Below are 110,869 nucleotides of genomic sequence, written 5' to 3'. Positions count from 1 at the left end.
GACCAGCGGCTCCGAGGCGTTCGGCGCCGCCGCGGCCGGGCAGACGGACGGCTACGCCGGCTGGGCGACCGTCTATGGCGGCGACATGCCGGAGGGCATGCTGGCCTTCGGCATGGCGATGGGCGCCAACAATTCCGAGCAGGCCTGGGAGGCGATGTGGGGCGAGGATTACCGCATCGGCGACCTGGTCGAGGCCGCGGCGCGGGAGCGCAACCTGCATTGGGCCGGCTGGACCAATCAGGGCCCCAACGCCATGTTCACCAAGTTCCCGGTGCACAAGCTCGAGGATCTGGCGGGCCACAAGATGCGGGCCGGCGGGCCGCAGGCGATCTTCCATTCGACCATGGGCGGCGCGCCGGTGTCGCTGAACGCCGGCGACATCTATACGGCGATCAAGCTCGGCACGATCGAGGGCACCTACTGGGACACCGGCGGAATCGACGACATGTCCTATGAGGAGGTGATCGACTACGCCATCATGCCGGGCTGGAATCCCGCCCAGCATCAGGAGATCTTCGTCAATCTCGACGCCTGGAACGCCCTGACCGACTGGCAGCGCGAGCGGATCGACGGCATCTTCAAGCCGGTCTATTTCAAGACCAGCCAGATGCACGCCGACGGCGTGGAGCATGCGCTTCAGGTGCTGAGGGACGCCGGGGGCGAGGTCATCACGCTTTCGGATGAAGAGGTCGCCCGGATGCGCGAGAAGTCGATCACGGAGGTCTGGCCCCAGGTGGCGGCGCTCTCCGAGCGCACCGCCAAGGGGGTCGAGATCTGGACCCGCTATCTGAAGGATATCGGCGCCTACTGACGCCGGCCCGCGCCCGCCTCCCGTTCCGGGGGCGGGCGCTCCTCACCGTCTTCAACCGGACGCGCCTCGCGCTGATGGCTGATCGCGGCCTCTGCTGAAACATCGTCGCAGGGATGCCATGAGCCTCGAGATCATCACCGCGCTCTATTTCGTCATTCTTTTCGCCGTGTTGTTCATGGGGTTGCCGGTCGCGTTCGGGCTTGGCGGCACGGCGGCGCTGTTCGCGCTGATTTTCGAGCCGCGCTCGCTGCTGGCGGTGCCGAGCGCGTTTTATTACACGCCGTGGAACTCGATCCTGGTGACGGTGCCGCTCTTCCTGTTCATGGGCAGCCTGATCCGGTTTTCGGGCATCGCCGAGGCGGCCTATGACGCGGTCTACAAGCTGATCGGGCATATCGCCGGCGGGCTGGCGATGGGAACCGTGCTGGTCTGCACGGTCTTCGCGGCGGTCACCGGCATCACGCCGCCGGCCACCATCACCATGGGGCAGATCGCCTATCCCTCCATGATGAAATACAACTATGACCGCTCCATCGCGATCGGCGCGATCGCGGCGGGCGGCGCGCTGGGCGCGCTGATCCCGCCGAGCGTGCCGTTCATCTTCTACGGCCTGCTGGCCAAGGTCTCGATCGGGGACCTGTTCCTCTCGGGGGTGGTTCCGGGGCTGATGCTGGCCAGCTTCTATGTGCTCTATATCGGCATCCGGTGCCGGCTGCAGCCGACCCTCGGCCCGGCGCTCCCGGCGGAGATGAAGTTCACCACCCGGGAGAAGGCGCGGGCGGTGGTGAATATCTGGCCCTTCGCCGTGCTGATCGTCATCGTGCTCGGCGTGATCTGGGGCGGGGTCGCGACGCCGGCGGAGGCGGCGGCCTTCGGGGCGACGGGGGCGGTGGTCATCAACCTGATCTATGGGCGCCTGACGTGGTATGTGATGCGCGAGTCCCTCGCCGCCACGCTCAAGCTGACCGGGATGGGGCTCTGGATCCTGATTGGCGCGAATATCTTTCTCAACGTGTTCAACACGCTCGGCAGCCAGGATCTGCTGACCGAACTGGTGCTGTCGATGCCGGGCGGGACCACGGGCGTCCTGCTGATGATGACGCTGATCATCCTGGTTCTCGGCATGGTGATGGACGATTGGGCGATCATCATGCTCTGCACGCCGCTGTTCATCCCGATCGTCGACGCGCTCGGCGTGGACAAGCTCTGGTTCGGGGCGCTGTTCATCGTCAACATCCAGATCGCCTATCTGACGCCGCCGTTCGGCTTCGTGCTGTTCTGGCTGAAGGGGGTGCTGCCGGCCGATGTCAGCATGGGGGCGGTCTATGGCTCGGTCGGGCCGTTCGTGGTGTTGCAGTTTATCGGGCTGTCGCTGATCTTCGCTTTCCCCGAGATCGCGACCTGGCTGCCGAACCTGATGAAATGAGCGGGTCCGGCGGCCGCCGGGGTGCGTTATCGCACGCGATAAGGTAGTCAACCAGTTGATATTGTTAGATAATCGAAAATAGCCGTATTTTTGGGCGCCGCGTTATCGCACGAAAAGTCAGGGCGTCGGCGCCGGCGCGTGGCGCCGGCTTTCCCGCCAGCCGGTGATTTTGGCCACGATCCGCCCGTCCGTGATCATGAGGCCGAGCGCGATGATCCCAAAGCCGATCCAGGCCTCGACGCCGAGCCGCTCGCCGAGAAAGACGACGCCGAGGCCGATTGCGAAAGGCGGGATCAGCAGCGTCACCAGCATGAGATTGGCCGAGCCGGCCCGCGCCAGGATGGCGAAGTAGAGCAGGAAGGCGAACGCCGTCGACAGGACCGCGAGCGCGAGAATCGACGCCCACACCCCGAGCGAGAGGGTCAGGTCGGGCGCGCCGTCGACCCAGAAAACCAGCGGGATCATCAGGAGCGTGCTGCCGGCGAGCATCCCGAGCGCGTTCATTTCCGGCGGAAGCCCGGCGAGCGCGGTCTTGCCCCAGACGCTCGCGAGCGAATAGGAGAGCGCCCCGGCCAATACGGCGAGTTGGGCCAGATTCCGGGGGTCGAGCGCGGTGAGGGCGTCCACCCCCATGATCACCGCGACGCCGAGGACGCCGAAGAGCGCGCCGACGATCTTGCGGCGGGTCAGCGGCTCGTCCGCCAGCAGGAGTCCGGCGACGACGGCGCCGAACACCGCGGTCGTCCCGTTCAGGATCGAGGCGAGGCCGCCCTCGATCGTGGTCTGGGCCCAGAAGATCAGCGAGAACGGGATCGCGTTGTTCAACGCCCCCATCACGAGATAGGCGCCCCAGATCCGGGGCGAGCGCGGAAACCTGACGCCGCGCCACAAGACGGCGAGAAAGAGGATGGGGACGGCCATGATCACCCGGTAAAGCGTGATCGTCAGCGGCGGAACCTCCTCCAGCGCGATCTCCACGAAGAAGAAGGTCCCGCCCCATACGGCGGCCAGCGTCAGCAACATCAGCCCTGAGCGAAGATCGATCGTCGGCGCGGGTTTATGGGCCATTGTCCACCTGTTTCGGGTCGGTGGCCTCTCTCTAGACGAATGCCGGATTCATGCGACCCGGATCTTGCGAAAGTGAAGGCGCGTGGGTGGGGCGGCTGTCTCCGCATGGTTCGGTCTGACCGTCGCCCGCCGAGAGGCGTCGCGCTCGCCAGACGCGCCGCCTACCGGCTTACGGAGATGGCTACTGGTTCATCATGCGCATGAGGCGGTGAAATACGAACCATCGTTCCCTCCACCGCGTACTTGGCCAGTCCGATCGCCATCTTCGTCGCTTCTTCTTGATTGGTGTCAACAACCATATCCACGGTCTTGCGCGATATGGAATATGCGCAGGGCCTGGACAGCAGGCCCGTGGCGTCGGTGGCCCGGCACATTTGGTCTGGGGTCAGGGAGTCGGCTGCGGCGGCCGTAGCGCAAATCGCATAGAATCCAAATATCGGGGAAAAATTCCAGCTTTGCAAGTTCCACCTATTATTGGCGTTTTCTCCGTCAGGCGAGATTCGTTTTTGTTGAGCATAGCTCAAGAAACGTCGGGAGCCACCCGCTGCTTTTTTCACCATCTGATTGCGAAACCAGGCGCCTCGCAAGCTCCATCGCCGGAACGCGAGGGCGAACCGGGCGGAGATTGGAGTGAGATTGGAGTCGAGACTCGCGCATTTCCCGGAGGAAGGCGGCGAGGGCGCCATGACCGAAATGTTCGCGGCCGGAACAGGGAGCATCGAGGCCCCTGAACCAAAATCTCATCGCTTCCGTCTGAGAAAACCCGGCCCGACTCCCGCTTTCCCCCCTCAATGCACCTCGCTTCGCGACGGAAATTCGTGGAGGATTTCGGCGAGGACCGAGACGGCGAGGGTTCTGGGGTCTCGGGCGGAGGGGACGAGGCCGATCGGGCCCTTGAGGCGGGCGAGCTCCCGCTCGCTCACGCCGAGCGCGCGGAGCGCGGCGACGCGGTTGGCGCGGGTCGTCTCGCTGCCCTGAGCGCCGACATAGAAGGCCGGGGTCGGCAGCAGGGTTTTCAAGATTTCCGGCTCCCAGTCGTGGTCATGGAAGAAGAGCACCACGGCGCTGAAGCGGTCGGGGGCGATCCAGCCGAGATCCGCGCCTCTCGAGGTCAGCGGGCTGACGTCGCAGCCGGCGGCGCGGCAGGTCTCCACCGTCTCCGCGTCGGGCGAGAGCAGGAGATGGGGATAGCCGAGGGCGCGGACGAAGGCCGAGAACGCGCAGGCCTCCGGCCCCTTGCCGAGAATGTAGAATTTCGGCTCGGGCTGGATGGCGACGTCGTAATCGACGCCGGCGCGGGCCTCGGGCTGATCGTCGCCGCAGGCGATGGCGCCGGTCTCCAAATCGAAGCGGAGGGTCGCGGGCTCGCGCGCGCGTAAGAGCGCGACGGCCTTCGCGATTTCATCCTCGTCCGGATTCGGGATCAGCAGCACGTCGAGCCCGCCGCCGCAGGGGAGCTGGATGTCCATATAGGGCGAGCCGGGCCCGTAGCGGATGATCTTCGATTTTCCGGCCGCGCGCGCCTCGTCCGCGTGGAGCGCCAGATCCCCCTCGATGCAGCCGGAGGAGAGGCTGCCGATGCGCCGATGGTCGGGGGTGATCCGCATCATCGCGCCGAGCGGGCGGTAGGCGGAGCCGACGATGCCGGTGATCACCGCGAGCACGGAGCCCTCGGCGGGGGAGGCGAGCACTTCGAGAACGGACATGGCGATCGGGGGGGCGACCGGGGGGGCGATGGGCGGGCCGGCCTCGGTCGGCTCAGCCAGACTGATGTCGAGATCATGAATCATCGCGCGCCCTCCTGCTCGCTCTCGCGCTCGCCACGCCCCTTGATAATGGGGATGTTCGCCGGGAATTCCAGATTTGGGCGCCCGCGGCGCGCCGGAGTCAAGGGGCCGCGGCCCGCCCAGAGGCCACGAAACCGTGCTCAGTCCAGCAGGCGCTTCACCGCGTCGAGCCAGCCGGCGTAGCGGCGCGCGCGCTCCTCGGGGGCGAGTTTCGGCTCGAAGCGGCGCTCCAGCGCCCAGGTTTTCGCGAACTCCTCGGGCGGCGGGCAGAGCCCGGCCCTGAGCCCGGCGAGATAGGCGGCGCCGAGCGCGGTGGTCTCGGTCACCACCGGGCGGTCCACCGGCGCGCCGAGCTGATCGGCGAGGGCCTGCATGGTCCAGTCGCTCGCGGTCATGCCGCCGTCGACGCGAAGCACGGTCGCGTCCAGAGCGTCGGGCGCGCGCCAGTCGCCCCGCATCGCCTCCAGCAGATCCTGGGTCTGGAAGGCGACGCTCTCGAGCGCGGCGCGGGCGAATTCGGCCGGGCCGGTGTTGCGGGTCAGCCCGAAGATCGCGCCCCGCGCCTCCGGCGCCCACCAGGGCGCGCCGAGGCCGGTGAAGGCCGGGACCATGTAGATCCGCTGCCCGGGGTCGGCGGCCTCGGCCAGGCCTTGAGTCTCGCTGGCGTCGCGGATCATCTTCAGCCCGTCGCGGAGCCATTGCACCACGGCGCCGGCGATGAAGATCGAGCCTTCGAGCGCGTAGGTGGGCGTCCCGTCGATCTGATAGGCGATGGTGGTGAGAAGCCGGTTGGTGGAGACGACCGCTTCGGCCCCGGTGTTGAGGAGGGCGAAACAGCCGGTGCCGTAGGTGGATTTCATCATGCCCGGCGTGAAGCAGGCCTGGCCCACCGTCGCCGCCTGCTGATCGCCGGCGACGCCGCGGATCGGGAGCGGGCGGCCGAAGAGATCGGGGCGGGTCTCGCCGAAATCGGCGGCGCTGTCGCGCACCTCGGGGAGCATCGCGGCGGGAATGTCGAACAGGCGCAGGAGGTCTTCGTCCCAGCAGCCGCGGCGGATGTCGTAGAGCATGGTGCGGGCGGCGTTGGTGGCGTCGGTCGCGTGGACCGCGCCGCCGGTGAGCCGCCAGATGAGGAAGCAATCCACGGTGCCGAAGAGCAGCTCGCCAGCCCTGGCGGCGGCGCGGGCGCCCTCCACATGGTCGAGGATCCAGGCGAGCTTGGGGCCGGAGAAATACGGGTCGAGCAGGAGGCCGGTCTTCTGGGTGACCATCGGCTCATGGCCGTCGGCCTTCAGGCGGGCGCAGAGCGCGGCGGTCCGCCGGTCCTGCCAGACGATGGCGTTGTAGACCGCGCGGCCGGTCTTGCGGTTCCAGACGATGGTGGTCTCGCGCTGGTTGGTGATGCCGATGGCGGCGATGTCGGCGGGCCGGGCGCCGCCCTGCTCCAGCGCGGCGCGGCACATCGCGGCGGTGGTCGACCAGATCTCCTCCGGGTCATGCTCGACCCAGCCGGACTGGGGGAAGATCTGCTGGAACTCCTGCTGGCCGGTCGCGACGGGGGCGAGGCCCGTGTCGAACAGGATCGCCCGCGACGAGGTGGTGCCCTGATCGATCGCCAGAATTCCGTCCGTCATCCCCGCCCTCTCCGTTCCTGACGCGGCCGCGCGCGGCCCCTGCCGATGGTGGGCGGCATTGGACCACCCATGACGCGAAATTGAAACTTTATCTTTGCAAAGCCGGCATCGGAGCGATAGGCGAAGATGAATTCGGGGTGAGCCGCCATGAAGCCGACGCTGTGACAGAACGGAATTCCAGCGCGCCGCCGGCCGGGCCGGACGTGGTCTTCGATCTGCTGATCATCGGCGGCGGCGTCAACGGCGCCGGGATCGCGCGGGACGCGGCGGGGCGCGGGCTTTCGGCGCTTCTGGTCGAGATGGGGGATCTCGGCGGCGCGACCTCGTCGGCCTCGACCAAGCTCTTTCACGGCGGCTTGCGCTATCTCGAATATTTCGAGTTCAGGCTGGTTCGCGAAGCGCTGATCGAGCGCGAGGTGCTGCTCCGGGCGATGCCGCATATCTCCTGGCCGCTGCGTTTCGTGCTGCCGGTCATGCCGGGCCTGCGCTATGGCCATGACGAGTCGTCCCTCGGGCGGGTTCTGGGGCGGGTCGCGCCGTTTCTGCGCGGGCGGCGGCCGGCCTGGCTGACGCGGCTCGGGCTTTTCGTCTACGATCATCTCGGCGGGCGGAAGATCCTGCCGGCGACGCGGACGCTGGATCTCACCCGGCATCCGGTGGGCCGGCCGCTGAAGCCGGAGTTTCGGCGGGCGTTCGAATATTCGGATTGCTGGGTGGAGGATTCGCGGCTCGTCGCGCTCAACGCGCGGGACGCGGCCTTGCGCGGCGCCGAGATCCGCACCCGGACGCGGTGCGAGTCCGCGCGGCGCGTCGGCGGGCTTTGGGAGGCGGAGCTGACCGATCTGGCGAGCGGGGAGACGCGGGTGGCGCGGGCCCGCGCGCTGGTCAACGCGGGCGGACCCTGGGTCGGCGAGATCCTGAACGGGCGGCTCCATCAGAACAGCAGCGAAGGGGTGCGGCTGGTCCGGGGCTCCCATATCGTGACCCGGAAGCTCTTCGAGCACGATCAGCCCTATTTCCTGCAACAGCCTGACGGGCGGATCATTTTCGCCATTCCCTACGAGACCGAATTCACCCTGATCGGCACCACCGACGAGGATCATGACGGCCCGCCCGGCGCCGCGGTCTGCACGCCGGAGGAGCGGGACTATCTGCTGGCGGCGGCGGCGCGCTATTTCAGGGAGCCGGCGACGGCGGCGGATATCGTCTGGTCCTATTCCGGGGTGCGCCCGCTCTATGACGATCACGCGTCCTCGGCGACGGCGGCGACGCGCGATTACGTGCTCAGCCTTTCGGACGAATCCGGGGCGGCGCCGCTTCTGAACGTCTTCGGCGGCAAGATCACCACCTATCGGCGGCTGTCGGAGGCGGCGCTGGGCAAGCTGGCGGCGTTCTTCCCGGATCTGCCGGGGGGCTGGACCGCGGGCGCGCCGCTCCCCGGCGGAGATTTTCCGCATGACGGCGTCGAGGCGCTGACGGGGAAGCTGGCGGCGGCGTTCCCGTTTCTGCGGCCGGCATGGGCGCGCCGGCTGATCCGGGCGTATGGAACCGACGCCTTTTCGATGCTGGAGGGCGCGACGGAGGCGGCGGATCTCGGCCGGGATTTCGGCGCGACGCTGACCGAGCGCGAGGCGCGCTGGCTGATCGACCATGAGTTCGCGCGGGAGGCGGAGGACATCGTCTGGCGGCGCTCCAAGCTCGGGCTGCGGCTGTCGGAGGCGGAGGTCGCGGCGCTCTCGGACTGGATGGCGGAGGCGGGGCGGGGCGCGCCGGGCGAGGCCGCCCGGGCGGACCCGTAAATTCCGTCTCGAAACGTGGAATATTTCGGATCGCGACATGAACGTGAACGCGGAATCGCTCGGCTTGCAATGGTTAACACGTTAAGTGTGAGCACATGAGCCGCGTGGTCCTTCTCATCCCGCTGATCGCGGGGTTTCTTCTCTCGGGCTGCGTGGATGAATTCGCGCCGGCCGTGGTCGATTTCGAGCGGCCCGAGACCGCCGTCGACTACGACGTGGAGTTGAGCGGCGTCGAGCGGGCGAGCATCGACAGCCTGATGAAACAGGCGCTCGAACTTTACCGGCAGCAGGACAAGGGCGCGCAGAGCCTCGCCTTTCTTCGGCGCCGGGCGGAGGGCGACGTCGCCACCGTGCTGAAGATCATGCGCTCGGACGGGTTTTTCGAGGCGGAGGCCGAGATCGAGGTGATCGCGCCGGAGGACCGGCCCGCGGCCGCGCCCGGCGAGAAGCCCGCCGAGACGCCCGCCAGGAAAAAGGACGGCCCGTCGACGGCGACGGCGGAGAAGACCGACGCGGCGGCGGAGGGGCGCGCCCTCGTCCGGGTCATGGTCGAGCCGCGCCGGCGCTACACGCTGGCCGCGCATCGGTTCCTGATGATCGAGACCGGCGCGGGCGCGGCGCCGCTGCTCCCGGATGCGGGCCTCCTCGGCTCTCCGGTCGGCGATTCGGCGCGGGCGGACCGGATCCTGGCGGCCGAGGGCGCCGCCGTCGCCAGGCTTCACGCCGAAGGGCGCCCTTACGCGAAGTTCATCGGCCGCGACGCGGTCGCCGATCCGTCCAGGGCGGAGCTGGAGGTGGAGACGACGATCGCCGCCGGCGGCGCCTATGTCTTCGGCCCGGTGAGCTACACCGGGGTGGAGAGCATCGATCCGGCCTATCTCGACACCTATATTCCGTTCGAGGAGGGCGCCGCCGCAAACCCGGAGAAACTCTCCGAATTTCAGCAGGATCTGATCGCGACCGGGCTGTTCAACGCAGGCTCGGCGCGCTTTCCGGAGACGCCGCCGGAGGGCGGGGTCGCCCCGGTCGAGGTGACGCTGGAGGAGGCGAAGCCCCGGACCGTCTCCGCCGGCGCGCTCTACTCGTCGGACGCCGGCCCGGCCGTCACCGGCGGGTTCGAGCATCGCAATCTCTATGGCGCGAACGAGACGCTGTCGCTCGATGCGCTGATCGGGCTGGACGAGCAGTCGCTCGACACGCGCTACCGGATTCCGCAATGGGGCCGGCCGGGGCAGGATCTGGTGTTCGGGTTCAACCCCCGGCACGTCAACGACGCCGCCTTCGAGGAATACGGCGCCACCATCGCCGCCGGGCTGGAGCGGGAGATTTCGCGGCGGCTGACCGTCGGCGCCGGCGGGCTGGTGGAGTACAGCCGGGTCGACGACGGATCGGGCTTCATCAACTCCACCCTTGTCGGCCTTCCGGTCTTCGCCGCCTTCGACACGACGGACGACTGGCTCGACCCGTCGAAGGGGATCCGCGCCCGCGTCGCCGCCACGCCCTACGCCGGCCTCGTCGACGGCTCCCCGGCGAGTTTCGCGGTGCTGGACAGCTCAGCTTCGACCTATTTCGACCTGACCGGCCAGAAACGCTATATCCTGGCGGCGCGGGCGCGGCTCGGCTCGGTCATTTCGGGGGATTTCGACATCGTCTCGGCCAACAAGCGGCTCTATTCGGGCGGCGGCGGCTCGGTCCGGGGCTACCGGGAGCGGTTCATCGGCCCGCTCGACGCGGATGGCGATCCGACCGGCGGCCTCTCGGTGGTGGAGCTGGGGCTGGAGATGCGCGCGCGGGTCTCCGACACGATCGGGCTCGCGGCCTTCGTCGAGTCGGGCGCGGTCTCGACCGAGACCTTCCCCGCCTTCGACGAGAGCGTGCAGGTCGCGGCCGGCGGCGGCGTGCGGTATTTCTCGCCGATCGGGCCGCTGCGGTTCGATATCGGCGTTCCGGTGAACCCGCGAAAGGTGGATGATTTCTTCCAGTTCTACATCTCCATCGGGCAGGCGTTCTGATGCGCCGCCTCGCGTCTCTCCTGCTGGTTCTGGCGCTGCTCGCGGCGCCGCCGGCCATGGCGTTCTCCTTTCTCGGGCTGAAGAATTCGCTGGTCGACTTCGTGCTGGATCAGATCTCGGTTCCGGGCGAGCTGGAGATCACGGCCGAAGGGGTCGAGGACGCGGAGGACGGCGCGACCGAGATCGTCGGGCTCAAGGTCGCGGATGGCGACGGGGTCTGGATGACGGTGGAGCGGCTTTCGGTGCGCTGGACCCCGTCGCGGGTGCTTCGGGGCGAGCTGGCGATCAACCGGCTGGCGGCGATCGGGGTCGACGTGCTGCGGGCGCCGGCGGCCTCCGCCGTCGATATCGAGGTGAAGGAGGGCGCGCCGATCGCCCAGACCGACCGGGAGCCGTTCGACTGGCCGCGCGCGCCGATCACCACGAAGATCGAGGCGCTGGAGCTGACGCGCGTCGCGGTCGCCGGCGGGATCGTCGCCGCGCAGAGCCTCGATTTCGACGCGAAAGGCGCGCTGACCGACGAGGGCGACGAGCAGTCGCTCCGGTTCGAGATCACCCGGACCGACGCGGTCGCGGGGCGGATCCTGATCGATTATCTGCGGAATTTCGCCGACAACCGGCTGAACCTGACGCTGGAGGCCGACGAGGCGGCGGGCGGGCTCGTCGCGGCGCTGGCCGGAATCCCGAACGAGAGCGCGAGCCGGCTCCGGCTGAAGGCCGAGGGCCCGCTGACCGAATGGGCGCTGACCCTCGACGGCGAGGTCGAGCGGGTGATCGAAGCGGCGGGAACGGCGCGGGTGGACGCCGCCGGCCGGCTCTCCGCGCTGGCCGATCTCACCGTGACGCCGGGCCCGGCGCTGGCGGAGACCTATGGCGAGGCGGTCGCCGCCGCGCTCTCCCCCGCCGCGCGGCTGAAATTCGACATCGCCGAGGATGAGGACGGGATCGTCCACATTCAGGAGGGGACCCTCAAGGCCGCCGATCTCTCGCTCTCGGCGGAGGGCGCCTATGACCGGAACGGGAAGATCGCGGATCTCGACGTGCGGCTGGAGGCGCGGGCCGGGCTCGCGGCGCTGGTCGAGGGGGTGGAGTTCGCCGGGTTCGGCTTCGAAGGCGCGCTGAAAGGGCCGCTCGACGATCTGTCGGCCGACGGCGCGGTCACGCTCAGCGGGCTGAAGACCGCCGCCGCCGATGTCGGGGCCGCCGATCTGATGGCGAAGGCGCGGGTGAAGGGCGAAGTGATCACGGTCGATGTGAGCGGCGCGGCGATGGGCGTCCGGCTCGACCGGTTGACGCCGGAGCTTCTCGGCGACGCGAAGATCACGGTGAAGGGCGTCTATGACGGGGCGGCCGCGCGGCTCGACATTCTGCGCTTCGACGCCGCGCCGCTCACGCTGGAGGCGCGCGGCGCGGCCGATCTGACGGCGGAGACGCTCGATTTCAGCTATCGGCTGGAGGCGCCGAAGCTCGGCCCGCTGGCGGCGGCCTACGATCAGGACGCGGCGGGCGCGCTGAGCGCGGCGGGGCGGGTGAGCGGGCCGCTCTCCCTTCCCCGGCTCGACGGCGGGCTGACGCTCGAGGGGCTGAGCTATCAGGGCGAGAGCTATGGCGCGGTGCGGCTCACCCATGACGCGACCTTCGGCGCGGCGCCGGAAGGGACGGCGACGCTGACCGCGAGCGGCTCACGCTTCGGCGCGATCGGGTTCGACGGCGGATTCCGGCTCGACGGCGACGCTCTCGCGCTCCGCGACATGACCGCGACCGGGCTTGGCGCGACCATCGAAGGCGCGCTCGACGTCGATCTCAAGACCACGCTGATCAGCGGCGCCGTCACCCTCGACGCGCCGGATCTCGCGCCGCTCGAGGCCGTCACCGGCGCGCCGGCTTCGGGCGCGGCGGCGGGCCGGGTCACGCTCGCGCCCGAGGCGGGAAAGCAGAATGTGGATCTCGATCTCACCCTCGACGGGATCGACGCCGCCGACATGCGCGTCGCCTCCGGAACGCTGAACGCGAAAATCTCCGACGCGCTCGGGGCGCCGGCGGCGACGGGCGCGCTGGAGGCGCGCGGGGTCTCGGCGCTCGGCCAGTATTCGGCGGCGCGGATCGCGCTTTCGGGGGAGGCGTCGGATCTGACCGGGGCGCCAGGTTTCGACATCTCCGGCGAGATCGACGGGGCAGATTTCGGCGCGGGGCGGATCGCGTCGACCGCGATCGCCTTGAAGGGCGATCTCGCGGATCTGACCGCGACGATCCGGGCGCGGGGGCTGGCGGCGGACGGCGCGGCGGCGGAGACGGCGACGCTCGACGCGCGCATCCGCGAGGCGGCGGGCGGCGACCCTCTGATCGGCGCGACGCTTCGCGTCGGCGCCCTCGGCTTCGCCGGAGGGCGCCTCGGCGAGACGGCGCTGACCGCGGAGGGGCGGCTTTCGGCGCTGGCGCTCACGCTCGACTCCAATGGCGCGCTGGAGGCGCGCGAGACGCCGCTCCGGCTCAGCGCGGCGGCGCGCGCCGATCTCCTGGACGCGGAGGGGCCGAAGGCCACGGTCTCGAGGCTCGCGCTCACTCTGGGCGAGGACGAAATCGCGCTTCGCGCGCCGCTCCGCATCGCGTCGGCGGGCGGGACGACGCGCTTCGACGGGATCGATCTCGGGCTGCCGGGCGGCGCGCTGACCGGGCGGGCGGCGCTGCATGGCGGCGGGATCTCGGGCGATCTCCTGCTGGACGCGCCGGATCTCGGGCCGCTGGCGGCGCTGGCCGAATTGCCGCTGGAGCAGGGCGCGCTCCGGCTCGACGCGCGGTTCGACACCCGCGCCGGGAGCGCGGGCGCGGATCTGAAGCTCTCCGCCGACGGGCTCCGCTTCGCGGACCGGGTGGCGGATATCGGCGCGCTGGATCTTGAGGCCGATCTCGGCTGGAACGGCCGCGAGGCCGACGTGGACGCCACGCTTTCGGGCCCGTTCAAGGACCCGGTCCGGCTCTCGGCCGCCGCGCCGCTCCGGCCGACGGGGGGGCTGCTGCCGGCGGTTCCGCGCGGCGGCGCGCTGTCGGGCGCGGTGGACTGGGCCGGACGGCTCGGCGATTTCTGGGCGCTGGTTCCGGCGCCGGGGCATGTGCTGGACGGCGACGCCCGCGTCGCGCTCAGGCTCTCGGGGACGGTGGCGAAGCCGGTCGTCGGCGGCGATGTGCGGCTGACCGACGGGCAATATCAGAATCTCGATCTCGGCACGATTCTGGTCAAGCTGAACGTGAATTCGACCGTCGGCGCGGACGGCGCCTTCCTGATCGACATGACGGCGGAGGACGGCTCGGGCGGGCCGGTCTCGGCGCGGATCGCGCTGGCGGACGGGGAGCTGGACGCGACGGTGAGCGCCAATGGCGCGACGCTGGTGCGCCGCGACGACGTCACCGCCGCGCTCACCCTCGATCTCAGGGCGGCGGGGCCGCTGGCGGCGCCGGATATCTCGGGAACGGTGAATATCGACCGCGCCGAGGTGCGGCTGGTCGCGGCCACGCCGCCGGGCGTCGCCGATCTCGGCGAGGTGCGGATCAAGGGCGAGCCGCCGAAGCCGGAGCCGAAGGCGAGCGGCGGCGATATCGGGCTGCATATCGATGTCTCCGGGGATGACGACATCTATGTCCGCGGGCGCGGGCTCGACAGCGAATGGGAGATCGACCTTGAGGTCCGGGGGACCGCGGCGGCGCCGGTGATCACCGGCGCGATCCTGAAGCGGCGCGGGGTGCTGAGCCTCCTCGGCCGCGATTTCGACCTTGAGCGCGGCGCGATCCGCTTCAACGGCGGGACCGAGATCAACCCGGCGCTCGATGTGCAGCTGCTCCGGGAGAATGACGGGGTGCGGGGCGGAATCGCCGTCTCCGGCTCGGCGCTCAAACCCGAGGTCAACTTCATCTCCCGCCCGAGCCTGCCGGAGGAGGAGGTGCTGCCGCGGGTGCTGTTCGGGCAATCGAAACAGTCGCTCAGCCCATCCGAGGCGCTTTCGCTCGCGGTGGGCGTCGCGACCCTGCTGGACGGCGCGGGCGGGACCACGGACAGCGTGCGGGGCGCGATCGGGCTCGACGTTCTCAGGATCGACGAGGGCGAGAACGGGCCGAGCGTCACGGTCGGCTCCAATGTCGCCAAGGGCGTGTTCGTCGGCGCGAAACAGCCGATCGGGAGCGGCTCCGGCAGCGTGATCGTGGAGCTCGAGGTGATCAAGAACATCACCATCGACAGCGAGGTGGGGCCGGATGTCGGCACCTCGATCGGCGTGAAGTGGAAGAAGGACTTCTGAGCCGGCGGCGGCGGGCTATCGGCCGCCCGCGCCGTCCGCCCCCGCGTCGGGGGCGGCGTCCGGGGCGGATGGCAGGCTGCGGACGTGCAGGTCGCGCTGGGGAAACGGAATTTCGATCTTCGCCGCCTTCAGCGCGCGCCAGACGTTGAGATAGCAATCGGAGGCGACGTTCGAGACCCCGTTCTGGGGATCGGCGATCCAGAAGCGGGCCTCGAGCTCGATCGCGCTGTCGCCGAAGCCCCTGACCAGCACGTTGACCGGCGGCGCGCCGAGCACGCGCGGGGTCTTCGCCACCGCGGCGCGGATCAGCGCGAGCGCGGCGTCGAGATCGGTGTCGTAGGCGACGCCGATCGGCAGCCGCTGGCGCACCGCCCGGTCGGAATGGGTCCAGTTCGCGACCCGGTTGATGATGAATTCCTCGTTCGGGATCAGATGTTCGACGCCGTCCCTGGTCCTGACCGCGGCGAAGCGGGCGCCGAGGCTGGTGACCCAGCCATAGGTGTCCGCGACCTCGACCACGTCGCCGGGCTTGATCGAGCCGTCGAGCAGAATGATGACGCCGGAGACGAAGTTGGAGACGATCTTCTGCAGCCCGAAGCCGAGGCCGACGCCGATGGCGCCGGAGAGGACCGCGAAGGCGGTGAGGTCGATGCCGACGGCGTTCAGCGCGATCAGGATCGCGGTCAGGATCAGGCCGAAATGGACGCCGTGCGCGATCAGGGTGCGGACCGATTCGGTCAGCCGCGCCGCCCGGGTCACCCGCAGGTTGACGATCCGCGCCAGCGTCGTCGCGAGCCAGAGGAGGACGACGACGAGGGCGGTCGCCTTGAGCACCAGATAGAGCGAGACCCGGAGATCGCCGACCGAGATCGCCGCGCCGTCGAGAAGCGCGATGGTCGGCCCCAGCAGGCGGAGCGCGTTCAGCGCCGCCACCGTCCAGGCCGCGACCGCGAAGAGCCGGGACCAGACCGGATCCGCGACCACGGTGGAGACGAGGCGGATCACGACCCAGGCGGTGAGGAGGCTGGCGGCGAGCCGCGCGAGCCCGTTCGGCCAGCCCGCCCCCGCCAGCGCCGCCGCGCCGATCCAGAGCGCGGCCAGCCAGAGGAGCGGCGGCGCGAGGCCGCGGAGCGCCCGCCCGACCCGGGAGATTTCATGGTCGTCGGTCCGCGGCGTGAGCCGGCCGATCAGCCGGCGCGCGGCGCCGGCGAAGAGAAAGGCGAGCGCGCCCGCCGCCACGATCACGGCCAGCTCGACCAGCCCTTCGGTCGAGAGAATCTGCGGCGAGACGGTGCGCCAGATCATGTCGAGATAGGCGGTGAGCGGCGCGGCGCCGTCCGAGAGGCCGCGCACGACCGCATCGAGCCCGTCAGGCGGCGGCGCGTTCAGGTCCAGGCCCGTCTCCGCCATGTTCGGCGCCTCCCGCCGCCAGTCTAGCGGCGGGGCCCGCGCGGGCGCAAGCGCGCCGATGGCGGCGCGGCGCGCGCGGGGTCAGCTCTCGGGGCCCGCGAAGAGCCGTTCGTGCAGCGGGTTGAAGCCGATCCGGTAGGCGAGCTCGGCCGGATGTTCGACATCCCAGATCGCGAGATCGGCGCGAAGCCCCGGCGTGACCGCGCCCACGTCCCTGAGGCCGAGCGCGCGGGCGGCGTTGCGGGTGACGCCGGCCAGCGCCTCCTCCGGGGTCAGGTGGAAGAGCGTGCAGGCCATGTTCATCGCCAGAAGGATCGAGGTCATCGGCGAGGAGCCGGGGTTGTAATCCGTCGCCACCGCCATCGGCGTCCCGGCCTCGCGGAAGGTCTCGACCGGGGGGCGGCGCCGCTCGTTCAGCGTGTAGGACGCGCCGGGAAGAAGCACCGCCACGGTCCCCGAAGCGGCGAGCGCGGCGGCGTCGCCGGCGTCGGCGTATTCGAGATGATCGGCCGAGAGCGCGCCGTGCCGCGCCGCCAGCCGCGCGCCGCCCATATGGGTCAGCTGCTCGGCGTGGAGCTTGACCGGCAGGTGATGTTTCGCGGCGCGCGCGAACACGGCCGCGATCTGCTCGGGGTTGAAGGCGATGCCCTCGCAGAAGCCGTCGACGGCGTCGATCAGGCGCTCCTCCGCCGCCGCGTCGAGCGCGGGCAGGCAGACCTCGCGGAGATAGGCGTCGGCGCGCCCCTTGTATTCGGGCGGGACCGCGTGCGCGCCGAGAAAGCTGGCGCGCACCCGCACGGGGCGGTGTTTTTCGAGCTGCCGCGCGGCGCGAAGCATGGTCAGCTCGGTGTCGATATCCAGCCCGTAGCCGGATTTGATCTCGATCGTGGCGACGCCCTCGGCGATCAGCGCGTCGAGCCGGGGCAGGGCGCTCTCGATCAGGGTCTTCTCGGTCGCGCCGCGGGTCGAGCGCACGGTGGCGAGGATGCCGCCGCCGGCCTGCGCGACCTCGGCGTAGCTCGCGCCTTTCAGGCGCATCTCGAACTCCCACGCCCGATGCCCGCCATGGATGAGATGGGTGTGGCAATCGATCAGCGCCGGCGTCACCAGCCGGCCCTTGAGGTCCCGGCGTTCGAAATCGGGGAAGGCGCCGGCCTCTTCGGTCGGGCCGACCCAGCGGATCCGCCCGCCATCGATCGCGATGGCGCCGCGGTTGATCAGGCCGTAGGCCGCGCCGGCGGGATCGAGCCCGACGGCCATCGTGGCGATGGCGGCGTTGGTGAGCAGAAGTCCGGTCATTGTGGCTCCACTTCTCCAATCCATCTGTCGCCAAGTGGATATTGACGAACGGAAATCCGGTCAAGGAAACGGCGCGCCCGCCTTATTTCAACCGCCCCGCCTCCAGCCGTATGGTGCGGTCCATCCGGGCGGCGAGATCCGGGTTGTGGGTGGCGATCAGCGCCGCCAGCCCCTCGTCCCGGGCGATTCCGAGCAGCAGGTCGAAGACGTTGGCGGAGGTCTCGACATCGAGATTGCCGGTCGGCTCGTCGGCGAGAAGAAGGCGCGGCCGGTTGGCGAGCGCGCGGCAGATCGCGGCGCGCTGGCGCTCCCCGCCCGACAGCGCGGCCGGCCGATGCCCCGCCCGGCCGCTGAGGCCGACGGCGGCGAGAAGCGCGCGCGCGCGGTCCAAAGCGGCGGCGCGCGGGGTCCCGGCGGCGAGCTGCGGCAGGATCACGTTCTCCTCGGCGGTGAATTCCGGCAGGAGATGATGAAACTGGTAGACGAAGCCGATCTCGGCGCGCCGCGCCGCGGTCCGGCCCGCATCGGCGAGCCCGGTCATCAGCGCGCCGCCGATGCGGATCTCGCCGGAATCGGCCTGATCGAGAAGCCCCGCGACATGGAGGAGGGTGGACTTGCCGGCGCCGGAGGGGGCGGCCAGCGCCACGATCTCGCCCGGCCGGATCGCCAGATCGACGCCGCGAAGGACATGGACCGCGGCCCGGCCCGAGCCGTAGCTCTTGGTCACGCCGGTGAGCGCGAGCGCGGGCTCACTCATGGCGAAGCGCCTCCACCGGGTCGAGCCGCGCCGCGCGCCATGCGGGATAGAGCGTGGCGATGAACGAAAGCCCGAGCGCGAGGGCGAGGACGGAGACGACGTCGTCCGCATGGAGCTGCGCGGGGATCTCGGTCAGGTAGCGCACGGAGCTGTCCCAGACCGAGACGCCGAGCGCCCATTCCACCGCGACCTGGATCGAGCGGATGTTGAGGGTGAAGAGCACGCCGAGAACCACGCCGAGCAGCGCGCCGACGACGCCGATCGCCGCGCCGCAGATGAAGAAGACCCGCATCACCGCGCCCCGGGTCAGGCCGATGGTGCGCAGGACGCCGATATCCGGCCCCTTGTCCTTCACCAGCATGATCAGGCCGGAGATGATGTTGAGCGCGGCGACGAGGATGATCAGCGAGAGGATCAGGAACATCACCACCCGCTCGGTCTGGAGCGCCTTCAGATAGCCGCCGTTCTGGTCCTTCCAGGTCCAGAGCCGGACATCGGGGCCGAGCGCGCGCGAGAGCCGCTCGGCCGCCTTCTCGATCTCGGCCGGGCGGTCCACCATCACCTCGATCATGTCGGCGGCGCCGGCCTTGAGGAAGAATTTCTGCGCCTCGTCCAGCGGCATGTAGACGAGGATCTTGTCGTATTCGCTCATGCCGATGCGGAAGATATAGGCGACGCGGAAGCTGCGCACCGTCGCCGGGGCGGGGCCGAGCACGGTGCGAAGCCCCTTCGGCGAGATCAGCTTCACCATGTCGCCGACGCCGACGCCGAGCGCGTCCGCGACGCCGGCGCCGATGGCGACGCCGCCGGGGCCGAAATCCGCCAGATCGCCGACGCTGCTTTCGGGGTGGACGAGCGCCTCCAGCGTCCGGGCGTTCTCAATGCTCTCGCCGCGCACCAGCACGCCGGCGGAGCCGCGCCCGCTGGAGGCCATGACCTGCCCCTCGACGATCGGCGCGGCGCGGACGACGCCCGGCGTCGCGGCGGCGCGGGCGGCCAGCGCGGCGTAATCGGTCAGGTCGGGCGCGCGGGCGGGAAGGACGAGGACATGGCCGTTCGCGCCGAGAATCCGGCTGACCAGCTCATCGCGAAACCCGTTCATCACCGACATCACCACGATCAGCGTGCCGACGCCGAGCACGATGCCGGCGAGGCTGAACCCGGTGATCGCGGAGATCGCCCGCTCCTTCCGGCGCGCGCGGAGATAGCGGAACGCGATCAGCCATTCGAACCCGGCGAAGGGCCGCGTGCCGCCGCTGCGGGCCATCAGCGCGCCGCGTATGTCTCGGCGAGGCGCGCCACGGCGTCTTCGGCGGAAAGCTCCACCGTCTCGCCGGTGCGCCGCTGGGTGAGCTCGACCTTGCCGGATTTCACGCCGCGCGGGCCGATGGTGACGCGCCAGGGGAGGCCGATGAGGTCCATGGTCGCGAATTTCGCGCCCGCGCGCTCCTCCCGGTCGTCATAGAGCGGATCGACGCCGGCGGCGGTGAGCCGGGCGTAGATCTCCTCGCAGGCGGCGTCGGTGGCGGCGTCGCCCTGGCGGAGATTGACGATGCCGGCGCCGAAGGGGGTCACGCCCTCGGGCCAGACGATGCCCTTCTCGTCATGGCTCGCCTCGATGATGGCGCCGACGAGGCGGCTGACGCCGATGCCGTGGCTGCCCATGTGCACCGGAACCCGCGCGCCGGTCTCGTCGGTCACGGTCGCGCCCATCGGCTCGGAATATTTGGTGCCGAAATAGAAGATCTGGCCGACCTCGATGCCGCGGGCGCTTTTCCGGCGCTCCTCGGGGATGGCGTTGAAGAGCGCCGCGTCATGGGTCTCGTCGGTGCGCGCGTAGCGGCTGGTGAATTCCGCGAGGATGCCCTGAAGCTCCGCCTCGTCGTCATAGTTCACGGCGCGGTCGCCGAAGGTGAGGTCCGCGACCTCGCTGTCATAGAAGACCTCCGACTCGCCGGTCTCGGCCAGCACGAGGAATTCATGCGTGTAGTCGCCGCCGATCGGCCCGCCGTCGGCGCGCATCGGGATCGCCTTCAGCCCCATCCGCTCATAGGTCCTGAGATAGCTGACCAGATGGCGGTTATAGGCGTGGAGCGCGGCCTCCTTCGTCAGGTCGAAATTATAGCCGTCCTTCATCAGGAATTCGCGCCCGCGCATCACCCCGAAGCGGGGGCGGACCTCGTCGCGGAATTTCCACTGGATGTGATAGAGGGTCAGCGGCAGCGCCTTGTAGGAGCCGACATAGGAGCGGAAGATGTCGGTGATCAGCTCCTCGTTGGTCGGGCCAAAGAGCATGTCGCGCTTGTGGCGGTCGGTGATGCGCAGCATCTCCTCGCCGTAATCGTCGTAGCGCCCGCTCTCGCGCCAGAGATCGGCGGACTGGATCGTCGGCATCAGCATCGGGATATGGCCCGCGCGCTGCTGCTCCTCATGCACGATCCGCTCGATCCGCTTCAGCACCTTGAAGCCGAGCGGAAGCCAGGAATAGATCCCGGCGCTCGCCTGCCGGATCATGCCGGCGCGGAGCATCAGCCGATGCGAGACGATCTGCGCCTCGGCCGGCGTTTCTTTCAGCACGGGAAGGAAATAGCGGGAGAGACGCATACCGGTCAGCCTTCGTTATCGATCACCCGCTGGGGTGTAGGCGATGGCGGGACCGGGCGCAATCTCGGGGGGCTTTGGGGGGGGCGCCATTGTGACCGGGGCGGGGCCCGCCAAAAAGCCGGCGGCCGAGGCGGGGCGCCGGCTTTATCCGTTCATGGGCGGGGGTCAGGCGGCCAGTTGCGACGCTGGCTTTTCGCCCGGGTCCGGCTCGGGCCGCCCGGACGCGCCGCGCGCCTCGGCGCTGGTCTCGACCAGGGCCTTGTGCAGCGCCTTGATGGCGGGGGCCGCGTCTTCGCGCGCGCAGATGAACTGGATGTCCACGTTGCGCGAGCCCTGATGCACCGCCACCGGCTCGATCCCGGCGCGCTCCAGCGCGGCGAGGCCGCGGCCGAGCGCGTTCAGCCCTTTCAGGTCGCGCCCGATCGCGGAGACGACCGAGAGCCCCCGGGTGGTGATCGTCGCGGTCGGATAGTCGGCGTGCAGGTCGTTCTCGACCCGCTTCACCAGCTTCAGCGACGCGTCGACATAATGGGTGATCGCGTTGGCGTTCGAGGATTTGGAGACGATGCGGACCCGGTGGCGGGTGAGCGCCTGAAGGATGGTCGCGTCGTAGCCCTTGACGCCGAACATGTCCTGCTCGAACACCTCGAGGCCGAAGACGTCGAGCGCGGTCATGATCTCGACCTGCGGGGCCTCGGCCTCCGCGTCGTCGATCAGGGTGCCGGGATCGGCCTGCTCGAAGGCGTTGGTGACCCGGAGCGGGACCCCCGCCTGGCGGAGCGTCTTGCCGGCCGAGGGGTGGATCGCCTCCATCCCCATGTTCGAAAGCTGATCCGCGACGTCGTAATTGGTGTGGCCGAGCTTCTTCACATTCTCGAGCCCGACCAGTTTGGGGTCGGCGGAGGAGAGGTGGAACTCCTTGTGGATGATCGCCTCGGCCGCGCCGGTCTGGGCGGCGATGCGGCTGAACGTGACCTCGGAATAGCCGCGGTCATAGAGCGTCATCAGCCCTTCGGAGCATTGCGCGTAGCCGGTGACGATGGGGAGTTCGCTGGCGAGATCGACGTCGCGGAACCCCTGTTCGATCCGCTCTTCGAGGGTGACTTCGCGCTCGTCGCGCCAGCCGCTCAGATCGATGAACCGGACGTTCACCCCGGCCCGCCGCAGGAGCAGGGTCGTCACATAGGCCGAATGGCTCTCGCCGAGGCCCGAGAGCAGCTCGCGGATGATCCCCATGTGCTGGCTGAGGCGGAAATGCCCGTAGGAGCAGAGGCGTTGCAGGTCGATCAGGCAGGAGCGGGCGCCTTCGATGCGCTCGCGGACGAAATCGTCCGCCTCCTGAATGTCGCCCGGCGCCTCCAGCACCGCGCGGTGCGCCTCGTTCATGGCGCGCACCACGCGGTTCAGCGCGTCCGACCAGCCATGATCGTTGTCGGCGTTGGCGAAATGGCCGTAGACGCCCGGCTCGCCGGATTTCTTGTGCTCGAGCAGCAGATCGGTGATCCCGCCATAGGCGGAGACGACGAAGACCCGGTTGTAGGGATCGGCGCCGCCGTTCAGCAGCAGCGGCTGCAACAGCTCCGCCGAGCGGCTCATCGAGCTGCCGCCGATCTTTTCGACGGTGTGTGTGGGGGTGCTCATATTCTTCGCCCCTTCCGCCGGGGCGCCTCTGTTTGGGTATGTCTCGCGCCGCCGGCGGCGGCGCGTCGGCCGGGATGCGGCCTTCAGTCGGCGGCGGCGTAGGAGCCGTCCGCCTGGTGGACCTCGTTTCCGGTGACGGGCGGGTTGAAGCAGCACGCCATCACCAGCTCCTCCTCGGCGCGGAGCGTGTGCTTGTCATGCTGGTCCAGCGCATACATCACCCCGGGCCGGATCGCGTGGGTCTCGTTGGCGGCGAGATCGGTGATCGAGCCCTTGCCGGAGATGCAATAGACGCTCTCGAAATGGTTCTTGTAGTGGAACGTGTGCTCGGAGCCGGCTTCGAGAACAGTGATGTGGAACGAGAATCCCATCTTGTCGTCGGCCAGCAGCATCCGGATGGATTTCCACTTCGCGTCGCTGACGCATTTGTCGGTGTTCTTGAGCTTTTCGAAATCGCGAACGATCATGGGGTTACTCCGCTGCAATGCTGATGGCGGCGCAGGCGCGCGCCGCGCTTTCGAGGGTGTCGAGCCCGGCCTTGAACTGGGCCATGGGGATGGTGAGGGGCGCGAGAACCTTGACCACCTCGTCGTCGGCGCCGGAGGTCTCGATCACCAGCCCGCGGGTGAAGGCCTCCGCGCAGATCGCGCGGGCGAGTTCGCCCGAGCCGACATCGACGCCCTGCATCATGCCGCGCCCCTTCAGCTTTGAGCCGGGGATCATGTCGGCGATGCGCCGAAGCCGCTCGGTCAGGACCTCCGCCTTCGCGGCGATCTCGTCCTTGAGGGCGTCATCGGCCCAGAATTTCTCCAGCGCGACCTTCGCGGTGACGAACGCGTGGGTGTTGCCGCGGAACGTGCCGTTGTGCTCGGCCGGCTTCCAGACGTCGATCTCGGGCTTCAGCAGCATCAGCGCGAAGGGCAGGCCGAAGCCGGAGAGCGATTTGGCCATGGTGATCATGTCCGGCTCGACATCCATGCCGTCGAAGCTGAAGAAGCTCCCGGCGCGGCCGATTCCGGCCTGGATGTCGTCGACGATCAGCTTCGCCCCGTGTTTTCTGGCGAGGCGGGCGACGCCCTCGACCCAGCGGCGCGAGGCGACGTTGAGCCCGCCCTCGCCCTGCACCAGTTCGAGGATGAAGGCGGCGGGCGCGTCGACGCCGCTGGAGCCGTTGTCGAGCATGAATTCGATCTGCGCGAGCGTGTCCACGTCGTCGCCGAGCGCGCCCTCGAAGGGGAGATGGGTCACGCCGGTCAGCGGCGCGCCGGCGCCGGCGCGCTTGCCCGAATTGCCGGTGAGCGACAGCGCGCCCAGCGTCATGCCGTGAAAGGCGTTGGTGAAGGCGATGATGTTGGTGCGCCCGGTGACCTTCCGGGCCAGCTTGATCGCCGCCTCGACGGCGTTGGCGCCGGTCGGGCCGGTCATCATCACCTTGTGATCCATGCCGCGCGGGGCGAGGATCAGGCGCTCGAACGCTTCGAGGAACTCGGCCTTGGGCGCGGTGTACATGTCCAGCGCGTGGGTGATGCCGTCCCCGGCCATGTAGGCCATGAGGGCCGCCTTCATGTCCGGGTCGTTGTGGCCGTAGTTCAGCGACGAGCAGCCGGCGAGAAAGTCGGTGTAGGAGCGGCCCTTCGCGTCATGGAGGGTCGCGCCGACCGCGCGGGTGAAGACCGTGTCGAAATTGCGGCAATAGCTCCGCACTTCGGATTCGCGGCGCTCAAAGATGGCGGTGTCGGCTGAAATCTCAGTCGTCATGTCAGTTCCTTCGATTTTGGTTCAGGCCCGGGGGGAGGGGCTCAGGCCGCCGACTCGAGCGCGCCGGACGCGGGCAGGCTGATCGTCACCATGTGCTCGGTGGCGTGCTCGCCCTGAAAATGCGTGTCGCGCTCGAAATGGGCCTCATGGTCCAGTTCGGCGTCCTGCGCGTCCGCGAAGCTGCGGAAAAGCGCCCAGCTGGCGTCGTTGTCCCGGGTGATCGTGGTCTGCATCTTGGAGACGCCCGCGCAAACGTCGCGCGCCAGAAGCCGCGTCAGCATCCGCTTCGCCAGCCCCAGACCACGCGCGTTCGCAGAGACGGCGACCTGCCAGACGAAGAACGTCTCGGGGTCGTTCGGCAGGACATAGCCCGAAATCCAGCCGACCGGGGCGCCGCCAAGCTCGGCCAGAATGCAGGTGTCGCGGAAATGATCGCACTGGATCAGATTGCAATACATGGAATTCTCGTCGAGCGGCTTGCAGGACCTGATCAGCTCCCAGATGGACGCGCCGTCTTCGGCGTCCGGCTTGCGGAACCGAACGTCGTCTCGGCGCGAATTGATTTGGCGGATGTCGGACACGGGTACCCTTGCGGCTGTTTCGTTTGCACAGATAGATATACTCACTCACGGTAGAAAATCAATTAGGCTAATTAATTCGGCTCTGTGGATTATTTTACCGAGGAAAATTAATGGTTTAGCGTATCGCATGGCGTAGCAGAATCGAGGGTGCGCACAGGTTTTTCGGCGTTAATAAATAGTTAAGCTAATCATTTTTCCGCCTTGCCCTCGCCTCGGGAGGCGGTAAGCTGGCCTCCGCATCTGCCGCAGGGGGTCGCGCGTGGACCGCACTGATATCTCCCTCATCGCGCTGCGCCGTATTCTGCGCGCCACCGAGCTTTATGGACGCGAGCTGGCGCGCAAGGCGGGGCTGACTCCGGTGCAGATCCGGGTGCTTCAGGTCGTGCTGAGCCATGACTGCGTGACGCCGAAACAGATTTCCGTGCAGATGGGCGTGAGCCAGGCGACGATCTCCACGCTGCTGGATCGGCTGGCGGCGAAGTCGATGATCCGGCGGGAGCGCTCGAAAGTCGACCGCCGCCAGATCAACATCGCGCTGACCGATCAGGGCCGCGAGACCATCGAAGGCGCGCCTGATCCGCTTCAGCAGAAATACGTCCGGCAATTCGAGGCGCTCGCCGATTGGGAGCAGGCGATGATCGTGGCCGCGCTCGAGCGGGTGGCGGCGATGCTCGACGCGTCGGATATCGACGCCTCGCCCCTGCTCGACATGGGCGAGATCCAGCGGAACCCCCCGTCGGACCCGCCGCCGCTCGAGTGACGGCGAGGATCCGGCCGGCGCGGCGGAGCCCCGCGCTATCCGGGGCCGGCGCCTATTCTATTCCGCGGCCCGGGCGTGTCGGCGCGCGTAGTCCGCCAGCGCGTCGTCGGCGCAGGCTTCGATCGGCGTGAAGTCCCGATGCGCGATCCATTCCGGGCGCGTGGGTGTGCGGATGTGGTTCGAGACGGCGTTCAGCGTCAGATAGACGATCTTGCGCGGGAACGGCGTGATGTTCCCCGATGAGCCATGGACGAGATTGCCGTGGAACATCAGGACGCCGCCCGCCTTGCCGGTCGGCGCGACGAGGCCGCCCTCGTCGACAAGCCTCTCCACCGTGTCGTTGTCGAGCGTCCAGAGCGGATAGCTCGTGGTCGAGGTGTCGTGGCCGGCGTCGAGCACGCCGTGCCTGTGGCTCTTCGGGATCAGCATCAGCGGCCCGTTGAACGGGAACACCTCGTCGAGGAAGATCGAGATGTTCATCGCCCGAGGTTCGGGCATGCCGTCGTCCCGCCGCCAGGTGCCGTAATCCTGGTGCCATTGCCATACGTCGCCGGCGAACTTCGCCTTCGCGTTCACCTTGTACTGATGCATGTAGACCTTCTCGCCGAACACCTGTTCGATCGGCTCGATCAGCCGCGGGTGACGGCCGACGACGCCGAACGCCTCGCTGTAGAGATGCGCCGCGAACGCCGTGCGCGGCGCGCCGGAGGTCTCGCGCCAGACCTCCTCGCGCTCCTCCGCGTAGATCTTCTCGCCCTCTTCGCGCAGCACCGCGACCTCCTCGGGAGAGAAACATTCGGGCAGGAAGATCCAGCCCTCTTCGTCGAACCGCTTCAGCTGGTCATCGGTGAGTTTCATGGTCGTCTCCTGCCTGATCGGGCGTCTTCGGAACGTGGATCCGCGCCGGGATCCACCGCGGCCGATCGGCGTGGGCCTAGGCCGTTCAGGGCCGGCGCGGCCTCCGGGCGTTCGGGCGCGGCGCTCTGCTTCACGCCGCATGCCTCGGAGCGCCGCCCCATGGTCCGGGCGGCGATGATCGGTTTCTGAAAGTCAGAATTCGCCGCGAGGGCGCGGATGTCAACGCATGACGCGCGCGCGCCGGGGGGAGCGCGCGGCGCGGCTACGCGGGCTTCGTCAGCGTGCGGGCGAGCGCCTTCCGGTCTATCTTCCCGCTCGGCGTCGTCGGCATGCAGTCGAGCGCGATGATCTTTCGCGGCGTCATGTAGGCGGGCAGAAACCGCCGGCACTTCCGGCGGATCTCGCTCGCCGGCGTCTCGGAGCCGACCACGAAGGCGACGACATGGTCGGGGGCGGCGGACGGCCACGGAATGGCGGCGACCTCAAGCGCGCCGGAGACGTCGCGGCAGACCGCGTCGATCTCCAGAAGTTCGACACGGTATCCGTTGATCTTCACCTGATCGTCGATCCGGCCGTTGAAGAGATAGCCGTGCTCCGCGCTCCGGGTGACGAGATCGCCGGAGCGATAGAAGCGCACGCCGTCCTCGTCGGTGAAAAACCGGGTCTCGTTCAATTCCGGATTGTTGACGTATCCCGGCGTCACCTGCGAGCCGCCGAGAAGCAGCTCGCCGGCTTCTCCGCCGCCGTCGATGGCGCAGCGCTGATCGCCGATCGGCGCGCCGAGAGGAACGACGGTCAGCCCGTCGAGCCGGTCCGGCGGCGTGAACTCGTAGGCGGTGAAGGCGATCGTCGCCTCGGTCGGCCCGTAGGTGTTCCAGAGCCGGGCGCCCGGCGCCGCCGCCGCGAAACGCCGCGCCAGCGCCACCGGCAACGGCTCGCCGCAGAAAAGCGCGGTTCGGAGCCCGCCGAGCGCGCCGGGTTCGAGTTGGCCCAGCCGCCCGCAGAACGCCGCCAGCGACGGCACCGAGAACCAGCTGGTGATGCGCCGCTCGGCGATGAATTCGACGATCTCCATGTTCCGCTCGCGCGGCGCTATGTTGAGTTGGGCGCCGGCGAGGAAGGTGACGAAGATGTCGTGGGCGGATAGATCGAACGAGAGATCGAAAAAATGCGTCGCGCGATCTTCCGGCGTCAGATCGGCGATCGGCGCGACGCCGTCGATATAGGCGCCGACATTCGCGTCGAGCACGCGGACGCCCTTGGGGGCTCCGGTCGTCCCTGAGGTGAACAGGGTGTAGAGCGCCTGATCGCCGCTCTCATCCGGAGCGGGCGCGTTCGGCGCGCCGCCATGCGCCGCGACCTCGCCCTCGTCGCTGAGGAGCAGAACGTCGCCGGGGAGCGCCGCCATCAGCTCGCGCCCGCCCGCCAGCGTCTCCGGCGCGGCGATGATGGCGCGCGGCCTTTCCAGCCGGCAGATGTCTTCGAGGCGCTGTCTGGGCAGAATGGGATTGAGCGGCAGATACCGCCGGCCGGAGAGCGCCACGGCGAGAACTCCGGTCAGCGACGCGAGGTCGCGCTGGCCATGAATGCCGATGGCGCCGCCCGGCGCGAGGCGCGCATCCATGGCCTCGGCGAGGCGCCGCGCGCGGCTGAAGAGCGCGTCATAGGTCAACTCCGCGCCGTCGGCCCAGAGCGCGGGCCGCCCGGCGTGACGCTCGGCCGAGGCGAGAAGACGATCCCGAAAGTCGCTCATTCCCGGTCGCTCCGCTCAAGAATGACGACGTTGTCGAGGAAGCCGGATTTGCGCCAGAACGCGCGGGCGGCCTCATTCTCCGCGAGCACACGGGCCTGAAGGCGCTCGGCGCCCGCCTCGTTGAGCGCGCCGAGGGCGCTCTCCAGCAGGCGCGCCGCCGCCCCGGCTCCACGGAGAGCGGGGGAGACGTATATCTCCTCGATGGAGCCGATGGAGGTTCTGGTCATTCCCGGCGCGATGCGAAGTTGCGCCAGGAGATAGCCTTCGACCTCTCCGGAGCGGGTTGCGACGAAACAGAACTGGCGGCGGTTCCCGATCATCCGCGCCGTCGATTTCTCCAAGCTGGCGGCCGGGTCGACGGGGATATCCAGCAGACCGGCCTCGACCTGCGTCTGAAAGAAGGCGCGGCGGAGCGAGAGGAGGCGGTCGATATCCGCCTCCTCCGCGGCGCGGATCCCGGCGGAGCGCGCCGGGCCGGCCTCTGGCGCGGCGTTCATCTTGAGCCGATCAACCGGGAGACGATCCTGACCACCGCCGGGAAGGTGGTCATCCCGGCCACTTCGTCATCGGGAATGGCGATGTCGTATTTCTCTTCGATCGCCGCAACCAGATACATATGCGCCGCGGAATCCCATTCGGGCGCGACGTTGTATTGCAGATCGTCCGTCACCAGCGCCGGGTCCATCGCGAGTTCATCTGCGAAGATCCCTCTCAACCCCTCGGCGGCGCTCATCTCGTTCGCCATGCGATCCTCCAGCGGCTCATCGTTTCTTCGGTCGATCATTTCTTGCCATCCCAGTTGCGGATGCCCCATGGTCCCAGCGTCAGACCCTTTTCGATGACGCGGGCGGGGTTGCCGGCCGCAAGCGAGCCGGAGGGAATATCGCGCATCACGAGGCTGAGGGGCGCGATGATGCAATTGTCTCCGATGCGGACTCCTGCGACCACGACGACCTTGGCCCCAAGATGGCAGTTCTTCCCGATCCAGGTGTCGGCGTGCCTGGAGCCGACAAAATCATGGGAGAGAATGAGCGTGCCCGGTCCGATGCCGGTAAAATCGCCGATATGCATGCCTTTCGGATTGGTCTTGTCGAGTTTGGCGCTCATGGCGATGCGCACATCTTCGCCGATGTCCATGCCCCATACGGTGCGAAAAACCCACAATCTACCTTTGATGACATGATTTCGAACAAGAGTGCGAATTCTCGCTAAGGTTGGAATCGCCAATTTAATTCACCTCACATGAATAACCTAGCATTATTAAAATAGGATATTTCATATGAATGTTCAAGGCGAAAGAAAATGGGAATCTATTGTATATTTATACTACCGTAAAGCGAGTATTTACGTAAGGTGAACTACCTCTATGCGATATGGGCGCTGAATCGTTTCAGATATGCGCGATTACGTGTTCGAGTTTGCGTCGTGTCGTCTGACGGCGCTCTGCTTTGCGGGATGCGATCCGCGAGCGTACTGTCTGAAACCGAAGGGAAATGGCGGTTGTCGGACGCTCTGCGCCAATCTAGACTCGGCGCTTCCTGATCAACCGCGATGGGCGGACGGCCGCCCTGACTCATCTTCCACTCCGCCACCGAGAGCGACATGAGCCTTTTCACCCCGAGAGCGATCAGAACGCGGCTAAGCCGAATCCTCACGAAGCTCATAAGCCTGTACTACCGAAAAGTCTGGGGAATGAATATCGGCGCGGGGACGAAGATTTCGTCTCAGGCGAAGCTCGACAAGACGAACCCAAAGGGGATCAACATAGGCGAATATTCCTATGTGACGTTCGGATGCGCCATATTATCTCACGACATGTGCAGAAGAACGCATTTTGATACGGTGATCGGCGATAATTGTTTCATAGGCTGCCATTCCGTCGTGATGCCGGGCGTGACCATCGGGGACAACTGCATCATCGGCGCCGGCAGCCTGGTGGCGACGGACATTCCGCCGCGGAGCATCGCCGTCGGGAACCCCGCGCGGGTGATCCGCCGGAACATCATGACCTCGGCCTGGGGCGTCCTGATCGAACGGGGCGAGCCGGCGCCGGACGGCGACGCCGCGCGGCCGGTCCCGCCGGACGCGGCCTGAAGGCCGCGGGCCGAAAGACGGGCGCGCCCGGCCGCCACGCCTTCGCCTAGAGGACGGTTCGCTTTTTCGCGGCGGTCGGCGCGCCGCCCTCCCGCGCCGCCGCTTCGCTCTCCGGGCTCATGTCTCCGATGACGGCGCGCCGCCTGGCCGGGGCGGGAGGCGCGGCCTTCGCCGTCTCCTCATCCGCGACATCGAAGAAGAAGCCCGAGGCGCCGAAAATCATGAAGGCGACGGACAGGAGCTCGCCCCAGATCGCCACCGTCGCGAGGGTGAAGGAGATGCTCACCAGCATGATGTTGTAAGCGACCCGCGCGTCATGAAGCTGGCCGCCCGGACGGGCGTGACGCGCGGCGCGGAACATGATGTTCAAGAAAAGGCCCGCGAAGAAGACGAAGGCCGGCACGCCGTACACCAGCGCCGTCATCAGCCAGAAATTGTCGATGCTGTCGCTCATCCAGTGCGGGAGTTCCCACCGGTTGTAGCCGACGCCGAATATCGGCGTCCGCGCAATCTGCGCCAGGCCGTATTCCAGAAGGTTCTGGCGATAATACGCCGTGCCCACGTTCAGAGAGACGCGTGTGATGATCGCAAGATAGGCGGGCCGGTCCGAAAGCAGATCGAGGATCACATACAGGGCGACGCCGCATCCGATCAGGCGCAGCCATTTGTTCTTCATGTTGCGAAACATGTGATCGTAACCGATCAGGGCCATCTGTATCACCAGCGCCAGAACCGCGCCGGACGAGACCGAGAAGAACGCCGTGAAGGCGACAAGGCCGGAGACCAGGGCGCGGCGCAGGAGGGAGATGCTGCGCCGGAAGGTCACGAAATAGAGCGCGAACCCCAGTGAGCAATAGAGCCCGAAGTGGATCGGGTGCGTGAAAACGACCTGCGCCCGGTCGAGCCCGAGGCGGCGCTCGTAATTCACATCCGCGAAGCTTTGCAGGCCCAGGCTGCGGATGAATTCGGCGATGACGAACTGTGACGTGATCGATTCATAAACCGCGAACGGAAGCATCAACACGATCGTCAGGACGTAGAACCGCACGAAAGCCTGAAAATCGGCCAGCGAACGGATCGACGCGCGCCCGACCAGATAGCCGCCGAACAGCAGGGTCGCGTGCAATCCGACAAACGTGAGCGCCTGATTGAAGTTGTTCACGATCATCGAGATCGTGAACCAGATGAAAAAGAGAAAGGTCAGGATGTCGGACAGACGGAGCCGGCCATAGGCCCCCGACAGAAGCTGAATGAACAGATACGGAGTGACGATCAGAAAGAAGATGCGGGACGGCGTCAGCAGCAACGATCCGACATAGAATTGCACCGGAATCAGAAGCGAAACCAACGCGATCTTCATCAGAGGATGCAAGCTTCTCGTGGTCATTTACCAGCTTCCTCGTCCCCAGCGTCCACGTATCACATCCGCCCGGCGCGCCCCGAAACCCTCTCGCCGAGCAGCGGCTGAAGATAGGCGGATGTCTTTAACACTTTCACCCCGTTCCGCAAACGCGCGATCGGGGCGGGCGGCGCCGGCGTTCGGACCCGCCGAGGGGCGGGCGCCGGCGGGGAAAGATCGCCCATGCGGGGGCCCGCTCACGCCCGCTCCGGGCGCTGTGGAGACCTCCGGCGGCGTCAATGGCCCGAGAGGACCAGCGTCCGCACCGGCAGCAGCAGCGCCTGAATCCGCATGACCGCCGCATGCACGACCGCCGTCGCGTCGACGGCGTGGTAGAAGATCCATGAGCCCCAGCCGATATCGCCTTCCTCCAGCTCGTCCTGGAAGCTCGAATAGCCGTTGGCGAGGCACTTGCTGCCCGGCGGCACGTCGTCGGCGCCGCCGGGATAGAGCGGCTCCATCGCGACCGTCAGCGTCCCCGGCCGGGCGAATTGCGGCGCGTCCACCAGCGTGTCGGAGGGCCGGAACTGCCCCGAGGCGATCACGCTCTGCACCGACGTGACAACGACGGGGATGATCGAAAACGGTTTGGAAAAGCACGTGATCTCGCCGACCATGCCCGGCTTGATCACCTGCGCGGAGACCTGATCGAAGCCGGCCTGGAACACTCCGACGCCCGATCCCTTCGGCACGAGGATGCCCGCCGGCCGCAAGATCGGGCTGACATAATCTCCGGGCTGGAGCTGGAACTGCTGGACGACGCCGGCGACGCCGGCGGTGACCAGCGTCTTGTCGAGCGCCACCTGCGCCTGCTCCAGCGCCGATTGCGCGGTCGCCTTCTGCGCCGGCAGCAGCGTCGAAATCTTGGTCTCGATCGCCGTGCGGTTGGATTCGGCCACGGACAGGGAGGCTTCCCGGCCCGCGGCGAGGTTCTGCAGGCGCGTGACCTCCTGTTCGCTCACGACCGAGGAATTGCGCTCGCGCAGCGCGAGCTTGCGATCGAGCTCCTCGGTCGCCTCCTTGAGGGCGCTGCGCGCCTGTTCGACCGCGCCTTTGGCGGCGGCGAGCTCGGATTGCGCCATCACCATCGCGGCGTCGATCTCGGCGATCTGCGCCTTGGAGGTCTCGTAGGCCGCCCGCGGCAGCGAGTCGTCGAGGCGGAACAGCGGCGCGCCGGCCTCCACGTCCTGCCGGTTCTTGATATACACTTCCGCGACCCGCCCGCCGGCTTCCGGCAGGATCGTCACGGTGCGGAAGGCCGATGTGACGCGGTCCGTCGAGGGGTGGAAATAGAAGATCATGGTCAGGAGCGACACGGTCAGCACGGCGCAGCCGGTCAACCCCCAGCGCAACTCGTACCAGATGCTGAACAGGGTCAGCTCCTGGCCCCAGCGTTTGCCCTGAATCCGACGGCGGTAGAGGTAATCCGGCAGGATGGTGACGAGCGAGCAGAGGAGAAGCTCAATCATTGCGGTTTCTCCTCGAGGCGCCCGTGCGTGGCCGCGACAGGTTCTTCCGCGGCGGCGACCGGCTTCTCCGGCTCCTCCGGCTCATCGGCCGGCGCGGTTTCAGGCGGCTCGTCCGCGCTTGGCGGCGCCAGCGCCCGCAGGGACCGCGCGATCGAATTCAACGGCGCGCTGAAATCGGGCAATTCGACAGCGGCGATGAGCAACGCCAGGATCCAGAAGACATTGTTGTGGGTGAACAGCGCGATCAGGGCGAGGACGCCGATCAGATGCAGCTGCGTGCTGTTGGCGTGCTTGGCCATGTGCTCGGGCAGCGCGTGCAATTTGAAATAGAAGTTGCCCAGCGTCAGAATCAACAACACCATGGCGATGGTCATGTTGACGAAAAGACGATCTGTTTCCCCCGGAGCGACGATAAAAAACGGCAGATGCTGCGGCGCAAGATCATGGGCGATGGAGTTCATATGGGGTTCCGCTATTGCGTTCCGGTCTCAAGGCCCCGCGGGTATGACTTGGCGGGGCCGCTATGGGCGTGGGCACGATACCGGCGAAATCCCTGAGACGCCACATTTTGTTATGTAGATATATGCGGATATGGGGCCGTGCGGCGTGAGCGCCCGGGGCGCCGGCGCCCCCGGAATCGGCGCCGCGCCCATGAAAGCCCGCGCGCGGCGGGGCCGTTTGCGGCCGGCGGGGCGCGAAACCTTTCAGGGATGTAAGGGACGGGCGAGCGGCGTGTCTGGCGGGGCGCCTATCTTCTCCTCGATCGGCGGCGGACGCCGAGGAAGGAGCGGTCGATGCCCGGGATGGAACAGGTCGTATTGGTGCTTCAGGGCGGCGGCGCGCTCGGCGCCTATCAGGCCGGCGCGTTTCAGGAGCTGTTCGAGCGCGACGTGGCGGTGGATTGGGTCAGCGGCATCTCGATCGGGGCGATCAACGCCGCGATCATCTGTGGAAATCCGCCGGACCGGCGGAGCGGCCGCCTCAGGCGTTTCTGGGAAAAGGTGAGCTCCGGGCTGGCTTTCGCGCCCTGGACGGAGGGCTGGAGAGTTCGGAGCGCGTTCACGGAGCTCGCCGCCGCGACCGTGATGGCGACCGGCGCTCCCGGCTTCTTCAGGCCGCGGCCGCCGACGGCCTTCTCGCCCTTCGGGCGGGCGCAGGCGCTGAGCGTTTATGACACCGCGCCGCTGGAGGAGACGCTTCGCGAGCTTGTCGATTTCGACTATCTGAACGCGGAGGGGCCGAGGATCAGCATCGCCGCGGTCGATGTCGAGACCGGCAATTTCGCGAATTTCGACAGCCGCAAGATCCGGATCGACGCCCGCCATGTCATGGCCAGCGGCGCCTTGCCGCCGGGGTTTCCGCCGGTCGAGATTGACGGGCGCTCCTATTGGGATGGCGGGCTTCTGTCCAACACGCCGCTCCAATATGTGATGGAGAACGCGGGCGCCGAGCCGCTCTGCATCTTCCAGATCGACCTTTTCAGCGCCCGCGGCGCCCGGCCCGAGAACCTCGCCGACGTGCGCCAGCGCGAAAAGGATATCCGCTTCTCAAGCCGGACGCGCCTCACCACGGACCGGTACCGGCAACTGCACGCCATCCGGGCGGCGGCGGACCGGCTCGCGGAGAAACTGCCCGAGGCGCTGCGCGCGGACCCGGATCTGGCGGTGTTGCGCGCGGCGGGGCCGGGCTGCCCGATAACGCTGGCGCATCTGATCCACCGGAGGGAGGGATTCGAGAGCGACGCGAAGGATTATGAATTCTCCCGGATCTCGATGACCGAACACTGGAGCGCGGGCGCCGCCGATGTGCGGCGCACCCTCGAGCACGCCAGATTCAAGGCCCGGAAGATCGGCCGGGACGGGCTTCAGGTCTTCGACCTCGGCGGAACCCGCAGGAATGAGAGGGACGCGAAACCCGCCCCCTGAACGCCCGATCCCGCCGGCGCGCCGGGCGGCGCGCGCACACCCCCATTTGAAAGGATCCGAACCATGAACCTGAAAGACAAGGTCTGCATCATCACCGGCGCCGCCAGCGGCATCGGGCGCGGAGTCGCGAAGCGGTTCGTCGCGGACGGCGCCAGGGTCGCCATCGCCGATTTGAGGCTCGACGCCGCGCAGGAGACGGCGGACGCGCTGACGGCCAAAGGCCCCGGCGAGGCGATGGCCGTCGAGATGAACGTGACCGACGAGGGCGGCGTCAACGCCGGCGTCGACGCGGTGGTGAAAAAATGGGGCGGGATCGACGTGCTCCTCTCCAACGCCGGAATCCAGATCGTGCATCCGGTGCAGGATTTTCCCTTCGATGAATGGAAGAAGCTGCTGGCCATCCATCTGGACGGCGCGTTCCTGACCTCGAAGGCGTGTCTGCCGCATATGTACAAGGCGGGCTCCGGGGCGATCATCTTCATGGGGTCGGTCCACTCCATGGAGGCCTCGCCGCTGAAATCCGCCTATGTGACCGCAAAGCACGGGCTTCTCGGGCTGGCGCGGGTGATCTCGAAAGAGGGGGCGGCGCATGGGGTGCGGGCCAATGTGATCTGCCCCGGATTCGTCAGGACGCCGCTGGTCGAGAAGCAGATCCCGAAGCAGGCCAAGGATCTCGGCGTCTCCGAGGAGGAGGTCGTGAACAAGGTGATGCTGGGCGAGACCGTCGATCAGGAATTCACGACGATCGAGGACGTGGCCGAGATCGCCCATGTCTTCGCCGCCTTTCCGACCAACGCCCTGACCGGGCAATCGCTGGTCGTCAGCCATGGCTGGCGCATGGACTGAGCGGTCGCGCGAATGGTTGCAGTCTGCGAGGCGATGGGCATGATGCCTTTTCGCGAGAAGCAGCCTTGGCGGAGCGGGGATGGAAGCACTGAGGCAGGAGCGTCCGTCGTCGCTTGCGCCCTTTCGCCACGGCGTCTTCACGTCGATATGGACCGCGAGCATCGCGTCGAATTTCGGCGGCTTGATCCAGGGGGTCGGCGCGGCGTGGCTGATGACCTCGATTTCCGATTCGGCCGGCATGGTCGCGCTGGTTCAGGCGTCGAGCACGCTGCCGATCATGCTGTTCTCGCTGACCTCGGGCGCGATCGCCGACAGTTTCGACCGGCGCAAGGTGATGCTCACCGCGCAGATCTTCATGCTTGTGGTCTCGGCGGCGCTGACCGCGACCGCGTGGTTCGGCCTGATCACGCCCTGGCTCCTGCTTACCTTCACCTTTCTGATCGGCGCCGGCATCGCGCTCAACAACCCGTCCTGGCAGGCGACGGTGGGCGACATCGTGCCGAAGGCGGATCTGCCGGCGGCCGTGCTTCTGAACAGCGTCAGCTTCAACATGACGCGAAGCGTCGGGCCGGCGGTCGGCGGGGCGATCGTCGCCGCAGGCGGCGCCGCGGCGGCGTTCGCGGTGAACACGGTCAGTTATCTCGCGCTGATCATGGTTCTCCTGCGTTGGCGTTCGCCGCCGATCGAGAGCGATCTGCCGCGTGAGCGGCTGGGCGCCGCGGTGGCGACGGGGCTGCGCTATGTCGCGATGTCCCCCAATCTCGCCAAGGTCATGCTGCGCGGGTTTCTCTTCGGGTTGACGACGATCGTGGTGCTGGCGCTCCTGCCGCTCGTCGCGCGCGATCTCGTCGGGGGCGGGGCGCTCACCTATGGCGCGCTGCTCGGCGCGTTCGGCGTGGGCGCCGTCGGCGGCGCCTTCATCAGCCCCCATCTGCGCGAGCGGCTGTCGAGCGAAAACGTGATCCGGCTCGGCTTCGGCGCCTTCGCCATCACCGCCGTCGCGACCGGCGTCGCCGGGAACGTCTGGGTGATCAGCGGCGCGTTGATGGTCGGCGGCGCGGCCTGGGTGATCTCGCTTTCGCTTTTCAACGTCACGGTGCAGCTGTCGACGCCGCGCTGGGTGGTGGGGCGCGCGCTCTCGCTCTACCAGATGGCGGTGTTCGGCGGCATGGCCCTCGGCAGCTGGGTCTGGGGCGCGCTGGCCGAGGCGCAAGGGGTCGAGATCGCGCTGCTGGCCGCCGCGGCGGCGATGCTGGTCGGGGCGGCGTCCGGGCTCCTCGTTCCGGTGCCGGGGCGGGCGGAGCTCGACCTCGATCCCTTGAACACCTGGACGCGGCCCGCCGTCGAGATCGACGTTCAGCCGCGGAGCGGGCCGATCTCGATCTCGATCGAATATCTGATCGATCCGGAGACGGTCTCCGAGTTTCTCAACGCGATGAACGAGCGCGAGCGGATCCGGCGCCGCGACGGCGCGCGGCGCTGGGTGCTGATGCGCGACATCGAGGATCCGCGGCGGTGGGTCGAGACCTACAACATCCCGACATGGGTCGAGTATATCCGCTACAACCAGCGCCCGACCATGGCGGACGCCGTCGTCGGCGCGCGGATCCGGGCGCTTCACACCGGGTCCGCGCCGCCGGTCGTGCACCGGATGATCTTCCGGCAGACCACCCGGCGCGAGGCGAGTCCGGCGCCGCGCGCCCCGCTCGACATTCATTGAAGCCGGGGCGCGGCGTCGTCAGCCGGCGGCGTCGGCCTTCGCCGCTTCGCGTCGGAGCAGGTATTTGTGCCAGCCGTCGAGGACGAGCGCGCCGTCCTGATTGTGGACGGTGATCTCGCAGGTCATCACGCCCGTCGTCCGCTGCGCCTTCATCTCCGAGATGACGAGGCGCGGATAGAGCGTGTCCCCCGCGTAGACCGCTTTCAGGAATCGCGAGGACTGCTCGATGAAGCCGATCAGCGACGGCCCCATCATCTGCGGCAGCACGCTGGCGCCGGCGCAGGTCTGGATCAGCACCTGATAGCCGTGGGCGAGAGGATCCCGATGCCCCTCCGCCGCGCAGTAATGGCGATCGTAATGGATCGGGTGATTGTCTCCGGAGGCGGTCTGGAACGCGGCGAAGAGCGCGTCCGTCATCGTCCGCGAGGGGATGTAGAAGACCTCCCCGACCTTGAAGTCATCGAACCAGCGCGGCTCGCAGAAGCGATAGGAAAGGGGGTCGATCGGGTCCGTCATGGGCCCTCCATGTCGATGTCGATGTCGATGTCGAGGTGAAATTCCCGCGCGAGGCGGGCGGTGTCGGCGCCGAGGCCCGGCGGCGGCGCGGCGAAGGCGGCGCGGCCGGGCGTGCGCGCCACCGGCGGCGCGGCGCCCATGATCCCGGTCTCCGGCGCCGCCTCGGTCGCGCGCACCTGCGGATCGGCGAGCCATGCGGCGTGATCGTTCACCGGGCCGGCCATGATCCCGAGCGCGGTGAGCTCCGCGGTCCAGTCCGCGACGGCGCGCGTCGCGAGCCGCGCCGCGACCTTGTCCCTCAGCGTGTCGAGATTGGCCGCGCGCGCCGCGAAATCGGCGAAGCGCGGATCGCCCGCCAGCGCGTCGAGCCCGAGCGCGCCGCGAAGCGCCGCCCAATGCGGCTCGGTCACCAGCGTGATCGCCATCCAGCCGTCCGCGGCCCGATAGATCCCGGCCGGGGCGTTCAGCGCCGGCGCCGCCCGCCCGTCCGAGAGCGCGGCTTCCATGATCTTCGGCGCCTGAAGCGCCGCCGCCGCCTGAATCAGCGAGATGTCGAGATGGCGCGCGGGGCGCGGGGCGCCGCCGGGCGCCGGCCAGAGCGCGGCCATCGCCGCCTGAACCGCGTAAAGCCCGGTGACCGCGTCGATCACGGGGGTCTGCAGCTTGCGCGGCGCGCCGTCGTCGGCGCGGTTGATGCTCATCAGCCCCGAAAACGCCTGCGCGTAGGTGTCGGACAGCGGCCAGGAAGCCTTCGGCCCGGAGAGGCCGTAGCCCGAGATCGAGAGATAGACGACGCCGGGATTGAGCGCGCGCACCGCCTCGAAGCCGAGGCCGAGCTTCGCCATCGCCCCGGGGCGCGCGCTCTCGATCAGCACGTCCGCGCGCGCCGCGAGAGAGAGCGCCGCGGCGAGGGCGCGCGGGGTCTTCAGGTCGAGCAGGAGACTCTCCTTGCCCCGATTGTAATAGAGCGACGAGGCGGAGACGCCGCCGACGCCCGCGCCGAGCGCGCGCATCCAGTCGCCGCGGGGCGGCTCCACCTTGATGACGCGGGCGCCCTGCTCGGCCAGCAACATGCCGCAATAGGGCCCGGCGATGCCTTGGGAGAGATCGAGGACGAGCCGCCCTCCGAGCGGTTTCGGGTCGCTCGCCGCGCTCATGTCCATGGCTCTCTCTCCCGCCGCGTCCGCTTCCGATCCGCACCATAGGCCGGCGGGCGCCCGGCGCAAGCGACGCCGCGCGGCGCGCGTCCCGGCGGTTGACACGCGCCGGCATTGGGCGGACTAATTACGCTTACGCCATTTGCGCTGCTCGGCGGCGCAAGGGGGGCCGCAAGAGCTTCCCGGCCAAAAAACATAGGGGAGATATCATGTTCGGATCCGCAATCGGGAAGCTCTCTTCGACGCGCTCCTTCGGCCGCCGCGGCGCGACCGGGCTCGTCGGGGCCGCGTTGCTCGGGCTGCTGTTCGCGCCGGCGCCGGCGCCGGCCGCGGAGGTCGACGGCCCGGAGGTGTTCTGGAAGCTTTCGACCTGGGGGAATTCGCGCGCCATGACCCGGGGCGTCGAATTCGTCTCCGAACAGCTGAAGGAGAAGACGGACGGCAAGTTCGTGCTGCGGATCTTCTATGGCGAGCAGCTCTCCAAGGCGAAGGAGAATCTCGACGGGTTGAAGGCCAACGCCTTCGAGATGGCGATGTTCTGCAATTTCTATCACCCGGGGAAGAACCCGGCGCTGATGGTGATGACGATGCCGTTCCTGCCGGTCACCGATTTCGACGACGCGCTGCGGGTGCGCCGCGGGCTCTACGAGGATCCGATCCTCGTCGAGGAGATGGCGCAGTGGAACGCCATGTATTACGACACCTCCAACCTGCCGCAATATGAGTTCCTCGGCCGCGGCGAGCCGCCGATGAAGCTGGAGCAGTGGGACGGGCTGAGGGTGCGCGCCGGCGGCGGCATCGGCCTCGCCATGGAGAAGCTCGGCGCCATTCGCCAGTCGATGCCCGCGCCGGAGGTCTACACCGCGCTTCAACGCGGGACGGTGGACGCGGCGTCGTTCCCGTACACATATTCCCACGCGTCCTACAAGATCGACGAGGTCGCCGACTGGTTCACCTCGAACCTGTCGCCGGGCACGTCGGATTGCCCGATCGTCATCAACAAGACCGCCTATGCGGCGCTGCCGGAGCAGTATCAGGATCTCCTCTGGAGCCTCCGCGACGACATGGCGGAGGTCTATCGTGAGGCCTACGCCTCGTCCGACGCCGTGAATCTGCCGCGGTTTCGCGAGGAGATGACCGAGATCGTCTATGACGAAGAGACGCGGGCCGCCTTCCGCAAGCTGGCCGGCGAGCCGGTCTGGAATGAATGGGTCGAGCAGAACAAGGCCGATTTCGACGCGCAGGAAGTGCTCGACCGCGCCATTTCGCTCGCCACAGGTGAATGAGCGCTTGCGGAGGCGACGACAGGCCGGCCGCGACCCGCGCCGGAGGGGTCTCTTCGGGCGGCCGGGGCCGGCTTCCGAGGGCCGTGACGGGCGGGTGAAATGACGGGAGGCGCCGGGCGCGCGCCGGACGAGGCGGGAGCGGACAGCGCGCTCGGGCGGTTCTCGCGGCTGGTCGGGCGGTTCGAGGACGGGCTCAACGTCCTCGCCGCCGCGACCATCTTCCTGATCATGATCGGCACGACCGTCGGCATCGCGTCGCGGCTGGCCGGCTGGCCGATCCCGGGCTTTCTCGATGTCTCGGAGCAGGCCATCGCGGTCTTCGCCTTTCTCGGCGCCGCCTATGCGCAGCGGCTCGGCGCGCATATCCGGATGGAGCTCGGCGTCGGCGCGCTTCGCGGCCGTCTGCGCTGGCTCACGGAGGCGCTGGCCAGCGCTCTCGCGCTTCTGCTCGTGCTGGTCCTGATCCGCTATTCCTGGGATTTCTTCCTGAACGCCTACCTGATCGGGGACAGCACCGTGGATTACGAGATTCCGACCTGGCCCGCGAAGCTGCTCGTGCCGATCGCGTTCACGATCTGGGCGCTCCGCCTCGCCATCGAGGTGGCGGGCTTCCTGCGGCTGGCGATCTGGCCCGGGGCCGCGCCGGTCGCGGTGCCGATCACGCCGACGGTCGCCGAACAGGCGCAGCATGAGATTCGCGGGCTATGAGCGTCTCGGCCCTCATCGCCGGCCAGCCCGAAGCGATCTTCGGCCTCGGCTATCAGAACCCGACGCTGGTCGGAATCTATTGCATGGGGCTTTTGCTCCTCTTCGTTCTCGCGGGGGTGCGGGTGGTGTTCGCCGCCAGCATCGTCGGGCTGATCGGGCTTGTGGAGCTGATCGGCTGGAGCGCGGCGGCGGCGACCGTGGGCTCGATCCCGTTCTCGAAATCGGTCTCCTTCGTGCTCGGCCTGCTGCCGATGTTCATCCTGATCGGCTATCTCGCGTTTTACGCCGGCATGACGCGCCAGCTCTTTCACGCCGCCAAGGTCTGGCTCGGCTGGGTGCCGGGCGGGCTCGCCGTCTCGACGGTGTTCGCGGCGGCCGGCTTCGCCGCGGTCTCCGGCTCCTCCGTGGCGACGGCCGCGGTCTTCGCCCGCGTCGCCATCCCCGAGATGCTGAACGCGGGCTACAGCCGCCGGCTCGCCGCCGGCGTGGTGGCGGCCGGGGGCACGCTCGCGTCGCTGATCCCGCCTTCGGTGATCCTGGTGATCTATGCGATCATCGTCGAGGAATCGGTCGGCGCGCTGCTTCTCGCCGGCTTTCTTCCGGGGCTGTTCTCGGCCGTGGTCTACGCGGTGATCATCATCGGCTGGTCGTCGCTCCGCCCCGAAACCGGGCCGCCGATCCGGGGGTACAATCTCTCCGACCGGCTTCGGGCGCTGCCGGGGCTGCTGCCGATCGTCGCCGTCGTCGCCATCATCGTCAGCGCGATCTACGCCGGCTGGGCGACGCCGACCGAGGCGGGCGCGCTCGGCGCGTTCGTGGTCCTCGTGGTCGCGGTCGTCAACGGCATGCGGCTGAAGGCGTTGACGGACGCGCTGATGGAGACCTCGAAGCTCGTCGTGATGATCTTCTCGCTGATCTGGGGCGTGCTGATCTTCGGGCGGATGCTCGGCTTCTCCGGCCTGCCGGAGACGTTCGCGGAATGGATCCTCGGGTTCAGCGCCAGCCCCTATCTGATCCTCGGCGGCATCCTGATGGGCTATGTCGTGCTCGGCATGTTCATGGACGCGATCGGCCTCCTCCTGCTGACGCTTCCGGTGGTCTATCCGGCGGTGATCGCGCTGAATGGCGGCGCGTCGGTCGCGGCGGCGGACAGCGCCTTCGGCATGAGCGGCGCGCAATGCAGCGTCTGGTTCGGGATCATCGTCGTGAAGATGGCGGAGGTCTGCCTCATCACGCCGCCGATCGGGCTGAACTGCTTCGTGGTCAACGGGGTGCGGCCCGACATTCCGCTCTCGGACGTCTTCCGGGGCATCGCGCTGTTCTTCTTCGCCGACGCGGTGACCATCATTCTGCTGATCATGTTCCCGCAGATCATCACCTGGCTGCCCGACCTGATGCGGGCCTGAGCCGGAGGGAGCGAATGTTCGATCTGACCGAAGACCAGCTGGCGATCCGGGAGGCGATCCGGAAGCTGATGGCGCCGTTCGACGAAGCCTATTGGCGGGCCTGCGACGAGGAGCATCGCTTTCCCGATGAATTTCGCGCGGCGATGGCCGAGGGCGGCTGGCTCGGCGTCGCGATGCCGGAGGCTTACGGCGGCGCCGGGCTTGGGGTGCTCGAGGCGGTGGTGATGATGGAGGCGGTGGCGAACTCGCCCGGGGCCATGGCGGCGGCCTCGTCGATCCACATGAACATCTTCGGGCCCGAAGCGCTCAACCGGCACGGCACGGCGGCCCAGAAGGCGCGCTGGCTGCCGAAGATCGCGGCGGGCGAGCTGGTGGTCTGTTTCGGCGTCACCGAGCCCGACGCCGGGCTCGACACGACGCATATCAAGACGACGGCGCGGCGCACCGACACGGGATATGTGATCGACGGGCGCAAGATCTGGACCTCGACGGCGCAGCAGGCCGCCCGCGTGATCCTCCTGACCCGCACCACCCCGATCGAGGAGGTTGAAAAGCCGACCGACGGGATGACGCTCTTCTTCGCGCCGCTCGACCCCGCCCATGTCGAAATTCGCGAGATCGCCAAGATGGGCCGGCACGCGGTGAATTCGAACATGGTCTTCTACGACCAGCTTCCGGTCAGCGAGGAGGACCGGATCGGCGAGGAGGGGAAGGGCTTTCGCATCCTGCTCGACAGCCTGAATCCGGAGCGCTGCCTGGTCGCGGCGGAGGCGATCGGCGTCGGGCGCCACGCGCTCTCGCTCGCCACCGATTATGCGCGCGAGCGGGAGGTCTTCGGCCGGCCGATCGGGCGCAACCAGTCGATCCAGCATCCGCTGGCCGAAAGCCACATGAAGCTGGAGGCCGCCTGGCTGACGACGCTGCGCGCCGCCGCGTTGTTCGACGCCGGCGCGCCGTGCGGGATCGAGGCGAACAGCGCGAAATATCTCGCCGCCGAAGCCGGATACGAGGCGTGCGAGCGCGCCGTGCTGACCCATGGCGGCATGGGCTACGCGGCGGAATACGCGGTCGAGCGGTTCCTGCGCGAAATCTGGATCAACCGGCTCGCTCCGGTCAGCCAGCAGCTGATCCTCTGCCATGTGGCGGAACGCGCGCTCGGCCTGCCGAAAAGCTACTGACGGCGGGCGCGGGGCGCCTCACATCAACACCGGGCGGAACAGGATAAGAAGCCCCGCGGCGAGCATCGCCGCGCGGCGGGCCAGCCCGCCCGGCGCGATGAGCGCGCGCGATATCGCGGCGAGCCCGACCAGGATCTGCAGGGCGGCGAAAAGCGCGGCGACCGGCGCGGAGGCGAGCGCGATCAGCGCCGGATGAGCGATCATCGCCAGCGGGATCAGATAGAGCCCGATCCCCAGCGCCATCGCGGCGGCGGCGACCTTGAGCCAGTTTTCGCCGACCATGCCGGCGGCGATGAACACCGCGCCGCAGACCGGCGGCGTGATGGTGGAGAGAAGCGCGAACCAGAAGACGAAGAGATGCGCGGTGAGCGGCGGCAGGCCCAGCCCGATCAGCGCCGGCCCCGCGATCGAGACGCAGACGACATAGGCGGCCGTCGTCGGCACCTCCATTCCGAGGATGAGACAGGCGAGCGCGGTCAGCCCGAGCGCGGGCCAGAGCGCGCCGCCGGAGGCCGAAAGGATCAGCGAGGTGATCTTGATCCCGAGCCCGGTGATGGAGAGGACGCCGATGATGATCGAGGCGCAGAGGATGATCGAGGCGATCAGCGCCACCTGGCTTCCGGCGGCGCAACAGGCGCCGGCGAGCCGCGCGCCGAAGCGGCGAAGATCGACCCGGCCTTTCGAATCGACGAGAAGGAGCGCCGCCGCGGTCACGATCGCGATGGAGGCGGCGTATTGCGGCGTGAAGCCGCCGCCGCCGCCGAGAAACATGCCCCAGAGCAGAACGCCGAAGGGAACCGCGAAGAAAAGCGCGGTGATGGCGACCTCGCGCGGGGCCGCGCGCTCCGCCGCCGGCAGCGCGCGAAGTTCATGGCGGGCGGCGAAGGCGTCGATGCCGACCCAGACCGCCGCGAAGTAGAGCAGCGCGGGCAGAAGCGCCGCCGCCATGATCGCGGGGTAGGGCGTCCCGGTCAGCTCGACCATGACGAAGGCGCCCGCGCCCATCAGCGGCGGCATGATCTGGCCGCCGGAGGAGGCCACCGCCTCCACCGCGCCGGCGAAGGCGGGCGGGTAGCCGAGCCGGCGCATGGCCGGGAGAGTCACCGCGCCGGTCGAGGCGACATTGGCGGAGGCGGAGCCGGAGATCGAGCCGAACAGCGCCGAGGAGAGCACCGAGACCTTCGCCGCGCCGCCGGTGAGCCGCCCGGCGGCGGCGCTGGCGAGATTCATGAACCCCGCGCCCGCCTCGCCGGCGTTGAGGACGGCGCCGAAGATCACGAAGATCGCGACGATGGAGACCGAGATTCCGGTCAGCTGCCCCCAGATCCCGCCTTCGGCGATGGTCAGCGTGCCGAGGAAGCTGGCGAGCGGCGCGCCGGTGTGGCCGAACTCTCCGGGAATGAGATGGCCGAGCGTGCCGTAGCCGAGCGCGATGAGCGCGACCAGCGGCAGCGGCCAGCCGATGAACCGGCGCGCCATCTCGAGCACGGTGGCGAGGAGGATGACGGCGACCGCGATCTGGAACGGCCCTTCGAGAAAGCCGTATTGGTCGGACAGCCGGGCCTGGTTCAGCGCGACCCAGAGCGCGGCGAGAAGCCCCGGCAGGCCGATGAGCGCGCCCGCGATCCGCCCGGTCCGGCTTCGCGCCGTCAACACCATCGCGAAGGGCAGCGCCAGCGCCATGTGCAGCGGCCGGGCGATGAGATTGGGAACCAGCCCGGAAAAGACCAGCCAGAGATGAAAGCCGATGGACGCCGCCCCGAGCGCGACCCAGATCGGGTGGCGGCGCGGGGCGGGCTCGCCGTGCGTCAAGGCCGGGAGGCCGCGGCCGGGCGTCGCCGCGCCGCCGGCCTCATTTCTGCGCGTCGGTGAGGGGCCAGCCGATCTCCTTGTAATAGCGCGCGGCGCCCGGGTGGATCCGGCTGGCGATGTTCGCCATCAGATCGGCGTCGACCCCCGCCCACCACGGCGCGGCGGCGGCGAGGTCGGCCTTCTTCTCCCAGAACGCCCTGGTCAGCGTGTAGGCGGTCTCGTCGCTCATCAGGGTGGTCGCGTAGGCGACGACGGGAAGCGAGGTGGTCTCGATCGGCGCCGTCTGCCCGGAATAGGTCCCGGCGGGGATCACGATCTTGGCGCGGCCCGTCTCGGCGATCTCGGCGTCGGAGAGGGAGAGGATGGCCACATCCATCGACGCCGCCGCCTCGATCACGTTCGGCGCGGGCCAGGAGCCGGCGGTGACGAAGCCGTCGATCTGGCCGTTCTTCAACGCCGCGACCGCGTTCGAGAGCTCCGCATCGGCCAGCTTCACCTCGCCGTCGAGCCCGAAGAGCGAGAGATATTTCTCACCCTCCCGCGCGCCGAAGGAGCCTTTGCCGAGCAGGATCGTCTTGCCGGCCATGTCGGCGAAAGTCGCGGCGCCGGACTCGGCGCGCATGACGAAGTGCATGGTCAGCGACGGAATCGGGAAGAGCGCGCGGATCTCGTCGAATTTCGGGTCGCCCTTGTCCTTGAACGGGCCGGCGGCGGCCATGGCCGCGCCGACCAGCGCCGGCGGCGTGGTGAAGACGTAATCGCCGCCGCGCGCGCGCGCCTCCATCACGTTCTGGACCGAGCCCTGGCTCTCCTCGACCGTGACGATGACGTCGCCGCCGGTGGCGGCCTTCACCGCCTCGGCCAGCTCGACGCCCATCTGGTAATAGGAGGTGCCGGTCTTGGCCGACTTGTAGGTGACGCGGGTCTCCGCCGCGGCGGCGGCGGCCGTGAGCGCCAGCACGGCGCCGGCGGCGATGATCGGGGTGAATTTCATGTCTCTCTCCCTGTGGCGCGGATGTCGGTCTCCAGTCGAGACAGAGACGCGCGCGCGGGCCGGTTGGTCAAGAGGCGATCAGCGCCGGGCGCCGGGGCTCAGTTCATCCGCGCGCGCTCTTCGGCGACGTCGATCCTCGGGTGGAAGCTGTCGGGGTCGGCCGCGCGCCATGCGGAGGCGTAGATCGTCTCGTCGGGGCTGTCGAGCAGGGCGCCCTTGGGCAGGAACGTGTAGATCTCGTCCGCCGGGCGGGCGCCGGTGGCGCCGAGGCGATGGATGAGGTGATGGGGCTGAAGCTCGCAGGGGTGTTTCAATCCCGCGGCCGCGACGATCTCCACGAGCGCATCGACGGTTCCGCGGTGAAAGCGGGCGGCGCGTTCGGCCTCCACATCGACGACGAGGCCCCGTTGGCGGCCCGGATCCTGGGTGGCGATCCCGGTCGGGCAGGTGCCGCGATGACAGCGCATGGCCTGGATGCAGCCGATCGAGAACATGAAGGCGCGCGCCGCGTTGCACCAATCCGCCCCGAGCGCGAAATCCCGGGCGAGGCTGAAGCCGGAATAGGCCTTGCCGCTGGCGCCGATCCTGATCTTGTCGCGGATCCCGGCGCCGACCAGCGCGTTCCGCACCACGATCAGCCCCTCCGCCAGCGGCGCGCCGACATGGTTCGAAAGCTCGATCGGCGCGGCGCCGGTGCCGCCTTCGGCCCCGTCGACGACGATGAAGTCGAGATAGATTTCCGATTTCAGCATCGCCTTCACGATGGCCATCACCTCGTGGCGCCGGCCGACGCAAAGCTTGATCCCCACCGGCTTGCCGCCAGAGAGCTCGCGCATTCGGGCGGCGAACTCCAGAAGCTCCATCGGCGTCGAGAACGCCGAATGGCCGCGCGGCGACAGGCAATCCTTCCCCTCCGGAATTTTCCGGATTCCGGCGATCTCGGCGGTGACCTTCGCGCCGGGGAGAAGCCCGCCATGGCCGGGTTTCGCCCCCTGGCTCAGCTTGATCTCCGTCATCTTGATGGCGTCGAGCGCCGCGGTCTCGGCGAATTGCCCGGCGTCGAAGCGGCCCTGCCGATCCCGGCAGCCGAAATAGCCGGAGCCGATCTCCCACACCAGATCGGCGCCGCCCAGATGATAGGGGCTGACGCCGCCTTCGCCGGTGTCGTGGTAGAACCCGCCAAGCTTCGCGCCCTTGTTCAGCGCCGCGATCGCGTTGGCGGAGAGCGCGCCGAAGCTCATCGCGGAAATGTTCAGCACCGACGCGTTGTACGGTTGGGCGCATTGGGGGCCGCCGATGACGATGCGCGGGCGCGTGTCCGGATCCTCCTCCGGCGCGACCGAGTGGGTGATCCATTTGTAGCTCGAGTCGGCGGTGTCGAGCTCGGTGCCGAACGGGTGGATCGCGTTCTTGCCGCGGGCGCGGGCGTAGACGAGCTTGCGCGCCTGGATGCTGTAGGGTTTCCCCTCGAGCTCCCCCTCGACGACATAGGCGCGCAGATAGGGGCGGAGGTCATAGAACAGCCACCGGATGCGGGCCGCGACGGGGTAGTTTCGGATCAGCGTGGCGTTGGTCTGGAGACTGTCGAACAGCCCGAGCGCGATGATCGGCAGGGTGATCGCCAGGCCGGCGAGCCACCAGAGGCTGACGGCGGAGAGGCCGATCAGCGCGAGCGAGGCGGCCGCCGCGGCGATCGGGACGATGGCGCGTTTCAGCCCGTCGGCGCTGAGGAAACTGGTGAGGCCGGCGCCTTGCGGCGTGGATCTGGTCTTTGTCATCCCGCCATGGGTAGTGAATTATCGCCGCCGGTCAAACCACGCGTCCGCGATGGCCGCGCGACGCCCCCCCCGTTTCGCCGCGGCGTCAGCGCGCGCGGCTTCGGATGAGGCCGACCTTGTCATAGGTCGCATCGAGGATCGGCCTCGCGATCGCGTCCGCGCGCTCCGCGCCGTCGCCGAGGATGCGGTCGATCTCGGCCGGATCGGCGAGAAAGCCGCGCATCCGCCCGGCGAGCGGGCCGATGGTCTCCACCGCGAGATCGGCGAGCGCAGGTTTGAACTCGCCGAACAACTTTCCGCCCCAGGCGCCGAGCACCTGCGCGACGCTTTCGCCCGAAAGCGCGGCGTAGATGCCGACGAGGTTCTTCGCCTCCGGCCGGCTCTCCAGCGCGGCCGCGGTCTCGGGGAGCGGCTCGGGGTCGGTCTTCGCTCTGCGGATCTTTTTCGAGATCGCGTCGGCGTCGTCGATCAGGTTGATGCGCGAGAGATCGGACGGGTCCGATTTCGACATCTTCTTGCTCCCGTCGCGGAGGCTCATCACCCGGGTCGCGGCGCCTTCGATCATCGGCTCCGGCATCGGGAAGAAGTCGGGGCATCCGAAATCGGCGTTGAACTTGGCGGCGATGTCGCGGGTGAGCTCGATATGCTGTTTCTGGTCGTCGCCGACGGGCACATGCGTCGCGTGATAGACGAGGATATCCGCCGCCATCAGCGACGGGTAGGCGTAAAGACCGAGCGAGGAGGCCTCGGCGTTCTTGCCGGATTTCTCCTTGAACTGGGTCATCCGGTTCATCCAGCCGATGCGGGCGACGCAGTTGAAGATCCATGCGAGCTGGGTGTGCGCCGGCACCTGGGACTGATTGAAAAGGATTGATTTCTTCGGATCGAGGCCGCAAGCCATGAACGCGGCGGCGACCTCGCGGATCGCGGCGGTCAGAACGGCCGGATCCTGCCAGACGGTTATGGCGTGAAGGTCGACCATGCAGTAGATGGTCTCGAAATCCTGCTCCTGCAGCTCGACGAAGCGCTTCACCGCGCCGAGATAATTGCCGAGGTGAAGATTGCCCGAGGGCTGCACGCCGGAAAAGACGCGCCGGGTGTGGACGCCGGCTTCGGTCATGTCCGTCTCCTTGTTCATGGGTCCGGCGGGGTTATGTATGCGGCTTGGGCCGCGGTCAAGCGAGGTGGAATGAGACAGACGCAACATGCGGCGCCGCCGCCCGTCGTCTGGACGATGGCGGTGATTTTCGTCCTGTTCGAGGCGCTTTTTCAGATCGGCCCGGCGGCGCTTCAGGAAGTGGCGGTGACGCGGCTCGCGTTCTTCGATTTCTGGTTCGGGCGGGCGCTGGCGGGCGAGTCGACGCCGTTCGTCTTCTGGACGTCGTTCTTCACCTACGGGTTTCTCCATGGCGGGATCCTGCATCTGGTGATGAACGGCGCGATCTTTCTCGCCCTTGGCGGGGTTCTGGCGAACATTCTGGGGCCGGGGCGGTTCCTGATCCTCTTCTTCGTCTCCTCGGCCGCCGGCGCGCTGGTCTGGGGATTGCTGTTCAATGGCAACCCGGCGGCGCATCTGGTCGGCGCGTCGGGGGCGCTTTTCGGCTTCATCGCGGCGCTGAAACGCTGGGAATGGCGCTGGATCGTGGTGACCGGCGCCTCGTCGCGGCGGTTCTGGGGAACGATCCTGGCGCTGGCGCTTCTCAACCTGTTTCTCGCCTTCGCCGGCATGGACGGCGCCATGGTCGCGTGGGAGGCGCATCTCGGCGGGTTCATCGGCGGCTGGCTGATCGCGCCCTTCCTCGCGCCGGACCGGGCCGCGCCCTCGCCGATCTGAGCGGCGCGCGGCATTCTTGCGCCCGGCCGCCGATCGCGGCAGTCTGGCCGAAGACGCCCCGGCGGATGACGGGGCGGGACGACAGGAGCGGACATGGACTTCATCTCCACCACGGCCGGGTCGATCCACGTTTCGGATCAGGGGGCGCGCGACGGGCGCGCGGTGCTCTTCTCCAACTCGCTCGGCACGGATTTCCGGATCTGGGACGATGTCGCGGCGCTGCTCCCCGCCGGGTTGCGGCTGATCCGCTACGACAAGCGCGGCCACGGGCTTTCCGATTGTCCGCCGCGCGGGAGCTGGGGCATGGGCGACCATGTCGCGGACGCCGCCGCGGTGCTGGACGCGCTGAAGGTCCGGGACGCGGTCGTCGTCGGCCTCTCGATCGGCGGGATGATCGCGCAGGGGCTGGCGGCGGAGCGGCCGGATCTCACGCATGGCGTGGTTCTATGCGACACCGGGGCGAAGATCGGCGCGCCGGAGATGTGGGACGCCCGCATCCGCGCGATCGAGGCCGACGGGCTCGAAAGCATGGCCGACGGGGTGATGGAGCGCTGGTTCGCCCGCCGGTTCCATGCGGAGCGCGCGGGGGAGCTGCGGCTGATGCGGAACATGCTGGCGCGGACCTCGCTCGACGGCTATCTCGGCTCCTGCGCCGCGATCCGGGACGCGGATCTTCGTGAAAGCACCGCGCGGCTCCGCCTGCCGACGCTCGCGCTCTGCGGCGTCGAAGACGGCTCGACGCCGCCGGATCTGGTGCGCGAGATGGCGGAGTCGATCCCGGGCTCGAAATTTCACCTGATTCCCGACGCCGCGCATCTGATTCCGGTGGAGCAGCCGGAGGCGGTGGCCGCGCATCTTCGCAGGTTCTTTGAGGAGATCGGCCATGTCTGAGGCGTATCGCGCCGGCATGGCGACCCGGCGCGCGGTGCTGGGCGACGCCCATGTCGACCGCGCGGAAGCCGCCAAGACCCCGTTCGACGAGCCGTTCCAGACCTTCATCACCGAAGGCGCCTGGGGCTCGGTCTGGGCGCGCCCGCACTTCACCAGGCGCGAGCGCTCCATCGTCACGCTCGCGCTCCTCGCCGCGCTCGGCAATGACGAAGAGGTCGCGATGCACGTCCGCGCGACGAAGAACACCGGCGCGACGGCGGAGGATCTTCGGGAGGCGATGCTGCATGTCGCGGTCTACGCGGGGGTTCCGCGCGCCAACGCGGCGATCCGGATCATCAAGCGGGTTCTTGAGGAGGAGGGGATGACGCCGTGACCTATTTCGCGCGTGACCGGAGCTGGCATCCCCCGGCGCTTTTCCCCCGTTACAAGACCAGCGTGAAACGGAGCCCGCAGGCGGCCCCGGTGGTCATGCCGCAGACGCTCTCGGAGTTGACCGGGCCGATGTTCGCGCCGTCGCTGATCGGCCCGCTCGACAACGACCTGATCCGGAATTTCTCCCCCGACGGGGGGGAGGCGATCGGCCCCAGGATCGTCGTCTACGGGAGGGTGGAGGATGAGGCGGGCCGCCCGGTTCCCGGCGCGCTGATCGAGGTCTGGCAGGCCAACGCCTCCGGCCGCTACCGGCACGCGAAAGAGACCTATATCGGCGCGATCGACCCGAATTTCGGCGGCTGCGGGCGCACGCTCACCGACGCGGACGGCTGGTACGAGTTCCGCACCATCCAGCCCGGCGCCTATCCCTGGCCGAACGGGCCGAACGACTGGCGCCCGGCGCATATCCATTTTTCGATCTTCGGCGAGGCGTTCGCGCAGCGGCTGATCACGCAGATGTATTTCGAGGGCGACCCGATGATCTGGCAATGCCCCATCGTCGCGTCGGTTCCCTCGCGCGAGGCGGTGGAGACGCTGATCGCCGCGCTCGACCGGGAGGCGACGATCCCGATGGACGCGCGCGCCTATCGCTTCGATATCGTGCTTCGCGGGCGGCGGCGGACCCTGTTCGAGGGCGCGCCATGATCCGCCGGCCGGTCTATCGGAAAGAGACGCCGAGCCAGACGGCGGGGCCTTATGTCCATATCGGCTGCGTGCCGAATTTCTGCGGCGTCGGCGGCGTGCTGGCCGAGGATCTCGGCGCCTCCATGCTGACCCCGGAGACGAAGGGCGAGCGGATCGCCATCCGCGGCGCGGTCTTCGACGGGGCCGGGGCGGCGTTGAAGGATGCGATGGTGGAGATCTGGCAGGCGGACGCCGCCGGGCTCTATAACTCGCCGGCGGAGACGCGCGGCGCGGCGGACCCGCATTTCACCGGCTTCGGGCGCAAGGCCGGCGATTATGAGACCGGAGAGTGGCTGTTCGAGACCATCCGCCCCGGCCCGGTTCCCTTCCCCGACGGGCGGATGCAGGCGCCGCATGTGACGTTCTGGATCGTCGCGCGGGGGATCAATATCGGGTTGCAGACCCGGATGTATTTCCCCGATGACGAAGCGGCGCTGAAGGCCGATCCGATCCTCTCGCGGCTCGAACATCAAAGCCGGGCCTCGACGCTGATCGCGGCGAAGACCGGGCCGGCGGATTACCGGTTCGACATCCGTATTCAGGGCGAAGACGAGACGATTTTCTTCGATTGCTGACCGCTGAGGAGCGCGCCATGGCCAAACCCTGCATCATCTGCGTCGCGATCACCGGCTCGGTGCCCCGGAAGGCGGACAATCCGGCGGTGCCGATCACCATCGCCGAGCAGGTCGAGAGCACGCGGGAGGCGTTCGAGGCCGGAGCCTCGATCGCGCATCTTCATGTCCGGAACGACGACGAGACCCCGACCTCGGATCCGGCGAGGTTCGCGCGCCTGAAGGCGGAGCTGGAGGCGGCGTGCCCGGGCATGATCATCCAGTTCTCGACCGGCGGGCGCTCGGGCGCGGGGCGCGAGCGGGGCGGCATGCTCCCGCTCAGGCCGGACATGGCGTCGCTGGCCGTGGGCTCGAACAACTTTCCGACGCGGATCTACGAGAACAGCCCCGATCTGATCGACTGGCTGGCGGCGGAGATGCGGACCTATGAGATCAAGCCGGAGATCGAGGCGTTCGATCTGTCGCATATCTTTCAGGCCGCGAAGATGCAGGCGGACGGGCGGCTGGCCGCGCCGATCTATGTGCAGTTCGTGATGGGCGTGAAGAACGCGACGCCGGTGGACCGGGCGGTGTTCGATTTCTATGTCGAGACGCTGAAGCGGCTCTCGCCGGAAAGCGAATGGTGCGCGGCCGGAATCGGCGCGGGGCAGCTCACGCTCAACGAGTGGTGCGTCGCCGGGGGCGGACATGCGCGATGCGGGCTCGAGGACAATGTGCGGCTCGACCGTGAGCGGCTGGCGCCGTCCAATGCGGCGCTGGTCCGGCGCGTCGTCGATCTTTGCCAGAAATACGACCGGCCGGTGGCGAGCCCGGCGGAGGCGCGCAAACTCCTCGGCCTTCGCGCCGCCTGAAGACGGCGGATCGGGCCGCCGCCGCGCGCGCCGGGCCTCATCGAAAGGCCCGCCGCCGCGGTTCCGCCATCCGGATGGCGATGGCGCTCCTGCGGAGAAATCTTTGGTGCGGGTGGCGGGATTCGAACCCGCAAGCCGTTAAAGGCAAAGGTGTTTGAGACCTTCGTGTATACCGTTCCACCACACCCGCGCCGCTCGCGCCCTTCTCGGCGGAGCGCGGTGGCGCCGCCCGAAGGATACGAGTGGATGGCCGCCCGAGGCGAGCCGGACGACCCGGCCTCGTCTACCCCGTGATGAGGCGGGGCCGCAAGACCGTCTTTGGCCCATCTTCGCTGAAGCGACGCCCTCGGTCGAGAAAAAAGGCCCTGCTTTTCGCAGGGCCTTCCCTCGTCTCTTTCGCCGCGTGGCGGGATCAGTTCTTGCTCTTGTCCACCAGCTTGCCCGAGGAGATCCAGGGCATCATGCCGCGGAGCTTCTCGCCGATCTCCTCGATCTGGTGCGCGTCGTTGTTGCGGCGGGTCGCCTTGAACATCGGCAGGCCGGCCTTGTACTCGCGCATCCATTCGGAGACGAAGCGGCCGTCCTGAATGTCCTTCAGCACCTTCTTCATCCGCGCCTTGGTCTCGTCGCGCGGCAGGATCTGCGGGCCGGAATGATACTCGCCGAACTCCGCAGTGTTGGAGATCGAGTAGTTCATGTTGGCGATGCCGCCCTCATAGATCAGGTCGACGATCAGCTTCACCTCGTGGCAGCACTCGAAATAGGCCATTTCGGGCTCGTATCCCGCCTCGACCAGGGTCTCGAAGCCGAGCCGGATCAGTTCGACCAGCCCGCCGCAAAGCACGGCCTGCTCGCCGAAGAGGTCGGTCTCGCACTCTTCCTTGAAGGTGGTCTCGATGATGCCCGAGCGGCCGCCGCCGATGGCGGAGCAATAGGAGAGCCCGATCTCCAGCGCCTTGCCCGAGGGATTCTGGTCGACCGCCACGAGGCAGGGCACGCCGCCGCCCTTGACGAACTCGCCGCGCACCGTGTGGCCGGGCCCCTTGGGCGCCATCATGATGACGTCGATATCGTCGCGCGCCTCGATCAGCTTGAAGTGGATGTTGAGGCCGTGCGCGAAGGCGATCGCGGCGCCGGGCTTCATGTTGTCGTGGAGGTATTTCGTATAGGTGTCGGCCTGAAGCTCGTCCGGCATCGCCATCATGATCAGGTCGGCCCATTTCGCCGCTTCGGCGAGGCCCATGACCTTCAGGCCCTCGGCCTCGGCCTTCGCGGCGGAGGGGGAGCCTTCGCGGAGCGCGGCCGCGACGTTCTTCACGCCGGAATCGCGCATGTTCAGGGCGTGGGCGTGCCCCTGGGAGCCATAGCCGACGACCGCGACATTGCGGTCCTTGATCAGGTTGATGTCGCAATCGCGATCGTAATAGACGCGCATGGAATGCCCTCGTTTCTGGTTGACGATGGCCGCGAGCATACCCGCCCGAACGGTGTAAAACTTGTCTATCTGCCTCGTGAAAACCATAATCGAGGCATGGATATTCCACAGAGCCGGTGATATTGGATGGTTCATGCATACGCTCGATGATACCGACAGGCGCATCCTGCGCGCGCTCCAGGCCGACGCGAGCCTCTCCACCGCGGCGCTCGCGGAGCGGGCCGGGCTTTCGCCTTCGCCCTGCTGGCGGCGCGTGGAGCGGATGGAGGCCGAAGGCGTGATCGAGGGCCGGGTGGTCGAGGTCGACCTGAGAAAGCTCGGCTACGAGGTTCAGGTCTTTCTCCGGGTCCGGCTCGACAAGACGCAGGCGGGGGCGTTTCAGGAGTTCATCGCGGCGGCGCGCGCGGTGCCCGAGATCGTCTTGATCCAGACCCTTCTCGGACGGGTCGATATCCGCATGGACGTCGTCGCGCGCGATCTTTCGCATTATCAACAAATTGTTAAGACCCAGATCCTAGACCTGCCTCATGTGGCCGATATCGAGGCGCTGCTGCTGGTCTCGGAGTTGAAGAATGACGAATGGCTGCCGATCTGACCGCCGTGCCCTATGGCCCGCCCGACGCGGCGGACCTCGCGCTGCTGCGCGCGCTGCTGGCCGATGGCTCGCTCTCGGCGAAGGAGGCGGGCGAGCGGGCCGGGCTGTCCCAGCCGGTGGCCTGGCGGCGGATCCGGCGGATGGAGGCGGCGGGAGTGATCCGGCGCCGCGTCGCGCTGAACCGGGAGAAGCTGGGCTATGGCGTCACGGTCTTTCTCGGCGTCAAGCTGGCGGCGAAGGGGCGAAGCCGGGTCGAGGAGTTCGAACGCGCCGCGACGGCGATTCCCGAGCTGCAACTGGCGCAGCATGTGCTCGGCGTCTACGATTACAGGCTCCGGGTCGTGGCCCGCGATCTGTCGGATTTCGAGCGGATCCTCCGCCGCCGGATCATGACCCTGCCGGGGATCGGCGAAGTGGAATCCAATGTGCTGCTCAGCGAAGAGAAATCGACCCCGCCGCCGATCTGACGCGGGGCGGCGCCCGGGCGGGCCGCGAGCTTTCATGCGCCGGTTGATCCAGACCGGGTTTCTCATCCTCTTCACCCTTGCGGGCGGGGCCGCGTCGGCGGGGGATCAGTGCCGCTACTCCACCTATCGGGCCACCGTGACCAAGGTGATCGACGGCGACACGATTCGCGCGAATGTCGAGCTTGGCTTCCAGCTTCAGGTGAACAGGGAGATCTTTCGCCTTTACGGCGTCGACGCGCCGGAGACGCGGGGGCGGGCGGGCCGCCCGGTTTCGGCCGCGGAGAAGGCGCGCGGGCTGGCGGCGAAAGCGGCGTTGAAGAACCTGATCGGCGGGCGGGCGATCACGCTCTGCGTGGTTGACGGAAAGCGCGGCAAATACGGCCGCTACATCGCGCGGATCTTCATCGACGATCTCGACGTGAACGAATGGCTGGTCGATCAGGGCCACGCGATCCCCTATGGTGAGGTGAGCGCGGCGCTGAACTGAGCGGCCGGGCCTTCCGCCGGATGGCGGCGGAGGCGCGCGCCGCGCGCGGCCGGGAGAACCGGGAGCGAACATGCGTCCATTGTTGATTTCGGGGCCGACCGGCGCGGGGAAATCGGCCTATGCGCTGGAGGCGGCGCGGCGCGGCGGCGTGGTCGTCAACGCCGACGCGAGCCAGGTCTATGACGGCTGGCGAATCCTGACGGCGCGCCCGTCCGCGGCGGAGGAGAGCGCGGCGCCGCACCGGCTTTACGGCCATGTGAGCGCATCTGCGCGCTATTCCGTCGGCGGCTGGCTCCGCGACCTCGAAGCGGTGTTGGCGGAGGCGCGCGCCGAGGGGCTGAGGCCGATCATCATCGGCGGCACCGGGCTTTACTTCACGGCGGCGACGGCGGGGCTGGCGCCGATCCCGCCGACGCCGCCCTCGGTGCGCGACGCGCTGTCGGCGCGACTGGCCGAGGAGGGCCTGCCGGCGCTGGCGGCCGAGCTGGCGGCGCGCGATCCCGAAACCGCGGCGACGACGGATCTGAAGAATCCGAAACGGGTGGCGCGCGCGCTCGAGGTGATCGACGCGACGGGGCGCGGCCTCGCCTCATGGCGGGCGGAGACCGGCGCGCCCCTGCTCGGAGAGGCGGAAAAGGTCCTGATCCTGCCTGACCGGGCGGCGCTCTATGAACGGCTCGACCGGCGCTTCGGCGCCATGCTGGAGCAAGGCGCGCTGGCCGAGGCGCGCGCGATGCTGGCGCGCGGCCTCGACCCGGAGCTGCCGGCGATGAAGGCGGTGGGCGCGCCTGAATTGTTCGCCCATCTTCAGGGGCGGCTCTCCCTCGACGAGGCGGCGACCGAGGCGCGCCGGGCGACGCGGAACTACGCCAAACGCCAGATGACGTGGATGCGGAACCGGATGAAGGACTGGCGGGTGATCCAGCCGGAGGGGGCGGCCCTTTCGTGAGATGGCGGCGGATCCCGGCGAAGATGGGCGCCGAAATGGAGGGCGCTTTCCATTTATTGCCGAAATCCGCGCCCTGACGCGCGAAAATGTCCTGAAAAATGAAAATCCATAACTTTCTTTCGCGGTTTCGGGTTGACCCGTCGGCTGGAGGCGGTTACCCCCAAGATGCAGTTCTGGAGAGGCGAGATGCGAACCCTTCTGATCGTAATTGCGAGGCGCGCGCCCCGGCGGATGTGAGACATCCGGCGAGAATGCGCGCGTGGGCCCCGGAAGGGGCCTTTTTTATTGATGGAACCGCCCCGAAGCCGTGAGGTTCGCGCGGGGCGAAGACGGAGAGAGACGATGTCGCGTGAGATAACCGGCGCTCAGATCGTGATACGGGCCCTCAAGGATCAAGGCGTGGACACCGTATTCGGGTATCCGGGCGGCGCTGTTCTTCCGATCTATGACGAGCTTTTCCAGCAGAATGACATTCGTCATATTCTGGTCAGGCACGAACAGGGCGCGGCGCACGCGGCGGAGGGCTATGCGCGCTCCACCGGGAAGCCGGGCGTCCTGATCGTCACGTCGGGGCCGGGCGCGACCAACGCGGTGACCGGGCTGACCGACGCGCTGATGGATTCGATCCCGATCATCTGCATCTCCGGCCAGGTGCCGACGTTCCTGATCGGCAACGACGCGTTTCAGGAGGCGGATACGGTCGGCATCACCCGGCCGTGCACCAAGCACAACTGGCTGGTGAGAGATCCGGCGGAGCTTGGCGACATCATCCATGAGGCGTTCCATGTCGCGAGATCCGGGCGCCCGGGGCCGGTGCTGATCGACGTGCCGAAGGATGTCCAGTTCGCGTCCGGCGTCTACAAGGGGCTGAAGGGGGCGAAGCCGTCCAGCTATCAGCCGACCGTGAAGGGCGACGCCGCGGCCATCGAGGAGGCGGTCCAGCTGATCGAGAAGGCCGAACGCCCGATCATCTATTCCGGCGGCGGCGTGGTGAATTCGGGGCCGGGCGCGAGCCAGCTTCTGCGGGAGCTGGTCGCGGAAACCGGGTTTCCGATCACCTCGACCCTGATGGGGCTGGGGTGCTATCCGGCCTCGGGCGAGAACTGGCTCGGCATGCTGGGGATGCACGGCGCCTATGAGGCCAATCTGGCGATGCATGGCTGCGATGTGATGGTGTGCGTCGGCGCCCGCTTCGACGATCGGATCACCGGCCGGATCGACGCCTTCAGCCCGAAGTCGAAGAAGATCCATATCGATATCGACCCGTCCTCGATCAACAAGAACATCCGCATCGACGTGCCGATCGTCGGCGACGCCGGCAATGTCCTCGAAGAGATGCTGAAGATCTGGAGAGCGCGCGGCGCCAAGACCAGGGCGGAGCAGGTGAAGCGCTGGTGGGGCGTGATCGACGGCTGGAAAGACGTGAATTGCTTCGGCTACAAGCCGTCGAAGACCACGATCAAGCCGCAATACGCGCTGGAGCGGCTCGAGGCCCTGACCAAGGGGCGCGACCGGTACATCACCACCGAGGTCGGGCAGCACCAGATGTGGGCCGCGCAATATCTGGGCTTCGAGGCGCCGAACCGCTGGATGACCTCGGGCGGGCTCGGCACGATGGGCTATGGCCTGCCGGCGTCGGTCGGGGTGCAGATCGCGCATCCGGACTCGCTGGTGATCAATGTCGCCGGCGAGGCGTCATGGTTGATGAACATGCAGGAGATGGCGACGGCGGTGCAGTTTCGCGCCCCGGTGAAGCAGTTCATCATGAACAACGAGCGGCTCGGCATGGTCCGGCAGTGGCAGGAGCTTCTGCACGGCGAGCGCTACAGCCAGACCTACTCGGAGGCGCTCCCGGATTTCGTCAAGCTGGCCGACGCCTTCGGCTGCAAGGGCATCCGCTGCTCCGACCCCGCCGATCTCGACGCGGCGATCGAGGAGATGCTGGCCCATGACGGGCCGGTGATCTTCGATTGCCTCATCGAAAAGCATGAGAACTGCTTTCCGATGATCCCCTCGGGCCGGGCGCATAACGAGATGCTGATGGGCGAGGCGGAGACGGAAGGCGCCATCGGCGAGATGGGAGGGGCTCTTGTTTGAGATCGCCGCGCGGCGGTCTCCGACCGGGATCCTCGCCGCATCCAGAGACATCAGTGAAAGAGAAGCCAGATGAACGCTCTCGTCATCAAACGCGGCGCCTCGCGCAAGAGCGCCTATAACCTTCGCCCGACCTTCTCCGATGTCGTCGAGCGGCATGTGCTTTCGGTCATCGTCGACAACGAGGCCGGCGTGCTCGCGCGCGTGATCGGGCTTTTTTCCGGCCGCGGCTACAATATCGAGAGTCTGACCGTCGCCGAGACCGACCATGAGGGCCGGTTGAGCCGGATCACCATCGTCACCACCGGCACGCCCCAGGTGATCGAGCAGATCAAGGCCCAGTTGATCAGCCGGATCGTCCCGGTGCACGAAGTGCATGACCTGACGGTGGAGGGGCCGGCGGTCGAGCGCGAACTGGCGCTGATCAAGGTCGGCGGCGTCGGGGACCGGCGGGTCGAAGCGATGCGGCTGGCGGAGGTCTTCCGCGCGAAGGTGGTGGACACCACGCTGGAAAGCTTCGTTTTCGAATTGACCGGCGACGTGAAGAAGATCGACGCCTTCGTCGATCTGATGCGCCCGCTCGGGCTCCGCGAGGTCGCGCGCACGGGCGTGGCGGCGATGGCGCGCGGGGCCTGAACTCTGAACTCTGATCTTCGCGGCGCGCCTCAGGCGCGCCGCGCCATGGCCGGCCCGCTCAGGCGAGGCTGAGCCTCACGTCGAGATTGCCGCGGGTCGCGTTCGAATACGGGCAGACCTGATGCGCCTTGTCGATCAGGGCCTGCGCCTCGTCCTTCGCGACGCCGGGCAGGCTCACCTCCAACGCCACATCGAGGCCGAAACCGCCTTCCGAGCGCGGGCCGATGCCGACCGTCGCCTTCACGGACGCGTCGTCCGGCACTTTCGTCTCGCCGGCGACCACCTTCATGGCGCCGAGGAAGCAGGCCGCGTAGCCGGAGGCGAAGAGCTGCTCGGGGTTCAGGCCGTCGCCTCCGGCGCCGCCAAGCTCCTTCGGGGTGGAGAGCGTGGCCTCGAACGCGCTGTCGAGGGATTTGGTGTGGCCGTCGCGGCCGCCGGTGGCGCGGGAGGACGTGCTGTAGAGGACCTTGGTGGGCATGGTCGGCGCTCCTTCTCTATTATATCGCATGCGATTAAATCGCAGGCGATATATATGGACAAACCGGCCGATCGTCAATACCTTGTCCGCAGGGTGAACCGGAATTCGGGCTGATGAGACATGGACGCTGAGAGCGGTAAAGATGGCGACGCCGAGGAAGACGCGCTCGGTCGCTACGCGCGGCTTTGTTTCTCGATCTATGCGGCGCATCACGCCTTCAACCGGGCCTACGCGCCGCTGCTGGAGGAGATGGGCCTCACCTATCCGCAATATCTCGTCCTCGCCGCGCTCTGGACGCGGGACCGGCGGAGAGTGGGCGAGATCGGGCGCGCGCTTCGGCTCGAATCCAACACCTTGACCCCGCTCCTGAAGCGGCTGGAGGCGGCGGGTCTGATCCGGCGCGAGCGGGACCCGATCGACGAGCGGGCCGTCATCGCCGCGCTGACGCCTGCGGGCGCCGCGCTCGAAGCGACGGCGCGGGGCGCCCCGGCGCGGCTTCTCGGCTGCGCGGGCCTCACGCCGGAGGAGGCGGAGAGATTGGCGGGCGCGCTCGACCTGGTCCGGCGCCGGCTTGACGGCGGCGCTCAGGACGATTGAATGCGGCGGCCCCGCCCATTCGGGCGGCGCGGCGCGCTTCACTTCGCGTCAGAAGCGGCGCAGTCTCGGAATCTGAACGGAATCTGAAAGGGAGTCGCGCATGGTGGCCAGAACAGTTCCGGTCGAGCCGTTCGATCTGATCGTATTCGGCGGCACCGGGGATCTGGCGCGCAGAAAGCTGCTGCCGGCGCTTTTCCATCGCTTCGCGGCGGGGCAGATCCCGGAGGGCGCGCTGATCGTCGGCGCGGCGCGCGGCGCACTGGACGGCGCGGGGTATCGGGCGTTGGCGCGCGAGGCGCTGGAGGAGTTCGTCGACCCGGCGCACAGGGGCGGCGATCTCGTCGAGCGGTTCATCGGGCTTCTCGATTACGCGCAGGTCGACGCGTCGAGCGACGCCGGCTGGGCCGCGCTCGCGGGCCGGCTGGAGGGCCGGAACGGGCGGCCGCGGGCGTTCTATCTTTCCGTCGCCCCGCAGTTTTTCGCGCCGATTTGCGAGCGGCTGGGCGCCGCGGGGCTGGCGACGCCGGAGACCCGGCTCGTGGTCGAGAAGCCGCTTGGCCGCGACATGGCGAGCGCGGCGGCGCTGAACGCGCAACTCGCCGCCACCTTCGATGAAGGGCAGATCTACCGGATCGACCATTATCTCGGGAAGGAGACGGTGCAGAACCTGATGGCGCTTCGCTTCGGCAACGCGCTTTTCGAGCCGCTCTGGAACGCGCATCACATCGACCATGTGCAGATCACCGCGGCCGAGAGCGTGGGCGTCGGCGCGCGCGGCGGCTATTACGACCGGAACGGCGCGCTGCGCGACATGGTTCAAAACCATCTGATGCAGCTTCTCTGCCTCACGGCGATGGAGCCGCCGTCGCATTTCGACCCGGACGCGGTGCGCGACGAAAAGCTGAAGGTGCTGAAGGCGCTTCGCCCGATCACGGGCGCCGCGGTCGACACCGAGATTGTGCGCGGTCAGTACAGGGCCGGCCCGGACGGCCCGTCATATCTGGAGGAAGTCGGCGATCCCGACAGTCATACGGAATGTTTCATCGCCCTGAAGGCCGGCGTCGAGAACTGGCGCTGGGCGGGAACGGCGTTCTATCTCCGGACCGGAAAGCGGCTGACGGCGCGGCATACCGAGATCGCGATCCGGTTCAAGGACACGCCGCACTCCATCTTCGGCGACGCGGCGGGGGCGCTGAAGGGAAATGTGCTCGTCATCACGCTGCAACCGAACGAGGGCATCGAGTTGCGGCTGAACATCAAGGATCCGGGGCCGGGCGGCATGCGGATCATCTCCGCGCCGCTGGACATGAGCTTCGCGCAGGGCGCGGGCGCCGGCGGATTTCGGATGCCGGACGCCTATGAACGGCTCCTGATGGACGTGATCCGCGGCGACCAGACCCTGTTCATGCGCGGCGACGAGGTCGAGGCGGCCTGGAAATGGATCGACCCGATCATCGAAGCCTGTAACGAGGGGCGGGCGCCGCCGCTGCCTTACAGCCAGAACTCGGACGGCCCGATGGAGAGCCATATCCTGCTCCACAGGGACGGCCGGCGCTGGCGGGAGATCGCATGATGACGCCGCTGATCGTTCACGCCCGACGAGACGCCCAGGCGGCGGCGCTGGCGGCGCTGGTCGCCGCGGATCTTCGCGACGCGATCGAAACGAGGGGGCGGGCGCGGTTCGCGGCGCCGGGCGGCTCGACCCCGGCGGAGTTCCTCAGGGCGCTGGCGGCCGCGCCGCTGGATTGGACCAGGGTCGACATCCTGCCGGGGGATGAGCGCTGGGCGCCGCCGAGCGACGCGCGCTCGAACGAGGCGATGATCCGCAAGGCGATGGCCGCGGCGGAGGGCGCGACTTTTCTCTCGCTCTGGCGCGAAGGCGAGACGCCGGAGGAAGCGGCGCCCGTGCTGGCGGAGACGCTCGCGCCGTTCCTGCCGCCCGATGTCGCGGTGATCGGCATGGGCGTCGACATGCATTGCGCGTCGCTCTTTCCGGGGGCGCTGAATCTCCCTGCGGCGCTGGTGGAGAGCGCGCCGCTCATCGCGGCGATCCGCGCGCATGGGGCGGCGGAGCCGCGGGTGACGCTGACGCTTCCGGCGCTGGCCGGCGCGGGGCGGCTCTATCTCCTGATCGCGGGGGAGGAGAAACGCGCGGCGGTCCGGCGGGCGCTGGACGAGCCGGTGCCGTATTTCGCGCCGGTCGGCGCCGTTCTCCGGGCGGCGCGCCATGCGGAGATTCACTGGGCGCCCTGACCGGCGCCCGCTCAGGCGCCGGTTCTCGCGACCAGCCGCGCCAGCGCGTCGGTCGCGGCGACCGAGTTGCCGTATCGGTCGAGCGCCGGGGACCACGCGCAGACCGCGTAATCCCTGGCCGGATTGACCGCGAGGATTCCGCCGCCGACGCCGGATTTGGCGGGGAGGCCGACCTGATAGGCGAATTCGCCGGATTGATCGTAGAGCCCGCAGGTCCGCATCAGCGCCCGCAACCGGATCGCATGAAGCCCCTGCGCGCACGCGGCCCCGCCCGGCTGCGGACGGATCAGGAAAAGCGCCGCCCGCGCCAGCTGCCGCGCGGACATCGCGAGAGAGCAGAAATGGAAATAGGCGTTGGTGACGCGGATCGCGTCCTCAAGGAGATTTCCCTTCGCCTTCAGCAGGAAGGCGGCGGCGCGGTTCATGTCGCCGGTCTCCACCTCGGACCGGTAGATCTCCTCGTCGTAGTCGATCGTCTCGTCGCCGGCGAGAAGGCGCATCTGGTCGCGAAAATCCTCCTCGATCATCGGATGGGCGTGCATCAGCGCATCGGTCGTCACGATCGCGCCGGCGTTGATGAACGGGTTCCGCGGCACGCCGTTTTCGGTTTCGAGCTGGATGATCGAATTGAAGCGCATGCCCGAAGGTTCGCGCTTCACCCGCTCCCAGAGCGGGGCGCCGACCCATTCCATCGCCAGCGCAAGGGTGAAGAGCTTCGAGATCGACTGGATCGAGAACCGGGTGTCGGCGTCCCCGGTCGTGAATTCCTCGCCGTCTCCGGTGACGAGCGCGATGGCGAACTTCGTCGGGTCGCCGCGGGCGAGGGCGGGGATGTATTGCGCGGGGGCGCCCTCCGCGGCCTTGGGGCGCGCTTTCGCGGCGATCTCGTCGAGAAGGGCTTGCATGGGCTCGGCTCCGGGCGGCGGCGATCGTCGCGCTGGAGCGGGGGCCCGATGCGCGAGCAGACCCGGCGGCCGCGGCGATGACGGAGCGCGGCGCGGGCGCCGCGCCCCTCAGGCGATCAGAGCTGCTTCTTCGGCTCGGGCGCGCCGGGCATCTGGAACCCGGTGGCCGGAGGCGCGGAGACGTCCTGCGGCTGAGCCGGGGCGAGCGCCTGCGCCGGCGCGCCGCGAAGCCGCGTCGCCATGGTCAGCAGAAGCTGCGGCCGGTCGGCGCCCGCGTCGGCGACGACGGGACGGGCGCCGGATCGGAGCCCGGCCGACGCGTCCTCGAGCCAGTCGGCGGCCCGCGCCCGGTTCTCCGGAGCGCCGAAGCCGTAGGCGAGATGGTACCCGAGCACTTCGCCGAACCCGACCTCGCCGATGCCGACGAGGATCATCGACGCCGCGAGCGCGACGCGCGGATTGTCGGCGCCGTAGCCGATGCCGAGGCAGATGCGCGAATTCGCGGCCAGCGCCTGCATCGAGATGCCGGTGCCGACGACATATCCCTGCAACTCGGCCTTGGCGGCCGGAGCGCCTTCCGAGACCAGAGTGGCGACATAGCGGTCCATCGACGGGGCGAAGGCTTCGCACTGGCGCTGCATGTCGCTGCGGCTGACCCCCTGGATCGAGGCGGCGATCTGGTCGGCTTCGGTCAACGCCTGCGCGCGGGTGGCGCAGAACTGCGCGGCGAGGACGTTTTCGCCCTCGACCGAGAGCGAGGCGTTCTGGAGATCGGCGCCGGGCAGGGGCGAGGGCGCGCCGACGCGGGCGCAGAAGCTGCTCATCGACGCTTCGATCGGCCCGGCGACGAACATCGGCAACGCGCCGGCGGCCGGCGCCGCGGCCTCGGGCGCCGCCGGAGCGGCGGCGAGCTGGGTCTGGGGCGCGGCCGGTTGCGCCGCGGGCTGGGCGGCTTCTGGCTGCGGCGCCGCGGCGGCCTGCTGCGGCACGTTGATCGTGATCTGATTCGCCGGCTGCTGCTGCTGCGGCGGCGCCGCGACCGCGACGATCGGGCCGCCCGGCGCCACGGCCACGGTCTGACCGGTCCAGTAATAGGGCAGGACGGCGCGCACGCCGGCCGGATTGCCGGCGATCACCTGCAGGGTGTTCGGGCCGCCGGCCACCGCGCGGTCATAAGAGGTGACGAGGAACGCCTGCTCCTGCGGGGTCAGGTAGCCGGTGGCGGGGAAGTTCATGTAGCTCTGAAAGCTGCGCGCCGCGCTCCTGGAGCGCGAGCCGAGGATGCCGTCCGGCGCGCCGGCGTTGAAGCCGAAATAGTTGAGCGCGACCTGAGCCCTGCGGTTTTCCTCGCGGGTGTAGGGGTCGATGGTGTGCCGCGGCGTGCGGTCGACATAGACCGTGCGCGTCCGCGGCCGCTCGACGATCACCTCGCGCTCGCGGACCACGGTCTGAGTCTGGGTCCGCTGGCGGTCGTTGTTGATGGAATTGGTGACGACGCTGCCGACGACGCCGCCGATCACGCCGCCGAGGATGCCGGCGCCGACATCGCCCGCCGACGCGGGAGCGGCGGCCGCGATCATCAGCGCGGCGACGGCCGTGGGAGCCAGACTGCGGTGAAAATATCCTGAAGCCATGGATCAACTCCGATGAAAAGCGTGAACTTTATATCGGACGTTACCACCGGCGCCGGTGGAATCACCAAGGAAATTCGAGGCGGCGCGCGCCGGAGGTTGAGAAAGATCACGTCGGCGCGACAAAAAAAGACGGGGGCCGCGAGGCCCCCGTCCGTATCGATGACGCGGTGACGCGTCTTACATCATGCCGCCCATGCCGCCCATGTCGGGCATCGCCGGCTGGGAGGAGCCCTTCGGCTCCGGCTTGTCGGCGACCATGGCCTCGGTGGTGATCAGGAGCGCGGCGACGGAAGCCGCACCCTCGATCGCGTGCCGGACGACCTTGGCCGGATCGATGATGCCCATCTTGAGCATATCGCCGTATTCCTCGGTCTGGGCGTTGAAACCGAAGTTCATCTCGCTCGATTCCATCACCTTGCCGGCGACCACGGCGCCGTCGACGCCGGCGTTCTCGGCGATCTGGCGCAGCGGGGCCTGAACCGCGCGGGCGATGATCTTGATGCCCACGGTCTGGTCGGAGTTTTCACCCTCCATGCCGGCGAGCGCCCGGCTCGCCTGCAGAAGCGCGACGCCGCCACCGGCGACGACACCCTCCTGAACCGCGGCGCGGGTGGCGTTCAGCGCGTCGTCGACGCGGTCCTTGCGCTCCTTCACCTCGACCTCGGTCGAGCCGCCGACGCGGATCACCGCGACGCCGCCGGCGAGCTTCGCCAGACGTTCCTGCAGCTTCTCCTTGTCGTAATCGGAGGTCGTCTCCTCGATCTGGGCGCGGATCTGGGTGACGCGCGCGCTGATCTCGCTCTTTTCGCCGGAGCCGTCGATGATGGTCGTGTCGTCCTTGGTGATCGACACCTTCTTGGCCGAGCCGAGCATGTCGATGCCGACATTCTCGAGCTTCATGCCGAGATCCTCGGAGATCACCTGGCCGCCGGTCAGGATCGCGATGTCCTGCAGCATGGCCTTCCGACGATCGCCGAAGCCCGGCGCCTTGACGGCCGCGATCTTCAGGCCGCCGCGGAGCTTGTTGACGACGAGCGTGGCCAGAGCCTCGCCCTCGACGTCCTCGGCGATGATCAGGAGCGGCTTGCCGGACTGGATCACCGTCTCGAGGAGCGGCACCATCGGCTGCAGCGAGGAAAGCTTCTTCTCATGGAGAAGGATCAGGCAGTCCTCGAGCTCGGTCGTCATCTTTTCGGCGTTGGTCACGAAATACGGCGAGAGATAGCCGCGATCGAACTGCATGCCTTCGACGACGTCGGTCTCGGTCTCGAGGCCCTTGTTCTCCTCGACGGTGATCACGCCCTCGTTGCCGACCTTCTGCATCGCGTCGGCGATCTGACGGCCGATCTCCATCTCGCCATTGGCGGAGATGCCGCCAACCTGCGCGATTTCGGCGGTGTCGTTGACCGGGCGGGAGTTGGCCTTGATCTGGGAGACGACCTTCGCGACCGCGAGGTCGATGCCGCGCTTCAGATCCATCGGGTTCATGCCGGCCGCGACGGCCTTCATGCCCTCGGTGACGATCGTCTGCGCGAGGATGGTCGCGGTGGTCGTGCCGTCGCCGGCCTCGTCATTGGTGCGGGACGCGACTTCGCGCACCATCTGCGCGCCCATGTTCTCGAACTTGTCCGAGAGCTCGATCTCCTTGGCGACGGTGACGCCGTCCTTGGTGATGCGGGGGGCGCCGTAGCTCTTGTCGATCACGACGTTGCGGCCCTTGGGGCCGAGCGTGACCTTGACCGCGTTGGCGAGGGTGTTGACACCCTTCAACATGCGATCGCGGGCGTCAGTGCTGAATTTGACGTCTTTGGCAGCCATTTAGCTAGCTCCTGTGTTTATCTGATTTCGTCTGGTCTGTCGGGAGGCGCCTCAGGCGGCCTTCGCGGTCTTCTTTCCAGACATCACGCCGAGAATGTCGCTCTCTTTCATGATGAGCAGCTCTTCGCCGTCGATCTTCACTTCGGTGCCGGACCACTTGCCGAAAAGGATGCGGTCGCCGGCCTTGACGGCCATCGGGATGAGGTCGCCGGAGTCCTTGCGCGCGCCCTCGCCGACGGCGACGACTTCGCCCTCCTGGGGCTTCTCCTTGGCGTTGTCGGGAATGATGAGGCCGCCGGAGGTTTTCTCTTCGCCTTCGATGCGGCGGACCAGCACGCGGTCGTGCAGAGGGGTGAACGCCATGTCAGTCGCTCCTAGTTCCTAAAAGGTTTCGTCTTCGGGGAGGTTGGCTTCGCACATGTTAGCACTCACCTCCCATGAGTGCTAACGATGCCGGGGATGTATGCGGGGCGCCCTGCATCGTCAACCCGGCGGGGGCGGCGCCATGTGAATATTTTTGTCCGGCGCGCGCGCCGCGGGCGCCGCCGGCTTGATCGGCGCCGGAAACCGGGGGATAGACGCCGTATGACAGAGATCATTCCTTCGCTGGCCGCCATCTCCGCCCGCTATGACGCGGTCTTCTGCGACGTCTGGGGCTGCTATCATGACGGGGTCGCGCCGTTGCCGGGCGCGGTCGCCGCGCTCAGGGCGTTTCGCGCCGGCGGCGGCGCCGTCATACTTCTCACCAACGCGCCGCGGCCGGAGGCGGCGGTGCGCCGTCAACTGGCGGCCATGGGAGCGCCCGAAGACAGCTGGGACGACATCGCCTCCTCCGGCGGCGCGGCGCGGGACGCCCTCCGGCGCGGCGAATGGGGCGAGCGGGTGCATCATATCGGCGACCCCGAGCGCGACGAGGCGTTCTTCGAAGGCGTCGCCGCGGAGCGCGTGCGCCTCGAGGACGCGGTGAGCGTGATCTGCACCGGCCTGCGCAACGACAAGACGGAGACGCCGGCGGATTATGACGCGCTGCTGACCGAGGCGGCGTTGCGGCGTCTGCCGATGCTCTGCGCCAACCCGGATCTTGTCGTCGATGTCGGGGGGGAGCGGCGTTTTTGCGCCGGGGCGCTGGCGGCGCTCTACCGCGAGAAGGGCGGCCGGGTCATGGAGTACGGGAAGCCGCATCCGCAGATCTACGACTATGCGCGCGCGGTGCTGACGGCGAAGACCGGGCGGGTGATCCCGAACGAGCGGCTGCTCTGCATCGGCGACGGGGTGCGCACGGACGTCGCGGGGGCGATGGGCGAAGATCTCGACTGCCTGTTCGTGGCCGGGGGGCTCGCGGCGGCGGAAATGGGGATGGATCCGGCGAACCCGGAGCCGGAGCGCCTCGACGCCTATCTCCGCGCGGCGGGGTTTTTGCCGCGCTATGCGATCGGCTATCTGAAATGATAAGTAACAAAATTGCCTATGCTGGCCAAAATTAGCATGTAAATTACCTTCACGTCTTGATCGAGAGTCGTGCGCGCGCTACCTCTTCGCAGGTGCGAGACAAGGATGGCGCCATGTACGATTCGACCAGCCGCGACGAAATCCGCCGTGGAACGATCTGCATCGAGGACATCGAGGTCGGCATGGTCCGCCGGCTGCGGAAGGTCATCGACGACAGCGACATCGAACTGTTCGGCCGGGTGTCGACCGACCGCAACCCGGTGCATTTCGACGACGAGTACGCGCGCGACACGATTTTCGGCGGCCGCATCGCGCATGGGATGCTGACCGCGGGCCTGATTTCCGCGATCATCGGCGAGCAGCTGCCGGGCCACGGCTCGATCTACATGAAGCAATCGCTGGTGTTTCTCGCGCCGGTCCGGCCGGGCGAGATGGTCGAGGCGTCGGTGGCGGTGGCCGCGATCGACTACGCCCGCCGGCGCGTGACGCTTGAATGCCGCTGCGTCGTGGGCGATACGGTCGTGTTGAAGGGGGAGGCTCTGGTGCTGGCGCCTTCCGCCAAATTCGACTGAAGCGGCCTCGCGCCGCGGCGGAACCAGACGGGGCGCGATGCGGATCATCGAAGGAGTGGATGCGGTCCGTGCCGAGGATCGGGGCGCCTCCGCCGCCATCGGAAATTTCGATGGCGTGCATCGCGGCCACCAGGCGGTTCTGGATCTGGCGCGCGGGCGCGGGCCGCTCGGCGTCGTCACCTTCGAGCCGCATCCGCGAGAGGTGTTCCAGCCCGATGCGCCGCCGTTCAGGCTGATGCGGCTTGGCGCGCGGGCCGACCAGCTCGCGGCGCTGGGGGTGGAGCGGCTTTTCGTGATCCGGTTCGACCGCGCCTTCGCGGCCCTGAGCGCGGACGCGTTCTGCGCCGACGTGCTGGCGGGGAAGCTCGGGCTCAGCCATGTCGTCGTCGGGGCCGATTTCCGCTTCGGCGCGAAACGCGCGGGCGACGCCGCGCATCTTCGCGCCGCCGGCGCGCGGCTCGGCTTCGGCGTGACGGTGGCCGACCTGATATCGGGCGAGGGGGGCGAGATTTCCTCCACCGCGATCCGCGCCGCGCTCCTCGAGGGCCGCGTCGAGGATGCGACGCGCATGCTCGGCCATCTCCACCGGATCGAGGGGATCGTCGAACATGGCGAGAAGCGGGGGCGCGGGCTCGGCTTTCCGACGATCAATCAATCGCTGGACGGGCTGATGGCGCCGCGGTTCGGCGTCTACGCGGCGCGGGTCGAAGTGAAGGACGGGCCGCACAAGGGGGCCTATGACGGCGTGGCGTCGCTTGGCGTCCGGCCGGTGTTCGGCGGCGAGAAGGCGAATCTCGAAACGTTCCTTCTCGATTTTTCCGGGGATCTCTACGGCGCGCGCGTCTCCACCGGGCTGGTTTCATGGCAGCGCCCCGAGGTGAAGTTCGATGGGGTCGAGGCGCTGATCGCGGCGATGAAAGAGGACGTGGCCGAAGCGCGCCGGCGGCTGAGAAGGGCGGGGGACGCATGACCCGACGCCTCCGCGTCGCGGCGTTCAATATCGTTTTCTACACGGTCACGTTCGTCTGGGCGATGTATGTCGCCGCGGCGTGCCGGTTCGTCTCGGCCGACCGGGTGCGGGCGATGATCGCGCGCTGGTGCCGCTGGGTGCGGTGGTGGGTCCGTGTCGGGCTTTCGGGGCGGATCGAGATCCGTGGGCGGGAGAAGCTGCCCGCCGCGCCCTACATCCTCGCGCCGAAGCATCAGTCGGAGCTGGATGTCTGCGTCATCTTCGGCGCGCATCCCGAGAGCGGCGCGGTGGTGATGAAGGAGCTGGCCAATCTTCCGTTCCTCGGCAGGCTGATCAAGAAAATGGACCTGATCACGGTCTCGGTCGAGCATGGGCCGCAGGGGTTGACCGACATGATCCGGGACGGCGCGCGGCGCGTCGCGGGGCAGGGGCGCCCGATCCTGATCTATCCCGAAGGAGAGCTGATGGCGCTCGGCGCCCGGGCGCGCTACCGGACCGGCGTGTTCAACATCTACGACGCGGCGCAGATCCCGGTGGTGCCGGTCGCGCAGTCCCTCGGCGCGATCTGGCCGAAGCGGGAGTGGGGCAAGAAGCTCCGCCGCTCCGGCGCCATCCGGTACCTGAAGCCGATCCCGCCGGGGCTCGGCAAGGAAGAGTTCATGGCGCGGCTCGAAAATGTGGTGGAGGAGGCCACGATGGAGCTGATCCGCGAGCACGCGACGGGGGCTGACCTCGCCGCCGCCGAAGATCGCTACGCGCGGAAGGCGGGGAACGAATAAGCGGCCGCGCCGCGCGTCTTCTTCCGCCATCCGGCTTGATCCCGCGCGCGCTTCGTGCGGAAACTCGCTCCGAGAGAGAGGGGAGGACGCGGGATGGCCGTGGAGACGACCGCGACGGGCGGCAGCGAGGCCGCCCGCAATCAGTTCGCGCTCTTTCGCACGCGCCGTTTCTGGCCGCTCTTCACGGTGCAGTTCTTCGGCGCGTTCAATGACCAGACGTTCAAGAACGCCTTCGTCGCGCTTCTCACCTATCGGCTGGCCGATCGGCTCGCGCTGAGCGAGGGCGAGGTCGACGCCTATGTCCAGATCGCGGCCGGGCTCTACATCCTGCCGTTCGCGCTCTGCGCGGCGACGGCGGGGCAGATCGCCGACGGGATGGACAAGGCGCGGATGATGCGCTGGGTCAAGTTCGCCGAGATCGTGCTGATGGGAATCGCGGCGGCGGCCTATCTCACGCAGAGCCTGCCTATTCTCTTCGGTCTGATGTTTCTGATGGGCGCGCAATCGGCGTTCTTCGCGCCGATCAAATATGGCGTGCTGCCGCAATACATGCGGCGCGACGAGATGCCGGCCGCGAACGGGTTGATCCAGGGGGCGACCTTCCTCGCCATCCTTCTGGGGCAGATCTTCGGGGCGAAGCTGGTGCTGACCGAGGGCGGGGTCGCCGGCGTCTCCGCCGCGGTGGTGCTGATCGCGGTGATCGGCTGGATCGCCAGTTTCGCCGCGCCGCCGGCGCCGCCGCAGGGCCCGAGGCCGAAGGTGAACTGGGTCATGCCGGTGGCGATGGTCAGGATCATCGCCCAGTGCTGGGGCGAAAAGCCGGCGATGTTCGCGATGCTGGCGCTCGGCTGGTTCTGGTTCGCGGGGGCGACCTTCCTCTCGCTCATCTTCCAGATCGCGAAATTTTCGCTGCTGGCGTCGGAAAATGTGGCGCTGATCCTGCTCACGTCCTTCTCCGTTGGAATCGCGGTCGGCGCTGTGATCTATTCGGTTATCGTGAAGGGCCGGGTCACGCTGAAGACCGCGCCCTGGGGCGCGGCCGGAATCGGGGTCGGCGCGCTTGGCTTCTGTTTCGCCGTCCGGGCGTATGGGGGCGATCTGGCGGACCGGGCGGAGCTGCTGACGGTTGGCGAGTTTCTCGCCCGGTGGGACGCATGGCCGGTGCTCGGCGCGCTGATCTTCATGGCGATGTTCGCCGGGCTCTATGTGACGCCGCTCAATGTCGAGTATCAGGTGAAGGCGCCGGAAGGGCGGAAGGGGCGGTTCGTGGCGTGCTCCAACGTGATCGACAGCCTCTCCATGGTCGCCTCCGCCGGGGCCGCGGCGGTTCTGATCGGGCTCGTCGGCGTGCCGCGCGAGATCGTGTTCGCGCTGGCGGGCGCGACCGGGTTCATCGCCGCCTATGTCGTCTGGCGACGGGCGCGGCGGGAGGAATGAGGCGAGGGGTATGGTGGAATCCGTGAAGGACAGGCGCCTGAAGCTGCGGGTCGTGTTCGATCCGATCGCGATGGTCGGCCCCGGCAGGGTCGACCTTCTGGAGTTCATTCAGGAGACGGGCTCGATCTCCGCCGCCGGGCGGCGGATGGGCATGAGCTACAAGCGCGCCTGGTCGCTGGTGGAGGCGATGAACGCGATCTTTCGCGCGCCCCTGGTCGAGAGCACCCGCGGCGGCGCGAAAGGCGGCGGCGCGGCGCTGACCAGAGACGGCGAGACGGTGCTGGCGGCCTATCGCCGGATCGAGATCAAGCTGGCCGAGGCCGCGGCGCCGGAGCTCGGCGTTCTGACGGCGATGCTCGGCGATATGTCCGGTGGGAGATAACGGCTTGCCAGCCGACCCGGCGCAGGCGATATATCCCACCGGACATATCGAGTGGGAGAGCCGATGATCGGGGCCGCGCGCCTTCGCCGCCTTGCGCGCCTCGCCGCTGCGGCGGCTTTCCTGGCCCTGGGGCCGGCCGGCCCGGCCGCCGCCGAGCCGCCGCTGGTCGCCGTCGCCGCGAATTTCGCCGGGGCGGCGGAGCGGATTTCCGCCGCGTTCACCGAAAGGACCGGGTTTGAGATCGTGCTGACGACCGGCTCCACCGGCAAGCTCTACGCCCAGATCAGGCACGGCGCGCCCTATGACGCGATGTTGTCGGCCGACGCGGCGACGCCGGAGCGGCTGGAGGCGGAGGGTCTGGCGATTCCGGGCTCCCGCTTCACATATGCGGTCGGCCGGCTCGCGCTCTGGAGCGCGGCGCCGAGGCGGCTTGAAAACGGGGCGGAGGCGGCGCTGACCGATCCCGCGACGCGCAAGGTCGCCATCGCCAACCCGAAATTGGCGCCTTACGGCGCGGCGGCGGAGGACGCGCTGCGGGCGATGGGGCTATGGGAGCGTCTCCAACCGAAGATTGTGATGGGGGAGAATATCGGCCAGACATTCGCGATGGTGGAGAGCGGCGCAGCGGATTTCGGGTTTGTCGCGGCCTCGGCGGTCAGCGCGCCGGGGCGCGCGCCGCGCGGCTCGCTTTTCGTGGTTCCGGCCGATGCTTACGCTCCGATCCGGCAGGATGCGGCGTTGCTCCTTCCCGGCGCTGAAGATGACGCGGCGAAAGCGTTCCTCGCGTTTCTGCGCGGGGCCGAGGGGCGCGCCATCGCCGCATCGTTCGGTTACGGCGTGGATTGACGTGTGAGCATGCCGGATCTCGGGCCTCTTTTCCTCACGTTCCGGCTGGCGGCGGTCGTCACCATCGTGCTTCTGGCGCTCGGCGCGCCGTTCGCGTGGTGGCTCGCGCATACGAAAAGCCGCCTGAAGCCGGCGCTGGAGGCGGTGACGGCCCTGCCGCTTGTGCTGCCGCCGACGGTGATGGGGTTCTATTTTCTTTTGCTGCTCAGCCCGAATTCGGAGTTTGGCGGATTCTGGCTGCGGATGACGGGCGACGCGCTCGTCTTCTCGTTCACCGGCGTGGTCATCGCGTCGGTGGCCTATTCGGCGCCGTTCATGGTGCAGCCGCTTCAGGCCGCGTTCGAGGCGATCGGCCGCGCGCCGCTCGAGGCGGCGGCCACGCTCGGCGCGAACCCTCGGGACGCGTTTTTCACGGTGGCGGCGCCGATGGCGGCGCGCGGCTTCCTCACCGCTGGCGTTCTCACCTTCGCCCACACGATCGGGGAGTTCGGCGTGGTGCTGATGGTCGGCGGTTCGATCCCCGGCGCGACCAAGGTGATCTCGATCCAGATCTATGAGCAGGTGGAGACGATCAATTACGCCGAGGCGCACGCGCTTTCCGCGATCCTGCTGGCGTTTTCGTTCGCCGTTCTCCTGATCGTCTACACGGTCAACCGGCGGTTTCCGCTGCGGGCGGTCTGAGAATGGCGCTCTCGCTCGATATCCGCCTCGCCTATCCGGGGTTCGATCTCGACTTTCAGGCGGAGATCGCCGGCCGCGGCCTGACCGCGCTTTTCGGCCCGTCCGGCTGCGGCAAGACCACGGTGCTCCGCACGCTCGCGGGGCTGGAGCCGAACGCGGCGGGGCGGGTGAGCTACAACGGAGAAATCTGGCAGGATGCGAAGACCTTCCTGCCGCCGCATCGGCGCGGCGTCGGCTATGTGTTTCAGGACGCGCGGCTTTTCCCGCATCTGACGGTGGCGGGGAATCTCGCCTATGCGGAAAGGCGCGCCCGCCGCGCGGGGCGGCGGCCGGCCTATGATCAGGTCGTCGCCGCGCTCGCGCTCGCGCCGTTGCTGGCGCGCCGCCCGGGCGGGCTTTCGGGCGGCGAGCGCCAACGGGTCGCCATCGGCCGCGCGCTCTTGACCGCGCCGCGGATCCTGCTGCTGGATGAGCCGATGGCCGCGCTGGACGAAGGCCGCAAAGAGGAGGTCACCCCCTATATCGAGGCCCTCCGCGAGACGGCGACGACGCCGATCCTTCTGGTCAGCCATTCACTGACCGAGGTCGCGCGGCTGGCGTCCGATATCGTGGTGATGCGGGAGGGGCGGGCGCTCCGCGCCGGGCCGCTGGACGAATTGCTCGCCGACCCGGGGTTCGCGCCGGTGATCGGCCCTTCGATGGCCGGCGCGGTGCTGACCGGCCGCGTCGTGGCGCATCATGACGACGGCCTGAGCGAGCTTGCGCTCGGGCCGGCGCGCGTCTTTCTGCCGGGCGTCGCGGCGCCGGTCGGCGCCACGCTCCGCTTCCGCATCCGCGCGGACGATGTGATCCTCGCGGTGGGTCCGGTCTCGAAACTCTCCGCGCTCAACATCCTGCCGGCGGTGGTCGAGGACGTGCATCTCGGCGGCGGCCCCGGCGCGATGATCGCGCTGCGCGTCGGCGATCAGCGGCTGCTGGCGCGGGTCACGCGGCGTTCGCTCAATGCGCTCGGCCTCGCTCCCGGGGCGCCGTGTTCGGCGGTGGTGAAATCCGTCGCGGTGATGCGGGCGGAGATCGGGCCGGGCTAGGCTGGCTTCAGCGCCCGCCGATCAGCCCGAAGAACCGCTTCGCGGGCTTGGCGGGTTTGGCGGGCCGATAGGCGGGGGCGGTGAAATTATAGCGCGTCGCCGCCTTGTCGAACGCGGCGAGGAGCGCGGCCCCGTAGACCCGCTCGATCAACGCCCGGATCCGCGCCATCTCCGCGTCGTCGAGCGGCGCGGCGAGGGTCCAGGGCAGATGGATCGCCGCCTCCGCGATCTCGGCCAGCGCCGCCGTGCTCATCGTGAGGTCGATATGAAAGATGTTGCCCTTGTTCGCGGTCGAAGCCCTGCGGTGGCTCTCGGGGAACTGATCGTAGAGGTATTTCGGCCCGATGCCGATCGGCCGCGGCTGCAGGCGGTAGAGCCGGCGGTCGTGATGGATGATCTTGCGCGATCCGGTCAGGACTTCCGAGAGAAAGAGCGTGTCGATCAGCGGCCAGGGGTGCTTGTGGTTGCCGTCCACGAAGGCCATGTCGTAATTCGCGCCGTGATCGATGATGTCGAGCGCCGTGGAGCCGAAGCGCCGCTCCACCGTCACCGGCCCGCCGGGATAGATGGCGTCGATCAGATACCCGGTCGGCTTGCTGAGATCGCCGAAGAATTCATGCGCCGGGTCGTAGGTCGTGAAACGCGCGCCGCCATGCTCCGCCAGCATCCGGCAGATCAGCCCGCCGGAAAGCCCGGACGCCGCGCCGACTTCGACGAAGGCTTCCGGCCGGTCGGCGGCGATCAGCTCGTGAATGAACATCGCCTCGCGCGGGGTGATGGAGCCCCAGCCCTTGCGCCAATGGCTTTCGAATACGGAATTGACGGCGTCGATGTCCACAACCAGCCTTTCTGCTCGGCGCGCGCGCGCAGGGCGCGCGTCAGCGTTAACTGCCTGCAGAGGCCGATGAAGACAAGAGCGCGCGCGACGCGTCCGCATCCGGCGCCGCGATCAGCGCGTCGAGGTAGCGGTCCGTCGCCGCGTCCCTCCACGGCCCGAGCCCCTCCATCACGGCGACGACCTGACCGAACTTGTCGACGATCATCGTCGTCGGAGTCCCCCGCAGGCCGATGCTGGAGGCGAGCGCGCGGTCGGGGTCGATGAACGGAGGAAGAAGATCGTATCCGCGCCCGCTGAGATAATCACGCACCAGCGCCTCCGCCGGCGGGTCATCGAGAGAGACGGTGACGACGGAGAGGCCGCGCCCCTGATAGCGCTCCGCCAGCGCCTGCAACTGGGGCATCTCGCGCGCGCAGATCGGGCACCATGTCGCCCAGAGCGCGACGACCGCGACCTCGCCGCGCCAGTCCGCGAGCGTGGCGACGCCGCCATTGGCGTTGACGAGCCGGGTCTCCGGCGCCGGAGATTCGCGCGTGATCCGGATGACCCGCTCTTCGAACAGCCCGCCTTCAGGCGGCCCGAAATGCTTCAGCGCCGCCTGTCCGGCGGCGAGGCACGCCGCGAGGCCGATAAAAATGAGAACAATGCGCACACCCACCTCGTCTGTTGTCTCCCGCCCCGATATAAGACCCCTTGAGCCGCGAAGACGAGGCTGCGCGGGAGCGAGGACACGGGATGGTGAAGCCGGCGACGAAGAATGCCCCGCTCCGCCCCGGCTTCTGGCGCGGCCGGAAGCTCGGCGACCTCACCCGCGAGGAGTGGGAGGCGCTCTGCGACGGGTGCGGGCGCTGCTGCCTTCTGAAGCTGGAGGATGAGGACACGGGCGAGGTCTCCTACACCGACATCGCCTGCCGGCTTTTCGACGCCGAGACATGCCGGTGCGGCAATTATCCGCTCCGCTCCCAGCTGGTGAAAGGCTGCGTGCGGCTGTCGCCGGAGACCATCGAGCGCGACAAGAACTGGATGCCGAAGACCTGCGCCTATCGGCTGCTGGCCGAAGGCGGCGATCTTCCGGAGTGGCATTATCTCGTCTCCGGGAGCCGCGAGACGGTGCGCGAGGCCGGGATCTCCGTGCATGGCAAGACCATCTCCGAATGGGAGGTGGACGAGGACGATTACGAAGACAGAATAATCGAAGGCATGATCTGATGTGGTTTACTTCCGACAACGCCGCCGGCGCCGCGCCCGGCGTGATCGAGGCGATGACGCGCGCCTCCGAAGGCCCGGCGATGGCCTATGGCGACGACGCCCAGACCGACCGCGCGAGCGACATGATCCGCGAGCTGTTCGAAGCGCCCGCCGCGGCGGTGCGGTTCGTCGCGACCGGAACGGCGGCGAACGCGCTCGCGCTGGCGACGCTGACGCCGCCCTGGACGGCGATCTGGTGCCACGATCACGCGCATATCGAGGAGGATGAGTGCGGGGCGCCGGAATTTTACACCGGCGGCGCCAAGCTGGTGAAGGTCGGCGGCGCGCATGGCCGGATGGACCGGGACGCGCTTCGCGCCGCGCTCGGCGTCGCGGAGGGCGCCAGCATCCACAATGTCCAGAAAGGCGCGCTCTCGCTGACCCAGGCGACGGAGGCGGGCACGGTCTACTCCGCGGCCGATCTCGCGGCGCTGGCCGGGGCGGCGAAGGCGGCGGGCGTCCCCGTCCATCTCGACGGCACCCGATTCGCCAACGCGATCGCGGCGACCGGCGCGAGCCCGGCCGAGATGAGCTGGAAGATCGGCGTCGACATCCTCTGCCTCGGCTTCACCAAGAATGGCGCGCCGGCGGCGGAGGCGGTGGTGATGTTCGACGAGAGCCGCGTCCGGGAATTCGACCTCCGCCGGAAACGCGGCGGGCATCTCTTCTCCAAGATGCGCTTCATCACCGCGCAGGTCGAAGCGATGCTGGAGGGCGGGGCGTGGCTTCGCTTCGCGGCGCACGCGAATGCGATGGCGGCGCGGCTGGCCGAGGGGCTCGCGGGATTGCCCGGGGTGCGGATCCTGCATCCTGTGGAGGCGAATCTGGTCTTCGTCGAGCTCCCGCGCGCGGCGCATGAGGCGGCGTTGGCGAAGGGCGCCGCCTATCACAACTGGCCGGCGGAAGGCCGGCCGGACCATGTCGGCGCCCGGCTCGTCGCCTCCTACGCGACGCGGGAGGAGGATGTGGATCGGCTGATCGCGGCGCTGAAGGCGGGGTAGCGCCGCCTTCAGGCCTCGCCGCCGCCCAGAATCCGGGACGGGTCCAGGGCGTAGGACGCGCCGCAGAACTGGCAGTCGGCGGTGATCTTCCCCTCGGCGGTGATCATCTCCGCGATCTCGGCGGCGCTGTAATGCGCCAGCGCCGCCTCCACCTTCTCGGCGGAGCAGGTGCAGCCGAACCGGACCGGTTGCGCGGGCCAGACCCGCGGCGCCTCCTCGTGAAAGAGCCGCAGAAGCAGCGTCTCCGCCGGAACGATCGGGCCGATCAATTCATGCGTCTCCATGGTCGCGAGCAGCATCGAGACGCGGCGCCAGTCGTCCTCGCGCCCGCCGAGCGCGGCGGCGTCGCCGGCGCTCATCAGGCCGTCGGCGCCGGCGGGCGCGTCAGGGGCGACGCCGCCTTCTGACGGGAGCTGCTGGATCATCACGCCGCCGCCCCGCCACGCCGCGGCCTCCCCTGGCGTCTCCGAGAGCGCGGTCTCGATGGCGAAACTGGTGGCGAGCTGCTCGGACTGGGCGAAATAGGCCTCCATCGCGCCGGACAGCGCGCCGCCGGTCAGCGGCGTCACGCCCTGATAGGGGGCCATGCCCGGCCCCTGGTCGATGGTGACGCCGACCACGCCGGCGCCGAGTTGCCGGAACCCGGGCGCGGCGGGGTCCAGCGCCTCCGGATCGAAGCCGGCGTAGGCGCGGATACGCGCGGGGCCGCCCTCGCGCTCCGGCGCGAAATAATCCGTGGCGATCAGGCGGATCGCGCCCTCGCCCCGGACCTGGAGAGACAGCCGCCAGCGGAGCTTCATGGTCTGCCCGATCAGGGCGGTCAGCAGCGTCGCCTCCGAGACGAGCGCGGCGACCGGAGTGGGATAGGCGCGCGCGCCGAGGATGGCGTTCAGCGTCCGGTCGAGCCGCGCGACGCGGCCCCGCATGCCCGCCCCGTCCAGCTGGAACGGCAGGATGCTGTCGTCGCCGGAGGCGGGCGTCCCGGCGTTGGCGTTGGCGTCGTCCGGCGTCGTCTCGGTCATGCGTGGCTCCTGATCGAGCGAAAGTCCGGCCCTGATAGTTGGGATCGGCGATGGGCGCAAACCGTGCGGCGGCTGTCTTGACGGGCCCGGACGTATCGGAGATAAGGCCCTTCCTTGGGGCGCGCGAGCGCCGCCGAGGGTTGATGCTATGACGCCCCGACCGGGGCGCGCTGTCCGAGGCGGGCCGGATTGGTCCGAAAGCGCGGGGGGACCCGCCGCCGCAGGGCGCGGAAGAGAGAAAAGGAAAGCGCGAAATGTTCGCGGTGATCAAGACGGGCGGCAAGCAATACAAGGTTGCCGCCAATGACGTCCTCACGGTCGAGAAGCTGGCGGGCGAAGCCGGCGCGGCCATTCAGTTCGACGAGGTGCTGATGGTGGGCGGCGAAGACGGCGTGACCGTCGGCGCCCCTCGCGTGGCCGGGGCGAGCGTCGCCGCGGAGGTGATCGATCAGACCCGCGGGCCGAAGACGATCTCCTTCAAGCGGCGCCGCCGGAAGGCGAGCTCGAAGCGGCGGAAGGGGCATCGCCAGGATCTGACGCTGGTGCGCATCACCGCGATCAACCCGGCCTGACAAAGGAGAGAACGACATGGCGCACAAGAAAGCAGGCGGTTCCTCCCGCAACGGCCGCGATAGCGCGGGCCGCCGTCTCGGCGTGAAGAAATTCGGCGGCGAAGCCGTCATTCCGGGCAACATCATCATCCGCCAGCGCGGCACGAAATGGTGGCCGGGGACGAATGTCGGCCTCGGCAAGGATCATACGATCTTCGCCACGGCCGAGGGCGCGGTGAAGTTCCACAAGGGACTCAAGGGCCGCACCTTCGTGTCCATCGTTCCGCCGGCGGAGGCCGCCGAGTAGCGTTGGCTGCGAATTCACAGAATTCGAAAGAGGGCCGGCGCGCCGCCGGCCCTTTTTCCGTTTCGGGAGACGATGGATGAGCCTGCCCGAGAGTATCGCGACCGAGCGCCTGACGCTCCGGCCGCCGCGCGCGGCGGACGCCGGCCCGATGGCGCTTTACGCCGGGGACCGGCGCGTCGCGGAGATGCTGGAGCACGTGCCGCATCCCTATCCTCCGGGGGCGGCGGAGGCGTTCATCGAACGAATCCTCGCCAATCGATTCGCGGGGCGCCTCTGGGTCATGGACGCGAGCGGGATCGACGGGCCGGAATTCATCGGCGTCATCAGCCTGCGCCCGGCGGAGACGGCGGGCGTCTTTCAGCTCGGGTATTGGGTCGGGCCGCCTTTCTGGAGCACCGGGTACGCGTCCGAAGCCGCGGGCGCCGTCGTGGCGGCGGCGCGCGCGGCGGGCGTGAGGCGGCTGGAGGCGCGCGTCGTGGAGGAGAATGAGGCCTCGGCGCGCGTGTTGCGGAACGCGGGGTTCGAGGAGACGGGGGCCGCGCCCTTCTTTTCCGTCGCGCGGGGCGGAATGGCGCGCCATCGTCTGTTCGCCATGGAATTCGGCCCGGAGGCGACGACATGAAATTTCTGGATCTCGCGAAAGTCTATATTCGCGCCGGCGCCGGAGGCGATGGCTCCGTCAGCTTCCGGCGTGAAGCGGCTGTCGAGTTCGGCGGCCCCGACGGCGGCGACGGCGGCCGGGGCGGCGATGTGATCATCGAGGCGGTCGACGGGCTCAACACCCTGATCGATTATCGCTATCAGCAGCATTTCCGCGCCGGCGCCGGCCGGCCGGGCGCCGGCCGCCAGCGCACCGGCAAGGACGGCGCCGACGTGGTCATGAAGGCGCCCATCGGCGTCGAGATCCTCGAGGAGGACGGCGAGACGCTGATCGCAGACCTCACGGAGCTCGGTCAGCGGGTGGTTCTCGCCCGGGGGGGCAACGGCGGTTTCGGCAACCTGCATTTCAAGTCCTCGACCAATCAGGCCCCGCGCCGCGCCAATCCGGGCCAGCCGGCGATCGAGCGCACGATCTGGCTTCGCCTCAAGCTGATTGCGGACGCGGGGCTGGTGGGGGCGCCGAACGCCGGAAAGTCCACCTTCCTCGCCGCGACCTCGAACGCGCGGCCGAAGATCGCCGATTACCCGTTCACCACGCTGCATCCGCAGCTTGGCGTCATCGGCGTCGATGGCCGGGAGTTCGTGCTGGCGGACATTCCGGGCCTGATCGAGGGCGCGCATGAAGGGCGCGGCATCGGCCACCGGTTTCTCGGCCATGTCGAACGCTGCGCGATCCTCCTGCATCTGATCGACGGGACATCCGCCGACGTGGTGACGGATTACGAAATGATCCGCGCCGAACTGGACGCCTATGGCGCGGGCCTTGCGGACAAGCCGCGAATCGTCGCGCTGAACAAGATCGACGCGCTCTCCGCCGAAGAAGCGGCCGAAAAGCGCGCCGCGCTGGAGGCGGCCGGCGTGGGGACCGTGCGGCTTCTCTCCGCGGTCTCGGGCGAGGGGGTGGAAGGCGCGCTCCGGGCGCTTCGGATCGAGATCGAGCGGCGCCGCAATGCCGAGGGCGCGGCCGGAGGGGAGGATGGCGCGTGGAGGCCCTGAGCGCCGCGCCGCGCCTCGCGGCGGCGCGGCGGGTGGTGGTGAAGATCGGCTCCGCGCTTCTGGTCGACGCCGAAACGGGCGCGCTCCGGTCCGCCTGGCTCAAGGGGCTGGCCGCGGATGCGGCGGCGCTCCGGGCGCGGGGGGCGGAGGTTCTTCTGGTCTCGTCCGGCTCGATCGCTCTCGGCCGGCGCGCGCTCGCTCTTGGCCCCGGCCCGCTGGCGCTGGAGCAGGCGCAGGCGGCGGCCGCGGTGGGGCAGATCCGGCTCGCCCGCGCATATGAAGAGGCGCTGGAGCCCCATGACCTGAAGGCGGGGCAGGTGCTGATGACGCTGGACGACACCCGCGACAGGCGGCGCTATCTAAATGGGCGGGCGACGCTGAAGACCCTGCTCGGGTTTGGCGTCATTCCGATCGTGAACGAGAACGACACCGTGGCGACCGACGAGATCCGTTATGGCGACAACGACCGTCTGGCGGCGCAGATCGCGTCGATGGCGGGGGCCGACGCGCTGGTGCTGCTCTCCGACGTGGATGGGCTCTACGACGCCGATCCGCGCGTGGATCCGGCGGCGCGGCTGATTCCCCTGGTGACGGAGCTCACGCCCGAGATCGAGGCGATGGCCGGCGGCGCCGGCACCGCCGGGGCCAAGGGCGGCATGCGCACGAAGCTGATCGCCGCCAGGGCCGCGATGAAGGCGGGCTGCGCCATGGCGATCACCCGCGGAGACCGGGACCGGCCGCTTCGCGCGCTGGAATCCGGCGCGGCGGCGACCTGGTTCGCCCCGACGGCCAGCCCGCGGGCGGCGCGCAAGCAATGGATCGCGGCGATGCCGCCGGAAGGCCGGCTGGTGATCGACGCCGGCGCGGCGGCGGCGCTCAGGCGCGGCAAGTCGTTGCTGCCGGCCGGGGTCCGGGCGGTGGAGGGCGATTTCGGCCGGGGCGATCCGGTGCTGATCGCGGACGAGGCGGGCGCGGGCCTCGGCGTCGCGCTCGCGGGCTATTCGGCCGCCGAGGCGCAGGCGATCATCGGGCTCCATTCCGCCCGCATCGCGGTCACGCTCGGCCATCCGGGCCGCGCGGCGATGGCGCATCGCGACGACATGGTGATCTGGAGTTGACGGGAGGCGAAGCGATGGGCGACCCGGTTCAGGACGCATCGGCGATGATGGCGAAGATCGGCGCGCGCGCGCGCGCCGCCGCCGCGGCTTTGGCGACGGCGCCCGCCGCCGCGCGGAGGCGCGCGCTCGAGATCGCGGCGGACACGATCGACGCGCGCGCCGGCGAGATCGAGGCGGCCAACGCCCGCGATATGGAGTTCGGGGCGTCAAAAGGGCTTTCCGCGGCGATGCTCGACCGGCTCCTGCTGACGCCGGACCGGATCGCCGGCATGGCGGGCGGGCTTCGCGCCGTCGCAGCGCAGCCCGATCCGGTCGGCGAGGTGATCGCGGACTGGACGCGGCCGAACGGGCTACGGATCCGGCGCGTCCGGACCCCGCTCGGCGTCATCGGCGTGATCTACGAGAGCCGGCCGAACGTGACCGCGGACGCCGGGGGGCTTTGCCTCAAGTCCGGCAACGCGGCGATTCTGCGGGGCGGCTCGGAAAGCTTCCATTCCGCGACCGCGATCCATGGCTGCCTGATCGAGGGGCTGCGGCGCGCCGGGCTGCCGGAGGACGCGGTGCAGATCGCGCCGACGCGGGATCGCGCCTTCGTCACCGCGATGCTCGGCGCCGCCGAATGGATCGACGTGATCGTGCCGCGGGGCGGCAAGGGGCTTGTCGCTCTTGTGCAGGCGGAGGCGCGCGTGCCGGTTTTCGCGCATCTCGAAGGGATCTGCCATGTCTATGTCGATCGCGCGGCCGACGCGGAGATGGCGCGCCGCGTGGTGCTCAACGCCAAGACCCGGCGGCCCGGGATCTGCGGCGCGGCCGAATGCCTGCTGATCGACAGGGAGATCCTCCCGACGCTGGGCGCCGCGCTGATCGCGGATCTGGTCGCGGCCGGCGTCGAGGTGCGGGGAGGCGAGGCGCTCCGGGCGCTGCCCGGCGTCGTTCCGGCCGCGCCCGATGATTTCGGCCGCGAGTTCCTCGACATGATCATCGCCGCGGAGGTGGTGGACGGCGTCGACGGCGCGATCGCGCATATCCGCCGCTACGGCTCGGAGCATACGGATTGCATCATCACCGCGGACGATGAGGCGGCGGCGCGGTTCTTCTCGCATCTCGACAGCGCGATCCTGATGCGGAACGCGTCGACGCAGTTCGCCGACGGCGGCGAGTTTGGCATGGGAGCGGAGATCGGCATCGCGACCGGCAGGATGCACGCGCGCGGCCCGGTCGGCGCGGCGGAGCTGACCAGCTTCAAATATCTGGTCGAGGGCGCGGGGGCCGTGCGGCCCTGAGCGTCGCTCGCCCGGCGCGGATCCGGAACGAAAAAGCCCGGCATGCGCCGGGCCATTCGGATCTTTCTCGTCAGAGCGGACTGAGAGTCAGGCGCGTCCCCATGCGCGGACAGGGCCGCTGTCGATATGGGTGAACGTCCGGTAACCGCCGACGCCGCCGCCGCCGATCTTCTTCGCCGCCCGGCTGATCTGGGTGGGCGAGCGGCTCTTCATCTGGAGGTCGATCGCCATGCCCTTGAGATGATAGCTGTTGCGCGCGACGCCGCGATTCCGCCGCCGGAGAAGCGCGTTGGTCACCGGGCTCCGGTATCCGGAGACGACGCTGATCGGCTCCTGCGTCTCCAGCAGGCGGTAGGTCGCCGCCAGAATGTCGAGCGCCCGAAAATCATAGTCGATCATCAGATTTTCGCGCCAGTCCCTCAGGATGAAGTCGATCTCCGCCTTGGCTTCGGGAATGTATTCGCCCTCGACCCAGTAGACGGTGTTGACCTTGTCGTCGGTGCGCGGGTTCGTCAGATGCACGCGGCGAATGTCTCCGGCGCCGGTGAGCGTCGCCGGGGCGGCGAAGGCTTTTGGCGCCGTGACCAGGGCCGCCGCGCCGGCGAGCAGCCCGAATGCGTTGCGACGCGTGAGATGCGCCCTGTTCTCTGTGATGTTTGTCACTCTGTCCTCGGTCCGTTCTGAACGATCCAGCTTAAGTCGCCGAATTCATTGCCTCTTAAAGTGAATGTCTTCTGAACGGGAAACCCGGGCAAGTTGTAGTTTCGCTGCACGGGCTCGCCCGGAATCCGCTCGAATCCGGGGTTTGGGCGGGTGTCACTGCGTCTTTTTTCACACTTTGTGAGCGTAACTTTCAGTGGCGCACGGGATAATCGTGAATGATCGCTCCGCCCGGGCTAATCTGAGGGCAGCGAATCTTAATTGTATCTGTGGGGCAACAGTGTCCGATATTCGACACAGTATGCGCGTTATTGTCGCAGGGGCGGCGTTGAGCCTTTTTTCCGCTGGCGCGGCTCTCGCGATGGGCGCGGCCGGGAGCGGCGCGACCGAGGGCGCGGCGCGGGGCGTCGCGCTTCAGGCGGCGCTCGCGGAGCGGGGCGTGGCCGGGGATGCGGCGCGCGCTCACTATGCGGCGTCGGCGTACCGGGATCTCTGGATCGGGCCTGACGGCGATGACGCGTTGGCGCGCGAGCTGCTTATCGCGTTGGCCGATGCGGAAACGCAGGGCCTGCCGGCGGCCGGCTATCCGGTGGACCGGCTTCGCGCCGCGCTGCGGGCGGCGGAAAATGGCGATCCGGCGCGTGTCGCTCAGGCCGAGTTGGCCTTGACCCGCGCCTTTCTTACATACGCGCGCGACCTTTCGACGGGCGTGCTGGAGCCGCGGTCGGTCGACCGCGATCTGCATTTGCGCCGGCCCGCCATCGACGAGGGGCGGCTCCTGAGCCGGGTCGCGTCGACGAGGACGCTGGCGCCGGTGCTCGCCTCGCTGACGCCGGCGGCGCCGACTTATTCGCGCCTCGTGGCGCATCTGGCGGAGTTGCGCGCCACCCCGCGAGACGCATGGGGCCCGCCGGCGCCGGAGGGCCGCGCGCTTCGACCGGGCGACGTGGACGCGCGGGTCGCCGCCGTCAGGGCGCGGCTGACCGCGCTTGGGGATCATGCGCCGGGAGGGATCGGCCTCGCAAATATCTACGATTCGGCTCTGGAGGCGAGCGTGCGCGCGTTTCAACGCCGCCACGGGCTGAATGAGGACGGCGTGATCGGCATGCGGACGATCCGGGAGATGAACGCGAGCGTCGATGACCGGATCGGTCAGGTTCTGGTGAACCTGGAGCGGCTGCGGTGGACCAATCGCGCCCCCGAGCGGCGCTATGTCGATGTGAATCAGGCCGACTTCACCGTGCGGCTGATCGAAGACGGCGTCATCCTCTTCGAGGAGCGCGTCATCGTCGGCTCGCGGCGGAACAGGACGCCGGAATTCTCCGACGAGATGGACCATCTCGTGTTCAATCCGACATGGCATGTTCCGCGCAGCATCGCCGCCAAGGAGATCCTGCCGCGGCTGCAGGAGGACCCGGGTTATCTGAGCCGGCAGAACATGAGGCTGGTCTCCCGCACCGGAGACCCGGCGCCTGACCCGGCCTTCACCGACTGGTCGCTCTACTCCGCGAGCGACTTTCCCTTCGCCGTCAAGCAGAATCCCGGCGGCGGGAATTCTCTTGGGCGGGTGAAGTTCATGTTCCCAAACAACTTCTCGATCTATCTGCACGATACGCCGTCGAAGCGGCTTTTCGCCAAGGACGCGCGCGCCTTCAGCCATGGATGCGTTCGGGTCCAGGACCCGATGCGGCTCGCGGAAGCGCTTCTGGCGCCGCAGAGCGACGATCCGGGCGCGCTGATCGCGCGGGTGCTCGCCAGCGGCCGGGAGACGACGATCCGGCTCGAGACTCCGGTGCCGATCCATCTCGAGTATCGGACGGCGTGGGTCGACGAGACCGGCCGGCCCGAGTACCGCGCCGACGTCTATGGCCGCGATGCGCGCATTCTCGCCGCGTTGAGGGCCAAGGGCGTCGGGGTTGGCGCGGAAAGCTGAGGTCCTCGCCTTTTTGGGACCGCGGCGAACGCAGCTCACCCTTCCCGTCGCGGGAGCGAGCCTGTACAGAGCGGAAAGATCAATGCTGAGAGGTGGACGATGACCGACGATGTCGCGCGGAAAATCATCGCCATCATTGCTGAACAGGCGATGCTTGGAAGCGACGAGGTTGGCCTCGACGCGTCTCCTGAGAGTCTTGGGCTCGACAGCCTCGCGCTGGTGGAGATCGTCTTCGCCATCGAGGAGGCGTTCGATATCTCCGTTCCGTTCAACGCGAATGAGCCGGGCGCGTCGGAATTCGACATATCCTCAGTCGCGAACATCGTCGCGGCCGTGAAAAACCTGCTCGCGGCGAAAGGCTGAAGATGCCTCGTCGGGTTGCCGTCACCGGCATAGGCGTCGTGTCCGCGCTCGGGCTCGATCGGGAGTCGCATCTTGCGGGGCTTCGCGAGGGGCGGGACGGCGTCTCGACGCTGGAGATCACCGATGTGGAGCGGCTTTCCGTCCGGATCGGCGCGCAGGCGCGCGATTTCGACGGCGCCGCCCTGTTCGATCGCCAGCAATTGAGCTTCTTCGACCGCACGACGCAGATGGCGCTGACGGCCGCCGCCGAGGCCGTCGCGGATGCGGCGCTTGAGCTGACGGAGGAGGAATCCCTGAAGACCGGCGTGGTGATGGGCACCGCGCTCAACGGGATGGAGACGATCGACGGAAATTACCGCGCCGTGTTTCAGGATGGAAAGAACCGGGTCCATCCGTTCATCGTGCCGCGATTGATGACCAGCGCGGGCGCCAGCCAGATCTCCATGTCCTATGGTTTGCGAGGGCCGAGCTGGACGGTCTCCACCGCCTGTTCATCCTCCAATCACGCCATCGGCCAGGCGTTCCAGATGGTCCGCTCCGGCGTCTCGGACGTGATGGTGACCGGCGGCGCGGAGGCGCCGCTCTTTTTCGGCGTGATCAAGGCGTGGGAGGGGCTGCGCGTGATGTCGCGCGACGCGTGCCGGCCGTTTTCGTTGAATCGGTCGGGAATGGTTCAGGGCGAAGGCGCCGCCGTGCTCGTGCTGGAGGAGATGGGCCGGGCCAGAGCGCGCGGCGCGCGGATCTGGGGCGAGATCGTCGGATTCGGCATGTCGGCCGACGCGTCGGATATCGTCATGCCGAGCCTGGACGGCGCGGCGCGGGCGATGCGCGCCGCGCTCGACGACGCGGCGATGGCGCCGGACGAGGTCGCCTATGTCAACGCGCATGGCACCGCGACCGCGGCGAACGATCGGACGGAATGCGCCGCGATCAGCGAGGTGTTCGGCGCGGCGGCGGAGCGGGTTTCGATTTCCTCCACCAAGTCGATGCATGGGCATTGCATCGGCGCGGCGGGCGCGCTTGAGGCGGCGGCGGTGCTGATGGCGCTGACGGAGGGCGTCATCCCGCCGACGATCAACTATGACGAGCCGGATCCGGATTGCGCGCTCGACGTCACTCCGATGACCGCGCGCGAGCGTCCGGTGGGCGCCGCGCTGTCCAACTCTTTCGCATTCGGCGGCCTGAACGCCGTATTGGCGTTCAGGAAGATCTGAGCGCCCGCCTCGGCGGGGTCAGGGGCCGCTCGGCGCCGCGATCCGGCGAGGGCTCAGAGCGAGTCGAAGCTCTTGGTGAACCCGGAGAGCGAGATCGGAACATCCGCCTTTTCGCCATTCACGGCCATGATCGACAGCACCGCCTTGACCCCGTTCTTCATCTGATTGACGAAGTCCGTCGGGACCGGCTCGCTGGCGATGCAGGCGCGCGCGTCGCAAACCTGGAAGGCGGCGCGGCCGATCTCGCGGCCGTCGATCTTCATCTCGATCCCCGCCGGCAGCAGGACGCCGACCGGCGCGTCGATCTGGATGACGGCGGCGATCGGCGCCCCGTTCGGCCCCTTCGCGCCATCGGTCTTGCGGAGGGCGACGCGAAGCACCGGCTTGCCGTCTTCGCGGTTTCCGACCTGCGTCATGATGCAGGCGTCGGGCTTGGCGGTGCTGCAGCGAACCTCCCACGCCCCGTTTGTCGCTTTCAGCGTCGTTGCGCCTTGCGCCTGGTCCTGCGCGCCGGCGATTTGCGGCATGAAACCAAGGGCGGCGGCGAAGAGGGCGGCGGTCGTTTTACGAAGCACTTTTGGCGTTCCCTTGTCAGCTTTTGCGCCGGAGGCGCGCGAATTTCCGTCACCGATTGATGAGCGTCACAGCGTTCGAAATCAAGGCGGTGAAAGCTCGCTGCGGCGTTACAGGCAAATTAGCAAAGAAAAGGCGCTCTTACGAGCGCCCTTCCCACGAGACTCTCCGCCTCTTCTCTCTCCCTGTCGAACTGGCCGTGGCAAGTTCTGAACGGACGCTATTCGGAACCCATGTCGGCGTCAACGAAAAACGACGCCCCCGCGACGGCGCTCAAACTGGCGCATTTATGGCGATGAGTGACGGAAAACGAGCCTCGGCCGATTGAAAAAAAAGGGCCGCGCCGAAGCGCGGCCGAGTCCGACAGGGAGGAGTGCGGGCGCCCCTCTCCGGAATATCCGAAAAAGAACCGCTCGCCTGTTCAAGATAGCCCGCTTCGGTTAACCAGAGATGTGCAAACCGGCACAATACGCGGAGCGGGCGATGCGATGACTGAAATGGACCGGGTGTTCATCGGCGGCGGCGGTTACGCCGAGCCGCAGACGCTCCTGCTGAAATATGCGAATCGGCATGGCCTGATCTCGGGCGCGACCGGGACGGGCAAGACGGTCACCTTGCAAATCCTGGCGGAAAGCTTCTCGGCCGCCGGCGTTCCGGTGTTTCTCTCCGATGTGAAAGGCGATCTCACAGGGCTTTGCGAGGCGGGCTCGCACGAGCATAAATTGCACGGCGCCTTCGTCTCCCGCGCGGAGAAAATCGGTTTTGACGATTACGGCTATGACGCGTTTCCGGCGGTGTTCTGGGATCTTTTCGGCGAAGCGGGGCATCCGATCCGCACCACGATCACCGAAATGGGTCCGCTTCTGCTGTCTCGGCTCCTCCAGCTCAGCGAGGCGCAGGAGGGCGTGTTGAACATCGTCTTCCGGGTCGCGGATGAGGATGGGCTGCTGCTGATCGATCTGAAGGATCTTCAGGCGCTGCTGGTTCATGTCGGCCAGAGGGCGAAGGAGTTGTCGCTGCGCTACGGCAATATCGCGCCAGCGACGGTCGGGGCGATCCAGCGGCGGCTGCTGGTGCTCGAAGGGGAGGGCGGAGACGCCTTCTTCGGCGAGCCGGCGCTGAATCTGTCCGACATGATCGCGACGGCGCCAGACGGGCGCGGGCGGGTGAATATCCTTGCGGCCAACCGGCTGATGAACGCGCCCCGTCTCTACGCGACCTTCCTCTTGTGGTTGCTTTCCGAACTCTTCGAGACATTGCCCGAGGTCGGCGACCCGGACAAACCGGTGTTCGTCTTCTTTTTCGACGAGGCGCATCTCCTTTTCGATGGCGCGCCGAAGGCCATGGTCGACAAGGTGGAGCAAGTGGCGCGGCTGATCCGGTCGAAGGGAGTAGGGGTCTATTTCATCACCCAGAATCCGGCGGATGTGCCGGACGACATTCTGGGCCAGCTCGGCAATCGGGTGCAGCATGCGCTTCGCGCCTACACGCCGCGGGACCGGAAGGCGCTGCGGGCGGCGGCGGAGACGTTCCGGCCGAACCCCGATTTCGATACGGAAGAGGCGATCACGGGGCTTGGCGTCGGCGAGGCGCTGGTCTCGACGCTGATGACGAAAGGCGCGCCGTCCGTGGTCCAGAGAACGCTTGTTCGGCCGCCGTCTTCGCGGCTCGGCCCGGCGACGCCCGCCGGTCTGGAGAAATCCATCGCGGCGTCTCCGGTCGCCGGGGTTTACGATGTCGCGGTCGACCGCGAAAGCGCGTACGAGATGTTGAAAGCGGCGGCGGAGGCGGCGGCGCGGGAGGCGGAGGCCGCGCCCGAGCCGGAACGCGCGCCCGCCGATGACGGCGCCCGGGGCGGGCGGAGCCGCGGGCGCGCCTATCGGGGCGACGACGCGGCCCCGCGTTGGCGCGAGACCGACGAGCACCGCCACGCCCGCCGGTATCAGCCGGCGACGAAAGCGAAGACGTCCCGATCCTCCCGCCGCTCGGACAGCGTGAGCGAGGCGGTGATAAAACAGGTGGCGCGAACCGCCAGCTCGCAGATCACCAGAAGTCTGGTTCGGGGGCTGCTCGGCGGGTTGTTTCGCGGTCGGTGAGCCGGGCGGCTAGAGCGCGCGCGCCTTCAACCAGGCGATCACGGTGCGGGCGTCGCGGTCGGGCGGGAACACCGGGTAGTTCACCGCCAGGATCGCGCCGTCGCGCGCGATCATGGTCAGGCGTTTCGTCAGGCGATTCCCCTCGACGGTCATCGTCGGCAGCCTGAGCGCGTCCGAAAAGCGGTGGTCGCTGTCGGACAGAAGCGGAAACGGCAGATGGAGGCGCTCGACCGCCTCCGTCTTGTAAGCGGTCGATTGGGTCGAGAGGCCGAAAACATGATCGACGCCAAGCTTCGTCAGGTCCTCGAAATGATCCCTGAAGGCGCAGCTCTGCGGCGTGCACCCGCGCGCGCCGGGGATCATGTCCCAGTTTTCGGGGAGCGCGACGTCCGGCCGGCCGGTCATCGGGTAGGCGTAGATCACGGTCAGGCCGGGCAGCGCGGCGAGGTTCACGCGCGCTCCATCGGTCGCATCCAGCGGCGCGGCTGGGAGCCTTGCGCCGGTCAGATGATCGGCGCCGCCGTCATCCTCGGGCTTCGGCAGCTTGCTCCAGTCGACGCTTTCAAGAGCCATCGGATCTTTCCTCATGCGCGGGCCGCCAACCGGGCGGCGCTCACGGTCGAGAGGATATCGACGAGTCCGGGCGGAGGATAGATGGGTCGCGCGTCCGTAGGCGGGATCGTCAGGGGGCTGGCGGCCGCGGCCCTGTCCGTCGAAAAGGCGAAGCGCGCGCCGGGCCTCCGGCGCGCGCTCCGATGCGAATCTGGCGACGCGCCCGGCGCCGGGCCGCTCCGCCTAGCGCGGCTCGCTCGCCAATCCCTTGACGATCGCGACGCACATCAGCAGGAGCACGACGGTGAACGGCAGCCCGGTCGAGATGACCATGGATTGCAACGAGGCGAGCCCGCCGACCGACAGCAGCAGGACGATCGCCACCGCGCCTTCGAACACGCACCAGAACACCCGTTGCGGGACGGGAGCGTCCACCTTGCCGCCGGCGGTGATCGTGTCGATCACGAGGCTGCCGGAATCGGACGAGGTGATGAAGAACACCATGACGAGGACGATCCCGATCAGCGAGGTGATGGAGGAGAGCGGCAGTTGTTCCAGCATCAGGAAGAGCTTCAGCTCCAGCGGCGCGTCCTGCACGGCGGTGAAGCCGTCCTGCACCACCTGCTGGATCGCGGCGCCGCCGAAGACCGACATCCAGAGTATGCAGACCATCGACGGGATCAGAAGCACGCAGATCAGGAATTCTCGCACGGTCCGGCCGCGGCTGACGCGGGCGATGAACATGCCGACGAACGGCGACCAGGAGATCCACCAGGCCCAGTAAAACGCCGTCCACCCTTGCGAGAAGTTCGTATCCTCCCGCCCCAGCGGGTTTGCGAGGCCCGGCAGATACTCCACATACGCGCCGAGAGAGGAGACGAACCCGGTCAGGATCGCCAGCGTCGGCCCGACCAGGAGCACGAAGAGGAGAAGAACGAAGGCGAGGCCCATATTGATTTCGGAAAGCACCTTCACCCCGCCGTCGAGCCCGCGAAGGACGGAGATGGTCGCGACCGCGGTGATGCCGGAGATCAGCAACACCTCCGCCGTCGGCCCGACGGGGACGCCGAAGAGGTGGTTCAACCCGGCGTTCGCCTGCGTCGCGCCGAACCCGAGCGATGTGGCGAGGCCGAACAGCGTGGCGAAAACCGCCAGAGTGTCGATGACATGCCCGGTCCAGCCCCAGACCCGGTCGCCGAAGATCGGATGGAACGCGGAGCGGATCGTGAGCGGCAGCCCCTTGTTATATGTGAAAAGCGCGAGCGCGAGCGCGACCACCGCGTAGATCGCCCATGGGTGCAGGCCCCAATGGAACACGGTCGCGGCCATGCCGAGCCGGATCGCCTCCGCCTGATCGCCGGCCGCGGCCCCGAGGGGCGCCCAGTCGGAGCGCGCGCCATCCTCCATGGTGACGCCGCCAAAGGCGGTGGAGAAATGGGTCAGCGGCTCCGAGACGCCATAGAACATCAGCCCGATGCCCATGCCGGCGGCGAACAGCATCGCGAACCAGCCGATATAGGAATAATCGGGAACCGCGTCCTTGCCGCCGAGCCTGACCGACCCGTAAGGCAGCACGATCAACGCGAGGCAGAAGATGACGAAAATGTCGGCGGCGCCGAAAAAGAACCAGTCGAACTGCTGCGTCACGGCCGAGAACAGCCAGGAGAAGAGCGCGCCGGACTGTTCCGGAAGAGCCAGAGTATAGAATACGAAGGCGATAATTGATAAACCGGAAATCATGAAAACAGGGTTGTGAATATCGAATCCGAACGGTCCAACATGACCGTCCATATTGTCTTGCCCTATTTCATAATCTGTCTCGATGATCGCGCCGCCACCGACGCTCGGGTCGTTGATGCTCATTCGCTCACCCCTCGATTTTTAATGGCTACAGGGGAACATTTCCATTGAATGACGTCAACCCGACGGTCCCTGCGCATTCAGCCGAGATAGACCTCTCCCGCCGGATACCGTACGCGCGGTTGGCTCTGCGTCGCGAGAAAAAAGCCGAGCGTCAGCGGCCCGACCCGGCCGACAAACATGATCAGCATGATCACCGCCCGGCCGAATCCATCGAGATCGCCCGTCGCGCCGCGTGACAGGCCGACGGTGCCGAAAGCGCTGACCACTTCGAAGGCGATGTCGAGAAACGCGCCCTGATGCGACAGCGTGAGAAGGAAAACGCCGAGGAAAATGATGATGAGGCTGAGCGAGACCAGAGCCGTCACCTTCAGGATCTGAGGAAGCGCGATGGAGCGGCCAAAGGCGCTCAACTCGGTCCGCCGCCGGAAAAAGGCGACCGTGGCGAGCAGCATCACCATGATCGTCGTGACCTTGATCCCGCCTGCGGTGGAGGTCGGCCCGCCGCCGATCACCATTAGCGAGATGACCATCATCGTCGTCGACGGCTTCAGCCCGCCGATATCCGTCGTGTTGAAGCCGGCGGTGCGGGTCGTGACCGCCTGGAACCAGCTGACGGCGAGCTTGGCGAACGGGTCGCCGAGCGGCCCCAGCGTCCGGGGGTTCGACCATTCGAGAGCGGCGAAAATGACGACGGAGGAGACGATGAGCGCCGCCGTGCCCGCGAGCATCAGCTTCGAGTGCATCGAGAGCGCCCTCCAGCGCCGCCGCCGCCATATGTCGGCGATGACGACATAGCCGATCCCGCCGGTGATGATGAGAAGCGGAATGACGCTGTTCACGATGGGGTCGAGCGCATAGGGGACGAGCCCCTGCGGGAAGGTGGAGAACCCGGCGTTGTTGAAGGCCGAGATGGAATGGAACGCCGCATGCCAGAACCCCGGCCAGAGCCCGTATTCAGGCGCGAAAACAGGGAGCAGCGCCGCGGCGCCGCCAGCCTCGCAGATGAGAACGACCTTCAGGATGGTTCGGGTCAGGCTCATCAGATCGGCCAGCGAGGTCTGATTGAGATCGTCCCGGAGAAAGGCGCGGGCGCCGAGCCCGACCGGCAGGCCGAGCGCCGCGAGAACGAACACGGCGAAAACCATCAGGCCGAGCCCGCCAAGCTGGATCAGAAGCGCGATCACGCCGAGGCCGAACGGCGTGAACGTGGTCCCGATATCGACCACGGCGAGGCCGGTGACGGTGACCGCGGAGGCGGAGGTGAAGACAGCGTCGGGCCAACTCACCGCGTCCACGACGCTTGGCGGGGCCTTGAGAAGGAGCGCGCCGGCGAGCACGACGAGAAGATAGAGCCCGGCGAGGATCGCGGGCGGCGGCGTGCGCGAGGCCCGCCGTCGCAGCTTTTCGCGAAGGGAGCGGGCCATGGCGCGTTCAGATCGTGTCGCCGAAGCGGCGGAGCTCCGGCGGCTTGCCCAGGATGAGGAGCTTGTCGTCCTTCTCCAGCGCGGCGGCCTCGTCGGCGCAGTCGTGGAAGGTCCCGCCGCGCATCAGGCCGAGCGCCCGCAGGCCGAATTTTTCAGATAGCTTCAGCGCGCCGATCGTTTCGCCGGCCAGGCTTTCCGGCGCGTCGATGATGACGACATGGAACCCGTTGCCGAGGCTGAGATAGTCGCGCATCGCCGGGTTGTGCAGCATTTGCGCGATGTGCTGGCCCATCTCGTTCTCGGACTCGATCACCCGGTCGACGCCCACGCGCGTCAGAATGCGGTGATGGGTGCGCCCGGCCGCCTTGGCCCAGATTTTCTCCAGCCCGAGCAATCGGAGATTCATCGCGATCAGGATGCTCGCCTCGATATTGTCGCCGATGGCGACGATGGCGACGTCGTGCTGGTCGATCCCCGCTTCGCGCAGCGCCTCTTCCTCCCTCGCGTCGAGAATCAGGGTTTGCGACAGGGCGTCGCTCATCAGCGCGGCGCGCTTGTCGTCGATATCGATGCCGGTCACGTAGTTTTCGAGCCGCGCGAGCGCGTTCGCGACGCTCGAGCCGAACGCTCCGAGGCCTATGACGACGAAAGAGCGTCTCTTGTCCGCCATCGGCGGCTCCCTCGCTGGATTCAGGCGTCAGGCGTGGCGATACGGCTCCACATATTGAAGCGCCATGTCCCAGGGGAAGAAGATCCAGGTGTCCTGGCTGACTTCGGTGATGAAGCTGTCGACCATCGGCTTGCCTTTCGGCTTGGCGTAGACGGTTGCGAAATGCGCCTTCGGATACAGCCTGCGGACGGTCTCCAGCGTCCGGCCGCTGTCGACGAGATCGTCGATGATCAGAATGCCGGCGCCGCCGTCGCTCATCAGGTCCGCGTCCGGCGCCTTCAGTATTTCGGTGCCGGTCCGCGCCTGATTGTCATAGGATTTCACGCTGATGGTGTCGACGACGCGGACATTGAGTTCGCGCGCGATGATGCAGGCGGGGACCATGCCGCCGCGGGTGATGGCGACCACGGCCTTCCATGCGCCGCCGGCGAGCGGCCCGTTCTGCTCCAGCCGCCACGCGAGCGCGCGGCTGTCGCGGTGCATCTGGTCCCATGAGACATGGAACCCTTTTTCATGCGGCAGCCGCTCCCGAATCATGCGCTCGTCCTTATTTTCGCCCGACGACGGCGTCGATGTCCGGAGCGCCCTCCGCCTTCATTCCGACGACGTGATAGCCGCAATCGACGTGATGGCATTCACCGGTGACGCCGGAGGAAAGGTCCGAAAGCAGATAGAGGCCGGACTTTCCGACGTCGTCCTGGGTGACGTTGCGCCGAAGCGGAGAATTCAGTTCGTTCCATTTCAGGATGTAGCGGAAATCGCCGATGCCGGAGGCTGCGAGCGTCTTCATCGGGCCGGCCGAGAGCGCGTTGACGCGGATGTTCTTCGGCCCGAGATCCATCGCCATGTAGCGCACCGACGTCTCCAGCGCCGCCTTGGCGACGCCCATGACGTTGTAATGCGGCATGACCTTCTCGGCGCCGTAATAGGTCAGCGTCAGCAGCGAGCCGCCATCGGTCATCAGCTTTTCCGCGCGCTGCGCGACGGCGGTGAAGCTGTAGCAGGAGATGTTCATCGACATCGCGAAATTCGCGGCGGACGTGTCCAGATAGCGGCCGGTCAGCTCGGTCTTGTCGGAATAGGCGATCGCGTGGAGGAGAAAATCGAGCTTGCCCCATCTCGCTTCGATCTCGGCGAAAGCCGCGTCGATCGAGGCGGGGTCGGAGACGTCGCAGGGGAGCACGATGTCGGAGCCGACCGAAGCCGCCAACGGCCGGACGCGCTTCTCCAAAGCCTCTCCCTGAAAGGTGAAGGCGAGTTCGGCGCCCTCCGCCGCGCAAGCGTCCGAAATCGCCCATGCGATGGACATCTTGTTCGCAACGCCCATGATGAGCCCACGTTTCCCGGCCAAAAGGCCCGTTCGTTCCCTCATTGACCGTTCTCCGCTGGGGCCTGTCTCAGCCTCCCGATTACGGGTTTTGAGGCGCATGGGCAAGGCGCAAGGAACGCGGTGGACGCTTGCGCGCGGCGCGGATGCCGTTTAGCTGCGAATGGAGCGGGAGCCGGGCGGGAGCGCGAATATGGCCGAGGATGCCGAAAAGACGAAGCGGGATATCTTCAAGGGCGAGGACCCCTACGCATTGGCCCGCGCCTGGCTGGAGGACGCCGGCGGGAGCGAGATCAACGACCCGAGCGGGGCCGCGCTCTCGACGGTGGACGCCGACGGCCTGCCGAATGTCCGCATGGTTCTCCTGAAGGAGATCGAGGCCAGCCAGACCAGCGGCGGCTTCGTCTTCTATACGAATCTCGAGAGCGCGAAGGGCCGCGAGCTGGCGGCGAATCCGCGGGCCGCGATGGTGCTGCATTGGAAATCGCTCCGCCGCCAGGTGCGCGTGCGCGGGCCGGTCCAGCCGGTCTCCGCCGCGCAGGCGGACGCCTATTACGCCACCCGCGCGTATCAAAGCCGGATCGGGGCCTGGGCCTCCAGACAGTCTCGCCCGCTCCGAAGCCGCGCCGCGCTGATGGCGGAGGTGGCGAAATTCGCCGCGCGGTATCCGATGAAGCCGCCGCGGCCTCCGCACTGGAGCGGATTCCGGATCCGGCCGGTGGAGATGGAGTTCTGGGCCGATGGCGATTTCCGCCTGCATGACCGGTTCCGCTGGACCCGCCCCGGACCGGACGCGGCGGAGTGGAAGGTCGAGCGGCTCAACCCGTGATTTCGCCGGGCCGCCCCCCTATATCCGGGAAGGAGGCGATGCATGGATGAGCTGACGACCCCGACGATCCCTTTCGACAATTCCTACGCGCGGCTGCCGGATCGGTTCTTCGCGCGGCTGGCGCCGACGCCGGTGCGGGCGCCGCGGCTGATCCAGCTCAACGACGCGCTGGCGGCGGAGTTGGGGCTCGATGCGGCGCGGCTGGCGGCGCCTGGCGGCGTCGCGGTGCTCGCCGGGAACCGGACCCCCCTCGGGGCGGAGCCGCTGGCGCAGGTTTACGCCGGGCATCAGTTCGGCGGCTGGGTCCCGCAGCTTGGCGACGGCCGCGCGATCCTGCTTGGCGAGGTTCTCGGCCGCGACGGCGCGCGCCGCGACATCCAGCTGAAGGGAGCGGGCCCGACGCCCTATTCGCGGATGGGCGACGGGCGGGCGCCGCTCGGGCCGGTCCTGCGCGAATACATCATCTCCGAAGCGATGGCGGCGCTCGGCGTTCCGACGACGCGGGCGCTCGCCGTCGTCGCGACGGGCGAGCCGGTGCTGCGCGAGGAGGGGCCGCTTCCGGGCGGCGTCCTCACGCGCGTCGCCGCGAGCCATATCCGCGTCGGCACGTTCGAGTTCTTCGGCTATCAGAAGGATGAGGACGCGCTCCGGCGGCTGACCGATCACGCGCTGGCGCGCCACTACCCCGGGGCTTCGGGCGCGAATCCGGCGGCCGCGCTTCTGGAGCGGGTGATCGGCGCGCAGGCGCGCCTGATCGCGCGCTGGATGAGCCTCGGCTTCATTCACGGCGTGATGAACACCGACAACATGACCATCTCGGGCGAGACCATCGACTACGGCCCGTGCGCCTTTCTCGACGGCTACGATTCGAAGAAGAAATTCAGCTCCATCGACCAGGGGGGCCGCTACGCGTTCGGCATGCAGCCGGGAATCGGTCATTGGAATCTCGCGCGCCTCGCGATCGCGCTGGTTCCCATCCTCGCGGAGACGGAGGGGGAGGCGGTGAGGATCGCGCAGGACCTGCTCGGCGCCTACCCGGCGAGGTTCGAGGGAGAGTGGCTGGCGTTGATGGCCGCGAAGCTTGGCCTCCCGGCGCCGGATCGGGCGCTGACGGACCGGTTTCTCGCGCTTCTCGAAGCGGAGCGGACGGATTTCACCCTCGCCTTTCGTCATCTCGCCGACGCGGCGGACGGAGACGACGCGCCGCTCAGCGGGCTGTTCGCGGACCCTGCGCCGCTTGAGGACTGGCTGGCCGATTGGCGCGGGCGGGTCGGGGGCGGGGCCGCGGCGGCGATGCGGGCGGTCAACCCGCTCTACATCCCGCGCAATCACCTGGTGGAGGCGGCGATTTCGGCGGGATACCAAGGAGATTTCACGCCGTTCAAGACCCTGAACGCGGTGCTTTCCGCCCCGTTCGCGGCGCAGCCGGGGCGAGAGCCTTACGCCGCGCCGCCGCGCCAGGGCGAGGCCGTGGCGCGGACGTTCTGCGGAACCTGACGCGCGGTCCGGCCTTCGCTCACGAGACGGGGTGGGGCCTTCGCGCGCTCACCATGAGCCTGTTCCAGACGTTGATCCCGGAGATCGCGAAGGTGAGCTGGGCGATTTCGGCGTCTGAAAACACCGCGCGCACGGCGTCATGGTCCGCGTCGGGGATTCCGGTCTGAGCGACGAGAGTGACGCTTTCCGTCCACATGAGCGCGGCGCGATCTCTCTCGTCGAAGAAGGAGGAGTCCCGCCACGCCGCGACGAGATGGAGCATTTGCGGGTCGAGCCCGTCCGCCAGCGATTCTTTCACATGCATGTCGAGACAGAACGCGCAGCCGTTGATCTGCGAGGCCCGGATCTTCACGAGATGCAGCAGCCGCGCGTCGATGCCGGATTTTCTGACGGCCCGGTCGAGCGAGACGACCGCCTGATAGAGGTCGGGCGCGAGTTCGGCCAGATCCATCCTGCTTTTCATGGCGTTCTCCTGTGTCATCCGCATTTCTGGTTACTCCCGAAGGCTCCGCTGGAACAAGCGACGAAAGCCGCCTTGCGGGCCGGCTTCGCTGGACGCTGCGCTCCTCAACGCATAGAATGAGGGGCCGGTGGAAGCCCCGCCCCGCCGCCCAGTTTCCGGAGCTTCACATGTCTGAGCGCAAGACCCTTCTTCTGACCGGCGCCTCGCGCGGGATCGGCCACGCCACGGTGAAGCGGTTCTCCTCCGCCGGCTGGCGGGTCATCACCTGCTCACGCCATCCGTTTCCGGAGGATTGCCCCTGGGAGGCGGGGGAGGACGACCATATCCAGGTCGATCTCTCGGACCCGAAGTCGACCATCGACGCGGTGGAGGACATCCGCAGCCGCCTGACCGGCGGGCGGCTGGAGGCGTTGGTGAACAACGCCGGTATCAGCCCGAAAGGGAAGGACGGCGCCCGGCTCGACACCTTCGACACCGACCTGTCGACCTGGGGGCAGGTCTTTCACGTGAATTTTTTCGCCCCCGTCGTGCTGGCGCGGGGCCTGAAGGCGGAGCTGGCGGCGGCGAAGGGCGCGGTGGTCAACGTCACCTCGATCGCGGGCGCGCGCGTGCACCCGTTCGCCGGCGCCGCATACGCCACGTCAAAGGCCGCGCTCGCGGCGCTGACGCGCGAGATGGCGCATGATTTCGGCCCGCTCGGCGTGCGCGTCAACGCCATCGCGCCCGGTGAGATCGAGACCGAGATCCTCTCTCCCGGCACCGAGAAGATCGTCAAGACGCTGCCGCTTCGCCGCCTCGGCAAGCCGGAGGAGGTGGCGCGGACGATCTATTATCTTTGCACGCCCGAAAGCTCTTACGTCTCCGGCGTCGAGATCGAGATCAATGGCGGGCAGCATGTCTGAGCGGCGCCGGGCGCGGCGCGGGTGACGCGATATGCGATTTTCCTTCAAGGCCGGCTGACACGCATCCTCAGGTTGGGCGGGTTCATCGCGGCGCCGGGCGCGATCTCGCTCTGCGGGCTCGCGACGGCGGCGGCGACGATCCTGTTCGACGGGGCGGCGCCCGATTTGGCGCGCGCGTACGGCGTCTCGCCCGAGATCGCGCGCGAGATGCTCTCCACCCTCGCCGGCGCGGCGATGACGGCGCTCGGGCTGGTCTATTCGATCACGCTCGTGGTTTTCACGCTGGCCGCGGGCTCCATCGCGCCGCGGCTTCTGGAGCGGTTCTCGAAGGATCGGGTCAGCCATTTCGCGATCGGCGCGCTCGGCGCGCTTTTCCTCCATGCGTTGACGACGCTGGTGTTTTCATCGGGCGGGCCGGTGCTGGCGCCGGTGGCCGTGGCGGGCCTGATGGCGCTTTCGTCGATCCTTCTGCTCATTCTTTTCGTCGACCGGATCGCGAAGCGCGTCACCATAGATGAAGAGATCGCGGCCATCGCGAAGGATCTCGATCAGCGGATCGCCGATATGGCCGCGATGTCGAGCGCGGTCGACCGGAGCGATCTGGTCCTGCCGGAGGGCGACGAGGTGGAGCTGCGAGCGGAGACCTCGGGCTATGTCGACGCCATCGCGTCCGCGGCGCTGGCCGAGCGCGCCGCGGCGCGGGGCGACGTCGTCGATCTGGCGGTCGGCCCCGGAGACCATGTGCTGAAAGGCGACCGCATCGGCCGCGTCATCGGGCCGGATGCGGAGGCTCTGGCGGCGGAGGCGCTGGCCTCGGTGACGTTCGGCGGCCGCCGGACGCAGGAGGGGGATCTGCGCTTCTCGGTCTCGCTTCTTCTCGAGATCGCGCTCCGCGCGCTCTCCCCCGGGGTCAATGACAGTTTCACCGCGATCACATGCATGGACCGGCTGGCCGCGTCTTTCGCCGAGGCCGGGGCGCGCGGCTTGAACCCCGGCGTCACCTGCGACCGGGCCGGCGCGGCGCGGGTGATCACGCCGGGAACCGGGCTGGACGATCTGATCCGCTTCGCGTTCGCGCCGATCCGTCAGGCCAGCCGGAACAATCTGCTTGTCTCCGGCGCCGCTCTCTCCGCGCTGCGCCGGCTCGCGCCCAGGCTCGCGGGCGCGGCGCGGGATGCGGCCGAGCGCGAGATCGCGCTCATCCTTCGGGAAGTGAAGGCGAGCGGCGCGCTCGAAGAGGATATCGAGGCGCTGGCGGCGCCAGCCGGGCGCTGACGCCGCGCTCCCGTCACGCCGGGGCCCGGCGTTCACGCAGAGTTCAAATGAATTGCGTGGCGTGCGGACCGGCCGTGCGGCAATCATCGTCTTCACGAGCATTGCGGCAGCGGCGTGCGCCCTGTCGCAAGCGACCACAAGCAGGAGGACGAAAATGCCCCGATTGAAGGCGGCTGCATTTCTGATTGCCGGCGTTGGCCTCGCGGCTGGCGCCACTAGCGCGACAGCGGCGGAATGCGTCGCGCCGGCTGGACCTTACGACCTGACCCACGAGCAGGCGCTCGATGTCTATAATTGCCTGAAGGACGATCTCTACGCCGGCTATCAGAAGGGCGACAAGCGCTGGGTCCCGGAGGAATTCGTGCGCGACTACCGCACCTGGCGCGCGGCGTCGATCGCGCCGGCCAATCCGGGGTTCCATTCCTCGCGGTTCCTTTTCACCTATGTGAACGACATCGGCTTCGACGCCTATACGAAATACGAAGAGGATCCGGAGATTCCGGCCGGAACCGTCATCGCCAAGGAAAGCTTTTCAATCGGCGACGACGGCGCGACGCGGCGCGGGCCGCTCTTTCTGATGGAGAAGGTCGCCGCCGGCGTCTCGCCGGAGACGAACGACTGGTATTACATGATGGTTTCGCAGAACGGCGCGCCGCAGGCCGTCGACGTCGAAACCGCGTGCAGCGCCTGTCATATGGAGAATTACGGGCATCAGGGCGAACTCGGCTACCCGATCGAGGATGTGCGCCTGACCAACTGAGGCCCGGGCCTCGCCTGCCGGTGGAAGCGCTTGGCCATCAGCCGCCTTGATGGTCGAGCGGTTTCACCCGCATCCGGGTGATCCGGTGGCGCTCGCGCGCCAGAACCTCGAAGCGGAACCCGTGGAAGGAGAAGATCTGCCCGACCTCGGGGATGACCTGCGCCTCATGGATCACCAATCCGGCTATGGTCGTCGCCTCGTCGTCCGGCAGGTTCCAGTCGCCGAAGCGGTTCAGGTCGCGGATGGTCATCTCGCCGTCGACCTCGAGCGAGCCGTCGCTGCGCGTCGCCAGCGCGGTGGCCTCCGGGTCGTGTTCGTCGGCGATGTCGCCGACGATCTCCTCCAGAATATCCTCAAGCGTGATCAGGCCCTGAAGGTCGCCGTATTCGTCGACGACCAGCGCGAAATGGCTGCGGCGGCGCAGGAATTCGCGCATCTGCTCGTCGAGCGAGGTGGTGTCGGGCACGAACCAGGGCTCCATCGCCACGGCCATCACGTCGAAATCCTCCAGCGCCATCCGGCCCGGCTCCGCCGCCCGGCTCAGCCGGTCCACCTCCCGCAGGAGATCCTTGGCGTGGATCACGCCGACGATGTTCTCCGGGTTCTCCCGCCAGACCGGGATCCGCGTGTGCGGAGAGTTGAGGAAGAAGGCGACGATCTCCCGAGGCTCGCAGTCGGCGTCGATGGTTTCGATATTGCGCCGGTGGCGCATGACCTCCGAGACTTCGCGCGCGCCCAGGTCCAGCGTGGCGAGCAGGCGGTCGCGGGCGACCTTCTCCACCCCGCCTTCCGAGTGATAAAGGTCGATCGCGCCGCGGATCTGTTCGTGCGCGCCGAGGATGCGCGCGTCCGGGTCGGCCCTGACGCCGAACACGAGCAGCGCGCCCCGCGCGAGCAGGCGGATGATGTCGACCACCGGCGCGAAGAGCCGCACCAGAATCGAAATCGGCCGCGCGACGCGAAGCGCGGCGGTCTCCGGGTTGGTGATGGCGTAGGTCTTCGGCGTGACCTCCGCGAAGACGAGGACGAGAAACGTCATCAGGAGCGTCGCCCAGATGACGCCGGCTTCGCCCAGCAGCCGGGTGAAAAGATGCGTCGCCAGCGCCGCCGCGAGAATGTTGACGAGATTGTTCCCGAGCAGCACCGCGCCGATCAGGCGCTCGCTGTTCTCGGTCAGTTTCAGCGCCGTCTCCGCGCCGCGTTCGCCCTTCGAGGCGAGCCGGTTGAGCGAGGCGCGGCTGACCGCGGTCAATGCGGTCTCCGAACCGGAAAAGAAGGCCGACATGAGAAGAAGGCCGAGAATCGCGGCCGTCGTCCACCAGATCGCGGGGTCCATCGTGAATGCTCCTAGGCGGGTCAGGCCCGCACTATCGAATGCGCGCAGCGTCTGTTCAAGCGGCCTCGATCTCCAGCGGCGCGGGCCGCCGCCGCTCCATGACGCCCGACGCGATCAGAACGCCGACGGAGACGACCGCGACGCCGGCCCAGATCAGCGGGCGCGCCGGCTGCCCCAGGAAGAGATCGGAGGCCAGCGCCACCACCGCCGGCGTCAGCGCGATGAAGGCGGCGCCGCGCGAGGGCCCGAGATGGATGATCGCATAGGTGTAGGTGACGATCGCGACCACGCCGGAGCCGAATTGCGCAAGCGCGGTCCATCCGATGACCAACGGCGAGGCGGCGCTGAAATCGAGCCCCCAGATCAGCGCGCCGGCGCCCGCGATCGGCACCGACCAGAACGAGATCAGCGCGGTCGCCTCCAGCGCGCTGAGACCGGAGCCGCGCTGCGCCACGGTGTAGCACGCGAAAGTGAGCGACGAGGTCGAGAAGAGCAGATACCCCCGCCAGGCGCCGTCCGACGCCGCGCTCAGCGCGTCCCAGCCGCCGACCGCGAAAACGCCGACCGAGATCAGCGCGAACCCGGCGACGCGGACCCTGCCGATTCGCTCGCCGAGAAAGATCACCGCGAGAACCGCGACCTGCAGCGGCAGCACCCCAGGCGCGAAAATTCCGCTGTCGGCCGCGGGCGCGAAAAGAAACCCTGCGGGCATCAGGAAAATGAACGAAGCTCCGGCGCCCAGCACCATGGTGAGAAACCGCCAGAGCTCGAGCCCCTTCGGATAGACGCCGAGCCGCCAGAGAACCGGCGACAGCGCGGCCGCGCAGACCACGGCCCGCAGAAACCCGAGTTCGACCACGCCGAGCCCGGCGCCGACGGCGCCGCCGGTCGTGACCAGAAAATTCGCCCATATCGCGACCGTGACGAGCGCCGCCAGCACCGCCAGCCCGCGGCGGCCGGCGGGCGCGGCGCGCGTCTTCCCGGCGCTCATCGGACGGCGCGAGACAGGCGCGCGCCCAAATCGATTATGCGATAAATGAATGTCATGGCGATCCATTAGCGCGGTTCGCCGCCGCTGGCGAGAGCGCGCCGCTTGACGCGCGGCGGCGCGCCGCGCCTGATGCGGGACGGGAAAAGGAGACGACGATGACGGACACCGTGCTTCTGGTCGGTTGCGGCAATATGGGCCGGGCCATGCTCGAAGGCTGGCTGACGGCGCGCCCGACATTGCGCGCGCATGTGGTGGAGCCGGCGCCGGAGCTTCGCGCGCGGGCGTCGGCGCTCGGCGCGGCCGCGGTGGCGGCGCGGAGCGATCTGCCGGAGGGGCTCCGGCCGGATCTGATCTTTCTGGCGGTCAAGCCGCAGGTGATCGCCTCGGTTCTGCCGGATTACGCGGGATTCGCCGGCGCGGTCTTCGCCTCGGTCGCCGCGGGCGTGACGGTGGCGACGCTTCGCGCCGGGCTCGGCGGGAAGGCGCCGGTGATCCGCTGCATGCCGAACACGCCGGCCGCCATCGGCGCGGGCATGATGGTCTGCTACGCGACGCCGGAGGTGGACGCGGGGGCGAAGGCGCTGACCGATGCGCTTCTCTCCGCTTCCGGCGAGGTCGCGTGGATCGACGATGAGGGGTTGATGGACGCGGTGACCGCGGTTTCCGGCTCCGGACCCGCCTATGTCTTTCATCTGATCGAGACGATGGCGGCGGCGGGCGTCGCGGCGGGGTTGCCCGCCGACCTCTCCGAGCGTCTGGCGAAGCAGACGGTGATGGGCGCCGGCCGGCTGGCGGCGGAAAGCGGCGTCGAGCCGGGGCGGCTTCGCGAGCAGGTCACGAGCCCGAACGGCACCACGGCCGCGGCGCTCGAGGTGCTGATGGGCCCCGGCGGCCTGAAGCCGCTCATGGAGCGGGCGGTCGCGGCGGCGAAAGCCCGGGGGGAGGAGCTGGGCCGGGCCTGAAGCGCGGACGGATGCGCCCCTGCGCCCTTGCGCGAGCCGGCGTGACGGTGGAAAGTCGCCCGATGGATTGCGAAGGGAGAAACCGCTCATGAAGATCTTCTGGCTTGGCCATTCGAGCTTTCGCATCGAGGCGGCGGATCAGATTCTTCTGATCGACCCGTGGCTTCGCGGAAACCCGAGTTTTGACGAGTCCCGATTCGACGAGGCCGTGAAGGGGGTGACCCATATCCTCGTCAGCCATGGCCACGACGATCACGCCGCCAATGCGGCGGAGATCTCGCGCGCCACCGGCGCGCCGGTCGCCGGCATCTACGACTGGGTGACCTGGGTGACGCAGACCGAGAAGATCGAGGGGATCGGCTTCAACAAGGGCGGCACGATTCATCTCGGCGACGTCGCGGTGACGATGGTGAACGCGGTTCACTCCGCCTCCACCATGGTCGACGGGCGCCCCGTCTACACCGGCCATGAATCGGGCTTCATGATCGCGGCCGAGGGGCATGTGATCTATTTCATGGGCGACACCGACGTGATGGCCGACATGGGCGTTTTCGCGGAGCTTCATCAGCCGGATATCGGCATCGTCCCGATCGGCGGCCATTTCACCATGGATCCGCCGCGCGCCGCGTGGGCCTGCCGCAAGTTCTTCAAGTTCAAGACGATCATTCCCTGCCACTACCGGACGTTTCCGATCCTGGCGCAATCGGCGGCGGAGATGGATGTGCCCGGCGCGAAGATCGTGGAGACGGAAGTTCTGGAGGCGATCACGATCTGATCGCCGCGATCTGATCATATTCGAGCGCGGGCGCGGTCGGTCGCCGTTGAAAGTCGCGGGGCGCAACCCATCTTTGAAGCAGGAGAGACCAAGATGCCAAAGCGCCTGAGCCTGCCGATTCTGTCGTTCACCGCCTACGCCCTGCTCGCCGGCGGCGCGATGGCCCAGTCGTTGAACGCGCCATCCGCCGGCCAGCCGGTTGGCGGGCCGAATACGGAGCCGTTTATCTCGCCGGGGGCCGACATAAGACCCTATACGCCGCCGCCTTTCAGCCATGGGTCGGGCTATGATCAGCGCGATCTGAGCTCCAAGGGCAGTTTCGATTTCGATTCGCTTCTCACGCCGGGCACGCGCGGGTCCAAACGGAGCTTGAGCCGGCGAAGCCGGACGGATTTCCGGTTCGACGAGTCGCGGTGAGATGATCCGGGGAGCGGCGTTGGCGTTTCTCGTCGCGGCGTCGCTCGCCCCGTTCGCCGTCGCCGAGCCGGACGCGCCGCCGGAATCGTCCGAGGGCGCTTCGGAGCGGAGCCTCGACCGGGAGGAGACCGCCGCGGAGCGCCGCCGCCGCGAGGCGGGGCGGGCGGTGTTCGACGAATCCGGCCGCATCCGCGATCAGAGCGATCAGTTGTCGCGCCGGCCGGGCGTGACCGTCGATCGGTTGCGCCGGGACCAGACCCCGACCTACGGGGTCGGCCCCGGCGTCAACATCATCCGCCGCTAGCTCGGATCGCGGCGCGCGCGGAAAAACCGCCGCAGGAGCGCCGCCGCCTCCATCTCTGCGATCCCGCCATAGACCTCCGGCGCGTGATGGCAGGTCGGCTGCGCGAAAAACCGGCCGCCGCTCTCCACAGCGCCCCCCTTCGGATCGGCGGCCGCGTAATAGAGCCGGCCGATCCGCGCGAAGGAAATCGCGGCGGCGCACATGGCGCAAGGCTCCAGGGTCACATGGATGTCGACCCCCGGCAGACGCTCGACGCCAAGGCGGGCGCAGGCTGCGCGGATCGCGAGGATCTCCGCATGCGCGGTCGGGTCGTTCATCTCTCGCGTGCGGTTGCCGGCGGCGGCGATGATCGGGCCGCCCGGACGCGAGATCACCGCGCCGATCGGCGCCTCGCCGCGCGCGGCGGCGGCTTCGGCCTCGCGCAGCGCTTCGCGCATATATGAGGCGAAGCCGCTCATGCGCGGGGCTGGGCTGGACGCCTTTTCGCTTTCATTCCGTTCCTCTCCGGCTTATGCGGCTTGAATGCAGAATGCCGATGACAACACCACAGGCGAGCGAATTGCAAAGCGCCTCGCCCGCGCCGGAATCGCCTCGCGCCGCGAGGCGGAGCGGATGATCGTGGCCGGGCGGGTTCGGGTCAATGGCCGACGGATCGAGAGCCCGGCGCTGAATGTCGGGCCGGGCGACCGGATCGAGGTCGACGGCGCCGAGATCGGAGAGGCCGAGCCGCCGCGCCTCTGGCGGTATCACAAGCCCGCCGGGCTGGTGACGACGGAGCGCGATGAAAAGGGCCGGGCGACGGTTTTCGAGCGCCTGCCGGAGGAGTTGCCGCGCGTGATGAGCGTCGGCAGGCTCGACCTGAATTCCGAGGGGCTCCTGCTCCTGACCAATGACGGCGAGCTGAAACGGCGGCTGGAGCTGCCGGCGACCGGGTGGACCCGGCGCTACCGCGCCCGCGCGCATGGCCGGATCGACGAGGCGGGGCTCGAGCCGCTCCGGCGCGGCGTGGTGATCGACGGTGAGCGCTTTCAGCCGATGACGGTGGAGATCGAACGGGTTCAAGGCGCCAATCTCTGGATCGCGCTCGCGTTGAAAGAGGGCCGGAACCGCGAGGTGCGGCGCGCGCTGGAGGCGGTTGGGCTTGTGGTCAATCGCCTGATCCGGATCTCCTACGGGCCGTTCCAGCTCGGCGACCTCGCCGTCGGCGCGGTGGAGGAGGTGCGGGCGAAGGTCCTCCGCGATCAGCTTGGCCTGAAGCGGGATCCGGACGCGCTCCGCAGCCCGACGCCGAAAACCCCTGCGCCGAAGTCCGGCGTCAGATCCGCATCTCGGGGCGATAGCCCGCGCGGAACGCGCCGAGGGCCGAGACGGGGGTGAGCAGCGTCAGCGGCCCCTCCGGGGCGCCGGGGGCGTATCCCTTGAACGACCAGCGATGGAAGTCGGCCCCGTCATAGAGGAACGCCGCGCCCGCCGCGGCGACCATGGCGCCGGGGGCGAGCGCCGCCCGCCGGATCAGCGGGCGCCGCGCGCGGCGCTCCGCCTTCAGAATGGCGTCGATCTCGTCCGCCTTCATCGGGGCGGCGCCGCGGCTTTCGGCGAAGGCGGCGGCGAAGGCCTGGGCCGCTTCCCGGCGGCATTCGAAACAGGGGCGATGCCCGGCCGCGAACGCGGTCGCCTCATCGAGGAAAAAGAGTTCGGTGTAGCTGTCGGCGCTCATCACCGTCCGGCGGCGATTCTTGAAGGCGAGCCGGCAGATGATCCAGCGGGCCGAGGCGTGATGGCGCGTGATGCGCCATTCCCGATGAATGCGCCCGCCGCGATTGCCCATCCAGCCGCCCCGCGCCGGATCCGCGACGATCTCCCCAAACGGCGAGACGCGATTCGGCAACGGCGACGGACGGCTGGACATGGCCGAAAGGTTGGCCGAGATTCGGGCCCCATGCAAAGCCCAAATCACAATCGGCGTGTGCTCGGCCCCCCCGATATGGTGGTGATCCACTACACCGGCATGAAGACCGCGGCCGCCGCGCGCGCGCGGCTCTGCGATCCGGCGGCGGAGGTGTCCGCGCATTGGCTGATCCATCTCGACGGGCGCGTGGAGGCGCTCGTGCCCGAAGAACGCCGCGCCTGGCACGCCGGGGTCTCGTGCTGGGAGGGCGAGACGGATGTGAATTCGCGGTCGATCGGGATCGAACTGGTCAATCCGGGCCATGAGCATGGCTACCATCCGTTTCCCGAGCCGCAGATGGCGGCGCTGGACCGGCTTTTGACGCGCGCGCTGGCGCGCTGGCGGATCCCGGCGCGGAAC

At 68.3% G+C, this 110,869-nt stretch carries 108 protein-coding genes, 1 tRNA gene and 2 pseudogenes (2 of these 111 cut by a window edge); 61 read left to right on the top strand and 50 right to left on the bottom strand.

All coding sequences use genetic code 11. The features are described from left to right. Both WG921_RS12790 and WG921_RS12785 read left to right on the top strand, forming a co-directional pair. Window positions 1-811, top strand: partial view of a TRAP transporter substrate-binding protein gene (locus WG921_RS12790; RefSeq protein ID WP_340109625.1) — the 3' portion only. 242 nt of this gene lie to the left of the window's left edge; the window shows 811 of its 1,053 coding nt (coding positions 243-1,053); its start codon lies beyond the left edge, outside the window; its stop codon occupies window positions 809-811. A 118-nt stretch (window positions 812-929) separates the two neighbouring features. Then, window positions 930-2,237 carry a TRAP transporter large permease gene (locus WG921_RS12785; protein WP_340109624.1) on the top strand — a complete coding sequence of 436 codons (1,308 nt, stop codon included), beginning with the start codon at window positions 930-932 and terminating at the stop codon, window positions 2,235-2,237. Between the two features lie 117 nt (window positions 2,238-2,354). On the opposite strand, the gene WG921_RS12780 is transcribed toward WG921_RS12785, so the two are convergent. From WG921_RS12780 to glpK, 4 genes are all read right to left on the bottom strand, one after another. Continuing rightward, entirely contained in the window at window positions 2,355-3,305 is a 951-nt protein-coding gene (locus tag WG921_RS12780; protein WP_340109623.1) for a DMT family transporter, read from the bottom strand. A 161-nt stretch (window positions 3,306-3,466) separates the two neighbouring features. Beyond that, entirely contained in the window at window positions 3,467-3,865 is a 399-nt protein-coding gene (locus WG921_RS12775) for a hypothetical protein (RefSeq protein ID WP_340109622.1), read from the bottom strand. Window positions 3,866-4,093: 228 nt separating this feature from the next. After that, on the bottom strand, window positions 4,094-5,095 hold the full coding sequence (locus WG921_RS12770; RefSeq protein WP_340109621.1) for an XdhC family protein: 1,002 nt from the start codon (window positions 5,093-5,095) through the stop codon (window positions 4,094-4,096). Between the two features lie 137 nt (window positions 5,096-5,232). Continuing rightward, window positions 5,233-6,726: a glycerol kinase GlpK gene (glpK, locus tag WG921_RS12765; RefSeq protein WP_340109620.1), complete on the bottom strand. Its 1,494-nt coding sequence runs from the start codon at window positions 6,724-6,726 to the stop codon at window positions 5,233-5,235. 161 nt (window positions 6,727-6,887) lie between these two features. On the opposite strand from glpK, the gene glpD reads away from it, so the two are divergent. From glpD to WG921_RS12750, 3 genes are all read left to right on the top strand, one after another. After that, window positions 6,888-8,525 (top strand): glycerol-3-phosphate dehydrogenase, encoded by a 1,638-nt coding sequence (gene glpD / locus WG921_RS12760; RefSeq protein WP_340109619.1) that lies wholly within the window; start codon window positions 6,888-6,890, stop codon window positions 8,523-8,525. Between the two features lie 95 nt (window positions 8,526-8,620). After that, window positions 8,621-10,537 (top strand): autotransporter assembly complex protein TamA, encoded by a 1,917-nt coding sequence (locus WG921_RS12755; RefSeq protein ID WP_340109618.1) that lies wholly within the window; start codon window positions 8,621-8,623, stop codon window positions 10,535-10,537. Continuing rightward, complete coding sequence (locus WG921_RS12750; protein WP_340109617.1) at window positions 10,537-14,826, top strand: translocation/assembly module TamB domain-containing protein; 4,290 nt, start codon at window positions 10,537-10,539, stop codon at window positions 14,824-14,826. Before WG921_RS12755 ends, WG921_RS12750 begins: the two co-directional genes overlap by 1 nt. Before the next feature lie 15 nt (window positions 14,827-14,841). Here the strand turns inward: WG921_RS12750 and WG921_RS12745 are convergent, their stop codons facing one another. The 9 genes from WG921_RS12745 to ectA all read right to left on the bottom strand — a co-directional run bounded on the left by WG921_RS12745 (window position 14,842) and on the right by ectA (window position 24,876). Further along, window positions 14,842-16,236, bottom strand: a complete 1,395-nt coding sequence (locus WG921_RS12745) for a mechanosensitive ion channel family protein (protein WP_340109616.1) — start codon at window positions 16,234-16,236, stop codon at window positions 14,842-14,844. 81 nt (window positions 16,237-16,317) lie between these two features. Continuing rightward, window positions 16,318-17,535, bottom strand: coding sequence for an imidazolonepropionase (gene hutI, locus WG921_RS12740; RefSeq protein WP_340109615.1), 1,218 nt, complete (start codon window positions 17,533-17,535; stop codon window positions 16,318-16,320). A gap of 82 nt (window positions 17,536-17,617) precedes the next feature. Beyond that, window positions 17,618-18,292, bottom strand: a complete 675-nt coding sequence (locus tag WG921_RS12735) for an ABC transporter ATP-binding protein (RefSeq protein WP_340109614.1) — start codon at window positions 18,290-18,292, stop codon at window positions 17,618-17,620. Beyond that, the gene (locus WG921_RS12730; RefSeq protein ID WP_340109613.1) at window positions 18,285-19,559 is read right to left on the bottom strand and encodes a lipoprotein-releasing ABC transporter permease subunit; all 1,275 of its coding nucleotides are present in this window, start codon (window positions 19,557-19,559) and stop codon (window positions 18,285-18,287) included. The genes WG921_RS12735 and WG921_RS12730 overlap by 8 nt, the downstream gene beginning before the upstream one ends. Continuing rightward, complete coding sequence (gene proS, locus WG921_RS12725; protein WP_340109612.1) at window positions 19,559-20,896, bottom strand: proline--tRNA ligase; 1,338 nt, start codon at window positions 20,894-20,896, stop codon at window positions 19,559-19,561. Before proS ends, WG921_RS12730 begins: the two co-directional genes overlap by 1 nt. A 165-nt stretch (window positions 20,897-21,061) precedes the next feature. Next, entirely contained in the window at window positions 21,062-22,537 is a 1,476-nt protein-coding gene (locus WG921_RS12720; protein ID WP_340109611.1) for an aspartate kinase, read from the bottom strand. Window positions 22,538-22,620: 83 nt separating this feature from the next. Further along, window positions 22,621-23,004: an ectoine synthase gene (locus WG921_RS12715; RefSeq protein ID WP_340109610.1), complete on the bottom strand. Its 384-nt coding sequence runs from the start codon at window positions 23,002-23,004 to the stop codon at window positions 22,621-22,623. A gap of 4 nt (window positions 23,005-23,008) precedes the next feature. Then, entirely contained in the window at window positions 23,009-24,295 is a 1,287-nt protein-coding gene (gene ectB / locus WG921_RS12710; protein ID WP_340109609.1) for a diaminobutyrate--2-oxoglutarate transaminase, read from the bottom strand. Between the two features lie 41 nt (window positions 24,296-24,336). Further along, entirely contained in the window at window positions 24,337-24,876 is a 540-nt protein-coding gene (gene ectA / locus WG921_RS12705; protein ID WP_340109608.1) for a diaminobutyrate acetyltransferase, read from the bottom strand. 259 nt (window positions 24,877-25,135) lie between these two features. Between ectA and WG921_RS12700 the strand changes: the two genes are divergently transcribed. Continuing rightward, window positions 25,136-25,636 (top strand): MarR family winged helix-turn-helix transcriptional regulator, encoded by a 501-nt coding sequence (locus WG921_RS12700; protein WP_340109607.1) that lies wholly within the window; start codon window positions 25,136-25,138, stop codon window positions 25,634-25,636. Between the two features lie 57 nt (window positions 25,637-25,693). Here the strand turns inward: WG921_RS12700 and WG921_RS12695 are convergent, their stop codons facing one another. From WG921_RS12695 to WG921_RS12675, 5 genes are all read right to left on the bottom strand, one after another. Beyond that, window positions 25,694-26,494 carry a phytanoyl-CoA dioxygenase family protein gene (locus WG921_RS12695; RefSeq protein ID WP_340109606.1) on the bottom strand — a complete coding sequence of 267 codons (801 nt, stop codon included), beginning with the start codon at window positions 26,492-26,494 and terminating at the stop codon, window positions 25,694-25,696. A 262-nt stretch (window positions 26,495-26,756) separates the two neighbouring features. Further along, window positions 26,757-28,247, bottom strand: a complete 1,491-nt coding sequence (locus tag WG921_RS12690; RefSeq protein WP_340109605.1) for an AMP-binding protein — start codon at window positions 28,245-28,247, stop codon at window positions 26,757-26,759. Continuing rightward, window positions 28,244-28,744: a GNAT family N-acetyltransferase gene (locus tag WG921_RS12685; protein ID WP_340109604.1), complete on the bottom strand. Its 501-nt coding sequence runs from the start codon at window positions 28,742-28,744 to the stop codon at window positions 28,244-28,246. Before WG921_RS12685 ends, WG921_RS12690 begins: the two co-directional genes overlap by 4 nt. Next, the gene (locus tag WG921_RS12680) at window positions 28,741-29,031 is read right to left on the bottom strand and encodes an acyl carrier protein (protein ID WP_340109603.1); all 291 of its coding nucleotides are present in this window, start codon (window positions 29,029-29,031) and stop codon (window positions 28,741-28,743) included. Before WG921_RS12680 ends, WG921_RS12685 begins: the two co-directional genes overlap by 4 nt. Next, window positions 29,028-29,384, bottom strand: a complete 357-nt coding sequence (locus tag WG921_RS12675) for an acyltransferase (protein ID WP_340109602.1) — start codon at window positions 29,382-29,384, stop codon at window positions 29,028-29,030. Before WG921_RS12675 ends, WG921_RS12680 begins: the two co-directional genes overlap by 4 nt. A gap of 555 nt (window positions 29,385-29,939) precedes the next feature. Between WG921_RS12675 and WG921_RS12670 the strand changes: the two genes are divergently transcribed. Further along, the gene (locus WG921_RS12670) at window positions 29,940-30,341 is read left to right on the top strand and encodes an acyltransferase (protein ID WP_340109601.1); all 402 of its coding nucleotides are present in this window, start codon (window positions 29,940-29,942) and stop codon (window positions 30,339-30,341) included. 46 nt (window positions 30,342-30,387) lie between these two features. On the opposite strand, the gene WG921_RS12665 is transcribed toward WG921_RS12670, so the two are convergent. The 3 genes from WG921_RS12665 to WG921_RS12655 form a co-directional block, all read right to left on the bottom strand. Next, entirely contained in the window at window positions 30,388-31,728 is a 1,341-nt protein-coding gene (locus WG921_RS12665) for an O-antigen ligase family protein (protein WP_340109600.1), read from the bottom strand. Between the two features lie 248 nt (window positions 31,729-31,976). Next, a complete protein-coding gene (locus WG921_RS12660; RefSeq protein ID WP_340109599.1) occupies window positions 31,977-33,209 on the bottom strand; it encodes an HlyD family secretion protein in 1,233 nt (410 codons plus the stop codon). Further along, the gene (locus WG921_RS12655) at window positions 33,206-33,670 is read right to left on the bottom strand and encodes a hypothetical protein (RefSeq protein ID WP_340109598.1); all 465 of its coding nucleotides are present in this window, start codon (window positions 33,668-33,670) and stop codon (window positions 33,206-33,208) included. The genes WG921_RS12660 and WG921_RS12655 overlap by 4 nt, the downstream gene beginning before the upstream one ends. A gap of 333 nt (window positions 33,671-34,003) precedes the next feature. On the opposite strand from WG921_RS12655, the gene WG921_RS12650 reads away from it, so the two are divergent. The 3 genes from WG921_RS12650 to WG921_RS12640 all read left to right on the top strand — a co-directional run bounded on the left by WG921_RS12650 (window position 34,004) and on the right by WG921_RS12640 (window position 37,700). Continuing rightward, window positions 34,004-35,134 (top strand): patatin-like phospholipase family protein, encoded by a 1,131-nt coding sequence (locus WG921_RS12650; protein ID WP_340109597.1) that lies wholly within the window; start codon window positions 34,004-34,006, stop codon window positions 35,132-35,134. Window positions 35,135-35,197: 63 nt separating this feature from the next. Beyond that, window positions 35,198-35,980: a 3-hydroxybutyrate dehydrogenase gene (locus tag WG921_RS12645; protein WP_340109596.1), complete on the top strand. Its 783-nt coding sequence runs from the start codon at window positions 35,198-35,200 to the stop codon at window positions 35,978-35,980. Between the two features lie 79 nt (window positions 35,981-36,059). Continuing rightward, window positions 36,060-37,700: an MFS transporter gene (locus tag WG921_RS12640; protein ID WP_340109595.1), complete on the top strand. Its 1,641-nt coding sequence runs from the start codon at window positions 36,060-36,062 to the stop codon at window positions 37,698-37,700. A gap of 18 nt (window positions 37,701-37,718) precedes the next feature. Here the strand turns inward: WG921_RS12640 and WG921_RS12635 are convergent, their stop codons facing one another. Together WG921_RS12635 and WG921_RS12630 are read right to left on the bottom strand one after the other, a co-directional pair. After that, entirely contained in the window at window positions 37,719-38,216 is a 498-nt protein-coding gene (locus WG921_RS12635) for a MaoC family dehydratase (protein WP_340109594.1), read from the bottom strand. Continuing rightward, window positions 38,213-39,373 carry a CaiB/BaiF CoA transferase family protein gene (locus WG921_RS12630; protein ID WP_340109593.1) on the bottom strand — a complete coding sequence of 387 codons (1,161 nt, stop codon included), beginning with the start codon at window positions 39,371-39,373 and terminating at the stop codon, window positions 38,213-38,215. Before WG921_RS12630 ends, WG921_RS12635 begins: the two co-directional genes overlap by 4 nt. A gap of 209 nt (window positions 39,374-39,582) precedes the next feature. Between WG921_RS12630 and WG921_RS12625 the strand changes: the two genes are divergently transcribed. The 4 genes from WG921_RS12625 (at window position 39,583) to WG921_RS12610 (ending at window position 43,951) form a co-directional block, all read left to right on the top strand. Beyond that, complete coding sequence (locus WG921_RS12625; RefSeq protein ID WP_340109592.1) at window positions 39,583-40,659, top strand: type 2 periplasmic-binding domain-containing protein; 1,077 nt, start codon at window positions 39,583-39,585, stop codon at window positions 40,657-40,659. Window positions 40,660-40,758: 99 nt separating this feature from the next. Continuing rightward, a complete protein-coding gene (locus WG921_RS12620; RefSeq protein WP_340109591.1) occupies window positions 40,759-41,367 on the top strand; it encodes a TRAP transporter small permease in 609 nt (202 codons plus the stop codon). 83 nt (window positions 41,368-41,450) lie between these two features. Then, on the top strand, window positions 41,451-42,773 hold the full coding sequence (locus tag WG921_RS12615; protein WP_340109641.1) for a TRAP transporter large permease: 1,323 nt from the start codon (window positions 41,451-41,453) through the stop codon (window positions 42,771-42,773). Window positions 42,774-42,787: 14 nt separating this feature from the next. Then, the gene (locus WG921_RS12610) at window positions 42,788-43,951 is read left to right on the top strand and encodes an acyl-CoA dehydrogenase family protein (RefSeq protein ID WP_340109590.1); all 1,164 of its coding nucleotides are present in this window, start codon (window positions 42,788-42,790) and stop codon (window positions 43,949-43,951) included. Window positions 43,952-43,969: 18 nt separating this feature from the next. Here the strand turns inward: WG921_RS12610 and WG921_RS12605 are convergent, their stop codons facing one another. The 4 genes from WG921_RS12605 to trpS all read right to left on the bottom strand — a co-directional run bounded on the left by WG921_RS12605 (window position 43,970) and on the right by trpS (window position 49,655). After that, window positions 43,970-45,763 (bottom strand): TRAP transporter permease, encoded by a 1,794-nt coding sequence (locus WG921_RS12605; protein WP_340109589.1) that lies wholly within the window; start codon window positions 45,761-45,763, stop codon window positions 43,970-43,972. Between the two features lie 40 nt (window positions 45,764-45,803). Next, window positions 45,804-46,757, bottom strand: a complete 954-nt coding sequence (locus tag WG921_RS12600; protein ID WP_340109588.1) for a TAXI family TRAP transporter solute-binding subunit — start codon at window positions 46,755-46,757, stop codon at window positions 45,804-45,806. A 98-nt stretch (window positions 46,758-46,855) separates the two neighbouring features. Then, entirely contained in the window at window positions 46,856-48,535 is a 1,680-nt protein-coding gene (locus tag WG921_RS12595) for an FMN-binding glutamate synthase family protein (protein WP_340109587.1), read from the bottom strand. An 85-nt stretch (window positions 48,536-48,620) separates the two neighbouring features. Next, window positions 48,621-49,655 (bottom strand): tryptophan--tRNA ligase, encoded by a 1,035-nt coding sequence (gene trpS / locus WG921_RS12590; protein WP_340109586.1) that lies wholly within the window; start codon window positions 49,653-49,655, stop codon window positions 48,621-48,623. Between the two features lie 69 nt (window positions 49,656-49,724). On the opposite strand from trpS, the gene WG921_RS12585 reads away from it, so the two are divergent. The 6 genes from WG921_RS12585 to WG921_RS12560 all read left to right on the top strand — a co-directional run bounded on the left by WG921_RS12585 (window position 49,725) and on the right by WG921_RS12560 (window position 53,799). Next, a complete protein-coding gene (locus tag WG921_RS12585) occupies window positions 49,725-50,369 on the top strand; it encodes a rhomboid family intramembrane serine protease (protein ID WP_340109585.1) in 645 nt (214 codons plus the stop codon). 93 nt (window positions 50,370-50,462) lie between these two features. Then, window positions 50,463-51,260: a 3-oxoadipate enol-lactonase gene (pcaD, locus tag WG921_RS12580; protein ID WP_340109584.1), complete on the top strand. Its 798-nt coding sequence runs from the start codon at window positions 50,463-50,465 to the stop codon at window positions 51,258-51,260. Beyond that, window positions 51,253-51,633 carry a 4-carboxymuconolactone decarboxylase gene (gene pcaC / locus WG921_RS12575; RefSeq protein ID WP_340109583.1) on the top strand — a complete coding sequence of 127 codons (381 nt, stop codon included), beginning with the start codon at window positions 51,253-51,255 and terminating at the stop codon, window positions 51,631-51,633. The genes pcaD and pcaC overlap by 8 nt, the downstream gene beginning before the upstream one ends. Next, entirely contained in the window at window positions 51,630-52,337 is a 708-nt protein-coding gene (gene pcaH, locus WG921_RS12570) for a protocatechuate 3,4-dioxygenase subunit beta (protein ID WP_340109582.1), read from the top strand. Before pcaC ends, pcaH begins: the two co-directional genes overlap by 4 nt. Beyond that, window positions 52,334-52,951: a protocatechuate 3,4-dioxygenase subunit alpha gene (pcaG, locus tag WG921_RS12565; RefSeq protein ID WP_340109581.1), complete on the top strand. Its 618-nt coding sequence runs from the start codon at window positions 52,334-52,336 to the stop codon at window positions 52,949-52,951. The genes pcaH and pcaG overlap by 4 nt, the downstream gene beginning before the upstream one ends. 17 nt (window positions 52,952-52,968) lie before the next feature. Continuing rightward, complete coding sequence (locus tag WG921_RS12560) at window positions 52,969-53,799, top strand: 3-oxoadipate:acetyl-CoA acetyltransferase (RefSeq protein WP_340109580.1); 831 nt, start codon at window positions 52,969-52,971, stop codon at window positions 53,797-53,799. A 104-nt stretch (window positions 53,800-53,903) separates the two neighbouring features. Here WG921_RS12560 and WG921_RS12555 read toward each other — a convergent pair. Further along, window positions 53,904-53,989: transfer RNA gene (locus WG921_RS12555), tRNA-Leu, on the bottom strand. A 222-nt stretch (window positions 53,990-54,211) separates the two neighbouring features. Continuing rightward, the gene (gene ilvC, locus WG921_RS12550; RefSeq protein ID WP_340109579.1) at window positions 54,212-55,234 is read right to left on the bottom strand and encodes a ketol-acid reductoisomerase; all 1,023 of its coding nucleotides are present in this window, start codon (window positions 55,232-55,234) and stop codon (window positions 54,212-54,214) included. 133 nt (window positions 55,235-55,367) lie between these two features. On the opposite strand from ilvC, the gene WG921_RS12545 reads away from it, so the two are divergent. From WG921_RS12545 to ilvN, 6 genes are all read left to right on the top strand, one after another. Further along, a complete protein-coding gene (locus WG921_RS12545; RefSeq protein ID WP_340109578.1) occupies window positions 55,368-55,829 on the top strand; it encodes an Lrp/AsnC family transcriptional regulator in 462 nt (153 codons plus the stop codon). Further along, the gene (locus tag WG921_RS12540; protein WP_340109577.1) at window positions 55,814-56,296 is read left to right on the top strand and encodes an Lrp/AsnC family transcriptional regulator; all 483 of its coding nucleotides are present in this window, start codon (window positions 55,814-55,816) and stop codon (window positions 56,294-56,296) included. The genes WG921_RS12545 and WG921_RS12540 overlap by 16 nt, the downstream gene beginning before the upstream one ends. A gap of 34 nt (window positions 56,297-56,330) precedes the next feature. Next, complete coding sequence (locus WG921_RS12535) at window positions 56,331-56,783, top strand: thermonuclease family protein (RefSeq protein ID WP_340109576.1); 453 nt, start codon at window positions 56,331-56,333, stop codon at window positions 56,781-56,783. 70 nt (window positions 56,784-56,853) lie between these two features. Next, on the top strand, window positions 56,854-57,732 hold the full coding sequence (miaA, locus tag WG921_RS12530; RefSeq protein WP_340109575.1) for a tRNA (adenosine(37)-N6)-dimethylallyltransferase MiaA: 879 nt from the start codon (window positions 56,854-56,856) through the stop codon (window positions 57,730-57,732). A gap of 342 nt (window positions 57,733-58,074) precedes the next feature. Further along, a complete protein-coding gene (locus tag WG921_RS12525) occupies window positions 58,075-59,829 on the top strand; it encodes an acetolactate synthase 3 large subunit (RefSeq protein ID WP_340109574.1) in 1,755 nt (584 codons plus the stop codon). A gap of 69 nt (window positions 59,830-59,898) precedes the next feature. Continuing rightward, window positions 59,899-60,462 carry an acetolactate synthase small subunit gene (ilvN, locus tag WG921_RS12520; RefSeq protein ID WP_340109573.1) on the top strand — a complete coding sequence of 188 codons (564 nt, stop codon included), beginning with the start codon at window positions 59,899-59,901 and terminating at the stop codon, window positions 60,460-60,462. 58 nt (window positions 60,463-60,520) lie between these two features. Here the strand turns inward: ilvN and WG921_RS12515 are convergent, their stop codons facing one another. Then, window positions 60,521-60,940 carry an organic hydroperoxide resistance protein gene (locus WG921_RS12515; protein ID WP_340109572.1) on the bottom strand — a complete coding sequence of 140 codons (420 nt, stop codon included), beginning with the start codon at window positions 60,938-60,940 and terminating at the stop codon, window positions 60,521-60,523. Window positions 60,941-61,060: 120 nt separating this feature from the next. Between WG921_RS12515 and WG921_RS12510 the strand changes: the two genes are divergently transcribed. The 3 genes from WG921_RS12510 (at window position 61,061) to pgl (ending at window position 63,790) form a co-directional block, all read left to right on the top strand. Continuing rightward, entirely contained in the window at window positions 61,061-61,537 is a 477-nt protein-coding gene (locus WG921_RS12510) for a MarR family winged helix-turn-helix transcriptional regulator (protein ID WP_340109571.1), read from the top strand. Window positions 61,538-61,637: 100 nt separating this feature from the next. Continuing rightward, a complete protein-coding gene (gene zwf / locus WG921_RS12505) occupies window positions 61,638-63,110 on the top strand; it encodes a glucose-6-phosphate dehydrogenase (protein WP_340109570.1) in 1,473 nt (490 codons plus the stop codon). Continuing rightward, complete coding sequence (gene pgl / locus WG921_RS12500) at window positions 63,107-63,790, top strand: 6-phosphogluconolactonase (protein ID WP_340109569.1); 684 nt, start codon at window positions 63,107-63,109, stop codon at window positions 63,788-63,790. The genes zwf and pgl overlap by 4 nt, the downstream gene beginning before the upstream one ends. Before the next feature lie 11 nt (window positions 63,791-63,801). Here the strand turns inward: pgl and glsA are convergent, their stop codons facing one another. The 4 genes from glsA to groES all read right to left on the bottom strand — a co-directional run bounded on the left by glsA (window position 63,802) and on the right by groES (window position 68,510). Continuing rightward, window positions 63,802-64,695 (bottom strand): glutaminase A, encoded by an 894-nt coding sequence (gene glsA, locus WG921_RS12495; RefSeq protein WP_340109568.1) that lies wholly within the window; start codon window positions 64,693-64,695, stop codon window positions 63,802-63,804. Between the two features lie 116 nt (window positions 64,696-64,811). Continuing rightward, complete coding sequence (locus tag WG921_RS12490) at window positions 64,812-66,329, bottom strand: peptidoglycan-binding domain-containing protein (protein ID WP_340109567.1); 1,518 nt, start codon at window positions 66,327-66,329, stop codon at window positions 64,812-64,814. 177 nt (window positions 66,330-66,506) lie between these two features. Next, window positions 66,507-68,147, bottom strand: coding sequence for a chaperonin GroEL (gene groL, locus WG921_RS12485; RefSeq protein ID WP_340109566.1), 1,641 nt, complete (start codon window positions 68,145-68,147; stop codon window positions 66,507-66,509). Between the two features lie 51 nt (window positions 68,148-68,198). Next, entirely contained in the window at window positions 68,199-68,510 is a 312-nt protein-coding gene (groES, locus tag WG921_RS12480) for a co-chaperone GroES (protein ID WP_340109565.1), read from the bottom strand. Window positions 68,511-68,732: 222 nt separating this feature from the next. Between groES and WG921_RS12475 the strand changes: the two genes are divergently transcribed. The 9 genes from WG921_RS12475 to modC all read left to right on the top strand — a co-directional run bounded on the left by WG921_RS12475 (window position 68,733) and on the right by modC (window position 76,351). Beyond that, complete coding sequence (locus WG921_RS12475) at window positions 68,733-69,596, top strand: TIGR01459 family HAD-type hydrolase (protein WP_340109564.1); 864 nt, start codon at window positions 68,733-68,735, stop codon at window positions 69,594-69,596. A gap of 113 nt (window positions 69,597-69,709) precedes the next feature. Continuing rightward, window positions 69,710-70,168 carry a MaoC family dehydratase gene (locus tag WG921_RS12470; RefSeq protein ID WP_340109563.1) on the top strand — a complete coding sequence of 153 codons (459 nt, stop codon included), beginning with the start codon at window positions 69,710-69,712 and terminating at the stop codon, window positions 70,166-70,168. A gap of 37 nt (window positions 70,169-70,205) precedes the next feature. Further along, on the top strand, window positions 70,206-71,138 hold the full coding sequence (locus tag WG921_RS12465; RefSeq protein WP_340109562.1) for a bifunctional riboflavin kinase/FAD synthetase: 933 nt from the start codon (window positions 70,206-70,208) through the stop codon (window positions 71,136-71,138). Next, window positions 71,135-71,917 carry a lysophospholipid acyltransferase family protein gene (locus tag WG921_RS12460; RefSeq protein ID WP_340109561.1) on the top strand — a complete coding sequence of 261 codons (783 nt, stop codon included), beginning with the start codon at window positions 71,135-71,137 and terminating at the stop codon, window positions 71,915-71,917. The genes WG921_RS12465 and WG921_RS12460 overlap by 4 nt, the downstream gene beginning before the upstream one ends. A 93-nt stretch (window positions 71,918-72,010) precedes the next feature. Then, the gene (locus WG921_RS12455; RefSeq protein WP_340109560.1) at window positions 72,011-73,354 is read left to right on the top strand and encodes an MFS transporter; all 1,344 of its coding nucleotides are present in this window, start codon (window positions 72,011-72,013) and stop codon (window positions 73,352-73,354) included. A gap of 10 nt (window positions 73,355-73,364) precedes the next feature. Continuing rightward, complete coding sequence (locus tag WG921_RS12450) at window positions 73,365-73,736, top strand: winged helix-turn-helix domain-containing protein (RefSeq protein ID WP_340109559.1); 372 nt, start codon at window positions 73,365-73,367, stop codon at window positions 73,734-73,736. 63 nt (window positions 73,737-73,799) lie between these two features. Then, window positions 73,800-74,582 carry a molybdate ABC transporter substrate-binding protein gene (gene modA, locus WG921_RS12445; RefSeq protein WP_340109558.1) on the top strand — a complete coding sequence of 261 codons (783 nt, stop codon included), beginning with the start codon at window positions 73,800-73,802 and terminating at the stop codon, window positions 74,580-74,582. Between the two features lie 9 nt (window positions 74,583-74,591). Beyond that, complete coding sequence (gene modB / locus WG921_RS12440; RefSeq protein WP_340109640.1) at window positions 74,592-75,263, top strand: molybdate ABC transporter permease subunit; 672 nt, start codon at window positions 74,592-74,594, stop codon at window positions 75,261-75,263. 2 nt (window positions 75,264-75,265) lie between these two features. Continuing rightward, a complete protein-coding gene (gene modC, locus WG921_RS12435) occupies window positions 75,266-76,351 on the top strand; it encodes a molybdenum ABC transporter ATP-binding protein (RefSeq protein WP_340109557.1) in 1,086 nt (361 codons plus the stop codon). 7 nt (window positions 76,352-76,358) lie between these two features. Here the strand turns inward: modC and WG921_RS12430 are convergent, their stop codons facing one another. Together WG921_RS12430 and WG921_RS12425 are read right to left on the bottom strand one after the other, a co-directional pair. Beyond that, window positions 76,359-77,189, bottom strand: a complete 831-nt coding sequence (locus WG921_RS12430) for a class I SAM-dependent methyltransferase (protein WP_340109556.1) — start codon at window positions 77,187-77,189, stop codon at window positions 76,359-76,361. A gap of 46 nt (window positions 77,190-77,235) precedes the next feature. Beyond that, window positions 77,236-77,841 carry a TlpA family protein disulfide reductase gene (locus WG921_RS12425; RefSeq protein ID WP_340109555.1) on the bottom strand — a complete coding sequence of 202 codons (606 nt, stop codon included), beginning with the start codon at window positions 77,839-77,841 and terminating at the stop codon, window positions 77,236-77,238. 83 nt (window positions 77,842-77,924) lie between these two features. Here WG921_RS12425 and WG921_RS12420 point away from each other — a divergent pair, with 83 nt between their 5' ends. After that, window positions 77,925-78,398, top strand: a complete 474-nt coding sequence (locus tag WG921_RS12420) for a YcgN family cysteine cluster protein (protein WP_340109554.1) — start codon at window positions 77,925-77,927, stop codon at window positions 78,396-78,398. Then, window positions 78,398-79,438: a threonine aldolase family protein gene (locus WG921_RS12415; RefSeq protein WP_340109553.1), complete on the top strand. Its 1,041-nt coding sequence runs from the start codon at window positions 78,398-78,400 to the stop codon at window positions 79,436-79,438. Before WG921_RS12420 ends, WG921_RS12415 begins: the two co-directional genes overlap by 1 nt. 8 nt (window positions 79,439-79,446) lie before the next feature. On the opposite strand, the gene hslO is transcribed toward WG921_RS12415, so the two are convergent. Beyond that, the gene (hslO, locus tag WG921_RS12410; RefSeq protein WP_340109552.1) at window positions 79,447-80,460 is read right to left on the bottom strand and encodes an Hsp33 family molecular chaperone HslO; all 1,014 of its coding nucleotides are present in this window, start codon (window positions 80,458-80,460) and stop codon (window positions 79,447-79,449) included. Between the two features lie 254 nt (window positions 80,461-80,714). On the opposite strand from hslO, the pseudogene rplU reads away from it, so the two are divergent. The 6 genes and pseudogenes from rplU to WG921_RS12380 form a co-directional block, all read left to right on the top strand. Beyond that, a pseudogene (rplU, locus tag WG921_RS12405) lies at window positions 80,715-81,020 on the top strand (50S ribosomal protein L21); the annotation flags it as partial. Window positions 81,021-81,048: 28 nt separating this feature from the next. Beyond that, window positions 81,049-81,318, top strand: coding sequence for a 50S ribosomal protein L27 (gene rpmA / locus WG921_RS12400; protein WP_340109551.1), 270 nt, complete (start codon window positions 81,049-81,051; stop codon window positions 81,316-81,318). A 76-nt stretch (window positions 81,319-81,394) separates the two neighbouring features. After that, on the top strand, window positions 81,395-81,940 hold the full coding sequence (locus WG921_RS12395) for a GNAT family N-acetyltransferase (RefSeq protein ID WP_340109550.1): 546 nt from the start codon (window positions 81,395-81,397) through the stop codon (window positions 81,938-81,940). Next, window positions 81,937-82,974, top strand: a complete 1,038-nt coding sequence (gene obgE, locus WG921_RS12390) for a GTPase ObgE (protein ID WP_340109549.1) — start codon at window positions 81,937-81,939, stop codon at window positions 82,972-82,974. The genes WG921_RS12395 and obgE overlap by 4 nt, the downstream gene beginning before the upstream one ends. After that, window positions 82,962-84,092, top strand: coding sequence for a glutamate 5-kinase (gene proB / locus WG921_RS12385; protein ID WP_340109548.1), 1,131 nt, complete (start codon window positions 82,962-82,964; stop codon window positions 84,090-84,092). The genes obgE and proB overlap by 13 nt, the downstream gene beginning before the upstream one ends. Before the next feature lie 14 nt (window positions 84,093-84,106). Further along, window positions 84,107-85,375, top strand: a complete 1,269-nt coding sequence (locus tag WG921_RS12380) for a glutamate-5-semialdehyde dehydrogenase (RefSeq protein WP_340109547.1) — start codon at window positions 84,107-84,109, stop codon at window positions 85,373-85,375. 87 nt (window positions 85,376-85,462) lie between these two features. Here the strand turns inward: WG921_RS12380 and WG921_RS12375 are convergent, their stop codons facing one another. After that, window positions 85,463-86,038: a DUF882 domain-containing protein gene (locus tag WG921_RS12375; RefSeq protein ID WP_340109546.1), complete on the bottom strand. Its 576-nt coding sequence runs from the start codon at window positions 86,036-86,038 to the stop codon at window positions 85,463-85,465. A gap of 325 nt (window positions 86,039-86,363) precedes the next feature. Between WG921_RS12375 and WG921_RS12370 the strand changes: the two genes are divergently transcribed. The 3 genes from WG921_RS12370 (at window position 86,364) to WG921_RS12360 (ending at window position 89,545) form a co-directional block, all read left to right on the top strand. Continuing rightward, on the top strand, window positions 86,364-87,968 hold the full coding sequence (locus tag WG921_RS12370; RefSeq protein WP_340109545.1) for a L,D-transpeptidase family protein: 1,605 nt from the start codon (window positions 86,364-86,366) through the stop codon (window positions 87,966-87,968). A 99-nt stretch (window positions 87,969-88,067) separates the two neighbouring features. After that, window positions 88,068-88,331 (top strand): acyl carrier protein, encoded by a 264-nt coding sequence (locus WG921_RS12365; protein ID WP_340109544.1) that lies wholly within the window; start codon window positions 88,068-88,070, stop codon window positions 88,329-88,331. A 2-nt stretch (window positions 88,332-88,333) separates the two neighbouring features. Then, window positions 88,334-89,545 (top strand): beta-ketoacyl-[acyl-carrier-protein] synthase family protein, encoded by a 1,212-nt coding sequence (locus WG921_RS12360; protein ID WP_340109543.1) that lies wholly within the window; start codon window positions 88,334-88,336, stop codon window positions 89,543-89,545. 53 nt (window positions 89,546-89,598) lie between these two features. On the opposite strand, the gene WG921_RS12355 is transcribed toward WG921_RS12360, so the two are convergent. After that, the gene (locus WG921_RS12355; protein ID WP_340109542.1) at window positions 89,599-90,120 is read right to left on the bottom strand and encodes an invasion associated locus B family protein; all 522 of its coding nucleotides are present in this window, start codon (window positions 90,118-90,120) and stop codon (window positions 89,599-89,601) included. Between the two features lie 495 nt (window positions 90,121-90,615). On the opposite strand from WG921_RS12355, the gene WG921_RS12350 reads away from it, so the two are divergent. Next, window positions 90,616-92,214, top strand: a complete 1,599-nt coding sequence (locus WG921_RS12350; protein WP_413788590.1) for a helicase HerA-like domain-containing protein — start codon at window positions 90,616-90,618, stop codon at window positions 92,212-92,214. A 9-nt stretch (window positions 92,215-92,223) separates the two neighbouring features. Here WG921_RS12350 and WG921_RS12345 read toward each other — a convergent pair whose 3' ends face one another. From WG921_RS12345 to fabI, 6 genes are all read right to left on the bottom strand, one after another. Beyond that, window positions 92,224-92,787: a peroxiredoxin gene (locus WG921_RS12345; RefSeq protein ID WP_340109540.1), complete on the bottom strand. Its 564-nt coding sequence runs from the start codon at window positions 92,785-92,787 to the stop codon at window positions 92,224-92,226. 222 nt (window positions 92,788-93,009) lie between these two features. Next, window positions 93,010-94,629 carry a BCCT family transporter gene (locus tag WG921_RS12340; RefSeq protein ID WP_340109539.1) on the bottom strand — a complete coding sequence of 540 codons (1,620 nt, stop codon included), beginning with the start codon at window positions 94,627-94,629 and terminating at the stop codon, window positions 93,010-93,012. 77 nt (window positions 94,630-94,706) lie between these two features. Continuing rightward, entirely contained in the window at window positions 94,707-96,053 is a 1,347-nt protein-coding gene (locus WG921_RS12335; RefSeq protein ID WP_340109538.1) for a TrkH family potassium uptake protein, read from the bottom strand. Window positions 96,054-96,060: 7 nt separating this feature from the next. Continuing rightward, window positions 96,061-96,723, bottom strand: coding sequence for a potassium channel family protein (locus WG921_RS12330; RefSeq protein ID WP_340109537.1), 663 nt, complete (start codon window positions 96,721-96,723; stop codon window positions 96,061-96,063). Window positions 96,724-96,750: 27 nt separating this feature from the next. After that, entirely contained in the window at window positions 96,751-97,257 is a 507-nt protein-coding gene (gpt, locus tag WG921_RS12325; protein WP_340109639.1) for a xanthine phosphoribosyltransferase, read from the bottom strand. 13 nt (window positions 97,258-97,270) lie between these two features. Beyond that, window positions 97,271-98,095, bottom strand: coding sequence for an enoyl-ACP reductase FabI (gene fabI, locus WG921_RS12320; RefSeq protein ID WP_340109536.1), 825 nt, complete (start codon window positions 98,093-98,095; stop codon window positions 97,271-97,273). A 148-nt stretch (window positions 98,096-98,243) separates the two neighbouring features. Between fabI and pdxH the strand changes: the two genes are divergently transcribed. Continuing rightward, entirely contained in the window at window positions 98,244-98,879 is a 636-nt protein-coding gene (gene pdxH / locus WG921_RS12315; protein ID WP_340109535.1) for a pyridoxamine 5'-phosphate oxidase, read from the top strand. A gap of 42 nt (window positions 98,880-98,921) precedes the next feature. Then, window positions 98,922-100,376, top strand: coding sequence for a protein adenylyltransferase SelO (locus WG921_RS12310; protein WP_340109534.1), 1,455 nt, complete (start codon window positions 98,922-98,924; stop codon window positions 100,374-100,376). 19 nt (window positions 100,377-100,395) lie between these two features. Here WG921_RS12310 and WG921_RS12305 read toward each other — a convergent pair whose 3' ends face one another. Further along, complete coding sequence (locus WG921_RS12305) at window positions 100,396-100,839, bottom strand: carboxymuconolactone decarboxylase family protein (RefSeq protein ID WP_340109533.1); 444 nt, start codon at window positions 100,837-100,839, stop codon at window positions 100,396-100,398. Window positions 100,840-101,006: 167 nt separating this feature from the next. Here WG921_RS12305 and WG921_RS12300 point away from each other — a divergent pair, with 167 nt between their 5' ends. From WG921_RS12300 to WG921_RS12290, 3 genes are all read left to right on the top strand, one after another. Continuing rightward, on the top strand, window positions 101,007-101,741 hold the full coding sequence (locus WG921_RS12300) for an SDR family NAD(P)-dependent oxidoreductase (protein WP_340109532.1): 735 nt from the start codon (window positions 101,007-101,009) through the stop codon (window positions 101,739-101,741). A gap of 21 nt (window positions 101,742-101,762) precedes the next feature. Then, window positions 101,763-103,016 carry a DUF2254 domain-containing protein gene (locus tag WG921_RS12295; RefSeq protein ID WP_340109531.1) on the top strand — a complete coding sequence of 418 codons (1,254 nt, stop codon included), beginning with the start codon at window positions 101,763-101,765 and terminating at the stop codon, window positions 103,014-103,016. Between the two features lie 154 nt (window positions 103,017-103,170). Further along, entirely contained in the window at window positions 103,171-103,776 is a 606-nt protein-coding gene (locus WG921_RS12290; RefSeq protein WP_340109530.1) for a cytochrome P460 family protein, read from the top strand. Between the two features lie 37 nt (window positions 103,777-103,813). Here WG921_RS12290 and WG921_RS12285 read toward each other — a convergent pair whose 3' ends face one another. Both WG921_RS12285 and WG921_RS12280 read right to left on the bottom strand, forming a co-directional pair. Further along, on the bottom strand, window positions 103,814-105,112 hold the full coding sequence (locus WG921_RS12285; protein WP_340109529.1) for an HlyC/CorC family transporter: 1,299 nt from the start codon (window positions 105,110-105,112) through the stop codon (window positions 103,814-103,816). Window positions 105,113-105,167: 55 nt separating this feature from the next. Continuing rightward, on the bottom strand, window positions 105,168-106,103 hold the full coding sequence (locus WG921_RS12280) for a DMT family transporter (RefSeq protein ID WP_340109528.1): 936 nt from the start codon (window positions 106,101-106,103) through the stop codon (window positions 105,168-105,170). 155 nt (window positions 106,104-106,258) lie between these two features. Here WG921_RS12280 and proC point away from each other — a divergent pair, with 155 nt between their 5' ends. The 4 genes from proC to WG921_RS12260 all read left to right on the top strand — a co-directional run bounded on the left by proC (window position 106,259) and on the right by WG921_RS12260 (window position 108,561). Further along, the gene (gene proC, locus WG921_RS12275; RefSeq protein WP_340109527.1) at window positions 106,259-107,065 is read left to right on the top strand and encodes a pyrroline-5-carboxylate reductase; all 807 of its coding nucleotides are present in this window, start codon (window positions 106,259-106,261) and stop codon (window positions 107,063-107,065) included. A gap of 88 nt (window positions 107,066-107,153) precedes the next feature. Continuing rightward, the gene (locus tag WG921_RS12270; RefSeq protein WP_340109526.1) at window positions 107,154-107,840 is read left to right on the top strand and encodes a metal-dependent hydrolase; all 687 of its coding nucleotides are present in this window, start codon (window positions 107,154-107,156) and stop codon (window positions 107,838-107,840) included. Between the two features lie 93 nt (window positions 107,841-107,933). Further along, window positions 107,934-108,257, top strand: coding sequence for a hypothetical protein (locus WG921_RS12265; protein WP_340109525.1), 324 nt, complete (start codon window positions 107,934-107,936; stop codon window positions 108,255-108,257). Window position 108,258: 1 nt separating this feature from the next. Continuing rightward, window positions 108,259-108,561 carry a hypothetical protein gene (locus tag WG921_RS12260; RefSeq protein ID WP_340109524.1) on the top strand — a complete coding sequence of 101 codons (303 nt, stop codon included), beginning with the start codon at window positions 108,259-108,261 and terminating at the stop codon, window positions 108,559-108,561. On the opposite strand, the gene WG921_RS12255 is transcribed toward WG921_RS12260, so the two are convergent. Then, window positions 108,558-109,019, bottom strand: coding sequence for a nucleoside deaminase (locus WG921_RS12255; protein WP_340109523.1), 462 nt, complete (start codon window positions 109,017-109,019; stop codon window positions 108,558-108,560). The genes WG921_RS12260 and WG921_RS12255 overlap by 4 nt on opposite strands. A gap of 64 nt (window positions 109,020-109,083) precedes the next feature. On the opposite strand from WG921_RS12255, the gene WG921_RS12250 reads away from it, so the two are divergent. After that, window positions 109,084-109,938 (top strand): pseudouridine synthase, encoded by an 855-nt coding sequence (locus WG921_RS12250; RefSeq protein ID WP_340109522.1) that lies wholly within the window; start codon window positions 109,084-109,086, stop codon window positions 109,936-109,938. Here WG921_RS12250 and WG921_RS12245 read toward each other — a convergent pair. Continuing rightward, window positions 109,877-110,389, bottom strand: a complete 513-nt coding sequence (locus tag WG921_RS12245) for a hypothetical protein (RefSeq protein ID WP_340109521.1) — start codon at window positions 110,387-110,389, stop codon at window positions 109,877-109,879. The genes WG921_RS12250 and WG921_RS12245 overlap by 62 nt on opposite strands. Before the next feature lie 111 nt (window positions 110,390-110,500). Here WG921_RS12245 and WG921_RS12240 point away from each other — a divergent pair. Continuing rightward, window positions 110,501-110,869 (top strand): annotated as a pseudogene (locus WG921_RS12240) (N-acetylmuramoyl-L-alanine amidase) (its annotated part continues 90 nt past the right edge of the window); the annotation flags it as partial.

Source organism: Paludibacillus litoralis, assembly GCF_037646705.1.
Taxonomy (GTDB): Bacteria; Pseudomonadota; Alphaproteobacteria; order Rhodobacterales; family Rhodobacteraceae; genus Pikeienuella; species Pikeienuella litoralis.
Note: the sequence above shows the minus strand (reverse complement) of the source record. Positions and strands in the feature narration are given on the sequence as shown.

What these genes read in the sequence shown, in the direction of transcription:
- WG921_RS12785 (WP_340109624.1), top strand. Translation starts at nt 930, where the DNA reads ATGAGCCTCGAGATCATCACCGCGCTCTATTTCGTCATTCTTTTCGCC.
- WG921_RS12780 (WP_340109623.1), bottom strand. Translation starts at nt 3,305, where the DNA reads ATGGCCCATAAACCCGCGCCGACGATCGATCTTCGCTCAGGGCTGATG.
- WG921_RS12775 (WP_340109622.1), bottom strand. Translation starts at nt 3,865, where the DNA reads ATGGTGAAAAAAGCAGCGGGTGGCTCCCGACGTTTCTTGAGCTATGCT.
- WG921_RS12770 (WP_340109621.1), bottom strand. Translation starts at nt 5,095, where the DNA reads ATGATTCATGATCTCGACATCAGTCTGGCTGAGCCGACCGAGGCCGGC.
- glpK (WP_340109620.1), bottom strand. Translation starts at nt 6,726, where the DNA reads ATGACGGACGGAATTCTGGCGATCGATCAGGGCACCACCTCGTCGCGG.
- WG921_RS12755 (WP_340109618.1), top strand. Translation starts at nt 8,621, where the DNA reads ATGAGCCGCGTGGTCCTTCTCATCCCGCTGATCGCGGGGTTTCTTCTC.
- WG921_RS12750 (WP_340109617.1), top strand. Translation starts at nt 10,537, where the DNA reads ATGCGCCGCCTCGCGTCTCTCCTGCTGGTTCTGGCGCTGCTCGCGGCG.
- WG921_RS12745 (WP_340109616.1), bottom strand. Translation starts at nt 16,236, where the DNA reads ATGGCGGAGACGGGCCTGGACCTGAACGCGCCGCCGCCTGACGGGCTC.
- hutI (WP_340109615.1), bottom strand. Translation starts at nt 17,535, where the DNA reads ATGACCGGACTTCTGCTCACCAACGCCGCCATCGCCACGATGGCCGTC.
- WG921_RS12735 (WP_340109614.1), bottom strand. Translation starts at nt 18,292, where the DNA reads ATGAGTGAGCCCGCGCTCGCGCTCACCGGCGTGACCAAGAGCTACGGC.
- WG921_RS12730 (WP_340109613.1), bottom strand. Translation starts at nt 19,559, where the DNA reads ATGGCCCGCAGCGGCGGCACGCGGCCCTTCGCCGGGTTCGAATGGCTG.
- proS (WP_340109612.1), bottom strand. Translation starts at nt 20,896, where the DNA reads ATGCGTCTCTCCCGCTATTTCCTTCCCGTGCTGAAAGAAACGCCGGCC.
- WG921_RS12720 (WP_340109611.1), bottom strand. Translation starts at nt 22,537, where the DNA reads ATGAGCACCCCCACACACACCGTCGAAAAGATCGGCGGCAGCTCGATG.
- WG921_RS12715 (WP_340109610.1), bottom strand. Translation starts at nt 23,004, where the DNA reads ATGATCGTTCGCGATTTCGAAAAGCTCAAGAACACCGACAAATGCGTC.
- ectB (WP_340109609.1), bottom strand. Translation starts at nt 24,295, where the DNA reads ATGACGACTGAGATTTCAGCCGACACCGCCATCTTTGAGCGCCGCGAA.
- WG921_RS12695 (WP_340109606.1), bottom strand. Translation starts at nt 26,494, where the DNA reads ATGAAACTCACCGATGACCAGCTGAAGCGGTTCGACGAAGAGGGCTGG.
- WG921_RS12690 (WP_340109605.1), bottom strand. Translation starts at nt 28,247, where the DNA reads ATGAGCGACTTTCGGGATCGTCTTCTCGCCTCGGCCGAGCGTCACGCC.
- WG921_RS12685 (WP_340109604.1), bottom strand. Translation starts at nt 28,744, where the DNA reads ATGAACGCCGCGCCAGAGGCCGGCCCGGCGCGCTCCGCCGGGATCCGC.
- WG921_RS12680 (WP_340109603.1), bottom strand. Translation starts at nt 29,031, where the DNA reads ATGATCGACCGAAGAAACGATGAGCCGCTGGAGGATCGCATGGCGAAC.
- WG921_RS12675 (WP_340109602.1), bottom strand. Translation starts at nt 29,384, where the DNA reads ATGGACATCGGCGAAGATGTGCGCATCGCCATGAGCGCCAAACTCGAC.
- WG921_RS12670 (WP_340109601.1), top strand. Translation starts at nt 29,940, where the DNA reads ATGAATATCGGCGCGGGGACGAAGATTTCGTCTCAGGCGAAGCTCGAC.
- WG921_RS12665 (WP_340109600.1), bottom strand. Translation starts at nt 31,728, where the DNA reads ATGACCACGAGAAGCTTGCATCCTCTGATGAAGATCGCGTTGGTTTCG.
- WG921_RS12660 (WP_340109599.1), bottom strand. Translation starts at nt 33,209, where the DNA reads ATGATTGAGCTTCTCCTCTGCTCGCTCGTCACCATCCTGCCGGATTAC.
- WG921_RS12655 (WP_340109598.1), bottom strand. Translation starts at nt 33,670, where the DNA reads ATGAACTCCATCGCCCATGATCTTGCGCCGCAGCATCTGCCGTTTTTT.
- WG921_RS12650 (WP_340109597.1), top strand. Translation starts at nt 34,004, where the DNA reads ATGCCCGGGATGGAACAGGTCGTATTGGTGCTTCAGGGCGGCGGCGCG.
- WG921_RS12645 (WP_340109596.1), top strand. Translation starts at nt 35,198, where the DNA reads ATGAACCTGAAAGACAAGGTCTGCATCATCACCGGCGCCGCCAGCGGC.
- WG921_RS12640 (WP_340109595.1), top strand. Translation starts at nt 36,060, where the DNA reads ATGGAAGCACTGAGGCAGGAGCGTCCGTCGTCGCTTGCGCCCTTTCGC.
- WG921_RS12635 (WP_340109594.1), bottom strand. Translation starts at nt 38,216, where the DNA reads ATGACGGACCCGATCGACCCCCTTTCCTATCGCTTCTGCGAGCCGCGC.
- WG921_RS12630 (WP_340109593.1), bottom strand. Translation starts at nt 39,373, where the DNA reads ATGAGCGCGGCGAGCGACCCGAAACCGCTCGGAGGGCGGCTCGTCCTC.
- WG921_RS12625 (WP_340109592.1), top strand. Translation starts at nt 39,583, where the DNA reads ATGTTCGGATCCGCAATCGGGAAGCTCTCTTCGACGCGCTCCTTCGGC.
- WG921_RS12620 (WP_340109591.1), top strand. Translation starts at nt 40,759, where the DNA reads ATGACGGGAGGCGCCGGGCGCGCGCCGGACGAGGCGGGAGCGGACAGC.
- WG921_RS12615 (WP_340109641.1), top strand. Translation starts at nt 41,451, where the DNA reads ATGGGGCTTTTGCTCCTCTTCGTTCTCGCGGGGGTGCGGGTGGTGTTC.
- WG921_RS12610 (WP_340109590.1), top strand. Translation starts at nt 42,788, where the DNA reads ATGTTCGATCTGACCGAAGACCAGCTGGCGATCCGGGAGGCGATCCGG.
- WG921_RS12600 (WP_340109588.1), bottom strand. Translation starts at nt 46,757, where the DNA reads ATGAAATTCACCCCGATCATCGCCGCCGGCGCCGTGCTGGCGCTCACG.
- WG921_RS12595 (WP_340109587.1), bottom strand. Translation starts at nt 48,535, where the DNA reads ATGACAAAGACCAGATCCACGCCGCAAGGCGCCGGCCTCACCAGTTTC.
- trpS (WP_340109586.1), bottom strand. Translation starts at nt 49,655, where the DNA reads ATGACCGAAGCCGGCGTCCACACCCGGCGCGTCTTTTCCGGCGTGCAG.
- WG921_RS12585 (WP_340109585.1), top strand. Translation starts at nt 49,725, where the DNA reads ATGAGACAGACGCAACATGCGGCGCCGCCGCCCGTCGTCTGGACGATG.
- pcaD (WP_340109584.1), top strand. Translation starts at nt 50,463, where the DNA reads ATGGACTTCATCTCCACCACGGCCGGGTCGATCCACGTTTCGGATCAG.
- pcaC (WP_340109583.1), top strand. Translation starts at nt 51,253, where the DNA reads ATGTCTGAGGCGTATCGCGCCGGCATGGCGACCCGGCGCGCGGTGCTG.
- pcaG (WP_340109581.1), top strand. Translation starts at nt 52,334, where the DNA reads ATGATCCGCCGGCCGGTCTATCGGAAAGAGACGCCGAGCCAGACGGCG.
- WG921_RS12560 (WP_340109580.1), top strand. Translation starts at nt 52,969, where the DNA reads ATGGCCAAACCCTGCATCATCTGCGTCGCGATCACCGGCTCGGTGCCC.
- ilvC (WP_340109579.1), bottom strand. Translation starts at nt 55,234, where the DNA reads ATGCGCGTCTATTACGATCGCGATTGCGACATCAACCTGATCAAGGAC.
- WG921_RS12545 (WP_340109578.1), top strand. Translation starts at nt 55,368, where the DNA reads ATGCATACGCTCGATGATACCGACAGGCGCATCCTGCGCGCGCTCCAG.
- WG921_RS12540 (WP_340109577.1), top strand. Translation starts at nt 55,814, where the DNA reads ATGGCTGCCGATCTGACCGCCGTGCCCTATGGCCCGCCCGACGCGGCG.
- WG921_RS12535 (WP_340109576.1), top strand. Translation starts at nt 56,331, where the DNA reads ATGCGCCGGTTGATCCAGACCGGGTTTCTCATCCTCTTCACCCTTGCG.
- miaA (WP_340109575.1), top strand. Translation starts at nt 56,854, where the DNA reads ATGCGTCCATTGTTGATTTCGGGGCCGACCGGCGCGGGGAAATCGGCC.
- WG921_RS12525 (WP_340109574.1), top strand. Translation starts at nt 58,075, where the DNA reads ATGTCGCGTGAGATAACCGGCGCTCAGATCGTGATACGGGCCCTCAAG.
- ilvN (WP_340109573.1), top strand. Translation starts at nt 59,899, where the DNA reads ATGAACGCTCTCGTCATCAAACGCGGCGCCTCGCGCAAGAGCGCCTAT.
- WG921_RS12515 (WP_340109572.1), bottom strand. Translation starts at nt 60,940, where the DNA reads ATGCCCACCAAGGTCCTCTACAGCACGTCCTCCCGCGCCACCGGCGGC.
- WG921_RS12510 (WP_340109571.1), top strand. Translation starts at nt 61,061, where the DNA reads ATGGACGCTGAGAGCGGTAAAGATGGCGACGCCGAGGAAGACGCGCTC.
- zwf (WP_340109570.1), top strand. Translation starts at nt 61,638, where the DNA reads ATGGTGGCCAGAACAGTTCCGGTCGAGCCGTTCGATCTGATCGTATTC.
- pgl (WP_340109569.1), top strand. Translation starts at nt 63,107, where the DNA reads ATGATGACGCCGCTGATCGTTCACGCCCGACGAGACGCCCAGGCGGCG.
- glsA (WP_340109568.1), bottom strand. Translation starts at nt 64,695, where the DNA reads ATGCAAGCCCTTCTCGACGAGATCGCCGCGAAAGCGCGCCCCAAGGCC.
- WG921_RS12490 (WP_340109567.1), bottom strand. Translation starts at nt 66,329, where the DNA reads ATGGCTTCAGGATATTTTCACCGCAGTCTGGCTCCCACGGCCGTCGCC.
- groL (WP_340109566.1), bottom strand. Translation starts at nt 68,147, where the DNA reads ATGGCTGCCAAAGACGTCAAATTCAGCACTGACGCCCGCGATCGCATG.
- groES (WP_340109565.1), bottom strand. Translation starts at nt 68,510, where the DNA reads ATGGCGTTCACCCCTCTGCACGACCGCGTGCTGGTCCGCCGCATCGAA.
- WG921_RS12475 (WP_340109564.1), top strand. Translation starts at nt 68,733, where the DNA reads ATGACAGAGATCATTCCTTCGCTGGCCGCCATCTCCGCCCGCTATGAC.
- WG921_RS12470 (WP_340109563.1), top strand. Translation starts at nt 69,710, where the DNA reads ATGTACGATTCGACCAGCCGCGACGAAATCCGCCGTGGAACGATCTGC.
- WG921_RS12465 (WP_340109562.1), top strand. Translation starts at nt 70,206, where the DNA reads ATGCGGATCATCGAAGGAGTGGATGCGGTCCGTGCCGAGGATCGGGGC.
- WG921_RS12460 (WP_340109561.1), top strand. Translation starts at nt 71,135, where the DNA reads ATGACCCGACGCCTCCGCGTCGCGGCGTTCAATATCGTTTTCTACACG.
- WG921_RS12455 (WP_340109560.1), top strand. Translation starts at nt 72,011, where the DNA reads ATGGCCGTGGAGACGACCGCGACGGGCGGCAGCGAGGCCGCCCGCAAT.
- WG921_RS12450 (WP_340109559.1), top strand. Translation starts at nt 73,365, where the DNA reads ATGGTGGAATCCGTGAAGGACAGGCGCCTGAAGCTGCGGGTCGTGTTC.
- modA (WP_340109558.1), top strand. Translation starts at nt 73,800, where the DNA reads ATGATCGGGGCCGCGCGCCTTCGCCGCCTTGCGCGCCTCGCCGCTGCG.
- modB (WP_340109640.1), top strand. Translation starts at nt 74,592, where the DNA reads ATGCCGGATCTCGGGCCTCTTTTCCTCACGTTCCGGCTGGCGGCGGTC.
- modC (WP_340109557.1), top strand. Translation starts at nt 75,266, where the DNA reads ATGGCGCTCTCGCTCGATATCCGCCTCGCCTATCCGGGGTTCGATCTC.
- WG921_RS12420 (WP_340109554.1), top strand. Translation starts at nt 77,925, where the DNA reads ATGGTGAAGCCGGCGACGAAGAATGCCCCGCTCCGCCCCGGCTTCTGG.
- WG921_RS12415 (WP_340109553.1), top strand. Translation starts at nt 78,398, where the DNA reads ATGTGGTTTACTTCCGACAACGCCGCCGGCGCCGCGCCCGGCGTGATC.
- hslO (WP_340109552.1), bottom strand. Translation starts at nt 80,460, where the DNA reads ATGACCGAGACGACGCCGGACGACGCCAACGCCAACGCCGGGACGCCC.
- rpmA (WP_340109551.1), top strand. Translation starts at nt 81,049, where the DNA reads ATGGCGCACAAGAAAGCAGGCGGTTCCTCCCGCAACGGCCGCGATAGC.
- WG921_RS12395 (WP_340109550.1), top strand. Translation starts at nt 81,395, where the DNA reads ATGAGCCTGCCCGAGAGTATCGCGACCGAGCGCCTGACGCTCCGGCCG.
- obgE (WP_340109549.1), top strand. Translation starts at nt 81,937, where the DNA reads ATGAAATTTCTGGATCTCGCGAAAGTCTATATTCGCGCCGGCGCCGGA.
- WG921_RS12380 (WP_340109547.1), top strand. Translation starts at nt 84,107, where the DNA reads ATGGGCGACCCGGTTCAGGACGCATCGGCGATGATGGCGAAGATCGGC.
- WG921_RS12365 (WP_340109544.1), top strand. Translation starts at nt 88,068, where the DNA reads ATGACCGACGATGTCGCGCGGAAAATCATCGCCATCATTGCTGAACAG.
- WG921_RS12360 (WP_340109543.1), top strand. Translation starts at nt 88,334, where the DNA reads ATGCCTCGTCGGGTTGCCGTCACCGGCATAGGCGTCGTGTCCGCGCTC.
- WG921_RS12350 (WP_413788590.1), top strand. Translation starts at nt 90,616, where the DNA reads ATGGACCGGGTGTTCATCGGCGGCGGCGGTTACGCCGAGCCGCAGACG.
- WG921_RS12345 (WP_340109540.1), bottom strand. Translation starts at nt 92,787, where the DNA reads ATGGCTCTTGAAAGCGTCGACTGGAGCAAGCTGCCGAAGCCCGAGGAT.
- WG921_RS12340 (WP_340109539.1), bottom strand. Translation starts at nt 94,629, where the DNA reads ATGAGCATCAACGACCCGAGCGTCGGTGGCGGCGCGATCATCGAGACA.
- WG921_RS12335 (WP_340109538.1), bottom strand. Translation starts at nt 96,053, where the DNA reads ATGGCCCGCTCCCTTCGCGAAAAGCTGCGACGGCGGGCCTCGCGCACG.
- WG921_RS12330 (WP_340109537.1), bottom strand. Translation starts at nt 96,723, where the DNA reads ATGGCGGACAAGAGACGCTCTTTCGTCGTCATAGGCCTCGGAGCGTTC.
- fabI (WP_340109536.1), bottom strand. Translation starts at nt 98,095, where the DNA reads ATGAGGGAACGAACGGGCCTTTTGGCCGGGAAACGTGGGCTCATCATG.
- pdxH (WP_340109535.1), top strand. Translation starts at nt 98,244, where the DNA reads ATGGCCGAGGATGCCGAAAAGACGAAGCGGGATATCTTCAAGGGCGAG.
- WG921_RS12310 (WP_340109534.1), top strand. Translation starts at nt 98,922, where the DNA reads ATGGATGAGCTGACGACCCCGACGATCCCTTTCGACAATTCCTACGCG.
- WG921_RS12305 (WP_340109533.1), bottom strand. Translation starts at nt 100,839, where the DNA reads ATGAAAAGCAGGATGGATCTGGCCGAACTCGCGCCCGACCTCTATCAG.
- WG921_RS12300 (WP_340109532.1), top strand. Translation starts at nt 101,007, where the DNA reads ATGTCTGAGCGCAAGACCCTTCTTCTGACCGGCGCCTCGCGCGGGATC.
- WG921_RS12290 (WP_340109530.1), top strand. Translation starts at nt 103,171, where the DNA reads ATGCCCCGATTGAAGGCGGCTGCATTTCTGATTGCCGGCGTTGGCCTC.
- WG921_RS12285 (WP_340109529.1), bottom strand. Translation starts at nt 105,112, where the DNA reads ATGGACCCCGCGATCTGGTGGACGACGGCCGCGATTCTCGGCCTTCTT.
- WG921_RS12280 (WP_340109528.1), bottom strand. Translation starts at nt 106,103, where the DNA reads ATGAGCGCCGGGAAGACGCGCGCCGCGCCCGCCGGCCGCCGCGGGCTG.
- proC (WP_340109527.1), top strand. Translation starts at nt 106,259, where the DNA reads ATGACGGACACCGTGCTTCTGGTCGGTTGCGGCAATATGGGCCGGGCC.
- WG921_RS12270 (WP_340109526.1), top strand. Translation starts at nt 107,154, where the DNA reads ATGAAGATCTTCTGGCTTGGCCATTCGAGCTTTCGCATCGAGGCGGCG.
- WG921_RS12265 (WP_340109525.1), top strand. Translation starts at nt 107,934, where the DNA reads ATGCCAAAGCGCCTGAGCCTGCCGATTCTGTCGTTCACCGCCTACGCC.
- WG921_RS12260 (WP_340109524.1), top strand. Translation starts at nt 108,259, where the DNA reads ATGATCCGGGGAGCGGCGTTGGCGTTTCTCGTCGCGGCGTCGCTCGCC.
- WG921_RS12255 (WP_340109523.1), bottom strand. Translation starts at nt 109,019, where the DNA reads ATGAGCGGCTTCGCCTCATATATGCGCGAAGCGCTGCGCGAGGCCGAA.
- WG921_RS12250 (WP_340109522.1), top strand. Translation starts at nt 109,084, where the DNA reads ATGCAGAATGCCGATGACAACACCACAGGCGAGCGAATTGCAAAGCGC.
- WG921_RS12245 (WP_340109521.1), bottom strand. Translation starts at nt 110,389, where the DNA reads ATGGGCAATCGCGGCGGGCGCATTCATCGGGAATGGCGCATCACGCGC.